111 protein-coding genes and 1 other RNA gene (1 of these 112 running past the window's edge) are annotated in these 111,296 nt (G+C 61.6%); 44 read left to right on the top strand and 68 right to left on the bottom strand.

The genetic code is table 11. The annotated features are described in order from the left end of the window. The 3 genes from AC1Q9F_RS21460 to AC1Q9F_RS21450 all read right to left on the bottom strand — a co-directional run. Nucleotides 1–720 carry the 5' portion of an SdiA-regulated domain-containing protein gene (locus tag AC1Q9F_RS21460; protein ID WP_492620918.1) on the bottom strand. Its footprint begins 204 nt before the window's first position, so 720 of the gene's 924 nt are visible here — the first part of the coding sequence; the start codon lies at nt 718–720; the stop codon falls past the left edge of the window. A gap of 197 nt (nt 721–917) precedes the next feature. After that, nucleotides 918–1,583: a fumarylacetoacetate hydrolase family protein gene (locus AC1Q9F_RS21455; RefSeq protein WP_492620917.1), complete on the bottom strand. Its 666-nt coding sequence runs from the start codon at nt 1,581–1,583 to the stop codon at nt 918–920. Nucleotides 1,584–1,623: 40 nt separating this feature from the next. Next, nucleotides 1,624–3,018 carry an FAD-binding oxidoreductase gene (locus AC1Q9F_RS21450; RefSeq protein WP_492620916.1) on the bottom strand — a complete coding sequence of 465 codons (1,395 nt, stop codon included), beginning with the start codon at nt 3,016–3,018 and terminating at the stop codon, nt 1,624–1,626. Nucleotides 3,019–3,222: 204 nt separating this feature from the next. On the opposite strand from AC1Q9F_RS21450, the gene serA reads away from it, so the two are divergent. Next, on the top strand, nt 3,223–4,452 hold the full coding sequence (gene serA, locus AC1Q9F_RS21445; RefSeq protein ID WP_007953487.1) for a phosphoglycerate dehydrogenase: 1,230 nt from the start codon (nt 3,223–3,225) through the stop codon (nt 4,450–4,452). A 62-nt stretch (nt 4,453–4,514) separates the two neighbouring features. On the opposite strand, the gene AC1Q9F_RS21440 is transcribed toward serA, so the two are convergent. Further along, the gene (locus AC1Q9F_RS21440; RefSeq protein WP_007953489.1) at nt 4,515–4,940 is read right to left on the bottom strand and encodes a DUF4399 domain-containing protein; all 426 of its coding nucleotides are present in this window, start codon (nt 4,938–4,940) and stop codon (nt 4,515–4,517) included. Nucleotides 4,941–5,072: 132 nt separating this feature from the next. On the opposite strand from AC1Q9F_RS21440, the gene AC1Q9F_RS21435 reads away from it, so the two are divergent. Continuing rightward, nucleotides 5,073–5,651, top strand: a complete 579-nt coding sequence (locus tag AC1Q9F_RS21435; RefSeq protein ID WP_273903823.1) for a transporter substrate-binding domain-containing protein — start codon at nt 5,073–5,075, stop codon at nt 5,649–5,651. A gap of 11 nt (nt 5,652–5,662) precedes the next feature. Here the strand turns inward: AC1Q9F_RS21435 and AC1Q9F_RS21430 are convergent, their stop codons facing one another. Next, a complete protein-coding gene (locus AC1Q9F_RS21430; protein ID WP_492620915.1) occupies nt 5,663–6,148 on the bottom strand; it encodes a 2-thiouracil desulfurase family protein in 486 nt (161 codons plus the stop codon). A 1-nt stretch (nt 6,149) separates the two neighbouring features. Then, on the bottom strand, nt 6,150–6,782 hold the full coding sequence (locus tag AC1Q9F_RS21425; protein ID WP_492620914.1) for a 2OG-Fe(II) oxygenase: 633 nt from the start codon (nt 6,780–6,782) through the stop codon (nt 6,150–6,152). Between the two features lie 108 nt (nt 6,783–6,890). Here AC1Q9F_RS21425 and AC1Q9F_RS21420 point away from each other — a divergent pair, with 108 nt between their 5' ends. Next, a complete protein-coding gene (locus AC1Q9F_RS21420) occupies nt 6,891–7,643 on the top strand; it encodes a DUF2059 domain-containing protein (RefSeq protein ID WP_007953496.1) in 753 nt (250 codons plus the stop codon). Nucleotides 7,644–7,744: 101 nt separating this feature from the next. Here AC1Q9F_RS21420 and bipL read toward each other — a convergent pair whose 3' ends face one another. Then, complete coding sequence (bipL, locus tag AC1Q9F_RS21415) at nt 7,745–8,698, bottom strand: phospholipase BipL (protein WP_258712556.1); 954 nt, start codon at nt 8,696–8,698, stop codon at nt 7,745–7,747. 97 nt (nt 8,699–8,795) lie between these two features. On the opposite strand from bipL, the gene AC1Q9F_RS21410 reads away from it, so the two are divergent. Both AC1Q9F_RS21410 and AC1Q9F_RS21405 read left to right on the top strand, forming a co-directional pair. Next, nucleotides 8,796–9,374 carry a DUF6436 domain-containing protein gene (locus AC1Q9F_RS21410; RefSeq protein WP_492620913.1) on the top strand — a complete coding sequence of 193 codons (579 nt, stop codon included), beginning with the start codon at nt 8,796–8,798 and terminating at the stop codon, nt 9,372–9,374. Between the two features lie 103 nt (nt 9,375–9,477). Beyond that, nucleotides 9,478–11,889, top strand: a complete 2,412-nt coding sequence (locus tag AC1Q9F_RS21405) for a penicillin acylase family protein (RefSeq protein ID WP_492620912.1) — start codon at nt 9,478–9,480, stop codon at nt 11,887–11,889. 7 nt (nt 11,890–11,896) lie between these two features. Here AC1Q9F_RS21405 and AC1Q9F_RS21400 read toward each other — a convergent pair whose 3' ends face one another. Beyond that, entirely contained in the window at nt 11,897–12,862 is a 966-nt protein-coding gene (locus tag AC1Q9F_RS21400; RefSeq protein WP_207984264.1) for a GlxA family transcriptional regulator, read from the bottom strand. A gap of 190 nt (nt 12,863–13,052) precedes the next feature. Here AC1Q9F_RS21400 and AC1Q9F_RS21395 point away from each other — a divergent pair, with 190 nt between their 5' ends. Next, entirely contained in the window at nt 13,053–13,694 is a 642-nt protein-coding gene (locus AC1Q9F_RS21395) for an HD domain-containing protein (protein ID WP_262195577.1), read from the top strand. Nucleotides 13,695–13,838: 144 nt separating this feature from the next. On the opposite strand, the gene AC1Q9F_RS21390 is transcribed toward AC1Q9F_RS21395, so the two are convergent. The 8 genes from AC1Q9F_RS21390 to AC1Q9F_RS21355 form a co-directional block, all read right to left on the bottom strand. Next, nucleotides 13,839–14,729, bottom strand: a complete 891-nt coding sequence (locus AC1Q9F_RS21390; protein ID WP_085653970.1) for an ABC transporter permease subunit — start codon at nt 14,727–14,729, stop codon at nt 13,839–13,841. Continuing rightward, nucleotides 14,726–15,607 (bottom strand): ABC transporter permease subunit, encoded by an 882-nt coding sequence (locus AC1Q9F_RS21385; protein ID WP_238553816.1) that lies wholly within the window; start codon nt 15,605–15,607, stop codon nt 14,726–14,728. The genes AC1Q9F_RS21390 and AC1Q9F_RS21385 overlap by 4 nt, the downstream gene beginning before the upstream one ends. 35 nt (nt 15,608–15,642) lie before the next feature. Continuing rightward, nucleotides 15,643–16,785 (bottom strand): ABC transporter ATP-binding protein, encoded by a 1,143-nt coding sequence (locus AC1Q9F_RS21380; protein ID WP_007953506.1) that lies wholly within the window; start codon nt 16,783–16,785, stop codon nt 15,643–15,645. Between the two features lie 73 nt (nt 16,786–16,858). Further along, entirely contained in the window at nt 16,859–17,956 is a 1,098-nt protein-coding gene (locus AC1Q9F_RS21375; RefSeq protein ID WP_207984266.1) for a polyamine ABC transporter substrate-binding protein, read from the bottom strand. Between the two features lie 187 nt (nt 17,957–18,143). Continuing rightward, nucleotides 18,144–19,256 (bottom strand): polyamine ABC transporter substrate-binding protein, encoded by a 1,113-nt coding sequence (locus AC1Q9F_RS21370; protein WP_207984267.1) that lies wholly within the window; start codon nt 19,254–19,256, stop codon nt 18,144–18,146. 172 nt (nt 19,257–19,428) lie between these two features. Further along, complete coding sequence (locus tag AC1Q9F_RS21365) at nt 19,429–20,793, bottom strand: aspartate aminotransferase family protein (protein WP_492620911.1); 1,365 nt, start codon at nt 20,791–20,793, stop codon at nt 19,429–19,431. Nucleotides 20,794–20,849: 56 nt separating this feature from the next. After that, entirely contained in the window at nt 20,850–22,208 is a 1,359-nt protein-coding gene (locus AC1Q9F_RS21360) for a glutamine synthetase family protein (RefSeq protein WP_007953514.1), read from the bottom strand. 93 nt (nt 22,209–22,301) lie between these two features. Then, nucleotides 22,302–22,658, bottom strand: coding sequence for a gamma-glutamyl-gamma-aminobutyrate hydrolase family protein (locus AC1Q9F_RS21355; protein WP_207984269.1), 357 nt, complete (start codon nt 22,656–22,658; stop codon nt 22,302–22,304). A 278-nt stretch (nt 22,659–22,936) separates the two neighbouring features. On the opposite strand from AC1Q9F_RS21355, the gene AC1Q9F_RS21350 reads away from it, so the two are divergent. Both AC1Q9F_RS21350 and AC1Q9F_RS21345 read left to right on the top strand, forming a co-directional pair. Further along, nucleotides 22,937–24,313, top strand: a complete 1,377-nt coding sequence (locus AC1Q9F_RS21350) for a glutamine synthetase family protein (protein WP_007953516.1) — start codon at nt 22,937–22,939, stop codon at nt 24,311–24,313. Nucleotides 24,314–24,431: 118 nt separating this feature from the next. Continuing rightward, nucleotides 24,432–25,064 carry a TetR/AcrR family transcriptional regulator gene (locus AC1Q9F_RS21345; RefSeq protein ID WP_085746732.1) on the top strand — a complete coding sequence of 211 codons (633 nt, stop codon included), beginning with the start codon at nt 24,432–24,434 and terminating at the stop codon, nt 25,062–25,064. 182 nt (nt 25,065–25,246) lie between these two features. On the opposite strand, the gene AC1Q9F_RS21340 is transcribed toward AC1Q9F_RS21345, so the two are convergent. The 8 genes from AC1Q9F_RS21340 to AC1Q9F_RS21305 all read right to left on the bottom strand — a co-directional run bounded on the left by AC1Q9F_RS21340 (nt 25,247) and on the right by AC1Q9F_RS21305 (nt 32,454). Further along, a complete protein-coding gene (locus AC1Q9F_RS21340) occupies nt 25,247–25,462 on the bottom strand; it encodes a TOBE domain-containing protein (protein ID WP_007953520.1) in 216 nt (71 codons plus the stop codon). A gap of 27 nt (nt 25,463–25,489) precedes the next feature. Then, nucleotides 25,490–26,296 carry an aliphatic sulfonates ABC transporter ATP-binding protein gene (gene ssuB / locus AC1Q9F_RS21335; protein WP_007953522.1) on the bottom strand — a complete coding sequence of 269 codons (807 nt, stop codon included), beginning with the start codon at nt 26,294–26,296 and terminating at the stop codon, nt 25,490–25,492. Further along, nucleotides 26,293–27,075 carry an aliphatic sulfonate ABC transporter permease SsuC gene (gene ssuC / locus AC1Q9F_RS21330; protein WP_011336451.1) on the bottom strand — a complete coding sequence of 261 codons (783 nt, stop codon included), beginning with the start codon at nt 27,073–27,075 and terminating at the stop codon, nt 26,293–26,295. The genes ssuB and ssuC overlap by 4 nt, the downstream gene beginning before the upstream one ends. A gap of 9 nt (nt 27,076–27,084) precedes the next feature. Beyond that, a complete protein-coding gene (ssuD, locus tag AC1Q9F_RS21325; protein WP_492620910.1) occupies nt 27,085–28,233 on the bottom strand; it encodes an FMNH2-dependent alkanesulfonate monooxygenase in 1,149 nt (382 codons plus the stop codon). A gap of 25 nt (nt 28,234–28,258) precedes the next feature. Further along, nucleotides 28,259–29,239, bottom strand: coding sequence for a sulfonate ABC transporter substrate-binding protein (locus AC1Q9F_RS21320; RefSeq protein ID WP_007953529.1), 981 nt, complete (start codon nt 29,237–29,239; stop codon nt 28,259–28,261). A gap of 90 nt (nt 29,240–29,329) precedes the next feature. Beyond that, nucleotides 29,330–29,923, bottom strand: coding sequence for an NADPH-dependent FMN reductase (gene ssuE, locus AC1Q9F_RS21315; RefSeq protein ID WP_011336454.1), 594 nt, complete (start codon nt 29,921–29,923; stop codon nt 29,330–29,332). A 241-nt stretch (nt 29,924–30,164) separates the two neighbouring features. Further along, nucleotides 30,165–30,803 carry a peroxiredoxin gene (locus tag AC1Q9F_RS21310; RefSeq protein ID WP_007951774.1) on the bottom strand — a complete coding sequence of 213 codons (639 nt, stop codon included), beginning with the start codon at nt 30,801–30,803 and terminating at the stop codon, nt 30,165–30,167. A 307-nt stretch (nt 30,804–31,110) separates the two neighbouring features. Then, a complete protein-coding gene (locus AC1Q9F_RS21305) occupies nt 31,111–32,454 on the bottom strand; it encodes an OprD family porin (RefSeq protein WP_207984273.1) in 1,344 nt (447 codons plus the stop codon). Nucleotides 32,455–32,819: 365 nt separating this feature from the next. Here AC1Q9F_RS21305 and tauA point away from each other — a divergent pair, with 365 nt between their 5' ends. Next, entirely contained in the window at nt 32,820–33,809 is a 990-nt protein-coding gene (tauA, locus tag AC1Q9F_RS21300) for a taurine ABC transporter substrate-binding protein (protein ID WP_431768086.1), read from the top strand. Nucleotides 33,810–33,848: 39 nt separating this feature from the next. Here tauA and argA read toward each other — a convergent pair whose 3' ends face one another. Further along, on the bottom strand, nt 33,849–35,147 hold the full coding sequence (argA, locus tag AC1Q9F_RS21295; protein WP_007951778.1) for an amino-acid N-acetyltransferase: 1,299 nt from the start codon (nt 35,145–35,147) through the stop codon (nt 33,849–33,851). Between the two features lie 135 nt (nt 35,148–35,282). After that, entirely contained in the window at nt 35,283–36,431 is a 1,149-nt protein-coding gene (gene argE, locus AC1Q9F_RS21290; RefSeq protein WP_492620909.1) for an acetylornithine deacetylase, read from the bottom strand. A gap of 157 nt (nt 36,432–36,588) precedes the next feature. Between argE and AC1Q9F_RS21285 the strand changes: the two genes are divergently transcribed. After that, complete coding sequence (locus AC1Q9F_RS21285; RefSeq protein WP_007951783.1) at nt 36,589–37,959, top strand: CYTH domain-containing protein; 1,371 nt, start codon at nt 36,589–36,591, stop codon at nt 37,957–37,959. Nucleotides 37,960–37,998: 39 nt separating this feature from the next. Here the strand turns inward: AC1Q9F_RS21285 and AC1Q9F_RS21280 are convergent, their stop codons facing one another. Next, a complete protein-coding gene (locus tag AC1Q9F_RS21280; RefSeq protein ID WP_007951785.1) occupies nt 37,999–38,469 on the bottom strand; it encodes an Lrp/AsnC family transcriptional regulator in 471 nt (156 codons plus the stop codon). Nucleotides 38,470–38,595: 126 nt separating this feature from the next. Here AC1Q9F_RS21280 and AC1Q9F_RS21275 point away from each other — a divergent pair, with 126 nt between their 5' ends. The 3 genes from AC1Q9F_RS21275 to AC1Q9F_RS21265 all read left to right on the top strand — a co-directional run bounded on the left by AC1Q9F_RS21275 (nt 38,596) and on the right by AC1Q9F_RS21265 (nt 41,196). Then, entirely contained in the window at nt 38,596–38,934 is a 339-nt protein-coding gene (locus AC1Q9F_RS21275) for an ACT-like domain-containing protein (RefSeq protein WP_492620908.1), read from the top strand. 90 nt (nt 38,935–39,024) lie between these two features. Beyond that, nucleotides 39,025–40,809: a type IV pilus assembly ATPase TfpB gene (gene tfpB / locus AC1Q9F_RS21270; RefSeq protein WP_085606000.1), complete on the top strand. Its 1,785-nt coding sequence runs from the start codon at nt 39,025–39,027 to the stop codon at nt 40,807–40,809. A gap of 69 nt (nt 40,810–40,878) precedes the next feature. Beyond that, nucleotides 40,879–41,196, top strand: coding sequence for a DUF2388 domain-containing protein (locus AC1Q9F_RS21265; RefSeq protein WP_007951791.1), 318 nt, complete (start codon nt 40,879–40,881; stop codon nt 41,194–41,196). Between the two features lie 52 nt (nt 41,197–41,248). Here AC1Q9F_RS21265 and gcvP read toward each other — a convergent pair whose 3' ends face one another. From gcvP to AC1Q9F_RS21215, 10 genes are all read right to left on the bottom strand, one after another. Further along, complete coding sequence (gcvP, locus tag AC1Q9F_RS21260; protein WP_492620907.1) at nt 41,249–44,122, bottom strand: aminomethyl-transferring glycine dehydrogenase; 2,874 nt, start codon at nt 44,120–44,122, stop codon at nt 41,249–41,251. 134 nt (nt 44,123–44,256) lie between these two features. Then, on the bottom strand, nt 44,257–44,640 hold the full coding sequence (gene gcvH, locus AC1Q9F_RS21255; protein ID WP_085689882.1) for a glycine cleavage system protein GcvH: 384 nt from the start codon (nt 44,638–44,640) through the stop codon (nt 44,257–44,259). A gap of 49 nt (nt 44,641–44,689) precedes the next feature. Next, complete coding sequence (gene gcvT, locus AC1Q9F_RS21250) at nt 44,690–45,772, bottom strand: glycine cleavage system aminomethyltransferase GcvT (RefSeq protein WP_492620906.1); 1,083 nt, start codon at nt 45,770–45,772, stop codon at nt 44,690–44,692. A gap of 157 nt (nt 45,773–45,929) precedes the next feature. Next, on the bottom strand, nt 45,930–47,546 hold the full coding sequence (locus tag AC1Q9F_RS21245; RefSeq protein WP_492620905.1) for an ABC transporter permease: 1,617 nt from the start codon (nt 47,544–47,546) through the stop codon (nt 45,930–45,932). A 163-nt stretch (nt 47,547–47,709) separates the two neighbouring features. After that, on the bottom strand, nt 47,710–48,714 hold the full coding sequence (locus AC1Q9F_RS21240) for an extracellular solute-binding protein (protein WP_492620904.1): 1,005 nt from the start codon (nt 48,712–48,714) through the stop codon (nt 47,710–47,712). Between the two features lie 107 nt (nt 48,715–48,821). Beyond that, on the bottom strand, nt 48,822–50,039 hold the full coding sequence (locus tag AC1Q9F_RS21235; protein WP_162831785.1) for a 2-octaprenyl-3-methyl-6-methoxy-1,4-benzoquinol hydroxylase: 1,218 nt from the start codon (nt 50,037–50,039) through the stop codon (nt 48,822–48,824). 9 nt (nt 50,040–50,048) lie between these two features. Continuing rightward, nucleotides 50,049–50,534, bottom strand: a complete 486-nt coding sequence (locus AC1Q9F_RS21230; protein ID WP_492620903.1) for a DUF4442 domain-containing protein — start codon at nt 50,532–50,534, stop codon at nt 50,049–50,051. Then, nucleotides 50,527–51,714 (bottom strand): 2-octaprenyl-6-methoxyphenyl hydroxylase, encoded by a 1,188-nt coding sequence (gene ubiH / locus AC1Q9F_RS21225; protein WP_085606016.1) that lies wholly within the window; start codon nt 51,712–51,714, stop codon nt 50,527–50,529. The genes AC1Q9F_RS21230 and ubiH overlap by 8 nt, the downstream gene beginning before the upstream one ends. Beyond that, complete coding sequence (gene pepP / locus AC1Q9F_RS21220; protein WP_492620902.1) at nt 51,711–53,045, bottom strand: Xaa-Pro aminopeptidase; 1,335 nt, start codon at nt 53,043–53,045, stop codon at nt 51,711–51,713. Before pepP ends, ubiH begins: the two co-directional genes overlap by 4 nt. A gap of 27 nt (nt 53,046–53,072) precedes the next feature. Then, on the bottom strand, nt 53,073–53,633 hold the full coding sequence (locus tag AC1Q9F_RS21215; protein WP_007951810.1) for a YecA/YgfB family protein: 561 nt from the start codon (nt 53,631–53,633) through the stop codon (nt 53,073–53,075). 125 nt (nt 53,634–53,758) lie between these two features. Here AC1Q9F_RS21215 and AC1Q9F_RS21210 point away from each other — a divergent pair, with 125 nt between their 5' ends. The 4 genes from AC1Q9F_RS21210 (at nt 53,759) to AC1Q9F_RS21195 (ending at nt 55,177) form a co-directional block, all read left to right on the top strand. Then, on the top strand, nt 53,759–53,968 hold the full coding sequence (locus tag AC1Q9F_RS21210; protein WP_007940359.1) for a TIGR02449 family protein: 210 nt from the start codon (nt 53,759–53,761) through the stop codon (nt 53,966–53,968). Beyond that, nucleotides 53,965–54,282, top strand: coding sequence for a cell division protein ZapA (locus AC1Q9F_RS21205; RefSeq protein WP_007967943.1), 318 nt, complete (start codon nt 53,965–53,967; stop codon nt 54,280–54,282). Before AC1Q9F_RS21210 ends, AC1Q9F_RS21205 begins: the two co-directional genes overlap by 4 nt. Before the next feature lie 30 nt (nt 54,283–54,312). Continuing rightward, nucleotides 54,313–54,491, top strand: a non-coding RNA gene (ssrS, locus tag AC1Q9F_RS21200) — 6S RNA. 80 nt (nt 54,492–54,571) lie between these two features. Continuing rightward, nucleotides 54,572–55,177, top strand: coding sequence for a 5-formyltetrahydrofolate cyclo-ligase (locus AC1Q9F_RS21195; RefSeq protein WP_207984283.1), 606 nt, complete (start codon nt 54,572–54,574; stop codon nt 55,175–55,177). 35 nt (nt 55,178–55,212) lie between these two features. Here the strand turns inward: AC1Q9F_RS21195 and AC1Q9F_RS21190 are convergent, their stop codons facing one another. After that, a complete protein-coding gene (locus tag AC1Q9F_RS21190) occupies nt 55,213–55,368 on the bottom strand; it encodes a hypothetical protein (protein ID WP_007911192.1) in 156 nt (51 codons plus the stop codon). 197 nt (nt 55,369–55,565) lie between these two features. Here AC1Q9F_RS21190 and AC1Q9F_RS21185 point away from each other — a divergent pair, with 197 nt between their 5' ends. Beyond that, nucleotides 55,566–56,018, top strand: a complete 453-nt coding sequence (locus AC1Q9F_RS21185; protein WP_007951813.1) for an EVE domain-containing protein — start codon at nt 55,566–55,568, stop codon at nt 56,016–56,018. A gap of 142 nt (nt 56,019–56,160) precedes the next feature. On the opposite strand, the gene AC1Q9F_RS21180 is transcribed toward AC1Q9F_RS21185, so the two are convergent. Further along, nucleotides 56,161–56,568 carry a flagellar basal body-associated protein FliL gene (locus AC1Q9F_RS21180; RefSeq protein ID WP_007951814.1) on the bottom strand — a complete coding sequence of 136 codons (408 nt, stop codon included), beginning with the start codon at nt 56,566–56,568 and terminating at the stop codon, nt 56,161–56,163. 150 nt (nt 56,569–56,718) lie between these two features. Here AC1Q9F_RS21180 and AC1Q9F_RS21175 point away from each other — a divergent pair, with 150 nt between their 5' ends. Then, nucleotides 56,719–57,696 carry an NADPH:quinone oxidoreductase family protein gene (locus AC1Q9F_RS21175; protein ID WP_207984284.1) on the top strand — a complete coding sequence of 326 codons (978 nt, stop codon included), beginning with the start codon at nt 56,719–56,721 and terminating at the stop codon, nt 57,694–57,696. Nucleotides 57,697–57,756: 60 nt separating this feature from the next. On the opposite strand, the gene AC1Q9F_RS21170 is transcribed toward AC1Q9F_RS21175, so the two are convergent. Beyond that, entirely contained in the window at nt 57,757–58,725 is a 969-nt protein-coding gene (locus AC1Q9F_RS21170; RefSeq protein ID WP_492620901.1) for an energy transducer TonB, read from the bottom strand. Here AC1Q9F_RS21170 and glpT point away from each other — a divergent pair. Beyond that, on the top strand, nt 58,698–60,047 hold the full coding sequence (glpT, locus tag AC1Q9F_RS21165; protein ID WP_007951819.1) for a glycerol-3-phosphate transporter: 1,350 nt from the start codon (nt 58,698–58,700) through the stop codon (nt 60,045–60,047). The genes AC1Q9F_RS21170 and glpT overlap by 28 nt on opposite strands. Here glpT and AC1Q9F_RS21160 read toward each other — a convergent pair. From AC1Q9F_RS21160 to AC1Q9F_RS21135, 6 genes are all read right to left on the bottom strand, one after another. After that, nucleotides 60,023–60,691 (bottom strand): gamma-glutamylcyclotransferase, encoded by a 669-nt coding sequence (locus tag AC1Q9F_RS21160; protein WP_007951821.1) that lies wholly within the window; start codon nt 60,689–60,691, stop codon nt 60,023–60,025. The two genes, glpT and AC1Q9F_RS21160, sit on opposite strands and share 25 nt — an antisense overlap. Nucleotides 60,692–60,900: 209 nt before the next feature. After that, a complete protein-coding gene (locus AC1Q9F_RS21155) occupies nt 60,901–61,869 on the bottom strand; it encodes a CDP-6-deoxy-delta-3,4-glucoseen reductase (protein WP_007951822.1) in 969 nt (322 codons plus the stop codon). Further along, complete coding sequence (ubiD, locus tag AC1Q9F_RS21150) at nt 61,869–63,335, bottom strand: 4-hydroxy-3-polyprenylbenzoate decarboxylase (protein WP_007951823.1); 1,467 nt, start codon at nt 63,333–63,335, stop codon at nt 61,869–61,871. The genes AC1Q9F_RS21155 and ubiD overlap by 1 nt, the downstream gene beginning before the upstream one ends. A gap of 173 nt (nt 63,336–63,508) precedes the next feature. Then, entirely contained in the window at nt 63,509–64,768 is a 1,260-nt protein-coding gene (gene rho / locus AC1Q9F_RS21145; protein ID WP_007951825.1) for a transcription termination factor Rho, read from the bottom strand. A gap of 250 nt (nt 64,769–65,018) precedes the next feature. Further along, nucleotides 65,019–65,348 (bottom strand): thioredoxin TrxA, encoded by a 330-nt coding sequence (trxA, locus tag AC1Q9F_RS21140; RefSeq protein WP_003206727.1) that lies wholly within the window; start codon nt 65,346–65,348, stop codon nt 65,019–65,021. 120 nt (nt 65,349–65,468) lie between these two features. Next, complete coding sequence (locus AC1Q9F_RS21135) at nt 65,469–66,176, bottom strand: FadR/GntR family transcriptional regulator (RefSeq protein ID WP_492620900.1); 708 nt, start codon at nt 66,174–66,176, stop codon at nt 65,469–65,471. Nucleotides 66,177–66,431: 255 nt separating this feature from the next. On the opposite strand from AC1Q9F_RS21135, the gene AC1Q9F_RS21130 reads away from it, so the two are divergent. The 5 genes from AC1Q9F_RS21130 to ppx all read left to right on the top strand — a co-directional run bounded on the left by AC1Q9F_RS21130 (nt 66,432) and on the right by ppx (nt 71,001). Beyond that, complete coding sequence (locus AC1Q9F_RS21130; protein ID WP_085689913.1) at nt 66,432–67,217, top strand: transporter substrate-binding domain-containing protein; 786 nt, start codon at nt 66,432–66,434, stop codon at nt 67,215–67,217. Between the two features lie 21 nt (nt 67,218–67,238). Then, on the top strand, nt 67,239–67,919 hold the full coding sequence (locus AC1Q9F_RS21125; RefSeq protein WP_085606035.1) for an amino acid ABC transporter permease: 681 nt from the start codon (nt 67,239–67,241) through the stop codon (nt 67,917–67,919). After that, complete coding sequence (locus tag AC1Q9F_RS21120; RefSeq protein ID WP_085606037.1) at nt 67,916–68,566, top strand: amino acid ABC transporter permease; 651 nt, start codon at nt 67,916–67,918, stop codon at nt 68,564–68,566. The genes AC1Q9F_RS21125 and AC1Q9F_RS21120 overlap by 4 nt, the downstream gene beginning before the upstream one ends. Then, nucleotides 68,553–69,290, top strand: a complete 738-nt coding sequence (locus AC1Q9F_RS21115; protein WP_492620899.1) for an amino acid ABC transporter ATP-binding protein — start codon at nt 68,553–68,555, stop codon at nt 69,288–69,290. The genes AC1Q9F_RS21120 and AC1Q9F_RS21115 overlap by 14 nt, the downstream gene beginning before the upstream one ends. A gap of 208 nt (nt 69,291–69,498) precedes the next feature. Further along, entirely contained in the window at nt 69,499–71,001 is a 1,503-nt protein-coding gene (gene ppx, locus AC1Q9F_RS21110; protein WP_492620898.1) for an exopolyphosphatase, read from the top strand. Between the two features lie 66 nt (nt 71,002–71,067). Here ppx and ppk1 read toward each other — a convergent pair whose 3' ends face one another. Next, entirely contained in the window at nt 71,068–73,293 is a 2,226-nt protein-coding gene (ppk1, locus tag AC1Q9F_RS21105; protein WP_207984289.1) for a polyphosphate kinase 1, read from the bottom strand. 18 nt (nt 73,294–73,311) lie between these two features. Beyond that, on the bottom strand, nt 73,312–74,325 hold the full coding sequence (hemB, locus tag AC1Q9F_RS21100) for a porphobilinogen synthase (protein WP_007951836.1): 1,014 nt from the start codon (nt 74,323–74,325) through the stop codon (nt 73,312–73,314). A gap of 207 nt (nt 74,326–74,532) precedes the next feature. On the opposite strand from hemB, the gene AC1Q9F_RS21095 reads away from it, so the two are divergent. After that, the gene (locus tag AC1Q9F_RS21095) at nt 74,533–75,189 is read left to right on the top strand and encodes a DedA family protein (protein WP_207984290.1); all 657 of its coding nucleotides are present in this window, start codon (nt 74,533–74,535) and stop codon (nt 75,187–75,189) included. Here AC1Q9F_RS21095 and AC1Q9F_RS21090 read toward each other — a convergent pair. After that, entirely contained in the window at nt 75,170–76,405 is a 1,236-nt protein-coding gene (locus AC1Q9F_RS21090; RefSeq protein WP_492620897.1) for a sterol desaturase family protein, read from the bottom strand. The two genes, AC1Q9F_RS21095 and AC1Q9F_RS21090, sit on opposite strands and share 20 nt — an antisense overlap. 116 nt (nt 76,406–76,521) lie before the next feature. Between AC1Q9F_RS21090 and elbB the strand changes: the two genes are divergently transcribed. Then, nucleotides 76,522–77,190, top strand: a complete 669-nt coding sequence (elbB, locus tag AC1Q9F_RS21085; RefSeq protein WP_085606045.1) for an isoprenoid biosynthesis glyoxalase ElbB — start codon at nt 76,522–76,524, stop codon at nt 77,188–77,190. A gap of 135 nt (nt 77,191–77,325) precedes the next feature. On the opposite strand, the gene AC1Q9F_RS21080 is transcribed toward elbB, so the two are convergent. The 4 genes from AC1Q9F_RS21080 to AC1Q9F_RS21065 form a co-directional block, all read right to left on the bottom strand. After that, on the bottom strand, nt 77,326–77,781 hold the full coding sequence (locus tag AC1Q9F_RS21080; RefSeq protein ID WP_085746828.1) for a YaiI/YqxD family protein: 456 nt from the start codon (nt 77,779–77,781) through the stop codon (nt 77,326–77,328). A gap of 103 nt (nt 77,782–77,884) precedes the next feature. Continuing rightward, the gene (locus AC1Q9F_RS21075) at nt 77,885–79,783 is read right to left on the bottom strand and encodes an FTR1 family protein (RefSeq protein WP_492620896.1); all 1,899 of its coding nucleotides are present in this window, start codon (nt 79,781–79,783) and stop codon (nt 77,885–77,887) included. An 86-nt stretch (nt 79,784–79,869) separates the two neighbouring features. Continuing rightward, complete coding sequence (locus AC1Q9F_RS21070; RefSeq protein WP_492620895.1) at nt 79,870–80,769, bottom strand: LysR family transcriptional regulator; 900 nt, start codon at nt 80,767–80,769, stop codon at nt 79,870–79,872. 8 nt (nt 80,770–80,777) lie between these two features. After that, a complete protein-coding gene (locus AC1Q9F_RS21065) occupies nt 80,778–81,491 on the bottom strand; it encodes a cysteine hydrolase family protein (RefSeq protein WP_492620894.1) in 714 nt (237 codons plus the stop codon). A 200-nt stretch (nt 81,492–81,691) separates the two neighbouring features. On the opposite strand from AC1Q9F_RS21065, the gene AC1Q9F_RS21060 reads away from it, so the two are divergent. The 5 genes from AC1Q9F_RS21060 to AC1Q9F_RS21040 all read left to right on the top strand — a co-directional run bounded on the left by AC1Q9F_RS21060 (nt 81,692) and on the right by AC1Q9F_RS21040 (nt 86,454). Continuing rightward, nucleotides 81,692–83,092, top strand: coding sequence for a COG3014 family protein (locus tag AC1Q9F_RS21060; RefSeq protein WP_492620893.1), 1,401 nt, complete (start codon nt 81,692–81,694; stop codon nt 83,090–83,092). A gap of 206 nt (nt 83,093–83,298) precedes the next feature. Continuing rightward, nucleotides 83,299–84,693, top strand: coding sequence for a COG3014 family protein (locus AC1Q9F_RS21055; RefSeq protein ID WP_492620892.1), 1,395 nt, complete (start codon nt 83,299–83,301; stop codon nt 84,691–84,693). 15 nt (nt 84,694–84,708) lie between these two features. After that, entirely contained in the window at nt 84,709–85,083 is a 375-nt protein-coding gene (locus AC1Q9F_RS21050; protein ID WP_011336502.1) for a YcfL family putative periplasmic lipoprotein, read from the top strand. Nucleotides 85,084–85,119: 36 nt separating this feature from the next. Continuing rightward, on the top strand, nt 85,120–85,707 hold the full coding sequence (gene lpoB, locus AC1Q9F_RS21045) for a penicillin-binding protein activator LpoB (RefSeq protein ID WP_007951848.1): 588 nt from the start codon (nt 85,120–85,122) through the stop codon (nt 85,705–85,707). 3 nt (nt 85,708–85,710) lie between these two features. Then, complete coding sequence (locus AC1Q9F_RS21040) at nt 85,711–86,454, top strand: penicillin-binding protein activator LpoB (RefSeq protein ID WP_492620891.1); 744 nt, start codon at nt 85,711–85,713, stop codon at nt 86,452–86,454. Nucleotides 86,455–86,515: 61 nt separating this feature from the next. On the opposite strand, the gene AC1Q9F_RS21035 is transcribed toward AC1Q9F_RS21040, so the two are convergent. From AC1Q9F_RS21035 to AC1Q9F_RS21025, 3 genes are all read right to left on the bottom strand, one after another. Continuing rightward, nucleotides 86,516–87,148, bottom strand: a complete 633-nt coding sequence (locus AC1Q9F_RS21035) for a LysE family transporter (protein WP_064600316.1) — start codon at nt 87,146–87,148, stop codon at nt 86,516–86,518. Nucleotides 87,149–87,263: 115 nt separating this feature from the next. After that, nucleotides 87,264–87,845 carry a mechanosensitive ion channel family protein gene (locus AC1Q9F_RS21030; protein ID WP_007951853.1) on the bottom strand — a complete coding sequence of 194 codons (582 nt, stop codon included), beginning with the start codon at nt 87,843–87,845 and terminating at the stop codon, nt 87,264–87,266. Continuing rightward, nucleotides 87,845–89,755 (bottom strand): ATP-binding cassette domain-containing protein, encoded by a 1,911-nt coding sequence (locus tag AC1Q9F_RS21025; RefSeq protein ID WP_007951855.1) that lies wholly within the window; start codon nt 89,753–89,755, stop codon nt 87,845–87,847. Before AC1Q9F_RS21025 ends, AC1Q9F_RS21030 begins: the two co-directional genes overlap by 1 nt. 50 nt (nt 89,756–89,805) lie before the next feature. On the opposite strand from AC1Q9F_RS21025, the gene AC1Q9F_RS21020 reads away from it, so the two are divergent. Next, nucleotides 89,806–90,267 (top strand): TIGR02444 family protein, encoded by a 462-nt coding sequence (locus AC1Q9F_RS21020; protein ID WP_492620890.1) that lies wholly within the window; start codon nt 89,806–89,808, stop codon nt 90,265–90,267. Here AC1Q9F_RS21020 and AC1Q9F_RS21015 read toward each other — a convergent pair. After that, nucleotides 90,264–91,460 carry an AlgP family protein gene (locus tag AC1Q9F_RS21015; protein ID WP_492620889.1) on the bottom strand — a complete coding sequence of 399 codons (1,197 nt, stop codon included), beginning with the start codon at nt 91,458–91,460 and terminating at the stop codon, nt 90,264–90,266. The two genes, AC1Q9F_RS21020 and AC1Q9F_RS21015, sit on opposite strands and share 4 nt — an antisense overlap. A 192-nt stretch (nt 91,461–91,652) precedes the next feature. On the opposite strand from AC1Q9F_RS21015, the gene AC1Q9F_RS21010 reads away from it, so the two are divergent. Continuing rightward, complete coding sequence (locus AC1Q9F_RS21010; RefSeq protein WP_007951860.1) at nt 91,653–92,318, top strand: FKBP-type peptidyl-prolyl cis-trans isomerase; 666 nt, start codon at nt 91,653–91,655, stop codon at nt 92,316–92,318. Nucleotides 92,319–92,378: 60 nt separating this feature from the next. Here the strand turns inward: AC1Q9F_RS21010 and AC1Q9F_RS21005 are convergent, their stop codons facing one another. From AC1Q9F_RS21005 to AC1Q9F_RS20975, 7 genes are all read right to left on the bottom strand, one after another. Beyond that, nucleotides 92,379–92,837 carry an Rsd/AlgQ family anti-sigma factor gene (locus AC1Q9F_RS21005; RefSeq protein ID WP_007951863.1) on the bottom strand — a complete coding sequence of 153 codons (459 nt, stop codon included), beginning with the start codon at nt 92,835–92,837 and terminating at the stop codon, nt 92,379–92,381. 185 nt (nt 92,838–93,022) lie between these two features. Next, nucleotides 93,023–93,574: a disulfide bond formation protein B gene (locus AC1Q9F_RS21000; protein ID WP_492620888.1), complete on the bottom strand. Its 552-nt coding sequence runs from the start codon at nt 93,572–93,574 to the stop codon at nt 93,023–93,025. Nucleotides 93,575–93,796: 222 nt separating this feature from the next. Beyond that, on the bottom strand, nt 93,797–95,035 hold the full coding sequence (locus AC1Q9F_RS20995; RefSeq protein ID WP_179693306.1) for a heme biosynthesis protein HemY: 1,239 nt from the start codon (nt 95,033–95,035) through the stop codon (nt 93,797–93,799). Next, the gene (locus AC1Q9F_RS20990; protein ID WP_492620887.1) at nt 95,032–96,174 is read right to left on the bottom strand and encodes a uroporphyrinogen-III C-methyltransferase; all 1,143 of its coding nucleotides are present in this window, start codon (nt 96,172–96,174) and stop codon (nt 95,032–95,034) included. Before AC1Q9F_RS20990 ends, AC1Q9F_RS20995 begins: the two co-directional genes overlap by 4 nt. 16 nt (nt 96,175–96,190) lie before the next feature. After that, complete coding sequence (locus AC1Q9F_RS20985) at nt 96,191–96,958, bottom strand: uroporphyrinogen-III synthase (protein ID WP_492620886.1); 768 nt, start codon at nt 96,956–96,958, stop codon at nt 96,191–96,193. Beyond that, nucleotides 96,955–97,896 carry a hydroxymethylbilane synthase gene (gene hemC, locus AC1Q9F_RS20980; RefSeq protein WP_007951874.1) on the bottom strand — a complete coding sequence of 314 codons (942 nt, stop codon included), beginning with the start codon at nt 97,894–97,896 and terminating at the stop codon, nt 96,955–96,957. The genes AC1Q9F_RS20985 and hemC overlap by 4 nt, the downstream gene beginning before the upstream one ends. A 138-nt stretch (nt 97,897–98,034) precedes the next feature. Continuing rightward, nucleotides 98,035–98,781, bottom strand: a complete 747-nt coding sequence (locus tag AC1Q9F_RS20975; protein WP_007951875.1) for a LytR/AlgR family response regulator transcription factor — start codon at nt 98,779–98,781, stop codon at nt 98,035–98,037. Between the two features lie 474 nt (nt 98,782–99,255). Between AC1Q9F_RS20975 and argH the strand changes: the two genes are divergently transcribed. After that, complete coding sequence (gene argH, locus AC1Q9F_RS20970; RefSeq protein WP_492620885.1) at nt 99,256–100,650, top strand: argininosuccinate lyase; 1,395 nt, start codon at nt 99,256–99,258, stop codon at nt 100,648–100,650. A gap of 55 nt (nt 100,651–100,705) precedes the next feature. Here argH and AC1Q9F_RS20965 read toward each other — a convergent pair whose 3' ends face one another. Continuing rightward, a complete protein-coding gene (locus AC1Q9F_RS20965; protein ID WP_492620884.1) occupies nt 100,706–101,365 on the bottom strand; it encodes a glutathione S-transferase family protein in 660 nt (219 codons plus the stop codon). Nucleotides 101,366–101,488: 123 nt separating this feature from the next. On the opposite strand from AC1Q9F_RS20965, the gene AC1Q9F_RS20960 reads away from it, so the two are divergent. The 3 genes from AC1Q9F_RS20960 (at nt 101,489) to AC1Q9F_RS20950 (ending at nt 105,248) form a co-directional block, all read left to right on the top strand. Continuing rightward, the gene (locus AC1Q9F_RS20960) at nt 101,489–101,773 is read left to right on the top strand and encodes a hypothetical protein (protein ID WP_192562815.1); all 285 of its coding nucleotides are present in this window, start codon (nt 101,489–101,491) and stop codon (nt 101,771–101,773) included. Between the two features lie 191 nt (nt 101,774–101,964). Beyond that, complete coding sequence (locus AC1Q9F_RS20955) at nt 101,965–102,210, top strand: TIGR02647 family protein (protein ID WP_007951883.1); 246 nt, start codon at nt 101,965–101,967, stop codon at nt 102,208–102,210. A 194-nt stretch (nt 102,211–102,404) separates the two neighbouring features. Then, nucleotides 102,405–105,248 (top strand): class I adenylate cyclase, encoded by a 2,844-nt coding sequence (locus AC1Q9F_RS20950; RefSeq protein WP_492620883.1) that lies wholly within the window; start codon nt 102,405–102,407, stop codon nt 105,246–105,248. 6 nt (nt 105,249–105,254) lie between these two features. On the opposite strand, the gene rnk is transcribed toward AC1Q9F_RS20950, so the two are convergent. The 3 genes from rnk to cyaY form a co-directional block, all read right to left on the bottom strand. Next, nucleotides 105,255–105,674: a nucleoside diphosphate kinase regulator gene (gene rnk / locus AC1Q9F_RS20945; protein ID WP_179693300.1), complete on the bottom strand. Its 420-nt coding sequence runs from the start codon at nt 105,672–105,674 to the stop codon at nt 105,255–105,257. Between the two features lie 128 nt (nt 105,675–105,802). Then, nucleotides 105,803–106,027 carry a DUF1289 domain-containing protein gene (locus tag AC1Q9F_RS20940; RefSeq protein ID WP_045121669.1) on the bottom strand — a complete coding sequence of 75 codons (225 nt, stop codon included), beginning with the start codon at nt 106,025–106,027 and terminating at the stop codon, nt 105,803–105,805. Between the two features lie 4 nt (nt 106,028–106,031). Then, entirely contained in the window at nt 106,032–106,364 is a 333-nt protein-coding gene (cyaY, locus tag AC1Q9F_RS20935; protein ID WP_492620882.1) for an iron donor protein CyaY, read from the bottom strand. 239 nt (nt 106,365–106,603) lie between these two features. Here cyaY and lptM point away from each other — a divergent pair, with 239 nt between their 5' ends. Genes lptM through AC1Q9F_RS20905 form a run of 6 tightly spaced genes read left to right on the top strand, consistent with a single transcriptional unit; the run spans nt 106,604 to nt 111,211 of the window. Then, nucleotides 106,604–106,777: an LPS translocon maturation chaperone LptM gene (lptM, locus tag AC1Q9F_RS20930; RefSeq protein ID WP_007951888.1), complete on the top strand. Its 174-nt coding sequence runs from the start codon at nt 106,604–106,606 to the stop codon at nt 106,775–106,777. A 9-nt stretch (nt 106,778–106,786) separates the two neighbouring features. After that, a complete protein-coding gene (lysA, locus tag AC1Q9F_RS20925) occupies nt 106,787–108,034 on the top strand; it encodes a diaminopimelate decarboxylase (RefSeq protein ID WP_115079641.1) in 1,248 nt (415 codons plus the stop codon). Between the two features lie 4 nt (nt 108,035–108,038). Beyond that, entirely contained in the window at nt 108,039–108,869 is an 831-nt protein-coding gene (gene dapF, locus AC1Q9F_RS20920; protein WP_011336523.1) for a diaminopimelate epimerase, read from the top strand. 13 nt (nt 108,870–108,882) lie between these two features. Beyond that, on the top strand, nt 108,883–109,608 hold the full coding sequence (locus tag AC1Q9F_RS20915) for a DUF484 family protein (RefSeq protein WP_007951894.1): 726 nt from the start codon (nt 108,883–108,885) through the stop codon (nt 109,606–109,608). A 2-nt stretch (nt 109,609–109,610) separates the two neighbouring features. Then, nucleotides 109,611–110,510, top strand: a complete 900-nt coding sequence (gene xerC, locus AC1Q9F_RS20910) for a tyrosine recombinase XerC (protein WP_007951897.1) — start codon at nt 109,611–109,613, stop codon at nt 110,508–110,510. Continuing rightward, nucleotides 110,507–111,211, top strand: a complete 705-nt coding sequence (locus tag AC1Q9F_RS20905; protein WP_007951898.1) for an HAD family hydrolase — start codon at nt 110,507–110,509, stop codon at nt 111,209–111,211. The genes xerC and AC1Q9F_RS20905 overlap by 4 nt, the downstream gene beginning before the upstream one ends. The last annotated feature ends 85 nt before the right edge of the window (nt 111,212–111,296 follow it).

Raw genomic sequence — 111,296 nt, 5'->3', positions numbered from 1 at the left:
GTGACCGGTGCGCGGGTCAATCGACAGGGCCGAGAGGTTGCGAATGTCGAGTTCGTCGCTGTCGAGTTTCTGCTTGTCGCCCTTGAGCGTCTGGCTGCCGTCGCTTTTCCAGGTGAACAGCGCAGGCGGACGCTCCTCGCCCAGCAGCAGTTGCTGGTTGCGGGCGTCCCAGGTGATAGCTTCGAACGCCTTGTTCTGGTCTTTCGACGGGCCGAGGTCGTATTTCGGGAAATCGTCGCGCTTCAGTTCGCGGGTCTCGGCATCGACCTTGACGATGGAGAGCATGTGCTCGCGCTCATCGACAATCGCCATCAAGCCGTTTTCCATCACCGTCAGGCCTTCCGGATTGCTCCAGCCCACCAGCGGCATCTTGCGCAGCACGTCACCCTGCAGTGTCAGCTCGACCAGGAATGGATTCTTGCCCATCACCGAAAACAGGGTTTTGGTCTGCGGGTTATAGGACAGATCCGAAGCTTCGTCCTTTTCCATGCCCGGCAGCAGCTTGGCATCGATGACCGCCCGATAGTCCGGGAGCCAGACACTTTCCTGTTTCTCCGCCGTGCTTTCGAAACGCTCCAGCACCCACAAAACGCCCCGGTCATCCCAATGCATGGCAAACGCCAGCCCGTACGCAGCGGCGGCTGCCAACAAAAGCCAGGAATACCAACGCAGTGCGAAGCGTGAACGGCGAGCGGGCTTGATCTGAGTTTGAGCTGACATCAAAGGACGTGTTCCGAAAATTCAGGCTATGGGTAATAGCACAAAGAGGCCGGCTCAGACGCCAGAATGACCGGAATTATCCGGACAAAATGTGAAAAAAACGGCAAATGGCCGGTTTGCCTTATGTGTTTGCGAGCTGCAACACAAAAACAAATGTGGGAGCGAGTTCGCTCCCACTGTTTTACTCAGAATTGCAGTCAGCGAACGCTGCTGGTGAAGCGACTGGCGCCCGGCAGTTCCAGCACGATCTCATCGCCAACGTTCAGCGGGCCGACACCCACCGGCGTACCGGTCAGGATCACGTCACCGGCCTGCAGAGAGAAGCAACCGGCCATGTGCTGGATCATCGGCACGATCGGGTTGAGCATTGCGCTGCTGTTGCCGTCCTGGCGCACTTCGCCGTTGATGGTCAGGCGAATGCCGATGTCGGTCAGGTCGGCAAAGGTGCTGCCCACCACGAACGGCGCAATCACCGCCGCGCCGTCGAACGACTTGGCGATTTCCCACGGCAGGCCCTTGGACTTGAGCTCGGCCTGCTTGTCACGCAGGGTCAGGTCCAGCGCCGGGGCGAAACCGGAGATCGCGTCCAGCACTTCTTCGCGGCTCGGCTTGGTCGACAGCAGCTTGCCGATCAAAACGGCGATTTCCGCTTCGTAATGAACGGAGCCGCGCTCGGTCGGAATGCTGAAACCGCCTTCCAGCGGCACCACACAACTGCCCGGCTTGATGAACAGCAACGGCTCGGTAGGCACCGGGTTGTCCAGTTCCTTGGCGTGTTCGGCGTAGTTACGGCCGATGCATACCACTTTCCCCAGCGGAAAATGAATCCGCGTACCGTCGACATACTGGTGCTGATAGCTCATTACCGACTCCTGCCTTCATTGATTCATCAGGGATTGCCAATCAAACCGCGAAGATCTTGCCCGGGTTCATGATGCCGTTCGGGTCGAACACCGCCTTGACCGCTTTCATGTATTCGATTTCCACCGGCGAGCGGCTGTAGGTCAAATAGTCGCGCTTGGTCATGCCCACGCCGTGTTCGGCGGAAATCGAACCGTTGTACTTCTCGACGGTTTCGAACACCCACTTGTTGACGGTGGCGCACTTGGCGAAAAACTCGTCCTTGCTCAGGTTGTCCGGCTTGAGGATGTTCAGGTGCAGGTTGCCGTCGCCAATATGGCCGAACCAGACGATTTCGAAATCCGGGTAATGTTCGCCGACGATCGCGTCGATTTCCTGCAAAAATGCCGGGACTTTCGAGACGGTGACCGAGATGTCGTTCTTGTACGGCGTCCAGTGGGAGATGGTTTCGGAGATGTACTCGCGCAGTTTCCACAGGTTCTGCAACTGGGTTTCGCTCTGGCTCATCACGCCGTCCAGCACCCAACCCTGCTCCACGCAATGCTCGAAGGTTTCCAGGGCGGTGTTGGCCACCTCTTCGGTGGTCGCCTCGAATTCCAGCAAGGCATAGAACGGGCAGTCGGTTTCGAACGGCGCCGGGACATCGCCACGGCCCATGACCTTGGCCAGGGCCTTGTCGGAGAAAAATTCGAACGCGGTCAGGTCGAGCCGGCCCTGAAAGGCGTGCAGCACCGGCATGATCGAATCGAAATCGGCCGTGCCGAGGACCATCGCGGTCAGGTTTTTCGGCGAGCGATCCAGGCGCATGGTGGCCTCGACCACAAAACCGAGGGTGCCTTCGGCGCCGATGAACAGCTGCCGCAGGTCATAACCGGTGGCGTTCTTGATCAGGTCTTTGTTGAGTTCCAGCACATCGCCCTTGCCGGTCACGACTTTCATGCCTGCGACCCAGTTGCGGGTCATGCCGTAGCGAATGACCTTGATTCCGCCGGCATTGGTGCCGATGTTGCCGCCAATCTGGCTGGAACCTGCCGAAGCGAAGTCCACCGGGTAGTACAAGTCATGTCCTTCGGCGGCGTTCTGCAATTGCTCGGTGACCACGCCCGGCTGACAGACGGCAGTACGGTCGGTCAGGTTGATGTCGAGAATCTGATTCATGTAGTCGAACGACACGACCACTTCGCCATTGGCGGCCACGGCCGCGGCGGAAAGACCGGTTCGCCCGCCCGACGGCACCAGCGCCACTTTATGCTCATTGGCCCAGCGGACGACGGCCTGCACCTGCTCGATGGTCTTGGGGAACACGATGGCGCTCGGCGCCGGGGCGAAGTGCTTGGTCCAGTCCTTGCCGTAAGCGTTCAGGGAGTCGGCATCGGTCAGGACCTTGCCAGGCTCGACCAGGGTCTTCAGTTCATCAATCAGGGCAGGATTGGTCATCGACGGAACTCTCGAACAATTCATGGTCATCCTGAGAACGCTTCACGTCGCAGGAATGAGTGTTTAGCGGGGTGGCTATGCTAGCATACCGACCCCGCAGGCCAGTGCCCAAGGCCGGTTCTGCGGTGACGGCTTTCTTGTCGTCCAGGTCAATGTCTGTTGACCATTTCCTGCCATTTTTCTCCGGGATACAGGTTTACGCAGATGAGCAAGACTTCTCTCGATAAGAGCAAGATCAAGTTCCTTCTTCTCGAAGGCGTCCACCAATCGGCTGTCGACGTCCTCAAGGCGGCGGGCTACACCAGCATCGAATACCTGACAGGCTCCCTGCCGGAAGCCCAGCTCAAGGAAAAGATCGCTGACGCTCACTTCATCGGCATTCGTTCGCGCACCCAACTGACCGAAGAGATCTTCGATCACGCGAAGAAGCTGGTCGCGGTCGGCTGTTTCTGCATCGGCACCAACCAGGTCGACCTGGAAGCGGCCCGCGAGCGCGGCATCGCCGTGTTCAACGCACCGTACTCCAACACCCGCTCCGTTGCCGAGCTGGTGCTGGCCGAAGCGATCCTGCTGCTGCGCGGCATCCCTGAGAAAAACGCTTCCTGCCACCGTGGCGGCTGGATCAAGTCCGCAGCCAACTCCTTCGAGATCCGTGGCAAGAAACTGGGCATCGTCGGCTACGGCTCGATCGGTACTCAGCTGTCGGTCCTGGCTGAAGGCCTGGGCATGCAGGTGTTCTTCTACGACACCGTAACCAAGCTGCCACTGGGCAACGCGACCCAGGTCGGCAACCTGCACGAGCTGTTGGGCATGTCCGACATCGTCACCCTGCACGTTCCGGAAACCGCTGCGACCCAGTGGATGATCGGCGAGAAGGAAATCCGCGCCATCAAGAAGGGCGGCATCCTGATCAACGCTGCACGCGGCACCGTGGTCGAGCTGGATCACCTGGCCGCTGCGATCAAGGACAAGCACCTGATCGGCGCCGCCATCGACGTGTTCCCGGTCGAGCCGCGCTCCAACGACGAAGAGTTCGAAAGCCCGCTGCGTGGCCTGGACAACGTGATCCTGACCCCGCACATCGGCGGTTCCACCGCTGAAGCGCAGGCCAACATCGGTCTGGAAGTGGCAGAAAAACTGGTCAAGTACAGCGACAACGGTACTTCGGTATCGTCCGTGAACTTCCCGGAAGTGGCCCTGCCGGCTCACCCTGGCAAGCACCGCCTGCTGCACATCCACGAGAACATCCCGGGTGTGATGAGCGAGATCAACAAGGTCTTCGCCGAAAACGGCATCAACATCTCCGGTCAGTTCCTGCAGACCAACGAGAAGGTCGGCTACGTGGTGATCGACGTCGACGCCGAGTACTCGGAGCTGGCGCAAGAGAAGCTGCAACACGTCAACGGCACCATCCGTAGCCGCGTGTTGTTCTGATCCGACGCTGAGCGACAAAAAAAGGGAGCCTTCGGGCTCCCTTTTTCATGCACGCGAAAACGTCATTCGACGTTGACGGTGATCTTCTTCGACACGATCGGCGGATCGAACGCCATGTGGCCGCTGTCACCCAGCTCCAGCTGCAGTGTGTGCTTGCCCGGCGCGAGCTTGATGTCGGCCTGGGTCTGCGCCTTGCCGAAGTGCATGTGGTTGGCGTCGGTCGGCACCACGGAGCCGGCCGGAACGATTTCCTTGGCATCGATCAGCAGATGGTGATGACCGGTGTTCTTGGTGACGTCACCGGCCGGTGCCAGCGCGATGTCCTTTACACCGAACTTGACCGTAAAGGTCTGCGGAACCGTGGCTCCGTCCTCGGGAGAAACGATGAACACTTCGGCGCCCTTCGGTGCCGGTGTGGCCGCACTGGCCAGTACCGAAACACCCATCAGCACACCGGCCAACGCTGCACGTGACATAAAGCTTTTCATTTTCTTCTCCAGTTTTTCCGTAAAATCCGCACGGTCATGACAACTTCATGACCATTCGTTGTCGAAGGCACTCGACAACCATAGCAAAGCGAGCCTGGAAAACAGGCCGATATCGATTTCAAAGGAGTGACCATGCGTTTTCTGCCTGGCCTGATCTGCCTGCTTCCCCTTCTGAGCCCTCTGGCTCACGCCGAACTGATTGATGACGTCAACGACCGTGGCGAGTTGCGCATAGCCCTTGAGGCTAATACACCGCCCTTCAATTTCAAGGACGGCGACACGCTCACGGGGTTCGAGGTCGAGCTTGGGCAGCTGCTGGCCAACGAACTGGATGTGCGTGCCGACTTCATCGTCACCGACGAAGCCGATCTGCTCCAGGGCGTTGAAAGCGGCAAGTACGACGTCGCGCTCAACCACATAGCACTGACACCCGAGCTCAAGGATCGTTTCGACGTCAGCGAACCTTACACGCAGGTCAATGCACAATTGCTGGCTAAAAAGGATGAGCAGCCTCGGCCACTGGTGCTGGTGCAGACACTGACGGAAGAGAAACCGAAGGTCGGACCGCCGGTGGATCTGGCGATTCCGTTTCAGAAGGGCAACCCGGCGTTTCACGCGAGCCTTGAGAATGCGTTGCAGCGGATCCGGGCGGATGGGCGGCTGGAGGCGTTGTCGAAGAAGTGGTTGAGTGTGCAGGCTACGGAAAACTGAAGTGAGCGTGACTAGTCGAGCAAGCTGAGGGCCTGTGCGGCTTGCGGCAGTTCGAGTTCGCTGAAGACCTGTACACCATGGCGTTTGAGCAACGCGGCGGTAACGCCCTCGCCACTCACCTTCACCCCACTGAACGTGCCGTCATAGGTCAACAGATTCCCGCACGAAGGACTGTTGGCCTTGAGCACCGCCACCCGAATCCCGTGCTTTTGCACCAGCGCCAGCGCCTGCCGCGCGCCATCCAGAAACTGCGCACTGACATCTTCGCCCTCGGTAGTGATCACCGAGGCGAGTCCGTCCAGCACTTCGCTGCCCTGCCCGCCCGGAATCTCTGCCGCCGCCCGAGGCGTCGGCAAACCACCGGCGACTTCCGGGCACAGCGGCACTACTCGCCCTTCGGCAATCCACTGTTCCAGCAGATCGAACGGCCCGCTGGCCCCACCGTCGTAACGCACGCGATGCCCCAGCAGGCAGCGACTCACGAGGATCTTCTGCATCCTAGAACGGCTCGTTGCCACGACGACGGAACCAGCCTGTCAGCGACAGCCGCTCGCGGCTGGCCGGCAACACTTCATGAGGGACTTCGCCGGAGAGAAACACCACCAGACAACCGCCCGTAGGCTGTACGTCATGAACGCGGTCATTCTCCAGGTACATGCGCAGTTGCCCGCCATCTTCGGGCAGCCAGCTGTCATTGAGGTAGATCACCGCCGAGACCATGCGCCGGTCATCGTCGCGGAAACGGTCGACATGCTTGCGATAGAACGCACCCGGCGGGTACAGGGCGAAGTGGCACTCGAAGTCTTCAAGGCCCAGAAACAACCCGCGATTGAGCGCCTCGCGCAGGCTGTCCATCAGGTTCAGGTAGCGGTCGCTGGCCTCGGCCTGACCGGGGTCGATCCATTGGATATGGTCGCCACGAATCCCCTCGCGGATCTCCGAAAACGGGCCACGTCCGACCCCCGCCGGCGCCAGTTCACCTTCGGCGTTACGTTTGCGGCACTCGGCCGCCAGTGCGCGGGTCAAATCCGCAGGCAGGAAAATGTTCTGCTGCGACCAGCCGCGCTCGGCCAGGTCGTCGACGATACGTAACAGCAGCGGGTGATCAGAGGATATTTGCATGGCGCGCATAGTATGCCTGCGGCAAGAAATCCGACAGAGCCACGCGGCGGCTTGATACGAATTCTCGACAAGTACTGGCACCGCACGGAGAATAGTCGGCTGCCGACAGGAGTCCTTATGCGCCGTTTGCTTTTTTCACTGTTGATGTTCTGCGTTTTGCCCGCCTGGGCGGACGGCCACGACCAGTTGTACAAGGTCGCCGGCTGGCCAGAACAACGCGCGCATTTCAACGACGCCCTGAGTGCCGCGCAGCAGCGTTACCAGAACAGCCTGCCGCCGGCGGTGTTTCAGGCGCTGGTGAACAACAGCAACCAGCGCTTCGCCCCTCAGGCCGTGGATCAACGCGCCGAAGCGCAGCTGCGCAAGAACCTCGCCGATCCGAAACCGGCCCTATCGTTCTTTCAGTCTCCGTTGGGCAAGAAGATCGTCGCCGCCGAACTGCTGGCGACCCGCCGCGATCAATTGGCAAAGAACGCCAAGGGCCTGCCGAAGATGCCGGCCAGCGACAGCCGCCTGCTGATCATCGGCCACCTCGCCCAGGCCCTGCCCGCCCGTGAAGCCGGTGCCGAAGTCAGCCTGGCGATTGCCGGCGTGGCGGCGGATAGCCTGAGCTCGATGATCCCCGGCCTGCTCGGCGGCGGTCAGGCCCAGGGCATGTTGAACGGTCAACGCCAGCGACTGATGGATCAGATCGGCGCCGATCTGAACAACACGCTGCTGTACGTCTATCGCGACCTGTCGGATGAAGAGCTGGAAGAGTTCGCGACCTTTGCCGAATCCACCGAAGGCAAGGCCTACTATCAGGCCGCACTGGCCGCGATCCGCGCCGGACTGGCCGTGGGCCAGAGCACCTCGAACCTGAATCAATAAATCTCTGCTGCCTGACTGACCGCCTTCGCGAGCAAGCTCGCTCCCACAAAGGATTGCGATCTATTGTGGGAGCGAGCTTGCTCGCGAAGGGGCCCTCAGGATCACGAGTGATTCCGGCCCTTGATCCGCTTGCTCAAGAACTCGAAATACTCCTCGCGCATTTCCGCCGTCTCGTTGGCCAGGTGATGCCGCGCCTCGGCCAGCAGCAGAATCTGCGGCCGGTCGAACTTCCATTTCATCACTTGCAGATTGTGCTGCCAGTCCACGGTCATGTCCGCCTGGCCCTGGACGATCAGCGGCCGACGCGGACTTTTCTTCGCGTACTCAACCCGGTTGATCCAGCGCGACAACGCCCCGACCCACGCGGTCGGCAAGCGTTTTGGCTGCAACGGATCGGCCTGCAGGAACGGCAGGAAATCCGGGTCGTTGGAGTTCTCGCTGAAGCGCCGGGCGATGCCCCTGACAAAGGGCCGCAGCAGGTAATAACTGAACTGCGACCAGCCCCAGGCACGCGGACGCACCAATGGCGCCAGCAGAATCAACTGCCCCTGCGCCGGGCTGTTTTCACCATGATTGAGCACGTGATCGACAATGATTGCCCCGCCGGTGCTTTGCCCGCACAAATGCCACGGCTGCGGCAGGGCAATCGAACGCGCCTCGGCGAACAGGCCTTGCAGCGCATCCTGATATTCGGAGAAGTCGCGGATGCTCGCCCGCTCGCCGCTGGACAGACCATGCCCCGGCAGATCGCAGGCAATCACCGCGAACCCCTGATCCAGCGCCCACTCGATCACATGCCGGTAGAGGCCGGTGTGGTCATAAAAACCGTGCACCAGAAACAGCGTGGCCTTGGCCGTTTCCGCCGGCCACCAGCAATGGCTGACCAGTTGATAGCCATCGATGTCGAACCGGCCCATGCCACGCCAGACATCACGCTCCGGAAAGTCGGTCTTGTAGAACCGCTGATACGCCTTCGCCTCCTCGGACAACGGCTGCCACTCGGCCAGAGGCTTGAGGCTCGCACGCAGGTGATCGGGATCGAAGGCAACAGACATGGGCAATTCCAGAACGGTAAACGGACTTTATCGGCCTGCGATATTCATCTGTCGCGGCAAGCATGGCAAGCTAGCGCGCCTCTGAGGATCGAAAACCATGCGTTCGCCCTACCGCACCGCACTGTTTGCCAGCCTGCTCGCCATCGTGTGTGCCGGCGTGCTGTGGGCCGCATACGACTGGTTTCAGGGCCGCTACCTGCGGGCGTTCAGCGAACACACCGCTGTGTTTTCCGGCGACCCGTTGCACCTGCCCGACGATCTCGCCGGCCCCGGCAACATCCGTCTGGTGCACTTCTGGGACCCGGCCTGCCCATGCAACGTCGGCAATCAACAGCACCTGACCGAGATGGTCGAACAGTTCGGCCCCAAGGGCGTGGAATTCTTTGCGGTGCAGAAGGCTGGCAGCCACGGCCAGTTGCCGGCAACCCTCAGCAATCTCAAAACCATCGCGGTCCTGCCCGGCTCCGAACAGATTCCCGCCAGCCCGGCCGTAGCGATCTGGGACCGCAGCGGCAGACTGGCGTACTTCGGCCCGTACAGCGAAGGCCTGACGTGCAACTCCAGCAACAGTTTTATCGAACCGATCCTGAAAGCGTTGAGTGATGATCGCCCGGTCAATGCGACTCATACGTTGGCGGTGGGTTGCTACTGCCCGTGGTCGGCCGAGACGAAGTAAGGCATTCCGGACATTTCAAGGACGGCGATGCGCAGCACACGAGGCGTGTGCTAATTGTTTGCAGCCCGCACGGGCGGCAATCCCGAATGCACAAGGAGTCACCATGAAACGCGTCTTCACCGTTCTTGCCTTGCTCATCGTTGTCCTGCTCGCCGCCGGCGGGTGGTATGTCTACAGCAAGCAACCGACGCGTCAGGGCCAGGTGGAGTTGCGCAACCTGCAAGGCTCGGTGACCGTGCGTTACGACGAACGCGGTGTGCCGCACATCCGCGCCGAAAACGAGACTGACCTCTACCGCGCCCTCGGCTATGTGCATGCCCAGGATCGCCTGTTTCAGATGGAAGCCATGCGTCGTCTGGCCCGGGGCGAGCTGGCCGAAGTGCTCGGGCCGAAACTGCTCGATACCGACAAACTGTTCCGCAGTCTGCGCATCCGCGAGCGCGCCGCCAGTTACGTGGCCGGCCTCGACAAGCAGTCACCGGCGTGGAAGGCCCTGCAAGCCTATCTGGACGGCATCAATCAATATCAGGACTCGCACGCTGCCCCTGTCGAGTTCGACGTGCTGGGCATCCCCAAGCGGCCGTTCACTGCCGAAGACAGCATCAGCGTCGCCGGCTACATGGCCTACAGCTTTGCCGCCGCGTTTCGCACCGAACCGCTGCTGACCTACGTGCGCGATCAACTGGGCGCCGATTACCTCAACGTCTTCGACCTCGACTGGCAGCCCAAAGGCGTACTCGCCAAAGGTCACGCCGGCACTGCACCGGCCCTCGCTGCCGAAGACTGGAAAGACCTGAACGCCCTCGCCCGCGTCAGCGAACAGGCGCTGATCGACAACGGTCTGCCGCAGTTCGAAGGCAGCAACGCCTGGGTGATCGCCGGCAGCCACAGCAAGAGCGCCAAGCCCCTGTTGGCGGGCGATCCGCACATCCGCTTCTCGGTGCCGTCGGTGTGGTACGAGGCACAGCTGTCGGCGCCGGGTTTTGAACTGTACGGTCATCATCAGGCGCTGGTGCCGTTTGCGTTTCTCGGCCACAACCTGGATTTCGGCTGGAGCCTGACCATGTTCCAGAACGATGACCTCGACCTGATCGCCGAGAAGGTCAATCCGGATAACCCGGATCAAGTCTGGTATCGCGGCCAGTGGACCGACATGGCCAAGACCGAACAGCAGATCGCGGTGAAAGGCCAGACGCCGGTGACCATCACGCTGCGCCAGTCGCCCCACGGGCCGATCGTCAACGACGCCCTCGGCAGCGCCGCCGGGAAAACCCCGATCGCGATGTGGTGGGCATTTCTCGAAACGCCGAACCCGATCCTCGAAGGTTTCTACCAGCTCAACCGCGCCGACACCCTGGCCAAGGCCCGCGCCGCTGCCGCCAAGGTGCAGGCGCCGGGGCTGAACATCGTCTACGCCAACGCCAAGGGCGATATCGCGTGGTGGGCCTCGGCGCTGCTGCCCAAGCGTCCGGTGGGGGTGAAGCCTGGCTTCATTCTCGACGGCAGCAGCAATCAAGCGGACAAGGACGGCTACTTCCCGTTCAGCGCCAACCCGCAGGAAGAGAACCCGGCGCGCGGCTATATCGTCTCGGCCAACTTCCAACCGGTGTCGCCGACCGGCATGGAGATTCCCGGTTATTACAACCTCGCCGACCGTGGCCAGCAGCTCAACCGCCAGCTCGCCGACAAGAACGTGAAGTGGGACAACGAGGCCAACCAGAAGCTGCAACTGGGCACTACCACCGGTTACGGCCCGCGTCTGCTGGCGCCGTTGCTGCCGGTACTGCGCGAGGTGGCGGACAATCCCACCGAGCAGAAGCTGATCGAACAACTGGCCCAATGGCAAGGCGACTATCCGCTGGACTCGGTCAGTGCGACGGTGTTCAACCAGTTCCTGTTCAACCTCGCCGACGCGGCCATGCGCGATGAGCTGGGCAATGATTTCTTCGAAACCCTGCTGTCGACCCGGGTGATCGATGCAGCCCTGCCCCGGCTCGCGGCGAATGCCGATTCACCGTGGTGGGACAACCGCAGCACGCCGAACAAGGAGACCCGCGTCGACACCGTGCGCACCGCGTGGCAGGCCAGCATGGCGCACCTGAAGCAAACCCTCGGCGACGACGCCTCCGGCTGGCAATGGGGCAAGGCCCACACCCTGACCCATGGTCATCCGCTGGGTCAGCAGAAACCGCTGGATCGCATTTTCAACGTCGGCCCGTTCGCCGCACCGGGCTCCCATGAAGTGCCGAACAACCTCTCGGCGAAGATCGGCCCGGCGCCGTGGCCGGTGACCTACGGCCCGTCGACCCGGCGGTTGGTGGACTTCGCGGATCCGGCTCACAGCCTGACGATCAACCCGGTCGGCCAGAGCGGCGTGCCGTTCGACAGCCACTATGACGATCAGGCGGAGGCGTATGTGGACGGGATGTATGTGCAGGCGCATTTCAGTGAGGAAGAGGTGACGGCGAATACGCGGAGTACGCTGAAGCTGTTGCCGGCGCGAGCGGCTCAATAGGCGCCGCTCAAACCATCGCCGCAAAGTTCAGCCGAAACTGCTGCGGCGTCACCCCCAGCCGCCGGTTGAACACGCTGCGCATGTGTTGCGCATCACGAAACCCGCACTGATACGCCACGGTTTTCAGCGGCGCCGTGGTGCTTTCGAGCATCACCCGCGCAGCATCCACCCGCGCCCGCTCGACGAATTCCGCCGGGGTGACTTTCGCCTCCCTCGCAAACACCCGGGAGAAATTCCGCGCACTCATGTTTGCCGCGTTCGCCAGATCGGCAATGGTCAGGTCGCCCGTGAGATTGGCCAGCACATACAGCTGTACCATCGCCACCGCCGACGTCGGCTCGGCATGGGGTGTAAGGAACGGGCTGAACTGCGACTGCCCGCCCGAGCGCTGGGTGAACACCACCAGTCGCTTGGCCACGCTCAGCGCGACCTCGGCCCCGTAGTCACGCGCCAGCAGGTACAGCGACAGATCGATCCCCGCCGTCACCCCGGCCGAGGTGTAGAGCTGACCATCCTCGACGTACAACCGATCAGCCTCGACCCGGCTCGACGGGCACAACTGCGCCAGCGCCTCGGCGTCGTTCCAGTGGGTGGTGACCGTGCGCCCGTCCAGCAACCCGGCACGGGCGAGCATGAACGCGCCGTTGCAGATCGAGCCGAACCGCCGCGCCCTCCCACAGGCCTCGCGCAGCCAGGCATCGAACGTCTCGCCGAAATCCAGAAACGGCAACCGCGGCCCGCCCGCCACCAGCAGCAAGTCATAAGCCTCCTGCGCTTCGCTGAAATGCCGATGCGCACTCAGGGTCAGCCCGTTGGAACACGCCATCGGCCCGCGCTCGACGCCGATCACGTCGAGCCGGTAATGATCCTCCGGCGCCAGGAAGCGGTTGGCCTCGGCGAACACATCCATCGGCCCGCTGACGTCCAGCGCCTGCACGCCGGGGAACAACACGATGGCGACGGTTCTGTTCATGGCAATCTCGGCTCCCGGGGAATGACGAATCAGCGCCAACCCTAGCCAATCCTCGCCGCAGAAGCGAGCTGGCACGATTTGCAGGTGGAATGGCAAGGATCGCAGCCATGGATCGATTGTCCGGTTTAGCCCCCGGGAACAGACTTTCCACATCAGCGCCGTGACGGCGTTTTCGACGAGGAAGCTCAACATGACCACGACCATCGCCGGTATCCAGATCCCCGACAGCGCCCTCGCCCGGGCCACCACCGAATACATCCGCGACATCGAATCCGACCTGCTTTACCACCACTCGCGCCGGGTGTTTCTGTTCGGTGCCTTGAGCGGTGAGCGCCAGCAACTGGCCTACGATCCGGAGCTGCTGTACGTCGGCGCGATGTTCCACGACCTGGGTCTGGTCGAAGGGCATCGCAGCGACGACGAGCGCTTCGAGGTCGATGGCGCCAACGCAGCCGCCGCGTTTCTAAAACCGTACGGGTTGAGTGACGACGACATCGAGCAGGTCTGGCTGTCGATCGCCCTGCACACCACACCGGGCGTACCGAAGCATCTGCGTCCGACCGTGGCGCTGGTGACCGCAGGCGTGGAGATGGATGTGCTGGGCATGGACTACGCGGCGTTCACCACGGTGCAGCGCGAAGCAGTGGTGCATGCGCATCCACGGGGCGAAGGTTTCAAGGAGTGCATCATCTGCGCGTTCGCCGACGGCTTGCGTCATCGTCCGCAGACCACGTTCGGCAATGTGAAGACCGATGTGTTGAAGGATCAGGCGCCGGGGTTCAAGCCGATGAACTTCGTCGAAGTCATCCGCAATTCTCCTTGGTCGGCCTAAAACCAACTGTGGGAGCGAGCTTGCTCGCGAAGGGGGCGTATCAGCCAACATCGATGTTGAATGACACACCGCTTTCGCGAGCAAGCTCGCTCCCACAGTTTGGATTGGGGTTGATCACAGAGTTGTGATCAACCCCATGACTGCTTAAGCCGCTTCCGGCGTCGGCGCCCGGCGCACGTCCGGTTGCTTCCACGAATCCGCAGCGCCTTCTTCGATGGCCTGCTGAATCGCTTTCTTGCGGGCTTCTTCGGCACGGCGGCTGAAGAACCAGACCAGGAAGGTGACCAGCGAAACCGCCAGCAGAATCAGGCTGGCCACGGCGTTGATCTCCGGCTTCACGCCCAGACGCACCGCCGAGAACACTTCCATCGGCAGGGTCGTCGAACCCGGGCCCGACACGAAGCTCGCCAGCACTAGGTCGTCCAGCGACAGCGCGAACGACATCATGCCGCCCGCCGCCAGTGACGGCGCGATCATCGGGATGGTGATCAGGAAGAACACCTTCCACGGACGCGCACCGAGGTCCATCGCCGCCTCTTCGATCGACAGGTCCAGCTCACGCAGACGCGCCGACACCACCACCGCCACATACGCCGCACAAAACGTGGTGTGGGCGATCCAGATGGTGACGATGCCGCGCTCCTGTGGCCAACCGATCATCTGCGCCATCGCCACGAACAGCAGCAACAGCGACAGACCGGTAATCACCTCAGGCATGACCAGCGGCGCGGTCACCAGGCCACCAAACAGCGTGCGGCCCTTGAAGCGGGTGATGCGGGTCAGCACGAAGGCTGCCAGCGTACCCAGCGCCACCGCAGCAACCGCGGTGTAGCAGGCGATTTCCAGCGAGCGCACCACCGAGCCCATCAGTTGCGAGTTGTCGAGCAGGCCGACGTACCACTTCACCGACCAGCCGCCCCACACCGTCACCAGTTTGGAGGCGTTGAACGAGTAGATCACCAGGATCAGCATCGGCAGGTAGATAAACAACAGGCCGAGCACCAGCATCAGGCTGGAGAAACGGAAGCGCTTCATTCTTTACCCTCCATTTCCTTGGCCTGACTGCGGTTGAACAGGATGATCGGTACGATCAGGATCGCCAGCATCACCACCGCCAGGGCGGACGCCACCGGCCAGTCACGGTTGTTGAAGAACTCTTGCCAGAGCACTTTACCGATCATCAGGGTTTCCGGACCGCCAAGCAGTTCCGGGATCACGAACTCGCCCACCACCGGGATGAACACCAGCATGCAGCCGGCGATGATGCCGTTCTTGGACAGCGGCACGGTGATTTTCCAGAAGCTGTTGAAGGTGCTCGAACCCAGGTCGGAAGCGGCCTCCAGCAGGCTGGTGTCGTGTTTCACCAGGTTGGCGTACAGCGGCAGGATCATGAACGGCAGGTACGAGTAGACGACGCCGATGTACACCGCGAGGTTGGTGTTGAGGATCTGCAGCGGCTCGTCGATCAAGCCCATGCTCATCAGGAAACCGTTGAGCAGGCCGTTGTTGCTGAGGATGCCCATCCACGCATAGACGCGGATCAGGATCGCCGTCCAGGTCGGCATCATGATCAGCAGCACCAGCACCGTCTGCATCTCTTTACGGGCGCTAGCGATGGCGTAGGCCATCGGATAACCGATCAACAGGCACAGCAGCGTGCTGAAAAACGCCATCTTCAGCGAGCCGAGGTACGCGGCGATGTACAGCTCGTCGTCGCCGAGCATCGCGTAGTTGCCCAGGTTCAGCAGCAGTTGCAGCTTCTGCTCGGCGTAGGTGTAGATCTCGGTGTACGGCGGGATGGCCACGTCCGCTTCGGCGAAGCTGATCTTCAGGACGATGAAGAACGGCAGCATGAAGAACAGGAACAGCCAGATGAACGGGACCCCGATGACCAACTGACGACCACCGGGAATTATTCGATTGAGCCGGCGTTTGAATTTGCGCATGTTCATGAGCGAAGTACCACGCCGCTGTCGTCTTCCCACCACACGTAAACCTGATCGCCCCAGGTCGGACGCGCGCCACGGCGCTCGGCGTTGGCCACGAACGACTGCACCAGCTTGCCGCTCGGCAATTCGACGTAGAACACCGAGTGCCCGCCGAGGTAGGCGATGTCATGCACTTTGCCGCTCGACCAGTTGTATTCGCAGGTCGGCTGATCGGCGGTGACCAGCAGTTTTTCCGGACGGATCGCGTAGGTCACGGACTTGTCCTGCACCGAGGTGCTGATGCCGTGGCCGACATAGATCTGCCGGTCGAGATCCTTGCAGGTGATGGTCGCGTGGCCTTCGGCGTCGTCGATCACTTCGCCTTCGAAGATGTTCACGTTACCGATGAATTCGCAGACCAGGCGACTGGTCGGGGTTTCGTAGATGTCGATCGGGCTGCCGATCTGAGCGATCCAGCCCAGGTGCATGATCGCGATGCGCTCGGCCATGGTCATGGCCTCTTCCTGGTCGTGGGTCACCATTACGCAGGTCACGCCAACGCGCTCGATGATCTCAACCAGCTCAAGCTGCATTTGCGAACGCAGTTTCTTGTCCAGTGCGCCCATCGGCTCGTCGAGCAGCAGCAGTTTCGGCCGTTTGGCCAGCGAACGCGCCAGCGCCACACGCTGACGCTGACCGCCGGACAGTTGATGCGGCTTGCGCTTGGCGTACTGGCTCATCTGCACCAGCTTGAGCATCTCGGCCACGCGGGCGTCGATCTCGGCCTTGGGAATCTTGTCCTGTTGCAGGCCGAACGCAATGTTCTGCGCCACGGTCATGTGCGGGAACAGGGCGTAGGACTGGAACATCATGTTGATCGGTCGCTCGTACGGCGGCATGTCGGTGATGTCGACGCCGTCGAGGAAAATGCGCCCCTCCGTGGGCCGTTCGAACCCTGCCAGCATCCGCAGCAGAGTGGATTTGCCCGATCCCGAACCGCCGAGCAGGGCGAAGATCTCGCCCTTCTTGATTTCCAGGGACACATCGTCCACGGCAACCGTCTCGTCGAACTTCTTCGTGACCCGGTCGATTTTGACCAGCACCTGTTTCGGTGTCTGGTCGCCCTCGAGGGCTTTCTTATAGGCGCCGGAGGCAACTGCCATTTACAAAACTCCCAGAAAAAAAGAGTGCAGTTCGCCCACGCAAGACGAACCCAGGATAGTTTGTACGTTGAAGCTATTTACCCGACTTGACCTTGGTCCAGCTGCGGGTCATCAAACGCTGAATGTTCGGCGGCAACTCGATCGACACGTAGGTCTTGTCGAGCACGGCCTGCGGTGGATAAACCGACTCGTCGGTGCGGATGGACTGCTCCATCAGCTTGTCCGAACCCGGGTTGGGGTTGGCGTAACCGACGTAATCACTGACCTGGGCGATCACCTCAGGTTTCAGCAAATAGTTGATGAAGGCGTGGGCCTCTTTGACGTTGGCCGAATCCTTCGGAATCGCCAGCATGTCGAACCACAGCGCGCCACCCTCTTTCGGGATCGAGTAGGCAATGTTCACGCCTTTCTTGGCTTCTTCGGCACGGTGCTTGGCCTGGAAGATGTCGCCGGAGAAACCGATCGCCACGCAGATGTCGCCGTTGGCCAGGTCACCGATGTATTTCGAGGAATGGAAGTAGGTCACGTAAGGACGCACCGCCAGCAGTTTGTCCGTGGCCTTGGCGTAATCCTTGGGATCAGTGCTGTTGGCGTTCAGGCCCATGTAGTTGAGCACGGTCGGCATCATTTCATCGGCCGAATCGAGGAACGCCACGCCGCAGCTGTGCAGCTTCTTGATGTTCTCCGGCTCGAACAGCACGCTCCAGGAATCGATCTTGTCGACGCCCAGCACGGCTTTCACTTTATCGACGTTGTAGCCGATGCCGTTGGTGCCCCACAGGTACGGTACGGCGTACAGGTTGCCCGGATCGTTCTGCTCCAGGCGCTTGAGCAGCACCGGATCGAGATTGGAATAGTTCGGCAGCTGCGCCTTGTCGAGCTTCTGGAACGCGCCCGCCTTGATCTGCTTGCCGAGGAAGTGGTTCGACGGCACGACCACGTCGTAACCAGTACGCCCGGCGAGCAGCTTGCCTTCCAGGGTTTCGTTGGAGTCGAACACGTCGTAGACCGGTTTGATCCCGGTGTCTTTCTGGAAATCGGCCAGAGTGGTCTCGCCGATATAATCCGACCAGTTATAAATATGCACAGTACCGGCGGCTTGGGCACCGACAGCGAACGTCAGGCCGGCAGCGGCCAGCAGGGCATTGCGCAAAGAAGAAAAAATAGGCAAGTGGAGGTCCTCTAATTTAGTTGGGCCCAAGTTGCCCCGTGCTGCATGACAGTCACGGTTGCCCGGCAACAAAACCGGCGCGCAACTTACCTTCGAAAAACCGTTCCAGCAAAACTTTCTGTCATTTAATTGCACCGCTGACCGCCCGGGTGAAGGCGACGGCCAGCGGTGACTGCTTCAAACCGGCTTATTTACCGGATTTGATCTTGGTCCAGCTGCGAGTGATCAGGCGCAAGGTGGCCGCGTCCAGATCGCTGATCGCATAGAGCTGCTTCTTCACTTCAGCCGAAGGGTAGATGCTCGGATCGCTGGTGATGTCTTTGTCCACCATTGGCGTTGCAGCCTTGTTGCCGTTCGGGAAACGCACGGCGTTGGTGATGCCTGCCATCACTTTCGGCTCGAGCAGGTAGTTCATGAACTTGTAGGCGGCTTCGACGTTTTCGGCATCCTTTGGAATGGCGACCATGTCGTAGAAAGTACCGGCACCCTCTTTCGGAATGGTGTAGGCCAGTTTGACCTTGTCACCGGCTTCCTTGGCGCGGGTCTTGGATTGTTCCAGGTCACCCGAGTAACCGACCGCCACGCAGATGTTGCCGTTGGCCAGGTCCGAGATGTACTTCGAGGAGTGGAAGTAGGCAACCGAAGGACGCACTTTGAGGAACAGGTCCTCGGCGGCTTTCAGGTCAGCCTTGTCTTTGCTGTTGGTCGGTTTGCCCAGGTAGTGCAAAGCCGCCGGAATCATTTCGGTCGGCGCGTCGAGGAAGCTTACGCCGCAGCTTTTCAGCTTCTCGATGTTTTCAGGCTTGAACACGATGTCCCAGGAATCGATCTTGTCGACGCCCAGCGCAGCCTTGACCTTCTCCGGGTTGTAACCGATGCCGATCGAACCCCACATGTACGGGAACGCATGCTTGTTGCCCGGGTCGCTGGCGTCGCCAACGGCTTTGAGCAGGTCTTCGTCGAGGTTCTTCCAGTTTGTCAGCTTGGACTTGTCCAGTTCCTGATAAACGCCGGCCTTGATCTGCTTGGCCAGGAAGTTGTTGGAAGGCACCACGATGTCGTAACCGGATTTGCCGGCCAGCAGCTTCGCTTCCAGGGTTTCGTTGCTGTCGAAAACGTCATAGACGACCTTGATGCCCGTCTCTTTTTCGAAATTGGCAACCGTGTCCGGCGCGATGTAGTCGGACCAGTTGTAAACGTGCAACACCTTGTCGTCCGCCTGAACCGCACCCGCCATCACGCCCATCAGGGACATGGCGAGCAGAGTCTTGCCAGCGAGCTTTTTGCCTAATGCCTTCATGCGTTAATGCTCCAAATTTTTCTTTTTTGAACCACTTTGTTCAGCGGCCGAACCCGGACAACTGGAACCGCGGCTAGTCTGGCAAGATCCGAGGCGGTCTTTCAAGAAAAGACCAGCCTTTCTGACAGCTCCGAGCGACAGCGCAACAGCTCCATCGCTCAGAGCCTAGCACTTAGCCCTGCAACGCACTCAGGGTCAGGTCCAGGCACTTGCGTGCCTTTGTCACCAGCTCGTCGATCTCCGCCTTGCTGATTACCAGCGGCGGCGCGATGATCATGGTGTCGCCCACGGCACGCATGATCAGCCCGTTGTCGAAGCAGAACTGGCGGCAGATCATGCCCACACCCTTGCCTTCGTAACGCTTGCGAGTGGCCTTGTCCTGCACCAGCTCGATGGCCCCCAGCAGACCGACCCCGCGTACTTCACCCACCAACGGGTGATCGTTCAGTTCGCGCAGACGTTTCTGCAAATACGGTGCCGTTTCTTCATGGGCGCGTTCGATGATTTTCTCTTCGCGCAGAATCCGGATGTTTTCCAGACCCACCGCCGCCGCCACCGGGTGACCGGAGTAGGTGAAGCCGTGGTTGAAATCGCCGCCCTCGTTGAGCACCGCCACCACTTCGTCGCGCACGATCAGGCCACCCATCGGGATGTAGCCGGACGTCAGGCCTTTGGCGATGGTCATCATGTGCGGCTTGAGGTCGTAGAAATCGCTGCCGAACCATTGGCCGGTACGGCCGAAGCCGCAGATCACTTCATCGGCCACGAACAGGATGTCGTACTTGGCGAGGATTTCCTTGATGCGCGGCCAGTAGCTGTCTGGTGGAATGATCACGCCGCCGGCACCCTGGATCGGCTCGGCAATGAAGGCACCGACGTTGTCCACGCCGACTTCCAGAATCTTTTCTTCCAACTGATTGGCCGCCCAGATCCCGAATTCTTCCGGGGTCATGTCGCCGCCTTCGGCGAACCAGTACGGCTGGGCGATGTGGACAATGCCCGGAATCGGCAGGTCGCCCTGTTCGTGCATGTAAGTCATGCCGCCCAGGCTCGCGCCGGCCACGGTGGAGCCGTGGTAACCGTTCTTGCGGCTGATGATGACTTTCTTGTTCGGCTGGCCCTTGATCGCCCAGTAGTGGCGAACCATGCGCAGCATGGTGTCGTTGCCTTCGGAGCCGGAACCGGTGAAGAACACGTGGTTCATGCCCTCTGGCGCCACGTCGGCGATGGCCTTGGCCAGTTCCAGTGCCGGCGGGTGCGCGGTCTGGAAGAACAGGTTGTAGTAAGGCAGTTCGCGCATTTGCTTGGCGGCCGCATCGGCCAACTCGTCGCGCCCATAACCGATCGCCACACACCACAGACCCGCCATGCCATCGAGGATCTTGTTGCCCTCGCTGTCCCACAGGTACACGCCCTTGGCGTTGGTGATGATCCGTGGACCCTTTTCTTTCAGCTGCTTGAAGTCGCTAAACGGGGCCAGGTGGTGATCGCTGCTGAGGGCTTGCCACTCACGGGTTTGCGGGTTGTTGCTGGTCATGCCAATTCTCCTTGTTATCGGTGAAGGCGCGGCGGCTGGCCACCGCGCCCGGCGTATCAGACGGCGAAGAGCAGGTACTCACGCTCCCAGGAACTGATCACGCGCTTGAAGTTTTCATGCTCGGCCCGCTTGACCGCGACGTAGCCGGTGATGAAGGTCTTGCCCAGGTATTTCTCGATGGTCGCACTGTTTTCCATGCGCTCCAGGGCGTCCTCGATGGTCAGCGGCAGGCGCAGGTTGCGGCGTTCGTAACCACGGCCCACGACCGGCGCGCTCGGGTTGATGCCTTCGACCATGCCGATGTAGCCACAGAGCAGGCTCGCGGCAATCGCCAGGTACGGGTTGGCGTCGGCGCCCGGCAGGCGGTTTTCCACCCGGCGGTTCTGCGGGCCGGCATCCGGTACACGCAGGCCCACGGTGCGGTTTTCTTCGCCCCACTCCACGTTCACCGGCGCCGAGGTGTCCGGCAGGAAGCGGCGGAACGAGTTGACGTTCGGTGCGAACAGCGGCAACAGCTCAGGGATCAGTTTCTGCAGGCCACCGATGTGGTGCAGGAACAGTTGGCTCATGGTCCCGTCTTCGTTGGAGAACACGTTCTTGCCGGTCTCGATGTCGATGATGCTCTGGTGCAGGTGCATTGCACTGCCCGGCTCGCCGGTCATCGGCTTGGCCATGAAGGTCGCGGCCACGTTGTGCTTGAGCGCGGCCTCACGCATGGTGCGTTTGAACACCAGAATCTGGTCGGCCAGCGACAGGGCATCGCCGTGACGGAAGTTGATTTCCATCTGCGCGGTGCCGTCCTCGTGGATCAGCGTGTCGAGGTCCAGTTCCTGCAGTTCGCACCAGTCGTAGACGTCTTCGAACAGCGGATCGAATTCGTTCGCCGCCTCGATGGAGAACGACTGGCGACCGATTTCCGGACGCCCGGAACGGCCGACCGGTGGCTGCAACGGATAGTCGGGGTCGTCGCTGCGCTTGGTCAGGTAGAACTCCATTTCCGGCGCCACGATCGGCTGCCAGCCCTTGTCGGCGTAGAGTTTCAGGACTTTCTTGAGGACGTTGCGCGGCGACAGCTCGATCGGGTTGCCTTGCTTGTCGTAGGTGTCGTGGATCACCTGGGCGGTCGGCTCGATGGCCCATGGCACCAGGTACACGGCGTTCTGGTCGGGACGGCAGATCATGTCGATGTCGGCCGGGTCGAGCAGTTCGTAATAGATGTCGTCTTCGACGTAGTCGCCGGTCACGGTCTGCAACAGAACGCTCTCTGGCAGGCGCATGCCTTTTTCGGCGATGAACTTGTTGGTCGGCGAGATCTTGCCCCGGGTAATACCGGTCAAGTCGCCGATCATGCATTCGACTTCTGTGATCTTGTGGTCTTTCAACCAATCGGTGAGCTGGTCGAGGTTGTTACTCATAAATGCCTCTGGGCTGAGTCTCCTGACGCATGTCAGGCAAGTTTGACGCACGGGGCGTCGCGTTAAAGGGCCTTGCTTGCGCGCAGTGCCGGCTTACGCCCGGCACCGCGCATAGACAATGAAGGAGGAGCTTACCTGCCCTTTACGCTGGCGTTGCATTTCCTGTGCACATCCCGGGCGTGCAGAATCACGGGCACGGCGACGAACGCGGTGCAGGCCGGGAGCGGGAAAGAGATCTATATTGAAAGGAGAACCGCTAAAGAGGATGCCCTCGCACACGTCCAGAATATCGGACGCTGCCGCTCGATCTGCCATGGGCAGGGAGATCGCTGGCACGTTGCAGGCCTTGCGGGCCGCGCTGCGGACGGACGTGTCGCCACTGATGTGATAAGCATGCAGACCGGACCGCAAAGAGCAGTCGGTGACGCCGATTAACGGCAGGCGAGACATGAAGCACCCCGGTATTATTGCTGTTATGGGTTTGATCCGAGCTTAGCCTTGTTCATTTTTTTACACAACACCCCCGTAAAAAATACAACACGGCCTGCTCAAGCCTGCGGGTGGCGCGTCCTTCATGGATAAAAAAATGCCCCAAAGTGCCCCATAAATGCCCTCGTGGCGCTTTTTCAGGGCAGAAAAGGCCTCGCTTGACTTCGGCAGGCCGTTCGGGTTGACTGAAACCAGAAAAGATCAATGATTGATATTTTTAACAACAAAGGTGTTGCATCATGTCGGTACCCCCGCGTGCCGTTCAGCTTAACGAAGCGAACGCGTTCCTTAAGGAACATCCTGAGGTTCTGTACGTTGACCTTCTGATTGCGGATATGAATGGTGTGGTGCGCGGCAAGCGCATCGAACGCACCAGCCTCCACAAGGTTTACGAGAAAGGCATCAACCTGCCGGCCTCTCTATTTGCTCTGGATATCAATGGTTCGACGGTGGAAAGCACCGGCCTGGGCCTGGACATCGGCGACGCCGACCGTATCTGCTATCCAATCCCCGATACCCTGTGCAACGAGCCATGGCAGAAGCGCCCGACCGCGCAACTGTTGATGACCATGCACGAACTCGAAGGTGACCCTTTCTTCGCCGACCCGCGCGAAGTGCTCCGTCAAGTTGTTGCAAAGTTTGACGAGCTCGGCCTGACCATTTGCGCCGCGTTCGAACTCGAGTTCTACCTGATCGACCAGGAAAACGTGAACGGCCGCCCTCAGCCGCCACGCTCGCCGATCTCCGGCAAACGCCCGCATTCGACCCAGGTTTACCTGATCGACGACCTCGACGAATACGTCGACTGCCTCCAGGACATTCTGGAAGGCGCCAAAGAGCAAGGCATCCCGGCCGACGCCATCGTCAAGGAAAGTGCCCCGGCGCAGTTCGAAGTGAACCTGCACCACGTCGCCGACCCGATCAAGGCATGCGATTACGCAGTCCTGCTCAAGCGTCTGATCAAGAACATCGCTTACGACCATGAAATGGACACCACCTTCATGGCCAAGCCGTACCCGGGCCAGGCAGGCAACGGTCTGCACGTCCACATTTCGGTTCTCGACAAAGAAGGCAAAAACATTTTTGCCAGCGAGGATCCCGAGCAGAACGCCGCGCTGCGTCACGCGATCGGCGGTGTGCTCGAGACCCTGCCCGCGCAGATGGCTTTCCTCTGCCCGAACGTCAACTCCTACCGTCGTTTCGGCGCACAGTTCTACGTGCCGAACTCGCCGAGCTGGGGCCTGGACAACCGCACCGTGGCCCTGCGCGTACCGACCGGCTCCGCCGACGCGGTCCGTCTGGAACACCGCGTGGCCGGTGCCGACGCCAACCCGTACCTGCTGATGGCTTCGGTGCTGGCGGGCGTGCACCACGGTCTGGTCAACAAGATCGAGCCGGGCGCTCCGGTCGAAGGCAACAGCTACGAGCAGAACGAGCAGAGCCTGCCGAACAACTTGCGTGATGCCCTGCGCGAGCTGGACGACAGCGAGGTGATGGCCAAGTACATCGATCCGAAATACATCGATATCTTCGTCGCCTGTAAGGAAAGCGAGCTGGAGGAGTTCGAACACTCCATCTCCGACCTCGAGTACAACTGGTACCTGCACACCGTTTAAGCGGACTGCAGCAAAGGAAAACGCCGTTGGCTTCTGAGCCAGCGGCGTTTTTTTATTGGCCTCTGTGGCAGACATTCAAGCTCTGCGTACAATGCCCGCTGCCCCGCAGGAGACTTTCATGACGCGTCCCGCCCCCGTCCGCAAACCCCGCGCCCGCAGTCAGGCGCGGATCGATTCGATACTCGACGCCGCGCGCACGCTGCTGGCCGCCGAGGGCGTGGCGAGCCTGTCGATCTACAGCGTGGCCGAGCGCGCACAGATTCCGCCCTCCTCGGTCTACCACTTCTTCGCCAGCGTCCCGGCACTGCTCGAAGCGCTGACGGCGGACGTGCACGCGGCCTTCCGCGCCTGCCTGCAAGCACCGATCGATCACGATGCCCTGCGCGACTGGCGCGACCTGTCGCGGCTGGTCGAGGAGCGGATGCTGGAGATCTACGGCGAAGATGCCGCCGCCCGCCAACTGATCCTCGCGCAGCACGGCCTCACCGAAGTCACCCAGGCCGACCGCCAGCACGATCTCGAACTGGGCGACCTGATGCACAAGCTGTTCGACCATCACTTCGAACTGCCGCGACTGCCGGATGACGTCGACGTATTCGCGCTGGCCATGGAACTGGGCGACCGCGTCTACGCCCGCTCGGTGCAGCAGCACGGGCAGATCACCCCGCGCATGGCCGAGGAAGGCATGCGGGTATTCGATGCCTATATCGGGCTGTATCTGCCGCCGTATCTGCCCAAGCGGGTTCTCTAGCGCACTCACCGGCCTCATCGCGAGCAAGCTCGCTCCCACAGGGACTTGTGGCGCTCGCAACATCGGTGGGTGGCACTGAACCTGTGGGAGCGAGCTTGCTCGCGAAGGCAGCACCATCGATTTCAAGGCACAAAAAACCCCGAAGGGCTCACACCCTTCGGGGTTGTTTTTGTCCCACGCCCTTACAACTTGGCGATGGACACCTCGGTGGATTTCACGAAGGCGATCACTTCGCTGCCGACCTCCAGTTCCAGCTCCTTGACCGAACGGGTGGTGATCACCGACGTGACGATGCCGGAAGCGGTCTGCACGTCGATTTCCGACAGCACGTCGCCGAGAACGATCTCCTTGATCGCGCCTTTGAACTGGTTGCGTACGTTGATGGCTTTGATAGTCATGGCATTGATTCCTGTCGTTTGCTTGAGTTATTGAGCCCAACGCAGTTGCGTAGGCAAGGGTGAAACGGGTTCCGGCGCCGGCGGTTCGCCGGGCAGGGACAACACACGGTTGAGTACTTCGGTTTCCAGCGCGGCCAGGCGATGGGAGCCGCGGACCCGAGGGCGCGGCAGCTCCACTTGCAGGTCGAGCCCGACTTCGCCGTCCTCGATCAGAATCACCCGGTCGGCAATCGCCACCGCTTCGCTGACGTCGTGGGTCACCAGCAACACGGTGAAACCATGCTGTTGCCAGAGACGCTCGATCAGTTGCTGCATCTCGATCCGGGTCAGCGCATCCAGCGCGCCCAGCGGCTCGTCGAGCAGCAACAGACGCGGTTGATGAATCAGCGCCCGGGCCAGCGCCACACGCTGCTTCTGCCCGCCGGACAGCGCCGCCGGCCATTCATTGGCGCGATCGGCGAGGCCCACCGCATCCAGCGCCTGCAAGGCTTGCGGACGCCAGTTGCCCTTGAGACCGAGACCGACGTTGTCGATGATCTTTTTCCACGGCAGCAGCCGTGCTTCCTGGAACATCAACCGCGTGTCATCCCGCGCATCGCTGAGCGGTGCAGCACCGGCGAGCAGATCGCCGCCGGTGGGTTGATCGAGGCCGGCGAGCAGGCGCAGCAAAGTACTTTTGCCGCAACCACTGCGCCCGACCACAGCGACGAATTGCCCCGCCGGAATGTGCAGATCGATACCCCGCAGCACTTGCCGCGAGCCGAAGGTCTTTTGCAGGTTGCGCACCGCCAGCGGAATCCCGCGCAGCAGGCGTGGAGGTTGTTGAGCGGTCATGCCGCACCTCCTTTCGCCACTTGATACGCCGGATGCCAGCGCAGCCACACACGTTCGAGACCACGGGCCGCGAGGTCGGCCAGCTTGCCGAGCACCGCGTACAGCAGAATCGCCAGCACCACCACGTCGGTCTGCAAGAACTCGCGGGCATTCATCGCCAGATAACCGATGCCGGAGCTGGCGGAGATGGTTTCCGCCACGATCAGCGTCAGCCACATGAAGCCCAGAGCGAAACGCACGCCGACCAGAATCGAGGGCAGCGCGCCCGGCAGAATCACCTGCCAGAACAGGCTGAAACCGGACAGGCCATAACTGCGGGCCATTTCCACCAACGCCGGGTCGACGTTACGGATGCCGTGATAGGTGTTGAGGTAGATCGGGAACAGCGTGCCCAATGCCACCAGGAAAATCTTCGCCGACTCATCGATGCCGAACCACAGGATCACCAGCGGAATCAGCGCCAGGTGCGGCACGTTGCGGATCATCTGCACCGAGCTGTCGAGCAGGCGCTCGCCCCACTTCGACAGGCCGGTGATGAAACCCAGCACCAAACCGATGCTGCCACCGATGGTGAAGCCCAGCGCGGCGCGCCAGCCGCTGATTGCCAGGTGCGTCCAGATTTCACCGCTGCGCACAAGGCTCACGCCGGCTTCGATCACTGCCACCGGCGCCGGCAGAATCCGCGTCGACAGCCAACCGGCCGACACCGACAACTGCCACACCGCCAGCAACAACACCGGCAACGCCCAGGGCGCGAGGCTGTGGATAAATTTCTTCATGGCGGCGCCTCAGCTCTGGGACGCGGCTTTGGGAAGAATGTCGTTGGCCACCATCTCGCCGAACGGGCTGACGTAACCGGCGCTTTTCGGCAGTTCCGGCCGCTCGACGTCGAGGTGCGGGAACAGCAGTTCAGCCACCCGATACGATTCTTCGAGGTGTGGATAACCGGAGAAGATGAAAGTGTCGATACCCAGATCCGCGTATTCCTTCACCCGTACAGCCACGGTCGGGCCATCGCCGACCAGCGCCGTACCGGCACCGCCGCGCACCAGACCGACGCCGGCCCACAGGTTCGGGCTGACTTCGAGGTTGTCGCGACTGCCACCGTGCAGCGCAGCCATACGTTGCTGGCCGACCGAATCGAACCGCGCCAGCGAAGCCTGGGCACGCTTGATGGTGTCGTCGTCCAGATGCGAGATCAGGCGATCTGCCGCCTGCCAGGCTTCAGCGTTGGTTTCCCGCACGATCACATGCAGACGAATGCCGAAGCGCACGGTGCGTCCGAGCTTGGCGGCCTTGGCGCGCACCTGTTCGATCTTTTCCGCCACTGCCGCCGGCGGCTCGCCCCAGGTCAAGACCATTTCCACTTGTTCGGCGGCCAGATCCTGCGCCGCTTCTGACGAGCCACCGAAGTACAGCGGCGGACGCGGTTGCTGGATAGGCGGGTAGAGCAATTTGGCGCCCTTCACGCTGATGTGCTCGCCGTCGTAATCCACGGTTTCGCCTTCCAGCACGCGACGCCAGATCCGGGTGAATTCCACCGAGGCCTGATAGCGCGCCTCGTGATCGAGGAACAGACCGTCGCCGGCCAACTCTTCCGGATCGCCACCGGTCACCAGGTTGAACAGCGCACGACCACCGGACAGGCGATCCAGCGTTGCCGCCTGACGCGCCGCCACCGTCGGGGAAATGATCCCGGGGCGCAGAGCGACCAGAAACTTCAGACGCTGGGTCACCGGGATCAGCGATGCCGCCACCAGCCACGAGTCCTCGCAGGAACGGCCGGTGGGAATCAGCACGCCGCCGAAGCCCAGTCGATCCGCCGCTTGCGCGACCTGTTGCAGATAGCCGTGGTCGACGGCGCGTGCGCCTTCGGCGGTGCCAAGGTAATGGCCGTCGCCGTGGGTAGGCAGGAACCAGAAGATGTTGAGGCTCATGGAGTGGTCTCCTTGGGGATTCGATTTACTGGGCTTGGGTGACCGAGCTTTGGGCCACAGCGGCCGGTGGAGTCCAGATCACGTCCTTGATGCTCAACGGCTTGGGAATCAGCTTGAGCTGGTAGAAGGTGTCGGCGATTTTCTGTTGTGCGGCGACCACTTCCGGGGTCAGGAACAGCGCGCCGTAGCCCTGGCGTTTCACCGAGGTCAGAGTGATGTCTGCCGGCAGGCCGAGCAGCGGCGACACCTGTTGGGTCACATCTTCCGGATTGGCCTTGGACCACTCGCCGACGGCGCGCACTTCTTCCACGAGGGTCTTGATCACCTCTGGATTTTTCTGTGCGTAGGGTTTGGTCGCCAGGTAGAACTGGTGGTTGTCGACGATGCCTTTGCCGTCACGCAGGGTGTGCGCTTGCAGCTGTTTCTCGGCGGCGGCCTGGTACGGATCCCAGATGACCCAGGCGTCGACGCTGCCACGTTCGAACGCGGCGCGGGCATCGGCCGGCGGCAGGAATACGGTTTGAATGTCGGTGTACTTGAGGCCGGCGTCTTCCAGCGCACGCACCAGCAGGTAGTGGACGTTGGAGCCTTTGTTCAGGGCGACTTTCTTGCCCTTGAGATCCGCCACCGATTTGATCGGCGAGTCTTTCGGCACGAGGATCGCTTCGCTGTTCGGCGCTGGTGGCTCGTAGGCCACGTAGAGCAGATCGGCACCGGCTGCCTGAGCGAAGACCGGCGGGGTTTCGCCGGTGACGCCGAAGTCGATCGAGCCGACGTTCAGGCCTTCCAGCAGTTGCGGGCCACCGGGGAATTCAGTCCATTGCACGTCGACGCCTTGGGCGGCGAGACGTTTCTCCAGAGTACCCTTGGCTTTGAGCAGCACCAGCGTGCCGTATTTCTGATAACCGATCCGAAGCGTCTCGGCCTGAGCTTGAGTGATGGCGCCGAAGGACACAGCCGCAGCAAACAGAGCGACCAGACCACGACGCAAAAATACAGTGCGCATAGCGCTCTCCTTTTTTGCTGTTGGGTTTTGGCTGCACCTGCTTGGCCGTTGGCGGCTGAGTAAGGTGAGTACTTCAAGTTTCGATGTGGCTCAAATGCTCCAGCGAGCACTCAACAAACGTTCGTTCAACAGCCCCGGCTCCAGCGGCTTCGGCCGACGGGCCATGGCGCTGACAAACTGGTCCAGCGCTTCATGCAACCGCTGCTCCAGGGCCGGCGCCAACTGCGCCTGGGCACTGCCTTCGCCGTAGGCGATCTGGCTGTCCTCGGCAAAAATCCCTTGCAGCATTTCCTGGGCCTTCAACGCCGACAGCACAGGCTTGAGGGCGTAATCGACCACCAGCATGTGGGCGATGCTGCCGCCGGTAGCCATCGGCAGGACAATCTTGTGGTTCAGCGCACGCTCGGGCAGCAGATCCAGCACGGTCTTCAGGGCGCCGGAAAACGACGCCTTGTACACCGGCGTGGCGATCAGCAGGCCATCGGCGTTTTCAATCTGTTGCAGCAGGTCGAGCACTTTCGGGCTGTCGAAGCGGGCGTGGAGCAGATCTTCGGCCGGGAAGTCCCGCACCTGATAACTCACCACTTCCACCCCTTGCTGCTGCAACCAGCGTTGCGAGCGCTCCAGCAACACCCCGGAGCGGGAACGTTGACTGGGACTGCCACCGAGTGAGACGACCAGCATTCAGACGATTCCTTGCGCGTTACAGGCGATTCGCGGGTTGCGATCTCGCTTCGATGTCAGTGACCTTACCAGCTGATTCATATATCCATAAATCATATTTATTCATTTAGTTATTCTTTATGGAGATATGCATTTCTCTTTCCTGCGGGCAAAAAAACAGGCCGTGAAAACGGCCTGAAACCCTGCATCGTGGTTTTTGCTGATTGCTCCCATGCAGAGCCTGGGAACGATCCGAGGTAGGTTATTTGTTCGGCTGTGGCGTCAGGCGCAGGTACGGCTTCACCGCGCGATAGCCCTTCGGAAAGCGTTGCTTGATTTCGTCTTCGTCCTTGAGCGACGGCACGATCACCACCTCTTCACCGTCCTGCCAGTTGGCCGGGGTGGCCACCTTGTAGTTGTCGGTGAGCTGCAGCGAATCGATCACCCGCAGAATCTCGTGGAAGTTGCGCCCGGTGCTCGCCGGGTAGGTGATGGTCAGGCGGATCTTCTTGTTCGGATCGATCACGAACAGCGAACGCACGGTCAGGGTGTCGTTGGCGTTCGGGTGGATCAGATCGTACAGATCGGACACCTTGCGATCAGCGTCGGCCAGGATCGGGAAGTTGACGATGGTGTTCTGGGTTTCGTTGATGTCCTCGATCCACTTGTGGTGCGAGTCCACCGGGTCGACCGACAGTGCAATGGCTTTCACGCCACGTTGGGTGAACTCGTCCTTGAGTTTGGCAGTGAAGCCCAGCTCGGTGGTGCAGACCGGGGTGAAGTCCGCCGGGTGGGAAAACAGCACGCCCCAGCTATCGCCCAGCCATTCGTGGAAACGAATCTTGCCGGCGCTGGAATCCTGTTCGAAATCGGGGGCGATATCGCCAAGTCTGAGGCTCATGGTGCGGCTCCTGATGAGTGGTTGGAGACCTCAACTGTAGCTCGGGATTCGATCTTCTGAAAAAGAATAAATAACTAGATATTTATATCCTTAAAGAATATTAAACATCTGTTCACTGGACGCCCCGCACCATCGCGACGAACATCGCCCTCAAGGTTCGAGAAGGCCTTGAGTTGCTGTAAAGAGGGGAACATCGGGAAAGGCTTACGGGGGTGAGCCGGACCCGAAAACGCAAAAGCCCCGTCCGGCGCGATGCCGGACGGGGCTTTTTTACATCGGTTTTTTACATCAGTGCAGGAACGCGCTATTACAGCAGCGGGATCGAGTAGCTGACGATCAGGCGGTTTTCGTCCTGCGAACGGGTGTTCGGCAGGTCGGTGCGCCATACAGCGTTTTTCCACATCAGGCCGACGTTCTTGAACGGACCTTCAGGTACGACGTAACCGATGGTCAGGTCGCGTTCCCACTCGGAACGATCCGAAGCGTTTTCGCGGCCGTTGGTGCCAACGGTGTCGATGCTGTCGCCTTTCAGGTAAACCACACCAGCGGTCAGGCCAGGTACGCCGACTTTAGCGAAGTCATAGGAGTAGCGAGCCTGCCAGGTTTTCTCGCCGGCACGGCCGAACTTCTGGATCTGCATGTCGGTGATGGTGTAGTTCGACGAACCGTCGCCCTGGTTCAGCCAAGGGAAGTCGGAGCTGCCGTTGGAAACCTGGTAACCGCCACCGAAGGTGTGACCTTCAACGGTGTACAGGAACAGGCCGCTGTACAGGTTGTTGTCGACTTCGCCGCGACCGTTGCGCACGCCGGTGTAGTTACCGGTACTGAAGTACGCAGGATCAGTGCCGTTCTTGCCGTCGTCGGAGCTGTTGAAGTAACGGAAGTCAGACTTCAATACGCCCGGGCCGATAGCCCAGTTGTGTACCAGACCCAGGAAGTGCTGCTTGTAGAAGTCTTCCAGGTTGCCGTAGTAGTACTGGGCAGTCAGGTCTTTGGTGATCTTGTAGTCACCACCGGCGTAGATGAACTTGTTGCTGTCACGGAAGCCAGTACCACGGCTGTTGGCGCCGCTGATGGACAGGTTTTCGTTGTTGCTGGAGTTACGGCCTTTCACGGCTTCGATCTGACCACCGACCAGAGTCAGGTCCTTGATTTCGCCGGAAGTGATCTGGCCGCCCTGCCAGGTTTGTGGCAGCAGACGACCGTCGTTGGTCACGATGACCGGGTTCTTCGGCTGCAGGGTGCCCAGCTTCAGTTCAGTCTGGGAGATCTTGGCTTTGGCAGTCAGACCCAGGCTGGAGAAGTTGTCTACGGCTTTACCGTTGGACTCGCTCGGGAACACAGTGCCGCCGTAAGCGGTGCCGCTGTTGCCGTTGGTGCCGCCGCCCGAATCCAGACGCACGCCCAGCAGGCCGATGGCGTCGATACCGAAGCCTACGGTGCCTTGGGTGTAGCCGGAGATGAAACGCAGATCGAAGCCTTGGCCCCACTCTTCGTTCTTGTTCGGGCCAGTGCCATCGCGGTTGTCGGTGTTGATGTAGAAGTTACGCAGCCCCAAGGTGGCCTTGCTGTCTTCGATGAAACCGGCTGCGCCTGCCTGCTGCGCAATAACCCCTACGGCCACGGCCAGGGCCAAGGTGGACTTGTTCATGTATCGCTCCTCTCGTTTCTAATTCTTGTGTTCCTGGTCCGGGGTCTGATGCCCCTGGATCCTAAGATGCGCGATTAGCGCCAGACCGTGACTGACAAGTCAATCGTAACCTTGTGTGTCTACGACCAAGGTCTAATCGCAGTTATTTGGTCCCTGCAGGGTAAAGACTTCCTGATAATCCCAAAAAGAATTTATTCATTCTTTTTCATATCATTCGGATATATGGCCAGCCAATTGCCATCTGTACCGGGATACAGCGTATCGGCGACTAAGCTCATTACTAAATGGTATTTGTTAGCCTTTTTTTAGATCGATTAGCTTTGACGCAACCCCGATTCGTCAATCCCTATCAAAAAGGCGACGCCATGATGGCCAAACGCGCACTATCTAGTCAATTTGTTACAGTTTGTGTGTCGGCGCTGATTTCTTTTTCAGCCCATGCCGCCAACCTCACCGTGGGCTACCAGACCGGTATCGACCCGAGCAAAGTCCCCCAGGCCGACGGCGTCTACGAGAAGACCATTGGCGAGAAGATCGACTGGCGTCGTTTCAACAGTGGCCCGGAAGTTGTGACAGCCATTGCCTCCGGCGATGTGCAGATCGGCAACCTCGGCTCCAGCCCGTTGGCAGCCGCTGCTTCGCGCAATCTGCCAATCGTTGCCTTCATCGTCTCGGCGCAGATCAATGCCGCCGAAGCCCTGGTGGTGCGCAATGGCAGCGGTATCAACAAGCCCGAAGACCTGATCGGCAAGACCATCGCCACCCCGTTCGTCTCAACCTCCCACTACAGCCTGCTCGGTGCGCTCAAGCACTGGGGCCTGGACACCTCGAAAGTCAAAGTGGTGAACCTGCAACCCGCAGAAATCGCGGCGGCCTGGAAGCGTGGCGACATCGACGGAGCCTTTGTCTGGTCGCCGGCACTGGGCGAAATCCGCAAGACCGGCAAGACCCTGACCGATGCCGCGCAGGTCGGCCAGTGGGGCGCGCCGACCTTTGAAGTCTGGGTAGCGCGCAAGGACTTTGCCGAGAAGCATCCTGAAGTCGTGGCCAAGTTCGCCAAGGTGACTCTGGACTCGTTCGCTGATTACGCCGCCCATAAAGACAGCTGGACGGCCGACTCGGTGCCTGTACAGAAAATCGCCAAACTGACCGGTGCCAATGCTGCCGACGTTCCGGAATTGCTCGCCGGTTCGGCCTTCCCGGACGCCAAGGCGCAACAGACCACGGCGCTGCTGGACGGCGGCACGGCGAAGGCGATTGGCGAGACGGCGAAATTCTTGAAGGAACAGGGCAAGGTCGAAAGCGTTTTGCCTGACTACTCGCCTTATGTCAGTGCGAAGTTTGTAGCGGAGTAAACAAATTGCCCCCACGCATCCCGTGGGGGCAATCGCATCTCACAGAGACTTTTCGAAGATCTTCGAATTGCGCTGATAGTTATAGAGAGAAGCCCGAGCTGCCGGCAGGCGCTCGACGCTGCTCGGCTCGAAACCACGCTCGCGGAACCAGTGGGCGGTGCGGGTGGTGAGGACGAACAAAGTCTTCAGGCCCTGCGCCCGGGCACGGGTCTCGATGCGCTCGAGCAATTCGTCGCCGCGACCGCCATGACGATACTCGGGATTCACCGCCAGGCACGCCAGCTCGCCGGCATCCGAATCGGCAATCTGATACAGCGCCGCACAGGCGATGATCATCCCTTCACGCTCGACCACACTGAACTGCTCGATTTCGCGTTCCAGCACTTCGCGCGAGCGGCGCACCAGAATGCCCTGCTCTTCCAGCGGGCTGATCAGATCGAGCAAACCGCCGACGTCTTCAATCGCCGCCTCGCGCACCAGTTCGAATTGCTCCTGGGCCACCAGCGTACCGCCACCGTCACGGGTGAACAGTTCGGTCAGCAGCGCACCATCCTCGGCATAACTGACGATATGGCTGCGCGCCACGCCGCCACGGCAGGCTTCGGCGGCGGCATCCAGCAGTTCCGCCTGATAGTTGCTGCCCAGACGCTGCAAATGCGCCGGCACCTGCTGCGGACGCAGCTCGCGCACCAGTTTGCCGTTTTCGTCGATCAGACCGAGGTCGGCACCGAACAGCAGCAGCTTGTCGGCGCCCAGATCAATGGCGGCGCGAGTAGCAACGTCTTCGCAGGCCAGGTTGAAGATTTCACCGGTCGGCGAATAACCCAGCGGCGACAGCAGCACGATGGAGCGCTCGTCGAGCAGGCGGTTGATGCCCTTGCGGTCGACCCGGCGCACTTCGCCGGTGTGGTGATAGTCGACACCCTCCAGCACGCCGATCGGCCGCGCGGTAACGAGGTTGCCGCTGGCTACCCGCAGACGCGAGCCCTGCATCGGCGACGAAGCCATGTCCATCGACAGACGTGCTTCTATGGCGATCCGCAACTGGCCGACCGCGTCGATCACACACTCCAGGGTCGCGGCATCGGTGATGCGCATCCCGTGATGGTAATGCGGAGTCAGGCCGCGGGCGGCGAGGCGGGTTTCGATCTGCGGACGGGAACCATGAACCAGCACCAGCCGCACGCCGAGGCTGTGCAGCAGCACGATGTCATGAACGATGTTGCCGAAATTCGGATGCTCCACGCCGTCGCCCGGAAGCATGACGACAAAGGTGCAATCGCGGTGAGCATTGATATAGGGAGACGCGTGGCGAAGCCAATTGACGTATTCGGGCATGAACCTGGGCCTGTAATAAATAGCAGCCGGAAAAAGGGCGAAACGGAAAACGCACAGCGGGCTGATGGTTATCGTCGGAACAGGCTTGGCGACACGCGCGCTCTCCTCATGAATACGGGTGGGTGTGTGGGCAATTTATACAGTTTTGAGACAGTAATGTTCGATCAACTGCCGCAATAGATGCACGGTAGGCTGCAAACGTGACATTTCAAGGTACTCGTCCGGCTGGTGCGCACAGGCGATGTCGCCGGGGCCGAGCACGATGGTTTCGCAGCCAAGGCGCTGAAGATAAGGCGCTTCGGTGCCGAACGCTACCGCTTCGGCCGTGTGGCCGGTGAGTTTTTCGGCAATTCGCACCAGCTCGGCGTCTTCGGCCTGCTCGAACGGCGGCACTTCGGGAAACAGCGGCGCGTAATCGATCTTCACCTGATGGCGTTCGGCGACGGGATTGAGCCTGCGCAAAATCTCGCTGCGCAAGACCTTGGGATCCATCCCCGGCAGCGGCCGCAGGTCGAACTCCAGCGAACACTGACCGCAAATGCGGTTGGGGTTGTCGCCACCGTGGATGCAGCCGAAGTTCATGGTCGGCTGCGGCACGCTGAACTGCGGGTTGTTGAATTCGCGCTGCCACAGCAGGCGCAGGCCGCGCAGCTCGCCGATGGCATCGTGCATCGCTTCCAGGGCGCTGTGTCCCAGGCGAGGATCCGACGAATGGCCGCTCTGCCCGAGGATATCGATACGCTCCATCATGATGCCCTTGTGCATACGGATCGGCTTGAGCCCGGTCGGCTCGCCGATCACTGCCGCCCGGCCCAGCGGTCGCGCCGCTTCGGCCAGCGCCCGGGCACCGGACATCGAGCTTTCTTCATCGCAGGTGGCGAGGATCAGCAGCGGTTGCTTGAACGGCTGGTCGAGCAGCGGTTGCACGGCTTCGATGATCAGGGCGAAAAAGCCCTTCATGTCACAACTGCCGAGGCCGACCCAGCGGCCATCGACTTCGGTGAGTTTCAGCGGATCGGTTTTCCACAGCGCATCGTCATAAGGCACCGTGTCGCTGTGTCCGGCCAGCACCAGCCCGCCGGGGCCGCTGCCGAAACTGGCGAGCAGGTTGAATTTACCGGGACTGACCTGCTGGATATCGCAGTTGAAGCCGAGGTCGCCGAGCCAGCCCGCGAGCAGATCGATCACCGCCCGGTTGGACTGATCGAGCCGCGGCTGAGTGCAACTGACCGACGGCGCGGCGATCAGTGCAGCGAACTGGTCTTGCATGGACGGCAAAGGCATCGCTGACTCCAACTCCCGGATTGAGGTTCATCATAGAACCATCCGGCGCCGAGAATAAACCGCCGCAAAGCGTAGGAAGGTTCAGTCCTGTACACTGCACGGCCTTGGCAGCCACACATTCCCCCCGGCTGCGCTCCCGATCCTGGATTTTCCGGCCATGCAGAAAGAAACCGAAATCAAACTCCGCGTCAGCCGCGAAACCCTCGCTGCCCTGCGCGAGCACCCTCTCCTGAAAAAACGCAACAAAAGTGGCTGGGAACGCCGTGAGTTGATGAATCAGTACTTCGACACGCCTGAGCGTGACCTGGCCCGGGCGAAGGTTGCCCTGCGCCTGCGCAAGGACGGCGAAGAAGTGATTCAGACCCTCAAGACCCGTGGCCAGAGCGTTGCCGGTCTGTCCGAGCGTAACGAGTACGACTGGAACCTGCCCAAAGCCAAGCTCGACGTAAAGAAACTCGACGGCGAATGCTGGCCCGAGTCCCTCGCCGAGCTGGACAAGAAAACCCTGAAGCCGATCTTCACCACCGACTTCGTCCGCGAGCGCGCCGAAATCGCCTGGGGCCGTGGCAAGACCAAAGTGGTCATCGAAGCCGCGCTGGACCTGGGCCACGTGGTGGTCGGCAAACAGAAAGAAGAAATCTGCGAGCTGGAACTGGAACTGCGCGAAGGCGAGCCTGCCGCGCTGCTGGAACTGGCCGCCGAACTGGCCGAAACCCTGGCCCTGATGCCGTGCGACATCAGCAAGGCCGAGCGCGGCTATCGCCTGTATGACGCCAACAGCTACTCGCTGAGCCTGCCGGCGCCGGCCATTACTGCCGAAACCCCGCTGGACGACGCCTTCGCCGCCCTGGCCTGGCACTTGCTCGGCAGCAGCCAGCGTCTGGCCGAACAGTATCGCTTCAACGGCCACTGGCGCCTGTTGCAGGACTGGGTCGAGAACCTCGCGGAAATGCGCGCTCTGCTGAGCAGCCTCGGCCAGGCCGCACCGCGTCCGTCGACCCACGACTTACGCGTTGCCCTCGATGCCCTGCTGGAAGACTGGCGTCCGCTGGTACAGGTCGGTATCGAAGACGAAGACGTGCGCAAAGCCGCGCCGGAGCAGTTCCTCGAAGAACTGGAAGACCCGCGTTGGGGCCTGTTCTCGCTGAACGCTTCGCGCTGGTTGCTGGCCCGCACCTGGACGGCTGACCGCAACACCCGTGGCAATCGCCAGGGTGCCGCGCAGTTGCAAAGCTGGCTGCCGCGCCTGCTGGGCGAAGAAGCCACTTCGCTGCAACTGCAGCGTTATCAGCAGCAGCCAGAAGATCTGGCCGAGCAACTGCCGCGCATCGAGCGCATCCAGGTCTGGCTGCACCACGCGCGCAACGTGCTGGAGATCCCGGAAATGGATCGCCTGTACGGCGAGCTGAACAAGCTGGCGCAACTAGCCAACGAACCGACCATCACCGACGAATTGCTCGATGCGCGCAAGCATCAGGCGATTGCGGTGTACCAGAACCGCGCGTGGAAAATGCTGCTGCGCATGTAATCCCCGGATGATGATCGTTCCCACCCGTGGGAACGATCATCAACGCAGTACCGGCAAACTCGTCGTCGACTTGATCTCCGACAACGCCACAATCGAGTTCACTTCCTGAATCCCCGGCACCAGCGACAGCTTCTCGAAGAAGAACCGCTCATACGCCTCGATGTCCGCCGCGACAATCCGCAGCAGAAAGTCCACCGCCCCCATCAGCACGTAACACTCCAGCACTTCGGGAAAGCCGCGAATCGCCTCGGTGAATTCGGTGAAGTTCGAACGGCCGTGGGCGTTGAGTTTGATCTCGGCGAAGATCTGCGTGTTCAGGCCGATCTTCTTGCGATCGAGCAACGTCACCTGACCGCGAATGATCCCCTCCTCCTTCATCCGCTGAATCCGCCGCCAGCACGGCGACTGCGACAGGCCCACCTGTTCGGCGATCTGTGCGCTGGACAAGGAAGCGTCCTCTTGCAGCAGGGCGAGAATGCGCCGGTCGTAGCTGTCGAGCTCGCTGTGCATAAATAATCCTCAAAATCAGCCATTAGCGAATTGATCCACCTTATCAATCGCCCAATCAGCTCATCTTAGACAAGAAATGCCCGGCATCGGATGTAAAAATTCCTCCACTGATTCCGGAGACCTGCCATGCCACACCTCGAAGCCGTCAACACCCCTGCGCCCCGTGCCGATGTGTGGAACGCCAGCAACGCCCATTGCCTTGCGCAGTACCAGATCCTGGCCGAGGCCGAGCCGGATTTGCTGGTGCGGGTGCTGAACCTGTTCGCCTTGCAGTTCCTCACGCCGGAACAGGTCAATGTCCAGCGGCTGGACGTTCTGCTGTCAATCGACATCGTCATGAGCGGCCTGAGCTGGCACCGCGCCCAGGTGATCGCGGAAAAACTTCGTAACCTGATCAGCGTCTGCTCGGTAAACCTGCAAAACCCCGACGCGGCGTGGGATGCGCCGGCGCAGGCGGCCGGCTGACAAGAACCGAAACGTCTTCGTCGGGTAGTGGCCCAACGGTCGGCGGGGCCACGACTATCCTTTGCGCACTGTCGTTCAAAAGGAGCCCGCATGTCCGTTCAACTCGCCACTCAGGACCGCTGGCTGGATCTCAATGAGGTACTGCGTGAACTGGTCGCCCAGGGTTTCATCTGCCAGGACTCGGCCGAGCAGGCGCTGAATGCCCGGCGTCGGCATGCCGCCCACGGTCAGAAGCACCCGCTGGAATTCATCGCCAGCCAGCAACTGGACGACCTCAGCCGTCCGGGCAAACACCTCGACCTGGAAAGCCTGACCCTGTGGCTGGCGCAGCAGGCCGGCCAGCCGTACCTGCGGATCGATCCGCTGAAGATCAACGTCGCCGCCATCACGCCGCTGATGTCCTATGCCTTTGCCCAGCGCCACAAGATCCTCGCAGTGTCGGTCGACCGCGACGCGGTGACCGTGGCCAGCGCCCAGCCCTATGTCAGCGGCTGGGAGGCGGATCTGACTCACGTCCTGAAACTGCCGATCAAACGGGTGGTGGCCAACCCGGCGGACATCCAGCGTTTCAGCGTCGAATTCTTCCGCCTCGCCAAATCGGTCAGCGGCGCCAGCAATGCCGATGCGCAGAGCGGCAACCTCGGCAACTTCGAACAACTGCTCAACCTCGGCGCCAGCGATCAGGAGCCGGACGCCAACGATGCGCACATCGTCAACATCGTCGACTGGCTGTTCCAGTACGCCTTTCAGCAACGGGCCAGCGATATCCACATCGAACCCCGGCGCGAGCAAGGCACGGTGCGTTTTCGCATCGACGGCGTACTGCACAACGTCTATCAATTTCCGCCGCAGGTGACGATGGCCATTGTCAGCCGCCTGAAAAGCCTTGGCCGGATGAACGTCGCCGAGAAGCGCAAACCCCAGGACGGCCGGGTCAAGACCAAGACTCCGGACGGCGGCGAGGTCGAGCTGCGGCTGTCGACCCTGCCCACCGCGTTCGGCGAAAAAATGGTGATGCGGATCTTCGACCCGGAAGTGCTGCTCAAGGATTTCGATCAGCTTGGCTTTTCTGCCGACGACCTGCGGCGCTGGCAGGACATGACCCGCCAGCCCAACGGCATCATCCTGGTCACCGGCCCGACCGGTTCCGGCAAGACCACCACGCTGTACACCACGCTGAAAAAACTGGCGACGCCCGAGGTCAATCTCTGCACCATTGAGGACCCGATCGAGATGGTCGAGCCGGCCTTCAACCAGATGCAGGTCCAGCACAACATCGACCTGACCTTCGCCGCCGGCGTGCGCGCGCTGATGCGGCAAGACCCGGACATCATCATGATCGGCGAGATCCGTGATCTGGAGACCGCCGAAATGGCGATTCAGGCCGCGCTGACCGGACACCTGGTGCTCTCGACCCTGCACACCAACGACGCGCCGAGCGCCATCAGCCGTCTGCTGGAACTCGGCGTGCCGCATTACCTGATCAAGGCCACCGTGCTTGGCGTGATGGCGCAACGACTGGTGCGAACCCTGTGCCCGCACTGCAAGGCGCCGCTGACTCTTGACGAAGAAGACTGGCAAACCCTGACCCGGCCGTGGCAGGCGCCGCTGCCGGGCAATGCGCAACGGGCCATCGGTTGTCTGGAGTGCCGCGACACCGGTTATCACGGTCGCGCCGGGGTCTACGAAATCATGCAACTGAGCGACAGCCTCAAGGCCTTGATCAGCCCCGACACCGATCTCACCGCGATCCGTCGGCAGGCGTTCAAGGAAGGCATGCGCAGCCTGCGATTGTCCGGCGCGCAGAAAGTCGCGGCGGGGCTGACAACGCTTGAGGAAGTATTGCGGGTGACACCACAGAGCGAGCAGAAATAGCCGCTCACGGAACCGGATCGGGGAAACGGCGATCCAACCGGTTATTCAACACCAGTGGAGTCACCCAACATGCGTCTCAAACTTGCTGTCGCCACCCTTGCCCTGCTGTCTCTGCCCGTCGGTTCGGCAATGGCCGACAGCTTTTGGCGTAACGTCATTTCGTCCGGTGCGACCACCGGTTCGACCTACCTGACCTTCAAGGATCACAAACTGATCGTTGCCGCCCAGGACGACGCGGGCAGCTTCGTCGCCAGCGACGGCGGCATCCGTGGCCCGTACCTGGAAGCCGCGATGCAGAAAGTTCGCGCCGACAACCCGGGCCTGCAGGCAACGGACATGGAGCTGGCGAACGCGATCCTGGCGAAGAACGCCGTAGCGTCGGAATAAGAGGCTCACAAAAAATGCCGCTCGAAATGAGCGGCATTTTTTTGCCCGCTGTTCAGCGGTAATCGTCCACCGGCACGCAGGCGCAGAACAGGTTACGGTCACCGTAGACGTTATCGACCCGGTTCACTGCCGGCCAATATTTGTGCGCCTTGGTGTGCGCATCCGGCGTGATGCCCTGCTCGATGCTGTACGGTCGCTCCCACACGCCGGTGATATCGGCCAGCGTGTGCGGCGCCCGTTTGAGCGGGTTGTCCTCGGCCGGCCAGTTGCCGTTTTGCACCTCGGTGATTTCTGCGCGGATGCTCAACATGGCGCCGATGAAACGATCCAGTTCGGCCTTGGACTCGCTCTCGGTCGGCTCGACCATCAAGGTGCCCGGCACCGGGAACGACATGGTCGGCGCGTGGAAACCGTAATCCATCAGGCGCTTGGCGACGTCTTCTTCGCTGATGCCTGTGGCAGCCTTCAGTGGCCGCAGATCCAGTATGCATTCGTGGGCCACCCGCTCGTTGCGCCCGGTGTAGAGCACCGGAAAGGCACCGGACAGGTGCTGCGCCAGGTAATTCGCCGCGAGGATCGCCACTTCACTGGCATCCGCCAGTTGCGGCCCCATCATCGCGATGTACATCCAGCTGATCGGCAGAATGCTCGCACTGCCCCACGGTGCTGCGCTGACCGCACCGTTCTGCGGTTGCGGTCCGTCGATCGGAATCACCGGATGGTTGGCAACGAACGGCGCCAGATGCGCACGCACACCAATCGGCCCCATGCCCGGCCCGCCTCCGCCGTGGGGAATGCAGAAGGTCTTGTGCAGGTTCATGTGCGACACGTCGGCGCCGATGTCCGCCGGCCGCGCCAGCCCGACCTGGGCGTTGAGGTTGGCGCCGTCCATGTACACCTGGCCACCGTGCTTGTGGATAACTTCGCAGATTTCGCTGATGCCTTCCTCGTACACGCCGTGGGTCGACGGGTAGGTCGCCATCAGGCACGACAGCTTGTCCCCGGCTTCGGACGCCTTGGTTTTCAAGTCCTCCAGATCGACGTTGCCGGCGTCGTCGCACTCGACGATCACCACGCGCATCCCGGCCATCTGCGCCGAGGCCGGGTTGGTGCCATGGGCCGAAGAAGGAATCAGGCAGATGTCCCGCCCGCCCTGCTGGCGGCTCTCGTGGTATTTGCGGATCGCCAGCAACCCGGCGTACTCGCCCTGGGCGCCGGAGTTGGGTTGCATGCAGATCGCATCGAACCCGGTGATCGCGCACAGCCAGCGCTCCAGTTCCTCGATCATCAGCGTGTAACCGACCGCCTGCTCCCGGGGCACGAACGGGTGCAGATTGGCGAATTGCGGCCAGGTGATCGGGATCATTTCGCTGGTGGCGTTGAGCTTCATGGTGCAGGAGCCCAGCGGAATCATTGACTGGTTGAGCGCCAGATCCTTGTTCTCCAGCTGCTTGAGGTAGCGCAACATCTCGGTTTCGCTGTGGTGGGCGTTGAACACCGGGTGACGCAGGTAAGGCGTGCTGCGTTGCAGCGTGTCGGGAATGCCGGAGACCAGCGTTTCGCCGTCGAGATCATCGACGCTCAACCCGTGATCGGCGCCCAACAGCACATCGAACAGTCTGGCCACGGTGTTTTCATCACAGGCCTCGTCGAGGCTCAGACCGAGTTGGCCACGACCGAGGATGCGCAGGTTGATCTGCGCGGACTGGGCGCTTTCGATGATCGCGGTTTGCGCCCCGCCCACGTCCAGCGTGAGGGTATCGAAGAAGTGTTGGTTGAGGCGCTGGATGCCATGGCGTTCGAGCCCGGCGGCGAGAATGCAGGTCAGCCGGTGCACGCGCTGGGCGATTCGTTTCAACCCTTCCGGGCCGTGATAGACCGCATAGAAACTGGCGATGTTGGCCAGCAACACCTGGGCGGTGCAGATGTTCGAATTGGCCTTCTCCCGGCGAATGTGCTGCTCGCGGGTTTGCAGGGCCATACGCAGCGCGACGTTGCCGCGAGCGTCTTTCGACACGCCGATGATCCGCCCCGGTATCGCTCGCTTGTATTCCTCGCGACTGGCGAAAAACGCCGCGTGCGGGCCGCCGTAACCCATCGGCACACCGAAGCGCTGGGATGAGCCGAACACCACGTCGGCACCCAGTTCGCCCGGCGGGGTCAGCAGCAACAGACTGAGCAGATCGGCCGCCACGCAGGCCAGCGCCTGCTGCGCGTGCAGGTGATCGATCAAGGGACGCAGGTCGCGGATCTCTCCGTGGGTGTCGGGGTATTGCAGCAGCGCGCCGAACACCTGGTGCTGCTTCAAGTTATCCACAGCGTCGACGATCAGCTCGAAGCCGAAGCCTTCGGCGCGGGTCTGCACCACGGAAATGGTTTGTGGATGACAGTTTTCGTCGACGAAGAACAGATTGCTTTTCGACTTCGCCACACGTTTGGCCAAGGCCATGGCTTCCGCCGCAGCGGTGGCTTCATCGAGCAGCGAAGCGTTGGCCAGTTCAAGGCCAGTGAGGTCGATGGTCAGTTGCTGAAAGTTGAGCAACGCTTCGAGCCGGCCCTGGGCGATTTCCGGTTGGTAAGGCGTGTAGGCGGTGTACCAGCCGGGATTTTCCAGCACGTTGCGCAGGATGACGGTCGGGGTCAGGGTGCCGTGGTAGCCCATGCCGATCAGGCTGGTCCAGACCTGGTTCTGCTCGGCGTAACCGCGCAGTTTTGCCAGCGCCGCCTGTTCGTCCAGCGCCGGCGGCAGGTCCAGCTCGCGGTTGAGGCGAATGCCCGGCGGCACGGTCTGTTCGATCAGCTCGACCCGGCTGCCGAGGCCGAGGCTGTCGAGCATTGCCTGCTGCTCGGCGGCATCGGGGCCGAGGTGGCGGCGCAGAAAGGCATGGGGATCGCGTAACTGGCTCAGGGATGGCAACTGGGACATGACGGGCTCTCTCTTGGCTGGCGGCTCGGCGTCAATGCAACACGGTCAAACCAGCATAGCAGCCACCCCGGCGGCAAAAGTCCCGGGCAGAAAAAAGCCCCGACGGGTCGGGGCTTTGGGGTCTCGTCTGCAGCTTATTCGCCGATGGCAGCCTTGTAGGCAGCAGCGTCGAGCAGCTTGTCCAGCTCGGCCTTGTCGCTAGGCTTGAGCTTGAAGATCCACGCGGCGTACGGGTCGTTATTCAGTTCTTCCGGCGAACCGGCCAGGTCTTCGTTGACGGCAATCACTTCGCCACCGACCGGAGAGTAGATGTCGGAAGCAGCCTTCACCGACTCAACGACACCGGCGGCATCACCGGCGGCGAACACCTTGCCGACTTCGGCCAGCTCGACAAACACCACATCACCCAACGCTTCCTGGGCGTGATCGCTGATGCCCACGGTGACGGTGCCATCGGCTTCCAGGCGCGCCCATTCATGACTTTCGGCAAAACGCAGTTCAGCTGGGATGTTGCTCATGCTCGGTGTCCTCAAGAAATTGTCAGCGGTCGTGCCCGCCGGAAAAGGTTTAGATCAAGGTTTTGCCGTGACGGACGAAGGTCGGTTTGACCACTCGTACCGGATACCACTTGCCACGGATTTCCACTTCGGCGCGGTCGGCAGTCGCCATCGGTACACGCGCCAGGGCAATCGACTTGCTAAGCGTAGGAGAGAAACTACCACTGGTGATCTCCCCTTCGCCAACATCAGCGATACGAACCACCTGATGGGCCCGCAAAACACCGCGCTCCTCAAGCACCAGGCCGACCAGTTTGTGCTGCACGCCAGCGGCTTTTTCCGCTTCCAGCGCATCGCGACCGATGAACCGGCGCGTGGCCGGTTCCCAGGCGATGCTCCAGGCCATGTTCGAGGCCAGTGGCGAAACGTCCTGGTGGATGTCCTGACCGTAGAGGTTCATGCCGGCTTCGACCCGCAGCGTGTCGCGGGCACCGAGGCCGATGGGGGAAATGCCGGCGCCCACCAGATCGTTGAAAAACCCGGGGGCCTGATCGGCCGGCAGGGCGATTTCCAGACCGTCCTCACCGGTGTAGCCAGTGCGCGCGATGAACCAGTCGCCGTCGACGTGGCCTTCGAAAGGCTTGAGCATCTGGATCAGGTTGGCGCGGGACTGGGTCACCAGCTCGGCAATCTTGTGCCGGGCATGGGGGCCTTGAATGGCGAGCATCGCCAGCTCGGAGCATTCGTGCATTTGCACATCGAAGCTGCCCAGCTGTGCCTGCATCCAGGCCAGGTCCTGATCGCGGGTGGAGGCGTTGACCACCAGACGATAACCGTCTTCGAGGCGGTAGACGATCATGTCGTCGACGATGCCGCCGCGCTCGTTGAGCATGGTGCTGTACAACGCACGGCCGGGGCTGTGCAGGCGTTCGACGTCATTGGCCAGCAAATGCTGGAGCCAGGCCTTGGCCTGGGGGCCGGTGACATCGATCACGGTCATGTGGGAAACATCGAACACCCCGCAATCGCGGCGCACCTGATGGTGTTCCTCGACCTGCGAGCCGTAATGCAGGGGCATGTCCCAACCGCCAAAATCGACCATCTTCGCGCCGAGGGCGAGATGCAGGTCATACAGAGGCGTACGCTGTCCCATGGGTTTCTCCTTCCGGGCGTGGCGAAGGTGCGGAGCGCTGCTGCACGGATCGGAAAGCCCTGTAAAAAAGGGCTTTCAGCCGATTTCAGCGACAGGGTCTGTCAGACGGACCGCACCGAATGCCGCGCATTGTAGCCGCATGATTCAGGACTGACGACTAAGTGTTTCTGTGCGCCGAGCGCCGGATCAAACCGATAACCGGCAACAGACCGACCAATACCAGGGTCAGCGCCGGCAACGACGCCCTCGCCCATTCGCCTTCGCTGGTCATTTCGAAGATCCGCACCGCCAGCGTGTCCCAGCCAAACGGGCGCATCAGCAGGGTCGCGGGCATTTCCTTGAGCACATCGACGAACACCAGCAACGCGGCGCTGAGCGTGCCAGGCAGCAACAACGGCAGATACACTTTGAAAAACAGTCGCGGCCCGCTGACGCCCAGGCTACGTGCCGCTTCAGGCAAAGATGGCCGTATACGCGCCAGGCTGCTTTCCAGTGGCCCATAGGCCACCGCCACGAACCGCACCAGATACGCCAACAGCAACGCCGCCAGACTGCCCAGCAGCAGCGGTTTGCCCGCACCGCCGAGCCAGCCGGACAGCGGAATCACCAGCTCACGATCCAGATAACTGAACGCGAGCATGATCGACACCGCCAGCACCGAGCCTGGCAAGGCATAACCGAGATTGGCCAGACCGACTGCCGAATTGATCGTCCGGGTAGGCGCCAGACGCCGGGCGAACGCCAGCAACATCGCCACGCTGACCGTGATCAACGCCGCCATGCCGCCCAGATACAGCGTATGGAGAATCAGCCCGGCGTAGCGCTCATCCAGATCGAATCGCCCGCGCTGCCAGAACCACACCACCAGTTGCAGCATCGGGATAACAAACGCGCAGGCGAACACCAGACTGCACCAGCCGGTGGCCGCCCAGGCCTTCGGCCCGCGCAGGTGATACAGGGCCTTGACCCGTGGCCGCTCGTTGCTTGCCCGATTGGCGCCGCGCGCGCGACGTTCGCCGTACAGCACCAGCATCACCACCAGCAGCAACAGGCTGGCCAGTTGCGCAGCACTGGACAGACTGAAGAAGCCATACCAGGTCTTGTAGATCGCGGTGGTGAAGGTGTCGAAGTTGAACACCGACACCGCGCCGAAATCCGCCAGGGTTTCCATCAGTGCCAGCGCCACGCCGGCACCGATGGCCGGCCGCGCCATCGGCAATGCCACGCGCCAGAATGCCTGCCAGGGTGACTGGCCGAGCACTCGTGCGGCTTCCATCAATCCTTTGCCCTGCGCAAGAAACGCAGTGCGCGCCAGCAGGTAGACGTAGGGATAAAACACCAGCACCAACACCAGAATCACGCCACCGGTGGAGCGCACTCGAGGCAGGCGCAGGCCGGTGCCGAACCATTCGCGCAGCAGGGTTTGCACGGGACCTGCGAAGTCCAGCAGTCCGACGAACACGAACGCCAGCACATAGGCCGGGATTGCGAACGGCAGCATCAGTGCCCAGTCGAGCCAGCGTCGGCCGGGGAATTCGCAGAGGCTGGTGAGCCAGGCGAGGCTCACGCCGATCAGTGTCACACCGACGCCTACGCCGAGGACCAGCGTCAGGGTGTTGCCCAGCAAACGTGGCATCTGGGTTTCCCACAGGTGCGACCAGATCTGGTGATCGATGGTTTGCCATGAGAGCAGGAGCACGCTGAGGGGGAGCAGCACCAACGCGGCGATGGCGAAGACGATGGGGTACCAGCGGCGTTGGGCGGGGTGGGCCAAGGAAACAGTCTCGTTCAAATGATTGTGCCCACGCTCTGCGTGGGCACACATTCTGTGACGCTCCGCGTCACGCTGTCGATAATGCGACGCAGAGCGTCGGGGGCTGCATTCCCACGCAGACGGTTCGACGTGGGAACGATCAAACAGTGCTGTCAGGAAAGACTCAGTTCCAACCCGCCCGATCCATCATCCGGATCGCTTCAGCCTGACGCTTGCCCGCCACTTCAACCGGCAGTGTATCGGCCACGAACTCCCCCCACGCCGCCACTTCTTCCGAAGGCTTCACCGCCGGATTGGCCGGGAACTCCTGGTTCACATCGGCAAAGATCTTCTGCGCTTCAGGCGTGGTCATCCACTCGACCAGCGCCTTGGCTGCTTCCGGGTGCGGCGCATGTTTGGTCAGGCCGATGCCCGACAGGTTGACGTGCACACCGCGATCCGCCTGATTCGGCCAGAACAGTTTTACCGGCAGCTCCGGCTTCTGCTTGTGCAGGCGACCGTAGTAGTAGGTGTTGACGATTCCGACGTCGCACTGGCCGGCGTTGATCGCCTCCAGCACCGCGACGTCGTCGGAGAACACGTCGGTGGACAGATTGTTGACCCAGCCCTTGAGGATTTTCTCGGTCTTCTCGGCGCCATGCACTTCGATCATGGTGGCGGTCAGCGACTGGTTGTAGACCTTCTTCGCCGTGCGCAGGCACAGGCGGCCTTCCCAGTTCTTGTCGGCCAGTGCTTCGTAGGTGGTCAGTTCACCCGGCTTCACCCGTTCGGTGGAGTAGGCGATGGTTCGCGCGCGCAGGCTCAGGCCGGTCCAGGCGTGGCTGGACGAGCGATATTGCAGGGGAATGTTGGCGTCGATGGTTTTCGAGGTGAACGGCTGAAGAATGCCCATCTGCTCGGCCTGCCAGAGGTTGCCGGCATCGACGGTCAGCAGCAGGTCGGCGGTGGCGTTCTCGCCTTCGGCCTTGATCCGCTGCATCAGCGGCGCTTCCTTGTCGGTGATGAACTTGATCTTCACCCCGGTCTTGGCGGTGTAGGCATCGAACACCGGCTTGATCAGCTCATCGATACGCGAGGAGTAGACCACCACCTCGTCGGCGGCCTGGGCGGCAGTGCTGCCGATCAGGGTCAGGGCCAGTGCGGTCAGAACACGCTTGGATGCCAACATGGGAGCGGTCTCTCGGTCGGGAAAAGTGGCCCAAATGATAAGGACTCACATTTACGAGCTCAATCGAACACTTTCCCAAGGAGTTACCAGATGTTGCACGACATTCGTCAGGCCTTGGCCAGTGCCGGCAAGTCCCCGGTCAGACCCAATGCTTCGCGCACGAACAACGCCTTGGCCTCGGGCATCTGCTCGACGATTTTCAGCCCGGTATTACGCAACCAGCGCAGCGGCAGCGGATCGGCCTGGAACAACCGTTCGAAGCCTTCCATCGCGGCCATCAGCGCCAGATTGTGCGGCATGCGCCGGCGCTCGTAGCGGCTCAGGACTTTCACGTCCGCCAGGCGTTCGCCGCGTTCGTTGGCCTGCAACAACACTTCGGCCAGCACCGCGGCATCGAGGAAGCCGAGGTTCACGCCCTGCCCCGCCAACGGGTGAATGGTGTGTGCGGCATCGCCGATCAGCGCCAGGCCCTCGGCCACGTAGCGCTTGGCGTGACGTTGACGCAGCGGCACGCACAGGCGCGGGTCCGCGCTGATGACGTCGCCGAGGCAACCTTCGAAAGCACGCTCCAGCTCACGGCAGAAGTCCGCTTCATCCAGCGCCATCAGCCGTTCGGCTTCGCTTGGTGTGGTCGACCAGACGATCGAGCACCAGTCCTGCTGGCCGTCACGCTCCAGCGGCAAAAACGCCAGCGGCCCGTGATCGGTGAAGCGCTGCCACGCAGTCATGCGGTGCGGCTTGCTGCTGCGCACGCTGGTGACGATGGCGTGGTGCAGGTAATCCCACTCGCGAGTGGCGACACCGGTCAGACGGCGCACGGCAGAATTGGCGCCGTCCGCCGCGATCACCAGCGGCGCGCGCAAGGTGCGGCCATCGGCCAGGGTCAGCAGCCAGTCGTCACCGGAACGGCGCATCTGCTCCAGCCGCGCGTTGGCCAGCAGGCCCATATCGCAATCGTGCAGACGGTCGAGCAAGGCATCCTGGACCACACGGTTTTCGACAATGTGGCCGAGCACATCGGCGTGCACGCTGCTGGCCGAGAAGTGAATTTGACCGGTGCCGCTGCCGTCCCAGACGTGCATGTCGGTGTAAGGGCTGCTGCGTCGGTTGACGATGCCGTCCCACACGCCGAGGCGATCAAGGATCCGCTGGCTGGCCGCCGACAGTGCGCTCACCCGTGGCTCGAACGGCGCGTCGCCATTGAAGGGTTTTACGCTCAACGGGCTGCCGTCGAGCAGCAGGACTTCCAGCCCGCTGCCCTGCAACGCCAGCGCCAGGGCACTGCCGACCATTCCGGCTCCGACAATCAGCACATCCGCGCGCATTTCCATGCTTTAAGCCTGTCTCACTGGCGGCTTGAGCCGCACGTAAAGGGTTTTACCGACCCGCGCCACCAGGTTGCCGGCGCCGTCATGAATGTCGACCTGCAACTGCGGCAGGTATTTCTCGCCACTGGCGGTCTGCCGACGGATCTCGTCGAGCAGGGTGTCGTCGATGTTGAACCGGGCGAACACCGGGCCTTTGCCCGGCGAGATGAAATCAATGTCGGCGGCCTTGTCCCAGACGATGTACTTCAAGCCGAGGTTCTCCATGAGCATCAACATGAAGAACGGATCGACCATCGAATACAGACTGCCGCCGAACTGGGTGCCGACGTAATTGCGGTTGTACCAGCCCAGGCCCATCGAGACCTGGATGTCACGAAAGTCATCGCTGATGTGCTTCACCCGGACACCGGCGCCGAAGTACGGCGGGTAGAACGTCATGATCCAGCGCATCAGCCGCGCCTTGCCAAACTGTTGGATCAGCCACTCACGCATCCGGCCGCGTCCCCAGCCCCATGGCCTGACGGGCGAACCAGCGCTTGGCCGGCGGCAGCAGATCGAGGCCGAGCAGGCCGATGTTGCGCCCCAGCGACACCAGCGGCTGGGTGCTGCCGAACAGGCGCGTGACCTGATCGGAGAAACCGACGGTCAGGTCCTGATCGAGACGCTGACGCTCGCGATAGGCCTGCAACGTGGCGAAATCCCCCAGCGGTTTGTCGCTGGCCAGCAGCGCGGCGGCCAACGCATCGGCATCGCGCAGGGACAGGTTGAAACCCTGCCCGGCAATCGGGTGCAGGCTGTGGGCGGCGTTACCGAGGACGGCAAGATGCGAGCGCACCTGCTCTTCGGCTTCCACCAACGACAGCGGATACAGATGCCGCGCGCCGACCTGTTTCAGAGTGCCGAGACGGTAGCCGAACACGCCTTGCAGCTCGCTGAGGAAATCACGTTCGCTCAGATCTGCCAGCCGTTGCGCGTCCATCCCCAGACGGGTCCACACCAGCGCGCAGCGGTTTTCCGGCAGCGGCAACAGCGCCATCGGGCCCTCGTCGGTGAAGCGCTCAAAGGCCATGCCGTTGTGCGCTTCGCTCGGGGTGATGTTGGCGATCAGCGCGCTCTGGTTGTACGGGCGCTTGCGCACGTTGATGCCCAGTTGCTCGCGCAGACCAGAACGGCCGCCATCGGCGAGTACCGCCAGATCGCACTCGACCGTGGTTTCGTCGTTGAGCGTGAGGCGATAGCCGTCCGGCAGCGGTTCCATGCGGGTGACTTCCGCCGGGCAACGCCAACTGATCACGTCTTTATCGAGGTGCTGCCACAGGCACTGGCCGAGCCAGGCGTTTTCCACTACATAGCCGAGCGCCGGAACGCCCTCTTCCATCGCCGACAGGCGAGCGGTGGAAAAACGTCCACGGTCGGACACGTGAATCTGCTTGATCGGCTCGGCGCGGCGGGAGATTTCCTGCCAAACGCCCAGCCGCTGATAAATCTGCCGCGAGCCGAAGGACAGCGCCGAGGAGCGCGCATCGTAGCTTGGCTGCCAGGTGTCACCGGGGGCGAACGGTTCGATCAGCACGATCTTCCAGCCACGGGCCTTGGCTCCGGCCTGCAAGGCCAACGCCAGACTGGCGCCGACCAGACCGCCACCGATGATTGCCAGATTGACCCGACTCATGCCGCGCAGGTCCGTGCTTGCGCCATCAGGGCTTCGATCTCGGCGACGGTCTTCGGCACGCCACCCGTCAGGATTTCACAACCGCTTTTGGTCACTACCACGTCATCCTCGATGCGCACGCCAATGCCGCGCCATTTCTTCGCAACGTTCTGATTGTCCGGGGCGATGTAAATGCCCGGCTCCACGGTCAGCGCCATGCCGACTTCCAGCACCCGCCATTCGCCGCCGACCTTGTATTCGCCGACGTCATGCACATCCATCCCCAGCCAGTGGCCGGCGCGGTGCATGTAAAACGCCTTGTAGGCCTCGGAAACGATCAACTCGTCGACTTCGCCCTGCAACAACCCCAGCTTCACCAGCCCGGTGGTGATGACCCGAACCGTGGCTTCGTGCGCCTGATTCCAGTGCTTGTTCGGGGCGATTTCGGCGAATGCCGCTTCCTGCGAAGCCAGCACCAGTTCGTAGATCGCTTTCTGTTCAGCGGAAAACTTGCCGTTGACCGGCCAGGTGCGGGTGATGTCGCTGGCGTAGCAGTCGATTTCACATCCGGCGTCGATCAGCACCAGATCGCCGTCCTTGAGCAGCGCATCATTCTGCTGGTAATGCAGAATGCAACTGTTGCGCCCGGCAGCGACGATCGAGCCGTAGGCCGGCATCTTCGCCCCTCCCTTGCGGAACTCGTAATCGAGCTCGGCTTCAAGGCTGTACTCGTACAGCCCGGCGCGGCTGGCCTGCATCGCCCGGATGTGAGCCTGGGCAGAAATCCGCGCCGCTTCGCGCATCACCTTCACTTCTGCCGCCGATTTATACAGGCGCATGTCGTGCAGCAGGTGATCCAGGGCAACGAATTCGTTCGGCGGCTGGGCGCCGAGGTGCGCCTTGGAGCGGATCACATTGATCCAGTCCATCAGGTGGCGGTCGAATTCCGGGTTGCTGCCCATCGCCGAATACACCCGGTCGCGGCCTTCGATTAGGCCCGGCAGGATGTCGTCGATGTCAGTGATGGGGAACGCGTCGTCGGCGCCGAAATCTCGAATCGCGCCTTCCTGGCCGGCGCGCAGGCCGTCCCAGAGTTCCCGTTCGGCATTACGCTCACGGCAGAACAGCACGTATTCACCGTGTTCGCGACCGGGCATCAGGACGATGACGGCCTGTGGCTCGGGAAAACCGCTGAGGTACTGGAAGTCGCTGTCCTGACGATAGACATGCTCGACGTCGCGGTTGCGGATGGCGACCGCGGCGGCAGGCAGGATCGCGATGCTGTTGGGTTCCATCTGCGCCATCAGCGCCTTGCGGCGCCGGGCGTATTCCGCTTTCGGGATATGGATCATGGGCAGATGGCTTTCCCTGGCACGCGATCAGTGCAGCGACGGCTTGGCCGCTGGCGGCACGTCGGCCTTTTTGGTTTCGGAGAACAGCAGCAGCGGAGCGACACGCAGGTACTCCATGACTTCCATATAGTCGCTTTCGCCGTCTTCGGATTCTTCCAGTGCGTCTTGCACCTGGGAGATCGCTGCCAAATCCTGCAACACTTCGGTGGCTTCGGTGCTCAGCATGCTGCTGTCGCGGCAGTTCAGACCGAAACCGGTGAGGAAGCCCTGGCACCATTCGCCCAGCGCGGCGGCGCGCTCGGCCAGCGGTGCGTCATCGTTCGGCAGCAGCAGAACCACGGTGACGTCGTCGCCGGTGAGTTCGCTCTTGACCATCTCCTGCAGACCGATCAGCGCGTTGCGGACGTTGTCCTGCGGCTCGCTTTCGAGCAGCTCGGCGGCATCGATCAGCCACTCTTCGGCATTGAAGCCGGCGCCAGCGCAACTGCGGCCCAGCAACAGGCCGTGCAGTTCGGCAGGCGAAACGGAATGACCGCTGGAGTTCAGCAGGGTGGCAAAGCCTTGGTACGGGGAATTCTGAATGGGCATGGGCAGCTAGGCGCCAGACGGCGCTATGTCTAGAATGAAGGCCTTGTATCCTACATCGACAGACTCGCCAAGACCATTAAAGGCTGTCCGCCAGCCAAACCCATCAGACCGAATCAGTGGACACAATGGAAGACACCGACCTGCAAGCGCTGATGGCCAGACTCGAACTGCTGATTACCCGAGTCGAGCAACTAAAGAGTCAAAACGCACTCTTACTAGCTCAGGAAAAGACCTGGCGCGAGGAACGCGCGCACCTCATTGAAAAAAACGAAATCGCCCGGCGTAAGGTCGAATCGATGATTTCGCGCCTCAAGGCCCTGGAGCAAGACTCATGAGTTCAAGCAATAGCGTTACCGTGCAGATCCTCGACAAAGAGTATTCGATCATCTGTCCCCAGGAAGAACGCAGCAATCTGGTCAGTGCCGCGCGTTACCTGGACGGCAAGATGCGCGAGATCCGCAGCAGCGGCAAAGTCATCGGCGCCGACCGCATCGCCGTGATGGCCGCGCTGAACATCACCCACGATCTCTTGCACAAAGAAGAGCGCCCGGACATTCAGGCCAGCGGCTCGACCCGTGAACAGGTGCGTGACTTGCTCGATCGTGTCGATCTGGTGCTGGCCGACGATCCGGACATCAGCAAGGGCTGATTCGCCAGGCCGCTTGAGTTATACTCGCCGCACTCCCTGGGGTGCTTGCCAGTTGACGATGTCCCTGAGCCGATTTGCACTACCCTGGGGGTTGCACGTTGGGCTGGTGTGCATGTCCGCCAGACGGAAAGCCTTAAAGCCTACTGCATCCTCCACCTTGAACTCTCGGGTTCAAGGGCTAAGTCGACAGCGGCTCATCCGGGGAGCCTGATTCGAATCCGATGCCGGTGCATGCCGGCATCGGATTTTTTATGCGTACGTTTTCGTCCCACCCTGCCGAAGCCGAACCATGACCGAACCCGCGTTGCTGCCTCGTCCCCAACTGCGCCGCCAGCTGCGCAAGGCCCGCCGCTCGCTGACGCGAAGCGAACAACGCCAGGCCGCCGAAGGTCTGTACAAGCAACTGGCACAAGACCCGCACTTTCGCCGGGCCAAACACATTTCCCTGTACCTGCCCACCGACGGTGAAATCGACCCGCGCCTGTTGCTGCGCGCCGCCCAGCGTCGGGGCAAGAAAACCTACCTGCCGGTGCTCAGTGCCTGGCCGCGGACCAAAATGGTCTTTCAGCAAATCCGCCCCGGCGAAAAACTCAAACCCAACCGCTTCCGCATTCTCGAGCCACGCGCCAATCTGGCCCGTCAGCGCAAGGTCTGGGCACTGGATCTGGTGTTGTTGCCATTGGTGGGATTCGACGATGTCGGCGGACGCCTGGGCATGGGCGGCGGTTTCTACGATCGCAGCCTGGCGTATCTGGCCCGACGCCAGAACTGGCGCAAGCCGACGCTGTTGGGCCTGGCCCATGAATGTCAGAAAGTCGAACGTCTCGCGCAAGCGAGCTGGGATGTACCGTTGCAGGGAACGGTGACAGACAAGGCGTGGTATTTCGCAGGATAGACGCCGCGCGGATCAGCGGCGTCGAAAAGGCAGTTTCAGCGCTTGAAGGCTGTCGACTGTTGTACTTGTTGCGCTACTTCAATCGGTGCATCGGCCTTGTTGGCCCACAGACTTTGCGCATAACCGGTGGTCACGACGCCCAGACCGAACAAAATCACCAAAGTCCACAGCAAATCCGGTTTGCGTTTCATCGATTGCCCCCCTCAAGGCACATCATCACGATGACAGCAGCGGTTTCCATTCGTAGGCCGTGCAGCAGCGTCAAGCTTTAAAGGCCGGCATTTTGCGACAACGTGAACCTCTGCGCAAATGCTGGCGTCAACCGACCGTCGGTTTGTCATAAAATTGCCGGACAACCTGCCCAATGACCGCTTGAGGAGCAAAAACCATGGCCTACTGGCTGATGAAATCCGAGCCCGACGAACTCTCGATCAAGGGCCTGGAAAAACTCGGCAAAGCGCGCTGGGACGGGGTTCGCAACTATCAGGCGCGCAATTTCCTGCGGGCCATGGCGGTGGGGGATGAATTCTTCTTCTACCACTCCAGCTGCCCGGAGCCGGGGATTGCCGGAATCGGCAAAATCATCGAAGCCGCGTACCCGGATCCCACCGCACTGGAACCGGAGAGTCATTACTTCGACCCGAAAGCCACGCCGGAGAAAAACGCCTGGAGCGCGATTGATGTTGCCCACGTCGAAACTTTCAGCCGGGTCTTGAAGCTGGATTATCTGAAACAGCAGACCGCGCTGGCCGAGATGCCGCTGGTGCAAAAGGGTTCGCGACTGTCGGTGATGCCGGTGACGGCCGAGCAGTGGGCGGCGGTGATCGCGCTCAAACCCTGAGGCATTTGTCGCCTGACAAAATGCCATCGCGAGCAAGCTCGCTCCCAGAGGGTTCAGCGGCGATCACACAAATGTGTGGCACCACAAAACCACTGTAGGAGCGAGCTTGCTCGCGATGCGGACCGCCCGGTCAACGAATGCATTACTGAATGATCAGGTTGTTGAACAACAGATCTTCAACCACCGGCTTGCCGGTCTCGTCATTCATCACTTGCTGTGTCTGCTTCAAGGCTTCCTGACGCAGCTTTTCCTTGCCCTCGATGCTACCCATCGCATCGGTGGTCTGCTGGGTGAACAGCGCCACCAGTTGATTGCGGATCAGCGGCTCGTTGGCCTTGACTAGTTTGGTCGCCTCTTCGCCGGTCACCCGCAGTGCCACGTCGGCCTTGTAGACCTTCAGCTTCGGGGTGCCATCCAGCCCATAGTTGCCCACAAACGGCGGGCTCAGGGTGATGTAGTTGACCTTCGGCGCCTCGCCTTCTTTGGCTTCTTCGGCCAGCGCTGCCACAGGCAGAGACAGGGCCAGCAACAACATGATCCACGCTTTCACAATTCGCTCCTTATCCGGTTTGCGGCCTAGCATAACGACCCGCCGCGCAAGCACAAGCTTATGGCGGACTATCAGGGCCGGGCATGCTCGTTGACCCGTTGACTGCCACACCTACACTTATCGGCCATCACTCCCAAAGGAATAGCCCTGATGAAAGCCGTGCTGTGCAAAGCCTTCGGCCCTGCCGAATCGCTGGTGCTGGAAGACGTCGCCAGTCCTGTCGCCAAGAAGAACGAAATCCTGCTGGACGTGCACGCCGCCGGGGTCAACTTTCCGGACACGCTGATCATCGAGGGCAAGTATCAGTTCAAGCCGCCCTTCCCGTTCTCCCCGGGTGGCGAAGCCTCCGGCGTGGTCAGCGAAGTGGGTGAAAAGGTCAGTCACCTGAAGGTCGGCGACCGGGTCATGGCCCTGACCGGCTGGGGCAGCTTCGCCGAGCAGGTCGCGGTCCCGGGCTATAACGTGCTGCCGATCCCGCCGTCGATGGATTTCAACACCGCCGCCGCCTTCAGCATGACCTACGGCACGTCGATGCACGCCCTCAAACAGCGCGGCAACCTGCAACCGGGTGAAACCCTGCTGGTGCTCGGTGCTTCTGGCGGTGTTGGCCTGGCCGCCGTGGAAATCGGCAAAGCCATGGGCGCCCGGGTGATCGCCGCTGCCAGCAGCGCGGAAAAACTCGCCGTGGCCAAGGCTGCCGGTGCCGACGAACTGATCAACTACAGCGAAACCAGCCTCAAGGACGAGATCAAGCGTCTGACCGACGGCCAGGGCGCCGACGTGATCTACGACCCGGTCGGCGGCGACCTGTTCGACCAGGCCATCCGCGCCATCGCCTGGAACGGCCGCCTGCTGGTGGTCGGGTTCGCCAGCGGCCGCATTCCCGAACTGCCGGTCAACCTCGCTCTGCTCAAGGGCGCGGCGGTACTCGGCGTGTTCTGGGGTTCCTTCGCCCAGCGTCAGCCGCAAGACAACGCGTCGAACTTCCAGCAACTGTTCGGCTGGTTTGCCGAGGGCAAGCTGAAGCCGCTGGTGTCGCAGGTCTACCCGCTGGGAAATGCCGCGCAGGCAATCAATGATCTCGGGCAACGCAAGGCTGTGGGCAAGGTTGTGGTGCAAGTCCGCTGAGCTGATCGGACGATCCGGAATTGATGACCAATCCGGATCGTCCTTCAGAACACTCCAGCCCTACATCAAACTGCGAATGTCCTCCGGCAACAGGCTCATGTACGTCCGGACCGGGCTGCGACGGCAACTTTTTACAATCGATGGAATCCGCTTGTTCAACCTGGCGATCATCGCCAGGCGCTGCTCGTCCGGCAGCTGCGCATTGTGGAAAACATTGGAAACGTAGGCTCTGGTGTGAACGAACACCTTGGTATCGATCCATGACTGTTCCGCAATGTTGCCGATGTATTCGTTCAGAGTGCGGCACTTTAAAGCTTTCAGTTGCCGGTTGATGTGAATGGGTTGATCGAGATCCAGCCTGAACACCATAGGCGCAAGGACTCGCCTTTCTGCCGGCCTGTCACCCTCGACCGCCCACGGCTTGAACCGCCATTGTTCGATGGCGACCCTGACCGCTTCGATCAGCTCCGGATGGCTGCTTTGCGCAAAGCTGATCCGGTCGACTGAACCGTTGGCATGGACGGTGAACTCGGCACCCACTTCACCTGTAACACCCGCCCGGAAAAGCGCCAACGGATAGATCGGCTTCGGGTTGTTTTCCGGGATCAGCAGCACCTCTACCGCCCACGCACCTCCCGATGCCATCAGCAAAAACAGCAACACACACCACCGCATGAGCCCTTCCCCTTCACCGCACGAGTGCCCGATTGGCACCCGCAAAAGGGTAGAGCCCGGCAGCCTGAAACAGAACGCCGCGCCTTCTGCATTGTTCGCAGGACATTTCCCAAACCTGCGCCCTACAAAGCCCTGCAACCCGGCAGGAAGCCGCCGAAGTAACCTTTCCCACAGCGCCCCGCACTTATATCTGAGCGACATGTTCATAAAGGAACGTGCGACTTCCAACATTTCCGCTGTTTTGCCGATGGGAAGCGGTGCTATTTTCGGTAACGAAACTGTAACATTCGCATCCGCAGTCAAAACAAGAAATCTGGAGCTCTTGAATGTTTGCTTTCTTTCGTCCTGCCGCACATCAGGCTCCATTGCCTGAAGAAAAAATCGACAGCACCTACCGACGCCTGCGTTGGCAGATCTTCGCCGGCATCTTCTTTGGCTATGCGGGTTACTACCTGCTGCGCAAAAACTTCTCGCTGGCCATGCCGTACCTGATCGACGAAGGCTACAGCCGTGGCGATCTGGGCTTGGCGATGTCGGCGATCGCCATCGCCTACGGTCTGTCCAAGTTCCTCATGGGCCTGGTGTCCGACCGCTCCAACCCGCGTTACTTCCTGCCATTCGGCCTGCTGGTATCGGCCGGGGTGATGTTCATTTTCGGTTTCGCGCCTTGGGCAACCTCCAGCGTGACCATGATGTTCATCCTGCTGTTCATCAACGGCTGGGCCCAGGGCATGGGCTGGCCGCCGAGTGGACGCACGATGGTGCACTGGTGGTCGCAGAAGGAACGTGGCGGCGTGGTATCGGTGTGGAACGTGGCGCATAACGTCGGTGGCGGTCTGATCGGCCCGCTGTTCCTGATCGGCATGGGCCTGTTCAACGACTGGCACGCGGCGTTCTACGTCCCGGCCGCCGTGGCTCTGGCAGTAGCGGTGTTCGCTTTCGTGACCATGCGTGACACCCCGCAGTCGGTCGGCCTGCCGCCGATCGAGAAGTACAAGAACGACTACCCGGAAGGCTACGACGCCAGCCACGAAGACGAATTCAGCGCCAAGGAAATCTTCGTCAAGTACGTGCTGCGCAACAAAATGCTCTGGTACATCGCCATGGCCAACGTCTTCGTCTACCTGCTGCGCTACGGCGTACTGGACTGGGCGCCGACCTACCTGAAGGAAGCCAAGGGTTTCACCGTGGATAAAACCTCGTGGGCCTATTTCTTCTACGAGTGGGCGGGGATTCCGGGCACGCTGCTGTGCGGCTGGATGTCGGACAAGATCTTCCGCGGCAACCGTGGTCTGACCGGCATGGTGTTCATGGCCCTGGTGACCGTCGCGACCCTGGTTTACTGGCTGAACCCGGCCGGCAACCCGACCGTCGACATGATCGCGCTGTTCTCGATCGGCTTCCTGATCTACGGCCCGGTGATGCTGATCGGCCTGCAGGCGCTGGAACTGGCACCGAAGAAAGCCGCCGGTACTGCCGCAGGCTTCACCGGTCTGTTCGGGTATCTGGGTGGTTCGGTCGCGGCCAGTGCAGCAATGGGCTACACCGTGGACCACTTCGGCTGGGATGGCGGTTTCGTACTGCTGGTGGGCGCTTGCCTGCTGTCGATGGCCTTCTTGGCCCCGACCCTGTGGCACAAGCAAGTCGCCAGTCAGAGCCGCGAAGCAGTCGCCTGATCGGCCTTTGACTTACAGCGCTTGAGCCGCGCCTCCAGATTCCGGTCTGGCATGGCGTGGCTGCGCAGGGCGTGGGCGGTCTGCTCGACATAATCGCGAGTGGTGCCGTAACGCCCGCAAGCGCTTTCGAACACCTGGCTCAGCACATGATCCGGCAAGTTGCCGGCATAGCTGGGCAGGTGTCGCTCCAATACGAATCCCAATGCCTGCACCTGGCTGCCATCTTCGAGTCGGCAGTTGAGCCAGTGTGGCCGATAGGACGGGAACGGCATCTCGCGTTTCCACAACGCATACAGCGCGCTGTCCAGATTGTCTTCCGGCAACCGGTAGGCGAAACCGCTGCAAGAACCGCCGCGATCCAGACCAAAGACCAGACCCGGCATTTCCGGCGTGCCGCGATGCTCGTGGGACCACAGGTACAAACCACGATGATAGCCATGGACTCGCCCGCGCACCCGCTCGACGGCGGAGCACTCCGGCCGCCAGATCAGCGATCCATAGGCGAACAGCCACACCGGCCCGCCCTTGTGGCGCGCCATGGTCGATTGCATGGAAGCGAGAAGTTGTTCGTGCGTCAGCTGCGGCCCAAGATCGAGCCGCGGAGGGTAAGCCAGGTTCAGAAAAGCGTTTTCAATGGCGCTCATGGCGAATAGCGTTCAGCTCCCCGCGGGTGAAGAATTACTTAATAGAACGCACCGCTGTAACAATAAGGCACATATGTTTTAAGGCAATTTGAGTGCCATGGCACAGTTCTTAATTGATTGCCTGATTGATATATAACCTACCGGCATTTATGCAATTACATAAATACCGATCGGCTATATGGAGAGTTATAAAGAATGAAGAGCGAGGCTCAAGAGCGCGGCGCGTATGCGAACACATCCGCACGCATCTGATGGGCATCCATCCCCGCTTCCACGAGCGCGTCCAGCGTGCCGTAGACCATGGCCGGCGAGCCACTGGCATAGACGTGCAGCGGTTTCAGATCCGGGAAATCCTCACACACTGCTTCATGCAACATGCCGCAGCGCCCTTCCCAGCCGCACTGGTCACTGACGACCTTGTGCAGGAACAGATTCGGCAATTTCAACCATTCGTCCCAGTGTTCGATTTCGTAGAAATCTTCCGGACGACGCACGCCCCAGTACAAGTGCACCGGATGTTTGAAGCCATTGGCCCGGCAATGTTCGATCAGGCTGTGGATCTGGCCCATGCCGGTGCCGGCGGCGATCAGCACCAGCGGCCCGTCCGGCAGTTCCGCCAGATGGGTGTCGCCGAACGGCAGCTCGACCCGCACCATCGGGTTGCGCGTGAGCTGATCGATCAGGCTCAGTGCACTGGATTCGCGCGCCAGCACATGGATTTCCAGATCGCGCCCGCCGTGGGGCGCCGAGGCCATGGAGAACGCCGACTTCTCGCCGTTCTCGCGCTCGATCATCAAATACTGGCCAGCGTGGTAGCGCGGCGGCTTGCCGGCCGGCGCCCGCAGGCGCACACGAAAGGTATCGCCACCGACATCACGGCATTCGATGACCTGACACGACACGCTGCGCACGGGCAATTCTCCCAGCGCGAGCACGCCATCCCACAGCACGATGCAGTCTTCCAGCGGCTCCGCTATGCAAGTGTAGAACTCGCCGTGGTCATGCACCTTGCCGGCCTGTTCGACCCGGCCTTCCACCAGCAGCGCCGCACACACATGGCAATTGCCGTTGCGGCAACTTTGCGGGCATTCGTAGCCCAGGCGCCGCGCACCATCGAGAATCCGCTCTCCGGGCTGTATCTCGAGCACCGCTCCGGAGGGCTGCAGGGTTACACGCATCAATCTATTCCTAACTGATTCCAGATGGCATCGATCCGTTGGGTGACGGCATCATCCTTGACGATGACGCGGCCCCACTCGCGAGTGGTTTCGCCCGGCCACTTGTGGGTGGCGTCCAGGCCCATCTTCGAGCCGAGCCCCGACACCGGCGAGGCGAAGTCGAGGTAGTCGATCGGCGTGTTGTCGATCATCACCGTGTCGCGCTTGGGATCCATGCGCGTGGTGATGGCCCAGATCACGTCGTTCCAGTCCCGCGCGTTGATGTCGTCGTCGGTGACGATAACGAACTTGGTGTACATGAACTGTCGCAAAAACGACCAGACACCCAGCATCACGCGCTTGGCGTGGCCCGGATACGACTTCTTCATCGTCACCACGGCCATGCGGTACGAGCAGCCTTCCGGCGGCAGGTAGAAGTCGGTGATTTCAGGGAACTGCTTCTGCAGGATCGGCACGAACACTTCGTTCAACGCTACGCCGAGAATCGCCGGCTCATCCGGCGGACGGCCGGTGTAGGTGCTGTGGTAGATCGGCTTGATCCGGTGGGTGATGCGCTCGACGGTGAACACCGGGAAGCTGTCGACTTCGTTGTAGTAACCGGTGTGGTCGCCGTACGGGCCTTCATCGGCCATCTCGCCGGGATGGATCACGCCTTCAAGGATGATTTCGGCAGTGGCCGGCACTTGCAGGTCGTTGCCACGGCACTTCACCAGCTCCGTGCGGCTGTCGCGCAGCAGACCGGCGAAGGCGTATTCGGAAAGGCTGTCCGGCACCGGGGTGACCGCGCCAAGAATGGTGGCCGGATCCGCGCCAAGGGCCACGGACACCGGGAACGGCTGGCCCGGATGCTTCTCGCACCACTCACGGAAATCCAGCGCGCCGCCACGGTGGCTGAGCCAACGCATGATGACCTTGTTGCGGCCGATCACTTGCTGACGGTAGATGCCGAGGTTCTGTCGGTCCTTGTTCGGACCTTTGGTGACCGTCAGGCCCCAAGTGATCAGCGGCGCCACGTCGCCCGGCCAGCAAGTCTGCACCGGCAGCATCGCCAGATCGACGTCATCGCCTTCGATGACCACTTCCTGGCACGGCGCGTCTTTGACGACTTTCGGCGCCATCGCGATGATCTTGCGGAAGATCGGCAGCTTCGACCACGCGTCCTTCAAGCCCTTCGGCGGCTCCGGCTCCTTGAGGAACGCCAGCAGCTTGCCGATTTCGCGCAGCTCGCTGACCGACTCGGCACCCATGCCCATGGCCACCCGCTCGGGAGTGCCGAACAGGTTGCCGAGCACCGGGATGTCGTAACCGGTCGGCTTCTCGAACAGCAGCGCCGGGCCCTTGGCCCGCAGCGTGCGGTCGCACACCTCGGTCATTTCCAGCACCGGCGAGACGGGAATCTGGATGCGTTTCAACTCTCCGCGCTGCTCAAGCTGCTGCACGAAATCCCGAAGATCCTTGAATTTCATTGACGATGGCACCCTCAAAATAGGCGTACATCCTACCTGCTATGTCGGCCGCTGGCAGCTATCGTGGCTCTGCAAACAGCAATCAGTGCCTCCTGGAAGGTCGGGGTGGCCGAACCGGGGTAAAAAAAATGGCGCCCTTCAGGGGCGCCATTTTTCTGAACCGACCAGCGATGTTACTTGCGCTTCATCGACAGGAAGAATTCGTCGTTGGTCTTGGTCGTTTTCAGCTTGTCGACCAGGAACTCGATGGCTGCAACTTCATCCATCGGGTGCAGCAGTTTGCGCAGGATCCACATACGCTGCAGTTCGTCGTCGGCGGTCAGCAGCTCTTCGCGACGGGTACCGGACTTGTTGATGTTGATGGCCGGGAACACACGCTTCTCGGCGATACGACGGTCCAGTGGCAGCTCCATGTTGCCGGTGCCCTTGAACTCTTCGTAGATCACTTCGTCCATCTTCGAGCCGGTTTCAACCAGCGCGGTGGCGATGATGGTCAGCGAGCCGCCTTCTTCGATGTTGCGCGCGGCGCCGAAGAAACGCTTCGGTTTCTCCAGGGCGTGGGCATCGACACCACCGGTCAGCACCTTGCCGGAGCTCGGGATCACGGTGTTGTAGGCACGGGCCAGACGGGTGATGGAGTCGAGCAGGATCACCACGTCTTTCTTGTGTTCGACCAGGCGCTTGGCCTTCTCGATCACCATTTCAGCCACTTGCACGTGACGGGTCGGCGGCTCGTCGAAGGTCGAGGCGACCACTTCGCCGCGCACGGTGCGCTGCATTTCGGTCACTTCTTCCGGACGTTCGTCGATCAACAGCACGATCAGGTGAACTTCAGGGTTGTTACGGGCGATGTTCGCTGCGATGTTCTGCAGCATGATCGTTTTACCGGCTTTCGGCGGTGCAACGATCAGACCGCGCTGGCCTTTGCCGATCGGGGCGCACAGGTCGATCACACGACCGGTCAGGTCTTCGGTGGAACCGTTGCCGGCCTCCATCTTCATGCGCACGTTCGGGAACAGCGGGGTCAGGTTCTCGAAGAGAATCTTGTTCTTCGCGTTCTCAGGACGATCGAAGTTGATCGTGTCGACCTTGAGCAGAGCGAAATAACGCTCGCCTTCCTTCGGAGGGCGGATCTTGCCAACGATGGTGTCACCGGTGCGCAAGTTGAAACGGCGGATCTGGCTCGGCGAGACGTAGATATCGTCAGGGCCGGCGAGGTAGGAAGCGTCAGCGGAGCGCAGGAAGCCGAAGCCGTCCTGGAGAATCTCCAGCACGCCATCACCGGAGATTTCCTCACCGCTTTTAGCGTGCTTTTTCAGCAGGGAGAAAATCACGTCCTGCTTGCGCGAACGGGCCATATTTTCTATGCCCATCTGTTCGGCCAATTCGAGCAGTTCGGTAATCGGCTTTTGCTTGAGTTCAGTCAGATTCATATAGGAATGACGTAATCATTTATGGAGGGGGGGAAATTAAGCTTTTGGCTTAATGAGGCCGCGCCGCGGAGAAGGCGACAGGATCGCGTACTTATTCGAAAAGGAGTGCGTCGGCGACGGCTAGCAGGGGGCAGTGGAGAAACCAGTGCGGGGCCGAATGTACCACCTGAGTTTCGGAGCGTCTAGCCCTGAATACGCAAAAAGCCCCGCAATTTGCGGGGCTTTTTGAAGACAATCTTTACCGCGACGCTTAGATGTTGGCGTCGAGGAAAGCAGCCAGTTGCGACTTCGACAGAGCGCCGACCTTGGTCGCTTCCACGTTGCCGTTCTTGAACAGCATCAGGGTCGGAATACCACGTACGCCGTGCTTGGCAGGGGTTTCCTGGTTTTCGTCGATGTTCAGTTTGGCAACGGTCAGCTTGCCTTTGTAAGTCTCTGCAATCTCGTCCAGAACCGGAGCGATCATTTTGCAAGGGCCGCACCATTCAGCCCAGTAGTCGACCAGGACAGCGCCTTCGGCCTTGAGTACGTCGGCTTCGAAGCTAGCGTCGCTAACGTGTTTGATCAGATCGCTGCTCATGGAATTCTCCAGGTTGTAAGCAAAAAAACGTGGCCCATCATAGCCGCCCTTCCCTTGTTCAGGAAGCCGCAGATGATTGAGTCTTGCTATGGCACTCGATGAGTTTGGGTATAGCTCAAGTCACGCGCTGGCGGGGGCGATGAAGGCAATTCCGGTGCGCAGGGCCGCGTTGCGCACGTGCTCCTGCATGGCTTTCTGCGCGGTGGCGGAAGCCCGGCGGGCCAGGGCGCGGAGGATCTTGCGGTGTTCCTGCCAGGTTTCCATGGCCCGCTCGGCGCGGATGAACGGTAGTTTCTGGCTCTCCAGAAAGATGTCGGCGCTGGCGGTGAGGATGCTCAGCATCGCCTGATTACCGCTGGCCAGCAGGATCCGCCGGTGGAATTCGAAATCCAGTTTCGCCGCTGCCTCGAAGTCGCCGGCGCGCAGTTGCTCGCGCATGGCCGCGACGTTGTCTTCCAGTTCGTCCAGATCAAACGTACTCAGCGTTACCGCTGCCAGACCGGCCGCAAACCCCTCCAGCGCATAGCGCAACTGAAAGATCTCAAGCGGCGAAGCCTGGGCTGCAAACGGCCACGCTGGTGCGCCCTCGCCGCGCGGCAGTTCCACCGGCGCCTGCACGAACACGCCTTTGCCCGGTTGGATGCTGACCACGCCCAGCGCACTCAAGGACGACAGCGCCTCACGCAACGACGCGCGACTGACGCCCAGTTGAACCGCCAGATCCCGTTGCGAAGGCAGCGCATCGCCGGGACCGAAGCCCTGCTCGGTAATCAGTTTGCGGATCGCTTGCAGCGCCACTTCGGGTACGGCGCGGGAGATCGAGTTCATGGTTTTCCAGACGAACCAGGCCAAGGTGCGGCCAGTTGTAATGCTATTCGAGGCATCAGGCAAGTCGTGCCCCAGCGGGGTTCGACGGCGCGCGTCGATGCGCTATCGCAGTGCGAAACCCGACCTGACTGTTCAGACCAGTAAGACCGAACAAACCCGCTAAACCCGTGGCTTTGCGGGGTCAAACCCTGTCTTGGCACGGCCCATGCTCTGTCGGATCGCAGAATTCACTTCCCGCCGATCCGGAGATTGTCCATGACGAAGCGTTACAGCGCCCTCCTCGCCGCCCTGTTTGCCGGTCTGATGCTGAGCCAGGCCCCCGCCCATGCCGACGGTCTGGATGACGTGGTCAAGCGCGGCACTTTGAAAGTCGCGGTGCCTCAGGACTTCCCGCCGTTCGGCTCGGTCGGCCCGGACATGAAGCCGCGCGGCCTCGATATCGACACCGCGAAACTGCTGGCCGAGCAGCTCAAGGTCAAACTCGAACTGACCCCGGTCAACAGCACCAACCGCATCCCGTTCCTGACCACCGGCAAGGTCGACCTGGTGATTTCCAGCCTCGGCAAGAACCCCGAGCGCGAGAAAGTCATCGATTTCTCCCGCGCCTATGCGCCGTTCTACCTCGCCGTGTTCGGTCCGCCGGACGCAGCCGTCAGCACCCTCGACGACCTCAAGGGCAAGACCATCAGCGTTACCCGTGGCGCCATCGAAGACATCGAGCTGACCAAGGTCGCCCCCGAAGGCGTGACCATCAAGCGCTTTGAAGACAACAACTCGACCATCGCCGCCTACCTCGCAGGCCAGGTCGACCTGATCGCCAGCGGCAACGTGGTGATGGTCGCTATCAGTGAAAAGAACCCGAAACGCGTCCCCGCGCTGAAAGTGAAGCTCAAGGATTCGCCGGTCTACGTCGGCGTGAACAAGAACGAGCCGGCGCTGCTGGGCAAGGTCAACGAGATCCTGGCCACCGCCAAGGCTGACGGCGCACTGGAAAAGAACGCGCAGACCTGGCTCAAAGAGCCGCTGCCGGCCGACCTCTGACCGACGACGCGGGAGACTTTCATGGCCTATCAGTTCGATTTTTTGCCGGTGGTGGAAAACACCGACCTGCTGCTGCGCGGGGCGCTGTTCACCCTTGAGCTGACGGCCATCGGCGCGCTGCTCGGGGTTGGCGTGGGCATCGTCGGGGCGCTGGTGCGGGCGTGGAACATCCGCCCGTTCTCGACGATCTTCGGCGTTTATGTGGAGTTGATCCGCAACACACCGTTTCTGGTGCAGCTGTTCTTCATCTTCTTCGGCCTGCCGTCCCTCGGCGTTCAGATTTCCGAGTGGCAGGCGGCGGTGCTGGCGATGGTGATCAACCTCGGCGCGTACTCGACCGAGATCATCCGCGCCGGCATCCAGGCGATACCGCGCGGGCAGCTGGAAGCTGCGGCGGCATTGGCGATGAGCCGCTTCGAAGCGTTCCGCCACGTGGTGCTGTTGCCGGCGCTGGGCAAGGTCTGGCCGGCACTGAGCAGCCAGATCATCATCGTCATGCTCGGTTCGGCGGTGTGTTCGCAGATCGCCACCGAGGAGTTGAGCTTCGCCGCCAACTTCATTCAGTCGCGCAACTTCCGGGCCTTTGAAACCTACGCCCTGACCACCCTCATTTATCTGTGCATGGCGCTGCTGATCCGTCAGTTGCTGAACTGGCTCGGCCGACGCTACCTGTCGAAAAGCAGTGCAAGGAGCAGCCAATGAGCGACTTCACGTTCTGGGACATCCTGCGCAACCTGCTCACCGGCCTGCAATGGACACTGGCGCTGTCGCTGGTGGCGTTCATCGGCGGCGGGATCGTCGGGTTGCTGATCCTGATCATGCGCATCTCGAAAAACCCGCTGCCCAGCAGCATCGCCCGCACCTGGATCGAACTGTTCCAGGGCACGCCGCTGTTGATGCAGCTGTTTCTGGTGTTCTTCGGCGTGGCACTGGCCGGGGTGGAGATTTCGCCGTGGATGGCGGCGGCGATTGCCCTGACGCTGTTCACCAGCGCCTACCTGGCCGAGATCTGGCGCGGTTGCGTCGAGGCGATTCCCAATGGTCAGTGGGAGGCGTCGTCGAGCCTGGCGCTCAATCCGCTGGAGCAACTGCGCTACGTGATCCTGCCGCAAGCGCTGCGGATTGCCGTGGCGCCGACCGTAGGTTTCTCGGTGCAAGTGGTCAAGGGCACCGCCGTGACCTCGATCATAGGCTTCACCGAACTGACCAAGACTGGCGGCATGCTCGCCAACGCCACCTTCGAACCGTTCATGGTCTACGGCCTCGTCGCCGCCGGCTACTTCCTGCTCTGCTACCCCCTGTCCCTCAGTGCGCGCTACCTGGAAAGGAGACTGCATGCCTCTGCTTAGAATTTCCGCCCTGCATAAATACTACGGCGATCACCACGTGCTCAAAGGCATCGACCTGAGCGTCGAGGAAGGCCAGGTGGTGGCAATCATCGGCCGCAGCGGCTCGGGCAAATCCACCCTGCTGCGCACCCTCAACGGTCTGGAGTCGATCAACGACGGCGTGATCGAAGTCGATGGCGAATACCTCGACGCCGCCCGCGCCGATCTGCGCAGCCTGCGGCAGAAAGTCGGGATGGTGTTTCAGCAGTTCAATCTGTTCCCGCACCTGACGGTCGGCGAAAACGTGATGCTTGCACCGCAGGTGGTGCAGAAAGTGCCCAAGGCCAAGGCGCGAGAACTGGCGCGGCAGATGCTGGAGCGCGTCGGTCTGGGTGAGAAGTTCGACGCGTTCCCGGAACGCCTCTCAGGTGGCCAGCAGCAACGGGTGGCGATTGCCCGGGCGCTGGCGATGTCTCCCAAGGTGTTGCTGTGCGACGAGATCACCTCGGCGCTGGACCCCGAACTGGTCAACGAAGTGCTCAGCGTGGTCCGCCAGCTCGCGAAAGAAGGCATGACGTTGATCATGGTCACCCACGAAATGCGCTTCGCCCGGGAGGTCGGGGACAAACTGGTGTTCATGCATCAGGGCAAGGTCCACGAGGTGGGGGATCCGAAAGTGCTGTTTGCCGATCCGCAGACGCCAGAGCTGGCGAATTTCATTGGCACTGTTGAAGCGACTGCCTGAGGGCTCTGCGGGGGCCTGACGGACGCATTCGCGAGCAAGCTCGCTCCCACAAAGGAACGCGCACCCCTGTGGGAGCGAGCTTGCTCGCGAATGGCCGCGCCGCGGTCTTGAGACTTTATGCGCTGAATCAAGGGTTTGAACCATGCGCGTTGGCGGCAGCGTTTGATCGTGGCACGATGTCGGGGTTATCGACCGAGACCCCCACACCATGCCGCAATCCCAAGCCAAGAATCTGTCCCTGATCGCCGCGATCGACCTGGGCTCCAACAGCTTCCATATGGTCGTGGCCAAGGCCCAGAACGGCGAAATCCGTATTCTCGAACGGCTCGGTGAAAAGGTTCAGCTGGCCGCCGGCATCGACGATGAGCGTAAGCTCAACGAAGAATCCATGCAGCGCGGGCTCGACTGCCTCAAGCGCTTTGCCCAACTGATCAACGGCATGCCGCTGGGCGCCGTTCGGATCGTCGGCACCAACGCCCTGCGCGAGGCGCGCAACCGTGGCGAGTTCATCCGCCGCGCCGAAGAAATCCTCGGCCATCCGGTGGAAGTCATCTCCGGCCGTGAAGAGGCCCGCCTGATCTACCTTGGCGTGTCCCACACCCTCGCCGACACCCCGGGCAAACGCCTGGTCGCCGACATCGGCGGCGGCAGTACCGAATTCATCATCGGCCAGCGTTTCGAACCGCTGCTGCGCGAAAGCCTGCAGATGGGCTGCGTGAGTTTCACCCAGCGCTATTTCAAGGACGGCAAGATTACCCCGGCCCGCTACGCCCAGGCGTACACGGCGGCGCGGCTGGAAATCATGAGCATCGAACACGCCCTGCACCGCCTGACCTGGGATGAGGCCATCGGCTCCTCGGGCACCATCCGTGCCATCGGCCTGGCGCTGAAGGCCGGCGGACACGGCACCGGTGAAGTGAACGCCGAAGGCCTGGCATGGCTCAAGCGCCGCCTGTTCAAGCTCGGCGATGTCGACAAGATCGATTTCGAAGGCATCAAGCCGGATCGCCGGGCGATCTTCCCGGCCGGTCTGGCGATTCTCGAAGCGATCTTCGACGCACTCGAACTGCAACGCATGGATCACTGCGAAGGCGCGCTGCGTGAAGGCGTGCTGTATGACTTGCTCGGCCGCCATCATCACGAAGACGTGCGCGAACGCACCCTGACCTCGCTGATGGAGCGCTACCACGTCGACCTGGAACAAGCCGCACGGGTCGAACGCAAAGCCTTGCACGCCTTCGATCAAGTGGCTGTGGACTGGGAACTGGACGACGGCATCTGGCGCGAACTGCTGGGCTGGGCGGCGAAAGTGCACGAAGTCGGCCTCGACATCGCTCACTATCACTACCACAAGCACGGCGCTTACCTGATCGAGCACTCGGACCTTGCCGGGTTCTCCCGCGAAGACCAGCAAATGCTCGCCCTGCTGGTGCGCGGCCACCGTCGCAACATCCCCAAGGACAAGTTCGCCGAGTTCGGCGACGACGGCGACAAGCTGATCCGCCTGTGCGTGCTGCTGCGTTTCGCCATCCTGTTCCACCACATCCGTGGCACCCAGGCGATGCCGCAAGTGGCGCTGCATGCCAACGGCAACAACCTCGACGTGGAATTCCCGGAGAACTGGCTGGATGAAAACCAGCTGACCCAGGCGGATTTCGGGCTTGAGGCCGAGTGGCTGACGCGGGTGGGGGTTGTTCTGACCGTGCATTGAGTAACGGGCAGGCACAAAAAAGGCGATCCGGATGGATCGCCTTTTTTATGGCTTTGAAACCTGCGGTCAGCTGCTCACCGGCAGAATCGGGCTGCCCAATCGCTCCAGCAACGTCGCCTGCGCACTGCGCGGGTTCTGGTTGCCGGTCGGCGTGTTGCGGATGTAGCGGCCGTCCGATTGCAGGCTCCAGCTGTGGGTGTTGTCGGTCAGGTACAGCTCCAGCTCTTTCTTGACCCGGGTCAGCAGCTTCTTGCCTTCCACCGGGAAGCAAGTCTCGACGCGCTTGTCGAGGTTGCGCTCCATCCAGTCGGCGCTGGACAGGAACATCTGCTCCTCGCCACCGTTGAGGAAGTAGAACACCCGGGTGTGCTCGAGGAAGCGGCCGATGATCGAGCGCACGTGAATGTTGTGCGAAACCCCGGCGATGCCCGGACGCAGGCAGCACATGCCGCGCACCACCAGATCGATGCGCACGCCGGACTGGCTGGCCTTGTACAGCGCGCGGATGATCTTCGGATCGGTCAGCGAGTTGAACTTGGCGATGATGTGCGCCGGTTTGCCGTCGAGCGCGAATTGGGTTTCGCGCAGGATCATGTCGAGCATGCCCTTCTTCAGGGTGAACGGCGCGTGCAGCAGCTTCTTCATGCGCAACGTCTTGCCCATGCCGATCAACTGGCTGAACAGTTTGCCGACGTCTTCGCACAAGGCATCGTCGGAGGTCAACAGGCTGTAGTCGGTGTACAGACGGGCGTTGCCGGCGTGGTAGTTACCGGTGCCGAGGTGCGCGTAACGCACGATCTCGCCGGCTTCGCGGCGCAGGATCAGCATCATCTTGGCGTGGGTCTTGAAGCCGACCACGCCGTAGATCACCACCGCACCCGCCGCTTGCAGACGGCTGGCCAGTTGCAGGTTGGACTCTTCGTCGAAGCGCGCACGCAGCTCGATGACCGCCGTCACTTCCTTGCCGTTACGCGCGGCGTCCACCAGCGCATCGACGATTTCCGAGTTGGCGCCGGAACGGTACAGGGTCTGGCGCACGGCCAGAACGTGCGGGTCTTTCGCGGCCTGGCGCAGCAGGTCGACCACCGGGGTGAACGACTCGAACGGGTGCAGCAGCAGGATGTCCTGCTTGCTGATCACGCTGAAAATGTTTTCGCTGTTTTGCAGCAATTTCGGAATCTGCGGCGTGAACGGCGTGTATTGCAGCTCCGGATGGCTGTCCAGGCCGGTGATGCTGAACAGACGCGTCAGGTTCACCGGGCCGTTGACCTGATACAGCTCGGTCTCGCTCAGGTTGAACTGTTTGAGCAGATAGTCCGACAGGTGTTTCGGGCAGGTGTCGGCGACTTCCAGGCGCACGGCGTCACCGTAACGACGCGAGAACAACTCGCCACGCAGGGCGCGGGCCAGGTCTTCGACGTCTTCGGAATCGAGCGCAAGGTCGGCGTTTCGGGTCAGGCGGAACTGGTAGCAGCCCTTCACCTTCATGCCCTGGAACAGGTCATCGGCGTGGGCGTGGATCATCGACGACAGGAACACATAGTTGTCGCCAGGGCCGCCGACTTCTTCCGGCACCTTGATAATCCGAGGCAGCAGGCGTGGCGCCGGGATGATCGCCAGACCGGAATCGCGACCGAAGGCGTCGATACCTTCGAGCTCGACGATGAAGTTCAGGCTCTTGTTCACCAGCAACGGGAACGGGTGCGTCGGGTCTAGGCCGATCGGGGTGATGATCGGCGCGATCTCGTCGCGGAAATAGCGGCGCACCCAGGTCTTGAGCTTGGCCGTCCAGTTGCGACGACGGATGAAGCGCACCTGATGCTTTTCCAGCTCCGGCAGCAGGATGTCGTTGAGGATCGCGTACTGGCGGTCTACATGACCGTGCACCAGCTCGCTGATACGGGCCAGGGCCTGATGCGGTTGCAGGCCGTCGGCACCGGCCTGTTCACGGGCAAAGGTGATCTGTTTCTTGAGGCCGGCGACGCGAATTTCGAAGAATTCGTCGAGGTTGCTGGAGAAGATCAGCAGGAACTTCAGCCGCTCCAGCAACGGGTAGGACTCGTCCAGCGCCTGTTCCAGCACGCGGATGTTGAACTGCAGTTGCGACAATTCACGGTGGATGTACAGGCTGCTGTCATCCAGGCCGGGAATCGCGATCGCCGGAACCGCCGTGGCAGGCTCGGTTGCCGGCGCGGGTGGCGCAGGCTCCAGCTCCGGCGGGGTTTCGGTAATCTGCTCGACCACGGGTTGAGCTTCTTTTACGGCAACTTCAGTGAGTCCTTCGGTATTCATCGAATGTTCCTGGGAGGGCTATTTCTGCTCTCGTAACAATTGAGCGGCACGGACAGCAAAGTAAGTCAGGATGCCATCAGCGCCGGCACGTTTAAAGGCGGTCAGGGATTCGAGGATCACGCCTTCGCTCAACCAGCCATTCTGGATCGCCGCCATGTGCATGGCGTATTCGCCGCTAACTTGATAGACGAAGGTCGGCACTTTGAAGGCATCTTTTACCCGGAACAAAATGTCCAGGTACGGCATGCCGGGTTTGACCATGACCATGTCCGCGCCTTCAGACAAGTCCGCGCCCACTTCGTGCAGCGCTTCGTCGCTGTTGGCCGGGTCCATCTGATAAGAAGCCTTGTTCGCCTTGCCCAGGTTCGCGGCCGAACCCACGGCATCGCGGAACGGGCCGTAATAGGCGCTGGCGTACTTGGCCGAGTAGGCCATGATCCGCACGTTGACGTGACCGGCCAGCTCCAGCGCTTCGCGGATCGCCTGGATGCGCCCGTCCATCATGTCCGACGGGGCAACCACCTGGGCGCCCGCAGCGGCGTGGGACAAGGCCTGTTTGACCAGTGCGTCGACGGTGATGTCGTTCTGCACATAGCCTTCTTCATCGAGAATGCCGTCCTGACCGTGGGTGGTGAACGGGTCGAGGGCGACGTCGGTGATCACGCCCAGTTCTGGGAATCGGTCACGCAGCGCGCGGGTGGCGCGCTGGGCGATACCTTCCGGATTCCAGGCTTCGGCGGCATCGAGGGATTTGAGTTCAGGAGGGGTGACCGGGAACAGCGCCAGCGCCGGAATTCCCAGTTCGACCCATTTGGCGGCTTCTTCGAGCAGCAGGTCGATGGTCAGGCGCTCGACACCCGGCATCGAGGCCACGGCTTCGCGGCGGTTTTCACCGTCGAGCACGAACACCGGCAGGATCAGGTCATCGACCGTCAACACATTCTCACGCACCAGCCGCCGGGAAAAATCATCACGACGATTGCGACGCAGGCGGGTGGCAGGGAACAGACGGTTGGCTGGGGTAAAGCTCACGGCAGACTCCTGAGCCCGCGCAAACGGGCGAGCGTGACAGTTATAGACGGCCATTATGACGAACAGATGACAGTTGTGTGAGACCTGTGACGTGTAGTCGCATTCCATTCTCAGCGTAGGAATTGTTCACGTCGAGACACATTTGGACACTTTCCTGAATGTGTCCGAAGGGTTAGGCTGCGCGTTCATTTCGCCAGCACCCAGACAATGCTCCAACAATTTCTGCATGACTTCGGCTACTTTGCCCTGTTTCTCGGCACGTTTTTCGAAGGCGAAACCATCCTGGTGCTCGCGGGTTTCCTCGCGTTCCGTGGATACATGGACATCAACCTGGTGGTGGTCGTGGCGTTCTTCGGCAGCTATGCCGGCGATCAGCTGTGGTACTTCCTGGGCCGCAAGCATGGGCGCAAGTTGCTGGCGCGCAAACCGCGCTGGCAGATGATGGGCGACCGCGCGCTGGAACACATCCGCAAGCACCCGGACATCTGGGTCCTGAGCTTTCGCTTCGTGTACGGCCTGCGCACGGTGATGCCGGTAGCGATCGGCCTGTCGGGCTATCCGCCGGGACGCTATCTGCTGCTCAACGGTATCGGCGCCGCGATCTGGGCCACCGCCCTGGCCGCTGCCGCCTACCACTTCGGCGCCGTGCTCGAAGGCATGCTCGGCAGCATCAAGAAGTATGAGTTGTGGGTACTGGGCGCGCTGCTGGTGCTCGGCCTGGGCCTGTGGCTGCGCCGCCGGTTCAAGAATGCCCGGTTGGCGAAAAAGGTCTACGAAGAAGAGCAGGCCGAGCAACTGGCCAAGGCTGAACGGCACAAAGCCGAAATGGCCAAGGCTGCCGATCCTAAGACGCCAGCCGAGTAAGTCGCTGGCGGCAGCAATACAGCCCGATGCCGCTGAGCAGGCTGTAACTGAGCAGGCCGAGCCACATCCCCGGGCTGGCCGGCCACAGCCCGACCAGCGGCGCCAGCCACACCAGCGGCAGGTTCGATGCCAGCCGCAGCACTTCCAGCCTCCCCGCCCACGGGCGATTCTCCAGGGCCACGCCCAACACGAACAAACCGAACGCCACCGCGCCCCAGCCGAGCAGTAATGCGCCGGTGGGCAGACTGCGTTCCAGATTCAGCAGATAGCTGCCCAGCGCCACATACACGCCGAACTGCAACCCCACGTACCACTGCTGACGGCTGTCCAGCGGCACCTCGAATTTGCGGAACTGACTCAGGTCCGGCTTGCTCATCGGGTACTTCGCCGCGACATCCGCCGGGCGCCAGCCAGTGCGCATGAACCAGATCCGGATCTTGTCCCAGGTGCGCTCGGCACGACGCGCGTCATCCCATAGCTGCGCGTAGAACTGCAGGTTGGCCCACAACGGATTCCAGCTCGCCAGCGGTGTGGTCACGCCGAAAATCACCGGTTCGTTGTCGTCCTCTTCCTGGAACGAGCCGAACAGACGATCCCAAATAATGAACACCCCGCCGTAGTTGCGATCCATGTAGAGAGCGTTCTGTGCATGGTGGGCCCGATGATTGGACGGCGTGACGAAGCACCACTCGAACCAGCCGAGCTTGGGAATGTGCCGGGTGTGGACCCAGAACTGATAGAGCAGATTCAGCGCCGCGACACTGACGAACACCAGCAGCGGCACCCCGAGTACCGCCATCGGCAGGTAGAAGATCCAGCCCAGCAGAAACCCGGTGCTGGTCTGGCGCAAGGCGGTGGAAAGGTTGTAGTCCTCGCTCTGGTGATGCACCGAATGCGCGGCCCAGAGGATGTTGCGTTCATGGCCCATGCGATGCAGCCAGTAGTAGCAGAAGTCATAGAGGACAAAGGCAAACACCCAGACCCAGACGCTGTCCGCAGGCAACCTGACCAGCGCCAGATGCTCCAGGGCAAACGCGTAGGTCACCAGGCCCACACCCTTGGTCAACAGGCCGGTGGTGGTCGACAACACCCCGGTGCTGATGCTGTTCACCGCATCGGCCAGGCGATAGTTGCTCACCCCGCGCCAGCGGTCGGCGATGAGCTCCGCCGCAATCAATACGAAGAAAAAAGGCACCGCATAGAAAATGAAGTTCATGACGCGCCCTGATCGAGGTCCGTGTGGACAGATCCTAGGTGTAGCCGTGGCTTGCCCCTATGGCAACGAACGCCAATTTAGTGGACATTTAACGCCATGAATCTGGAGAGAAACCCATGAGCAAAAAAGTTGCAGTGATCCTGTCCGGTTGCGGCGTGTACGACGGCGCCGAGATCCACGAGAGCGTCATCACCCTGCTGCGCCTCGATCAGCGCGGCGCACAGGTGCAGTGCTTCGCCCCGAACATCGCGCAATTGCATGTGATCAACCACCTGACCGGTGAAGAAATGCCCGAATCGCGCAACGTGCTGGTGGAATCGGCGCGCATCGCCCGGGGCAACGTCAAGGATCTGCGCGAGGCCGATGTCGAGGACTTCGACGCGCTGATCGTGCCCGGCGGTTTCGGTGCGGCGAAGAACCTGTCGAACTTCGCCATCGAAGGCGCGGGCTGCACCGTACAGCCGGAAGTGCTGGCGCTGGCCGAAGCCTTTGCCGAAGCGGGCAAGCCTGTTGGCCTGATCTGCATCTCGCCGGCGCTGGCCGCGAAGATCTACGGCCCGGGCGTGACCTGCACCATCGGCAACGATGCCGACACGGCCGCCGCCATGAACAAGATGGGCGCCACCCACGAAGACTGCGCGGTGACCGACATCATCGAAGACAAGGCGCGCAAACTGGTGACCACCCCGGCGTACATGCTGGCGCAGACGATCAGCGAGGCGGCTTCGGGGATCAACAAGCTGGTGGATCGGGTGCTAGAGCTGACCCACGAAAACGACGCCTGAGCCCCTCTTCCACTGGATCAAGACTGAACACTGTGGGAGCGAGCTTGCTCGCGAAAGCGGTGGGCCATTCAATACTGTGTTGTTTGGCCTGACGCCTTCGCGAGCAAGCTCGCTCCCACAGGTCTTGTATAAGGCTCAGGACTGGCGCGCCAGCCGCGTCAGGATCCGGTCCAGCGCATTGGCGAACGCCTGCTTCTCCCGGTCACCGAACGGTGCCGGGCCACCGCTGACCTGGCCCTGTTCACGCAGATCGGTGAACAGATTGCGAGTCGCCAGCCGCTCTCCCATGTTCTGCGCGTCGAACTCCTTGCCTCGCGGATCCAGCGCTGCAACGCCCTTCTTCACCAGCCGGTCGGCCAGCGGGATGTCGCTGCAGATCACCAGTTCGCCCGGCACCGCGTGCTCCACCAGATAATCGTCCGCTGCATCCGGGCCGCTCGGCACCACGATCAGCTTGACGATCGCCAGCGCCGGTTTGCTTTGCGGCTGCCCCGCCACCAGCACCACTTCGAAGCGGCGCTTGAGGGCGAACTTCACCACCAACTCCTTGGCCATCTTCGGGCAGGCGTCGGCATCGATCCATACGCGCATGTTTTCTACCTCCAAAAAATTCGCGAGCAAGCTCGCTCCCACAGATTACGCACCAACCCTGTGGGAGCGAGCTTGCTCGCGAATATGAGCGCAGCGAATGCCTTTAAGCAGCAGTCACCCTACGTTTTTCAGCCACCCAACTGCGACCGTACAGCACGATAATCGCCGCAATCGCCACGGCCTGCGCCGTCAGCGAGTACGCATCGGCGTGAATCCCCAGCCAGTCGAAATCGAAGAACGCCACCGGCCGGGTGCCGAAGATTCCGGCTTCCTGCAACGCCTTCACGCCGTGGCCGGCGAACACCACCGACAACGCGCAAAGCAGCGCTGCGTTGATGCTGAAGAACAGTGTCAGCGGCAGTTTCGCCGAGCCGCGCAGGATCACCCACGCCAGACCGAACAGCAGCACCAGCGCCGTCGCGCCGCCAGCGAGTACCGCGTTATGCCCGGCGGGGCCGGCCTGCAGCCACAGGGTTTCGTAGAACAGGATCACTTCGAACAGCTCGCGGTACACCGAGAAGAACGCCAGGATCGCAAACCCGAAACGCCCGCCTCCGCCCACCAGGCTCTGCTTGATGTAATCCTGCCAGGCCGCCGCGTGCCGACGGTCGTGCATCCACACGCCGAGCCACAACACCATGACGCTGGCGAACAGCGCCGTGGCGCCTTCAAGCAGTTCACGCTGGGAGCCGCTGACATCGATCACATACGCCGCCAGCGCCCAGGTGCCGAGGCCGGCCAGCAGCGCCAGACCCCAACCGACGTTGACGCTGCGCACCGCCGATTGCTGGCCGGTGTTGCGCAGGAACGCGAGGATCGCCGCCAACACCAGAATCGCTTCCAGACCTTCGCGCAGCAGAATCAGTAGCCCGGAGATGTAGCTCAGCGACCAGCTCAGACCATCGCTGCCCAACAGGCCGGCGGATTCCTTGAGTTTGGCCTTGGCCGCGTCGAGACGCTGTTCGGCCTGCTCCACCGGCAAGCCGTCCTGCAGCGATTGCCGATAGGCCATCAGGGATTTTTCGGTGTCCTTGCGCACGTTGGCGTCGACGTTGTCCAGCGAGCTTTCGACCAGTTCGAAGCCTTCCAGATACGCCGCCACCGACAGGTCATAGGCCTGATCGTGCTCACCGGCGCGGTACGCCGCCAGGCTCTTGTCCAGCGTCGCGGCGGTGTAGTCGAGCAACTGCGCCGGGCCGCGCTTGACCTGCGGCGGCTGCGCCCGTTGTACGCGGAAGATCGCGGCGGCTTCAGCACCTTCGGCAGCCTGCACTTCGGCCGGGGTCTGACGGGCCAGGTCGGCGATGTTGTAGGTCTTGTCGGATTTGGCCGTGGCCGGATCAGCGCTGAACTGCGCGATGTAGGTCGCCAGGTCCCAGCGCTGACGGTCATCCAGCTGATCGGCGAAGGCTGGCATGTCAGTGCCTTCGACGCCCTGGCCGAGAGTGCTGTAGATCGCGTACAGGCTCAGGTGATCCATCCGCGCAGCGGCGCGCAGATTGGCCGGCGCCGGCGTCATGCCGAGACCCGCCGGGCCGTCGCCGGCACCCGTATCGCCGTGACACACCGAGCAGTTTTGCGCGTACAGCGGCGCGCCACGGGTCGGATCAGGCGTGATGATCGGGGCCTGGCTGACTTCATAGGCCACCGCCAGTTTCGCGCCCAGTTGCCGGGCCTGACGGGCAACGTCCGTGCCGTCCTGTTTCGCCGTGATCGCGGCATGCAAGGCAGTCACGCCTTGTTCCAGCGCCGCTTTCTCAGGCTTGGCCGGCAGGCCGGCGATCAGCCCTTGCAGCACCTGGGTGAATTCCAGCTGCTCGCGGTACTCGCCGTCGTCGATGACCTTGCCTGCCTCTACCGTCGGCGGGTAATCGGCGCTGATGTAATCGAGCAGGTGCAGCGCTTGCGGCGCGCCTTCCACGGTGTCGGCCAGCAGATTGAAGCTGCTCAGGGCGCACAACGGGAACACCAGCCAGGCCAGTAATCGGGACGCGGCAGTCATGAATGAGTCTCAAATGGAAATGCGAAGTTACATATTGTTCACGTCGAGCGCGTTTCCCTCAAGCTTTCTTGGCGGCCCGGCGGTTTTTAGCGCAAGGGTGCGCTCGTCTTGCGGTAGTGTTCGGCCATGAATTCGACGAACACCTGCACCTTCAGCGCCACATGCCGGGCATGGGGATACAGCGCGTAGTAATGCCGCTGGCCGAGGCTGTAGTTGGGCAGGATCTGCACCAGCCGGCCACGCAACAAATCGTCCTGCACCGTGGCCCGGGTGAACGCGGCAATCCCGATACCGGCCAGCGCCGCCGCATGTAGCGAGCTGATCGAGTCCGCCTTGAATCGGCCCTGGGCGCGTACCGCTGTCGTCAGCCCGCGCGCATCAGTCAGCGACCAGTCGCCACCGCCAGCGAACGCGAGCAGTTGATGGTCGGCCAGCTCACTGACCTGGCGCACCAGACCGTGTCGCGCGACGTAGGTCGGCGATGCCACCAGCACCAGCTCGGACACCGTCAGCAGACGCGCCACCAAGGATGAATCCGCCAGCGGCCCGCAGATGCGCAGCGCCACATCGAAGCCTTCGGCGATCAGGTCGACAAAACGGTCATCGCAAGACAGATCGACCTCAACCTCGGGATAACGCTGCTGAAACGCCGGCAGCCAGCTCGCCAGTTCCAGCGTGCCGATCACCACCGGCGCGCTGATGCGCAACAATCCACTGGGGGTTTCACGGGCCTGCCCGACCGCCAGCGCGGCCTGATCGAGGCGATCGAGAATGTCCACGCACGCGGCGTAATACTGCTGCCCCGCCGTGGTCAGGCTGAAGCGCCGGGTGTTGCGGTTGATCAGGCGCGTGCCGAGCTCCGCCTCCAGTTGCTGGAGCTGGCGGGAGATCGTCGAATGCGTGGTGTCGAGCCGCTCGGCGGCGGCAGTGAAGCCGCGACACTCGACGATGCAACGGAACGCGCGCATGGCCAACAGCTGATTCATCGAAGCCCTCAGTCGAGTGGCAGGCGAACGATCTGCTGCGTGGTCATGACGTCACCGAAGGTGTCCTCGATTTCGGCCAGCGCCGCGCGGTGCAGGCTGTCCTTGTCGACGGTGTCGCCGTTGACGCGGGTGATCGCCCGGGTCGCCGAAGCATCGGATGCTACCACGACCTGATAGCCCAACGGCGCGGCGTCCCGGGCGCCGCCAGCGACACAGGCGTGGGTCATCAGCCCGGCGAAAATCACAGTCTTGATGCCGGCCTGCTTGAGCTGCCGATCGAGGTCGGTGCTGGCGAACACGCTGACCGTGGACTTTTGCAACACGTGATCCTGCGCCCTCGGCTGCATCAGCGGATGAAACTTCACGGTCTCGCCGCCCTGCGCGAACACCGGCGAGCCGGCGGGCGCAACGTGCTGGACCTGGAACACCGGAATCTTCGCCTGATCGGCAAAGCGGATCAGCTCACGGGCCTTGTTCATGGCTGCGATGCCGTCGGGAATCGGCAGACGCCCGCTGAAGTACTCGTTCTGAAAATCGATCACCACCAGCGCGGTGGTTTTCGGATCAAGGCGCTCGATCGGCGCCGCGCCGGATATTGCACGAATGGTTGGATGAGTATCCACCGTAGAACTGGCCATCGCACTGCTGACCGCGGCGAGACCAAGACTGGCGAACAGGATTTTGAACAGTGAGCTGCAGCGATACGTTTGCGAGAGAGTCATGGCGAGATTCCTGTAGAGAGGCGTGTAAGTCGGGCCAAGTCTAGGAACCCGCAAACGGCCTGACCACGGCACTATTGGCACATGATCTGTGCAACTTTTGCACAGATCATGTGAAGAAAATCCGCCCGGCAATTAGCCATCACCTCCCACTATAATGCGCCACTTCAGCCGCCTTTCTATTCAAGGAAGACCTCCTCGCCATGCGCCATTGCCTGCTGTTTTCCCTGTTGTTCAGCATCGTCTTGCAGTTGAGCGGTTGCGGGGCCTATCGCAATTACGACCTGGAACTGGAACAGACCACCGATCAGTTGAAGGCGGGCAACCCCAACGGTGCGCTGGCCCTGATCGAGGCGCATAACCCGGATGAAGAAAAAGACCTGCTGTATTACTTCGAGAAAGGCGCAGTACTCAGTGCTGCCGGGGAGTTGCCGCAGAGTCAGGTCGCCTGGCGCAGCGCCGAACAGATGGTGATCCAGCGTCAAGACACCATTGAAACCGCCGGCGACAAGTTGCTGTCCGCCCTGGGCAATCAATGGGGCAGCATCATCAACGACAAGATTCGTCGCTACGATGGTTACGACTATGAAAAGGTCATGCTGACCACGCAGATGGCCCTGAACCAGTTGGCCGTGAATGACTTCGACGGTGCCCGCGCGGACATCAAGAAAACCCACGAACGCGAAACACTGATTGCCCGGCAACGGGAGCTGGAATACGAACGCGTTGAAAACGCCGCCAAGGATCAAGGCGCCCGTGTGCATTACAAGGATCTGCAAGGTTACCCGGTGATCATGCTGGATTCGCCGGCGGTCATCGCTCTGAAGAACGGCTATCAAAGTGCGTTCAGCCACTACCTGGCCGGGTTCACTTATGAAGCCCTGGGTGAAAAGGATCTGGCGGCACCCGGTTATCGTCAGGCCATAGAACTGCGTCCTGACATGCCGTTTTTCCAACAGGCATTGCGTGACCTCGAAAGCCCCGGGCTCAAGGCTGGCGAAAGCGATGTGCTGATCATCGTGCAAAGCGGGCTGGCGCCGGCTCGCAGCTCCGTGCGCGTGCCGTATCCGGTGAAGCTTGAGGACGGCCAGGTGATCGTGGCCAATGTATCGTTTCCGGTGATGGTGCCCGACACGTCCACCCCACCCTTCAATCAGATCAGCCTCGACGGTCGTCCAAAGAAGCTGATCACGGTCAACAACATCACCGACATGTCCTTGCGCACCCTGCGCGACGACATGCCCGGGATCATCCAGCGCACCACCTATCGAGCGTTCCTGGCCGCAGATGTCCAGGGCACCGACAATCGGCGCAACCCGGCGAAGGCGTCGTACGTGACCCATTACGATGGATTCGAGCACGCAGACACCCGTACGTGGCGCACCCTGCCCAACCTCACTCAAGTACTGCGCCTGCGTCTGAAGAAAGGCGAACACTTGATCAGCCTGCCAACCGCACCCGGTGTCGCACCAATGAAAATCCGCATCGATCAAGATCGACAGATCATCGGCCTGCGTGCCCTGGGCGACAGAATCTACGCCAACGGCAGCGCTTTCCAGGCTTTCGCCTCTCCGGAAAGCCGCGTGGTATCCGGCCTGAAATAAGTAATGGCACCTAACTAACCAGTGCAATTAAAAAGCTATTACATAGCCAGCATGGCCCGCTTATAATGCCGCGCCCGCGCTATCGCGTTGCGGCATTAAAGCTCCTCTTGTTATGAGGAATTGGCAGGAGGCCAGCGCCACTGCCGATCGGTCCCAGCAGCCCGACCCGCACCCGAGGCTGTCGCTACTCATGGAAGAAGTACCCCATGGCATTCCGCGCTCCCACTCTGATCGCGCTCAGCGCTGTCACCCTGCTGTCCGGCTGTTCGGCGTTTCGCAACTACGATTCCGAACTGGCCCAGACCAACCAGCAACTGGCCACCGGCAACGTCGACGCCGCTCTGACCCTGCTGGAAAAGAACAACACCGGCCCGGACAAGGACCTGCTCTATTACTTCGAGAAGGGTGAACTGCTGCGCGCCAAGGGCGATCTGTCCGGTAGCCAGAATGCCTGGACCAGCGCCGACCAGGTGGTGGGCAAGTGGGAAGACTCGGTCAAGCTCGACACCGACAAGTACCTGGCCCAGTTCGGCAGTTTCCTGGTCAACGACAAGGTGCGCCGCTACGAAGGCTACGACTACGAAAAAGTCATGCTGACCACGCAGATGGCCCTGAACCTGCTGGCGGTCAACGATTTCGACGGCGCCCGCACCGCGATCAAGAAGACGCACGAGCGTGAAGCGGTGATCGCGGATCTGCGCGACAAGGAATACCTCAAGAGCGAAGAGGAAGCCGAGAAAGAAGGCATCAAGACCGAATACAAGGACTTGCAGGGCTACCCGGTCGCCAGCCTCGACGCGCCGGAAGTGGTCGGCCTGAAAAACAGCTACCAGAGTGCGTTCAGCCATTATCTGGCCGGTTTCGTCTATGAAGCCCTGGGCGAGAAAGACCTCGCTGCGCCGGGCTATCGCAAGGCTGCCGAGCTGCGCCCGAACACGCCGCTGCTGGAGCAGGCGCTGGTCAACCTCGACAAGCCGGTCAAGAGCGACGACAGCGACATCCTGATCGTGGTGCAAAGCGGCCTGGCGCCGTCCCGCGACTCGATCCGCGTGCCGCTGCCGCTGCCGATCTCCAACAACGTTGTGATCACTCCGCTGTCGTTCCCGATCATCAAACCTGACACCTCCACCGCGCCCTTCGCGCAGATCGGTGTCGATGGCCAACAGGTCGACCTGACCGCACTGAACAGCACCACCGCCATGTCCCGCCGCGCCCTGCGCGATGACATGCCGGGGATCATCCTGCGCACCACCGTGCGCGCGATCACCAAGGGTGTGGCGCAGAAGAAGATCAACGAAACCAACCCGCTGGCCGGTCTGGCGGTCGGTATTTCTTCAGCTGTGCTCGAAGGTGCCGATACCCGTACGTGGCGCACCCTGCCGGACACCACACAAGTGGTACGCCTGCGCTTGAAGAAAGGTGAGCACCAAGTCACTCTGCCGAGCGCCGTCGGTGGCTCTCAGGTCAAGGTGACCGTCGATCAGCGTTACCAGGTAATCACCCTGCGCGCCGTCGGCAATCAGGTGTTCGCCGCAGGCCTCGCCGCCCACGTCACCCCGAGCGCTGGCGCCACCGCCGTGGCCAGCCTCAAACAACCTTAAGAACGGAGTCTTTGCATGCGCTTCAAACTCATCGCCGTCGCCGCCCTCGCCCTGTTGGCGAGCGGTTGCGCCACCCCGCCACCACCGGAGCCGGGCAGTGCCGCGAGCAAGGTCGTGGCCATGGGCCCGCAGAAACACATCGTGGTCGGCGCGATGCGCGTGGCCCGCGAAAACGGCTTCATGACCGTCAACGTGCAGTTGAGCAACACCCTCAACAGCAACAAGACGTTCTACTACCGTTTCGCCTGGCTCGGGCCGGAAGGTTTCCCGATCGCCGAAGAAGAAGTCTGGAAGAGCCAGATGATGTACGGCGCCCAGACCAGCTTCATCCAGGGCATCGCCCCGACGCCGAAAGCCGTGGATTTCCGTCTGGAACTCAAGACACCTTAAGCCCGACACCCTATTCCCGATTCAGAGAGCATTCCCATGTTTGCACGCTTTTCCTTCATCGCCGTCCTCGCCCTGCTGGCCAGCGGTTGCGCCAACACTTCGCCGACCCTGGGCAGCAAGAACATCAGCTACGGCGACACCAAGGCCGTTGAAACCGTGACCAACGAGTTCGGTTCGACCGACCTGCAGATGATCGCCGAGTCGATGACCCGATCCCTGGCCCAGTCCGGCATTCTGCAGGGTCGCCCTGTGGTGCAGGTCTATGACGTGAAGAACAAGACCAGCGAATACATCGACACTCGCGAAATCACCACCAGCATCAAGACCCAGCTGATGAAGTCCGGCACCGCCCGTTTCGCCAGCGACAACACCGCGATGCAGAGCCAGGTCGACCAGCTCAAGCTGCAAAACCAGAGCGGCCTGTACAAGAAGAGCACCGTGGCCAAGACTGGCAACATGATCGCTGCCAAATACCGTCTTGAAGGTTCGATCAGCTCGATCGTCAAGCGCAGCAGCGACTACAAGGACGTCTTCTACAAATTCAGCCTGCAACTGATCGACGTTGAAAGCGGTCTGGCCGAGTGGATGGACGAGAAAGAGATCCGCAAAACCACGGAGCGTTAATCGATGCGCGCATGGATTGGCATGATGGCCCTGGCTTGCGCGTTCAGCGTGCAAGCGGCCCCGAAAGTCGCGGTGACGGATCTGGCGTACCAGGAACGTGTGGAGCAGTACATCCACATCGTTTCGGCCCAGAACAATTACCGCGAGGGTTACTACAGCTCCAGCGGCTCTTCGAGCTACAACGAGCTCGAAGCCACCACCAGCTACATCGAACAAGGCGAACTGCGTAAATTCACCGGCGACATCAAGGGTGAAATCCTGCGCACCGGCATGTTCCAGCTGGTGCAGGGCACGCCGTACACCGCGTCCTCCAAGGGTGACGTCTACGACGTGATCAAACGGATCAAGGCCGGCAACTTCAAGGGTGCCGACTACGTGCTGTTCGGCACCGTGTCGGACATCGACTTCACCCAGGACGTGAACGAGCTGGCGAACACCGACAGCTACTCCGCCGTGCTGGGCCTGACGTTGGTGGCGGATTTCAGCCTGATCAACACCAAGACCTTCGAGATCACCTCGGCCTTTACGGCGATGGGTGAAGCGCAGGACACCAAACTGGTGAACCACCGCGACATCAAGATCTCGCTCAACCGCCCGCGGGTGGTGCGTGACGTCTCTAAGGCGCTGGGCGAAGACGTGGCCGGGCAGCTGAGCATGCAGCTCGGCGGTGGCGGTTACGAGCAGCCGCGTGAACCGCAGCAGCGTAACAATCTGCCGCGTGATACGGCGCCAGTGATTCTTCACTGACCGACTGCCGGAAACGAAAAAGGCGACCTTCTCAGGTCGCCTTTTTTTGTGGCTGCATGCTTTATGCGGCGGCTTTGCGCAACGTCGCCATGAACGCCGCGGCGCCAATGAACAGTCCGGCAAACGTGCGGTTCATGCGTCGCTGCTGGGTCGGTGTACGCAACAGGCGCAACACCTTCGACGCCAGACCGGTGTAGCCGGCCATGACGATCAGGTCGACCGCGATCATGGTCACGCCGATCACCACGTACTGGATCAGCAGCGGCGCATGCGGATTGATGAATTGCGGCAGCACCGCGAGCATGAACACCAGGGCCTTGGGGTTGCTGATGTTCACCAGAAAGCCTCGGAACACCAGGGCCAGCGGCTTGCCGATCGGCCGGACCGCCGCGTCGTCACTCATGTCCATCGGCAGTGCGCGCCATTGTTTGATCGCGAGATAAACCAGGTAGGCGACACCGAACCATTTGATCGCATGGAACGCGGTGGCCGAAGCGGTGAGGATCGCGCCGACACCGGCGCCGACGATGGCAATCTGCACAGCCAGGCCGATCTGCAGGCCCAGGGCATTCCAGTAGCCGCGCCAGAAACCGTATTGCAGGCCGCTGGACATCGACGCAATGGCGCCGGCACCCGGAGAAAGACTGATCACCCAGCAGGCGGCAAAAAACGCCAGCCATGTTTGAAGCTCCATCGCACACCTCGACTTCGGACTCGTGACAATCCTCAAAGCTAATGCGGATTTGGCTGGATGACTACCGATTTTTTGCAGGATGTTGCGGCCGCCGACCAACGTGGCCGGCGCCCGATCACTTTTCGAAACCGCTGGAAGGGAAGATATCCGTGCCGCGCCAGCGGCGCACCGAACGCTGGAAGAACAGGCTGTTGGGCACTTGCACCATGGCGCTGCCGGTGCCGAGTTCTTCGGCTTCGATCAACGTGGTGTAAAGCAGATTGATCGCCACCACTCGGCCTTTGACGCCGGGCTTGTCGGTGGTATCGACCAGTTCGACCACATCGCCAAGACGGAACGGGCCGACGGTGAAGATCAGAATCGCGCAGAGCAGGTTCGACAGCACGCTCCACATCGCAAAGAACGCCACCGCCGCCACCGCGACGAAACCCGACAACGCGGTCCACAGCACCGTGGCCGACACCCCGAGGCGTTCCAGCACAAAGATCAGCGCACTGCCCATGATCAGCCAGCGCAGACCACCGCGCAGCGGCATCAGCAACTGCGGCGGGAACGGATACTTTTCGCCCAGGCGGGTCAGGAATCGAGCAACGACGCGCTGGGCGAAGTAACCGGCGAGCAGGATCAGCAGAATCTGCACGCCGAGCCAGATCGGCTCGACCCACATCGCCGGCAATGGGAGTTTGAAGGCGTCCATCAGGACAATGCCTCCAGCTCCGCCTGCATGCTTTCCAGCGTTTCAAGGGCTTCCATCCACGCTTCTTCAAGTTCGCCTTCGCGAACTTTCAGCTTGGCCTGCTCGGCCAGCAGGTCACGCAATTCGTTCTTGCGCGCCGGCTCGTAGATGTCGCTGTCGCCAAGGCTGGCATCGACCTTCGCCAGTTTCTCGTGCAGCTTGCCGAGCTCGGCTTCTAGCTTGTCGGCCTCACGTTTGTGCGGCGCCAGTTGCTGACGCAACGCAGCCGCGGCCTGACGCTGGGCCTTCTTGTCGGTCTTGTCCGGGTTGACCGGTGTGTTGCTGACCGGGGCGTTGCGCTGGCGGTACTCGACCAGCCAACGGGCGTAATCTTCGAGGTCGCCATCAAACTCCTCGACCTTGCCGTCCGCGACCAGGAAGAAGTTGTCGGTGGTGCTCTTGAGCAAATGCCGATCGTGGGAAACCACCAGCACCGCACCGCTGAACTCCTGCAACGCCATGGTCAGCGCCAGACGCATTTCAAGGTCCAGGTGGTTGGTCGGTTCGTCGAGCAGCAACAGGTTCGGCCGTTCCCAGGCAATCAATGCCAGGGCCAGACGGGCCTTTTCGCCACCGGAGAAATTCAGCACCGGCTCGTCGATGCGCGCGCCACGGAAGTCGAAACCACCGAGGAAGTCGCGCAGGGTCTGCTCGCGTTCGGTCGGCGCCAGACGCTGCAGGTGCAGCAACGGGCTGGCCTTGGAGTCCAGCGAGTCGAGCTGATGCTGGGCGAAGTAGCCGACTACGGTGTTCTCACCGCGAGTCAGGCGCCCGGCCAGCGGTTCGAGCTCACCGGCGAGGTTTTTGATCAGGGTCGATTTACCCGCGCCGTTGGGGCCGAGCAAGCCGATCCGCGCGCCGGGGGTCAGTTGCAGCTTGACCTTCTCCAGCACGGTTTTCTCGCCATAACCCAGGCGCGCATCGGACAGATCGATCAGCGGGCTGGAGATCTTGGTCGACTCGCGGAACACGAAGTCGAACGGCGAATCGACGTGGGCCGCCGACAGCTCTTCCATGCGCTCCAGCGCCTTGATCCGACTCTGGGCCTGACGGGCCTTGGTGGCCTGGGCCTTGAACCGGGCGATGTAGCTTTCCATGTGCGCACGTTGCGCCTGCTGCTTCTCGTAGGCCTGTTGCTGCTGGGCCAGACGTTCGGCGCGGGCGCGTTCGAACGCGGTGTAGCCGCCACGGTAGAGCGTCAGCTTGCGCTGATCGACGTGGGCCACGTGGTCGACCACTTCATCGAGGAAATCCCGGTCGTGGGAAATCAGCAGCAAGGTGCCGGGGTAACTTTTCAGCCACTCTTCGAGCCAGATGATGGCGTCGAGGTCCAGGTGGTTGGTCGGCTCGTCGAGCAGCAACAGGTCTGATGGGCACATCAAAGCCTGCGCAAGGTTCAGACGCATCCGCCAGCCACCGGAGAAATCTCCTACCTGACGATCCATCTGCTCGTTGGTGAAACCGAGGCCAGCCAGCAATTTGCGCGCCCGCGCATCGGCGGTGTAGCCGTCGGCACTGTCGAGTTCGGCGTGCAGGCGGGCCAGCGCGGTGCCGTCGTGGGCCTCTTCGGCCGCTGCGAGCTCACGCTGCACTTCGCGCAGGCGCAGGTCGCCGTCGAGCACATAGTCGACCGCCAGACGTTCGAGCGTGTCGACCTCCTGCCGCATGTGGGCGATACGCCAGTCGGCCGGCAGCAGGCAGTCGCCCGAGTCCGGGTGCAGCTCACCGCGGAGCAAGGCGAACAGGCTGGATTTGCCGGCACCGTTGGCACCGATGAGGCCGGCTTTGTGGCCGGCGTGCAGGGTCAGCTCGGCGTCTTCTAGCAGACGTTGCGGGCCACGCTGTAAAGTCAGGTTCTGAAGTCGGATCATAATGGCGGCGGAGTCTACCAGCTTCGCTCACAACTGGCGCGAGTAGCACGATGTCCTCTGACCTGTGGAGCTTTGCCCTTGCCGTCTACGCCCGTCCCGGCGTGGAGGATGCCTGCCTGCGCCTGCAATCGGCGGGGGCCAACGTGTGCCTGATGCTGTGCGGTTTATGGCTGGAACAGCGCGATGCGACTTGTGACGAGGCGCGTGCGCGGCAGCTTTTGGAACTGACCGAGCCTTGGGACCGGGAAGTGATCCAGCCGTTACGCGCATTGCGCATGCAGTGGAAAACCCTGGCCGACAGCGATCCGGTACTCAAGGGTATGCGCGAGCAGATCAAGGGATTGGAGCTGGAGGCGGAGCGTGCGCTGCTGTCGCGACTTGAAGGCGCCGCGCAGGGCTGGAAGCGTAATTCGAAGGAATCGAGTGACTGGCTGCAAGTGCTGGCCGGCCCTGCGGCCAACCTGAACCGCGACGCGCTGCAAGTGCTGCGCGTCGCGGCGACCGGCGCTTAGGAAGTGCTGGACGGGTTGCTGGCGACGCTCGACACCGGCGCCGACGATGGCGTGGTTGCGGTGGTCGAGGTAGTGGCGGCGGATGCCGGTGCTGAGGTCGGAGCCGGAGTTGCCGGTGCGGCAGGTTTGGCAGCAGGCGCAGTGGCCGGTTTTGCTGCAGCTGGTTTTGCTGCTGGCTTGGCGGCAGCCGGCTTGGCAGCGGCAGGTTTTTTCACTGCAGGTTTTGCAGCAGGTTTCGCTGCTGGCTTGGCGGCCGGTTTTGCAGCGGCCGCTGGCTTGGCGGCGGTCGTTGCAGGCTTCGCTGCAGCAGCTGGTTTTGCAGCAGGCTTGGCAGCAGCTTTTACCGCAGGCTTGGCCGCTGGTTTCGCCGCCGCTTTGGCAGCAGGTTTGGCAGCAACCGGTTTGGCAGCGGTTTTCGCCGCAGGCTTGGCAGCAGCAGTTTTGGCGGCCGGTTTAGCGGCGGCTTTAACGGCTGGTTTCGCTGCCGGCTTGGCGGCTGCTTTGGTGGCTGGCTTGGCAGCTGGTTTCGCAGCGGCAGTTCTTGCCGGAGCCGCTTTTGCAGCAGCGGTTTTCGCCGCAGGTCTGGCGGCTGGTTTTGCAGCAGCCGGCTTGGCGGCAGCTGGTTTGGCCGCTGTGGTTTTAGCCGCAGGTTTGGCAGCGCTGGCGGCTGCGGGTTTCTTCGCGGCTGGTTTTGCAGCGGCTTTCACTGGCGCTTTGGCAGGCGATTTGGCCGGTGCTTTTGCAGCAGGCTTGGCGGCCGCTTTTTTCGCAGGCGCCGCTGCAGGTTTGGCCGAACGCAGGGACAACGCCTTGCCGACAGCCTCTTGAACACGACCGACACCCTGGGCCAGTTTCAGGCTTTCCTGGGCATCGCGCTTGAGTTGCAGAATGTAGCTGCGGGTATCGGACTGACGATCCTTCAGCGCATCGAGCAGGTCTTCGAGTTCCTTCACGGCAGCCTTGGCCTTGGTCTGCGCCTTGGCTTTACCGGCTGCTGCTGCGTCCTGCAATTTGGTGCGGGATTTGTGCAGTTTTTCTTGCGCCTTGCCGCGTTGCTTTTCCAGTTTGGCGAGCAGTTTTTCAGCATCAGCCAAGGCTTGGGAGCAAGCGTTTTCCAGATGCTCGAGCAGGCTGCCCGAGAGTTGTTGGAGTAAATGCAACGGAGTGTTTACAGGCTTCTTGGTGGCCGACATGGTTTACCTCCTGGCTGACGTGAGTGCGGCTCATACTAGACCTCTGCTGCTACCGCCGCTAGGGCATGTTGACAGTATCGAAAGCACTCGGTTGCAGGCTTGCGAAAAACTTCTGCGCATTGGCAAAAGCAGTTCACCGTTGCAGACGTTCGCGCTGGCATAATCCACCGCAATTCAGGACGGAGAGTGCCCATGTCGCGCTACCTTTTTTTATCCCTCTGCATGATTTTTTCCGTGGCTCAGGCCGACGAAAAAACCACCGCAAACGACGCCCACGATCTGGCTTACAGCCTCGGCGCCAGCCTCGGTGAACGACTGCGCCAGGAAGTGCCGCAGCTCCAGATCCAGGCACTGATCGAAGGTCTGCAACAGGCCTATCAAGGCAAGCCGCTGGCACTGAGCGAAGCACGCATCGAGCAGATCCTCGCCGATCACGAATCGCAGACAGCCGAGCAGGCGGCGATGCCTTCGACTGAAGCGGCGATGGAAAACGAGCGACGTTTTCTCACCGCCGAAAAAGCCAAACCGGGTGTGAAGGAGTTGGCCGACGGCATCCTGCTGACCGAGCTGGCGCCGGGGAATGGCACGAAGGCCGGCCCGGATGGAAAAGTGCAGGTGTTGTATATCGGTCGATTGCCCGACGGCACCGTGTTCGATCAGAACAGCCAGCCGCAGTGGTTCAATCTCGACAGCGTGATCGCCGGCTGGCGCACCGCGTTGCAGAACATGCCGGTCGGCGCAAAGTGGCGGCTGGTGATTCCATCGGATCAAGCGTACGGCGCCGACGGTGCCGGCGACCTGATCGCTCCATTCACACCGCTGGTGTTTGAAGTGGAATTGCGCGGCGCGACCAGTTGATCGCCCAATAAAAAACGGTGCGCTTGGGGCGCACCGTTTTTGTGTCTTGCGAGGTTCGATTCAGGCCTGAACCGAATCCTCTTCCTTGTGTGCGGTATGCAGCACTTCGATCAGGCAGTCTTCCAGTTCGAAGCGCTCGTGGAGCAGGCCGCCCAGCTCCTTGAATTTCTCCGCAACGCATTTGCCTTCATCGCAAAGGTCGTTGAACGCGAGCAGCTTTTCAGTGATGACATCGATCCGCGGATAGATCGTCTCGGCCAGTTCCAGGCCGCGCTTGTCGTTGAAGGCCTTGGCCTCGCCCGTCAGCTGTTCGTAGATCTCGAAGTGCCCGGCCGAAACGTAATCGACCAGCACGCCGCAGAATTCCTGCAAGGGCTTTCGATCCTCGGACAGCGCCTGAGGTTTGGCGCCCAGCTTGTCATAGGCAGCGATCAATTCCTCACGCTCCTGCAGCCAGCGGTCGATCAGCAGATGAACTCCACCCCAACGTTCCTGAGCATTCTGACAACTTTCGAGCATGGCGATCTCTCTTCCCTTGTGGGTCATGCTGCTCTACACCCGCGCCCCTTCTTGTGAATATTGCTTTGAGAGGCGGCCAGGCAGAGCGTCATCGAGCAACACAATTCCAATGACACGTGCGGGCCAGATTATGCCCGCACGCCTATGGCTTCAAGGTACGCAGGAGAGAAAGTTCATACAAGTGTTTAATCCCTGACCAGCACCGGGTGCGACGGTTGGCCGCTGAGCGGTTGCTGCAAAGCCATCCAGACCTGTCGCAGCAACTGGTAAACAGCCAGGATCGACATCCCCACGAAAAACAGCAGACTCCACTCTGGAATGCTGAGATCGAACAGCGTCCAGGACAATTCCGCACAATCGGCGGTGTCGTTGAACATGCGCATCAGTGCACATAACCACGGCAGGCTGCTGAACATCTCTTCCGGATTGGGCCCGCAATGCGCCAGCCTTTGCAGGGAGTCACTTTGCAGCAGCACTTGGCGCCAGGCCGCCGTCATCCCGCCAAGACTGGTCAGCAACGCCATCATCCAGTACAGCGACAGACCGAAACGCTGCGGCCCATGGATCGCAGCCACACCACAACAAAGGGTAAGGACACTCATGAACAGACGCTGGACCAGACACAGACTGCAAGGCACCAGACCGACCGCGTATTCGAGGTAATAGGAAGCTCCCAGGGCCAGAATCCCCGCAGTGAAAGCCATAAAGAACAGGGAGCGTGAGCAGGCCAACGACATGGCTTATCCGTAACAATAAAGACAGGCAGTTACGGTAGAGGAAAGCGCCTCGGGCTTTCAAGGCAGGTCACTGGCGACACTTCAGCAGAAGTGTAGGGAAATCCCGACAGGCACCGAAGGATTCGGTGTAGCCCACTGTAGGACGTTGCTCGGAAGAGGGGATTCCCCGGTAACTATTCAGTCACCGGGAAAGAAAAGGAGGAGCATGCTCCCCCTTTCTGATCACGCCCGAACGGCTACGGGCAATGGCGAAGCCAGCAGTCGTTCATCCAGCATACCCAGCCCTTCCTGAAACAGCACGTTGCTGCGCTCGGTGTCGCCCAACCGGGCCAGCAGCCGCGCCAACTCGGCACACGCTTCCGGATTGCGCTGCACTCGCAGGCTGCTTTCCAGGTAGTCCCGCGCCTTGCCCCACAGACTGGCTTGCAGACACAGACGCCCCAGCGTCAGCAGCAGGCTGGCATCGCCAGGATGATCCTTGAGCCAACCTTCGGCCGTCTGCAACTGACGCGCCGGATCGCTGCCGCGCACCAGACCGTAAAGGCGTGCCAGATGGCTGTCGTACTTGCGCTTGAGCGCCGTGCGCAGCACCTCTTCCGCTTCGACCTGAGCGCCCAACTGACGCAGTTGCTCGGCGTAGGCCAGCACCAGCGCCGGCTCCTGGCGCTGGGCAGAAGTCAGTTGCTGCCAGGCGCGGTCGAGCGACTGCAAACCGACTGCGCCATCCTCTTCACGCTGGGCGGCGAGAGACAGGTTTTCCCCCCAGGCGCGACGTTCGAGTTCGGTCAGTTCGGCCGGTGGCAGGACTTTGTCTTTGCGCAGCTCCGGCAACAGCCGGATCACCGAAGACCAGTCACCGCGCTGCTGATGCAGACGCTGCAATTGACGCAAGGTCTGGACGTTGTGCGGATGGCGCTCATGCATGGCCTGCAAGGTGACCAGCGCGCCATCGGTATCGCCACGATCGGTTTGCAGCTGCGCATGGCTGAGGGCGATCGCCAGCTCGGCCTGCGGCTGACGCTCGAGAGCGCGCTCCAGCAGGCGATCGCTTTCCTCGTAGTTGCCCTGTTCGTTGGCGGCGCGGGCGGCGCCCAGGTAATACAGCAACGGTTGACGCTCGGCCTCGGCGGCCCGGTAAAGGTGACGCTGAGCGCTGGCCCAGCGACCTTCGGCCAGGTCGAGCTGACCGTGCTCGATCGCCACCTGCACGCGACGGCTGCGGTTGCGTCGTGACCATGGATTGACCACGCCGCCGGAGGTCAGCACCAGCTCGACCAACGCCTTGATGCCCCAGACCAGCAGCCACAGCACCGCCACCACCGCCAGGGTCGCCCACAGGCTCGATTCATAACGAAAGCTTTTGTAGGCGACCAGCACGTAACCGGAATGCTCGGCAATCGCCAGGCCCAGCGCCGCCGTTGCCGCGATCACCAGAAACACGATCACATACAGGCGCTTCATGGTGTCGCCTCCTGCGCAGTGCTGGCGGCCGGTTTGGCGAAGGGTTTCACCGAGTCTTCGGCGTTGACGTTGCGGCGCTCAAGATAAGCCTGCACCGCGCTCAACGTCCCGGCGAGATCCGGCGTGATGACGGTAACCGGTTGCTTGCTCAATTCCGCGACCTGCTCGAGCATGATTTTGCTCTGCGGGTTGTCCGGATTGAAGTTGCCCGTGAGGACGTCACGCGCTTCGGCCAGGGCCTGGGTGTACACCGGCGCCTGACCGTTGAGCGCGGCCCATTGCGCCTGCTCGAGCGCAAGGCTCAGGGCCAGACGCACCTGGCTCAGGCTCTGGCCGGCGAGCAGCGGCCGGACGTTTTTGTCAGCGTTGAAATCAATGCGGATGTAGCGCGAGATCTGATCCCACCACTGCGCCCAGCGACTCGCGCCGTCGCCATCGGAGGTCAGGCCCAGCAGCGAATCACCGCGATCCTTGTACTCCGGCGCCAGCTCGGTGAGGCCGACGACCTGATCACGCAAGGCGCCCAGTCGCAGGAACAGCCCGGTGCGGTCCGGCTGCGCGGTACTGCGCAGCGCTACCAGAGTTTTCGCCACTTGCTCGCGGGCGGCGAACGAGCCGGGATCATTCTGCTCGCGCAGGATTTCGTCGGCACCTTGCACCAGCGCCTGGGCGCTGCTGATGTCCTGCAGAGCGGAAAGACGCAGGCTGGCCAGACGCAGCAAGTGCTCGGCCTCGGCCAGACGCCAGTCCTTGCGGCTGGCGCCGAGGACGGTTTCCAGACGTTGATTGAGGCGTTGCTGATCACCCTGAAGTTGCGACACCAGACGCTGGCGATCGGCAAGTTCATCGGCGCCGGGCAATTGCCCGAGGCGCTCGGTCAGTCGTTGCTCGTTGAGCTTCAGGGTCTGGGCCTGATCGTTCAACGCCTGGACCTGACTCAATTGATTCTGAGTGCTGGTCTGCAGGTGTCGCACCTGCCAGACACCCCAGCCACCCACCGCAACGCCGGCGGCGCCGAGCAGCAGCGCGAGAATGGCCAATCCGTTGCCTCGGCGCGGTTCGGCGGCCGGTGGCGGTGCATCAACCGGTGCATCGATCACAGGTTGAACGTCATCTTTAGGCAAGGCTGTTTCGCTCACGTATCCATCCTTTGCATTAGAGAACGGGCACGGGATGCTCCCGTAACGCCGTCAGCAAGGCCGCGGCACTGGCGCCGCGACAATCCACAACTGTTCGGGCCCCGGCGGCACTGGCCTGCTCGGCAACCCTTGGGCTTGGAACAAACAACGGCAACTGCGCAAGTGCAGGCCAGCTGTCGCCGGCCAGTTGGCGCAGGTGCTCGAAACCCTGTCCACTGCTGACCACCAGCCCGTTCAGGCGTTCCGCTGCAATCCTGCGGGGCAGCTCCTGCGGCGGATAGTCCGGCAGGTCGCGACGGTACAACTCCAAGTATTCGACACTAGCACCAAGCGCGCGCAGGCGCTCGGCCAGCAGCTCGCGTCCGCCCTCCCCGCGCAGGATCAACACTTGCGAACCGGGCACGGCCACCGCCGCCAGCAGACGCGGCAATTGCAGCAAGGCTTCGCTGTCGTCGCCCGCGTCCGGGAAGCTCACATCCAGCCCTCGATCCCGAAGGATAGCGGCGGTCGCCGCGCCCACGCTGAACCACGGCATCGTCGGCGTCGCCAGCCCCAGAGCGTCGAGCAGATCCACCGCGATCCGCGCCGCCGGTTTGCTGACAACGATCACCGCGCTGTAACGCGGCAGTTGCGTGATCGTGCGGCGCATTGTGTCAGAGACCGGCAGTGGCGCGATTTCCAAAAGCGGCAGACAGCTGCTGAAAATCCCTTGTTCGGCCAGCACGGCGGCGAGCGCCGAACAGTCCTCCGCCGGGCGCGTCAGCAGCAGGCGCCAGGCGGTCACTCGTGACCTGCCTCGCCGTAGACTGCCTTGAGAATATCGTCGGCGCCCTGGCTCAGCAGGTCTTCGGCGACCTGCACGCCCAGCGTCTCCGCTGCTGCACGCGGTGCACGAGCCTGTGCGCTGAGAAGTTTGCCGCCGCTCGGCTCGCCCACCAGACCGCGCAGCCACAACTGATCGCCTTCAAGCACGGCGTAGCAGGCGATCGGCACCTGGCAGCCGCCATTCAGATGTTTGTTGAGGGCACGCTCGGCCGTGACACGGTCAGCGGTGTCGGCGTGATGCAGAGGCGCGAGCAAGGCATGGATTTCAGTGTCGGCGCTGCGGCATTCGATACCGACGGCGCCCTGGCCACCGGCCGGCAGGCTGTCGTCGACGCTGATGGCCGAGGTGATGCGGTCTTCGAAACCGAGGCGGATCAGACCAGCTGCCGCAAGGATGATCGCGTCGTACTCACCGGCGTCGAGCTTGGCCAGACGGGTGTTGACGTTGCCGCGCAGAAAACGGATCTCAAGATCTGGACGGCGCGTCAGCAACTGCGCCTGGCGACGCAGGCTGGAGGTGCCGACGATGCTGCCGGCTGGCAACGCATCGAGGCTGGAATAGGTATTGGAGACAAACGCGTCACGCGGATCTTCGCGCTCGCAGATGCAGAACAGACCGAGGCCTTCGGGGAAATCCATCGGCACGTCTTTCATCGAATGCACGGCGATGTCAGCTTCGTTTTCCAGCAGCGCGGTTTCCAGTTCCTTGACGAACAGGCCCTTGCCGCCGATTTTCGACAGGGGCGAATCAAGCAGCTTGTCGCCGCGACTGACCATGGGCACCAGCGTCACCAGCAGGCCCGGGTGGGCTGCTTCCAGACGGGCTTTGACGTATTCGGCCTGCCAGAGGGCCAGAGCACTTTTGCGGGTGGCGATGCGGATTTCGCGAGAGGACATGGATCAATCCGTACTGAATAGATACGGCGGATAATAACAGCTCAGCCAAATCCACTTTGACCTGAATCAGAAACGGCGTGGCCTCCCTGGCCTGCGATGCCTGGTGAAAAGAACGAAGAACCGCCCGGAGCCTGCGGACTAAAGCCCCTGCATCATTTTGCGCACACCCGCCACATGCCGGCGGCTGACAATCAGCGCGTCACCGTTCAGGCCCTTGAGGAACAACTGGAAGTGGCCCAGCGGTGTACGTTGCAGACGCTCGATGCGGTCGCGGGCGACCAGCGCGTTGCGGTGGATCCGCACGAAGCGCTCGCCGAATTCGTCTTCCAGCGCCTTGAGCGGCTCATCCAGAAGAACTTCGCCACCCTCATGGCGCAAGGTCACGTATTTGTGGTCGGCAATGAAATACACCACCTGATCCAGCGGGATCAGTTCGATGCCTTTGCGGGTCCGGGCACTGATGTGGCTGCGCGGGCCGTTACCGCTTTCGGCAGCAGGGCGGGTCAGGGCCGAGAGCTGGGCCCGGTTGGGACGTTCAGCCCGTTTCAGGGCGTCATGCAGATGTTCGGTTCGCACGGGTTTCACCACATAGCCCACGGCGCTGGCCTGCAGGGCTTCCACGGCAAATTCATCGGGACCTGCGCAAAACACCACGGCTGGCGGGGTTTCGCGTTCGCACAGACGGGCAGCCACCTGCAGGCCATCGAGGCCCGGCATGCGGATATCGAGCAGCACGATATCCGGCTTGTGGCTGTCGATCAGCGCCAACGCCTCTTCGCCATTGGTGGCGCTGGGCTCCAGGACTGTGTAGCCCTCGAGCTCGCTCACCATTCGGCTGAGTCGCTCGCGGGCCAGTGGTTCGTCATCAACGATCAGGACATTCATATTGCGCTGGATTCCTGCGTGAGTCTCGCACAAGGATAGCGTAGACAAGTGGAGTGACGTCCGTCACCGCGATCCACGCTAAGACTAGCGCGAGCGCCAAAAAGTGCCGTACGTCGGCCGGCAATATTTGCCGACACCTGCAACGTACCGCCTGACGCCCGTCGCCGACTGCGTTTTACGCAGGGTATGCCAATGGCCAATACACCCACCCCTCTCTCTTCTTATAGTCGGTGGCCGGATCTTTGCGCGATCCGCCGCCACGTCGACCCCTATGTCCTACTGTAGACGCTCGTCGGGCCGATATTGCTCAATCGAAAAATATCCTTGCGCAAATCCCCCGGCGACACCGGCGACTATGGAGGAGGACATGAGAAAAAAACGTATCGACCAGTGTCAGCGACAGGATTGGCAACCCTGTTATTATCCGCGCCAGCGTTTCACGCCTTCTTTCTTCAAGCCGATACGAGCGAATTCATGAGCACTGACAAGACCAATCAGTCCTGGGGCGGCCGCTTCAGTGAACCCGTCGACGCCTTCGTCGCCCGCTTCACCGCCTCCGTCACTTTCGACCAGCGCCTGTATCGCCACGACATCATGGGCTCGATCGCCCACGCCACCATGCTGGCCAAAGTCGGCGTGCTGACGGATGCCGAGCGCGACAGCATCATCGATGGCCTGAAGACCATCCAGGGCGAAATCGAGGCCGGCCAGTTCGACTGGCGCGTCGACCTCGAAGACGTGCACATGAACATCGAAGCACGCCTGACCGACCGCATCGGCGTCACCGGCAAGAAGCTGCACACCGGCCGCAGCCGCAACGACCAGGTCGCCACCGACATCCGCCTGTGGCTGCGTGACGAGATCGACCTGATCCTGAACGAGATAAACCGCCTGCAAAAAGGCCTGCTGGAGCAGGCCGAACGTGAAGCCGCCAGCATCATGCCGGGCTTCACCCACCTGCAGACCGCTCAGCCGGTGACCTTCGGGCACCACATGCTGGCCTGGTTCGAAATGCTCAGCCGCGACTACGAGCGTCTGGTCGACTGCCGCAAGCGCACCAACCGCATGCCGCTGGGCAGCGCCGCACTGGCCGGCACCACTTACCCGATCGACCGCGAATACACCGCGCAGCTGCTGGGTTTCGACGCCGTCGGCGGCAACTCGCTGGACAACGTGTCCGACCGTGACTTCGCCATCGAATTCTGCTCCGCCGCGAGCATCGCGATAATGCACCTGTCGCGTTTCTCCGAAGAGCTGGTGCTGTGGACCAGCGCGCAGTTCCAGTTCATCGATCTGCCGGACCGCTTCTGCACCGGCAGCTCGATCATGCCGCAAAAAAAGAACCCGGATGTTCCAGAGCTGGTACGCGGCAAGACCGGTCGTGTGTTCGGCGCCCTGATGGGCCTGCTGACCCTGATGAAAGGCCAGCCGCTGGCCTACAACAAGGACAACCAGGAAGACAAGGAACCGCTGTTCGACGCCGCCGACACCTTGCGCGACTCGCTGCGGGCCTTTGCCGACATGATCCCGGCGATCAAACCAAAGCACGCGATCATGCGCGAAGCGGCGCTGCGCGGTTTCTCGACCGCCACTGACCTCGCCGACTACCTGGTACGCCGTGGCCTGCCGTTCCGTGATTGCCACGAGATCGTCGGCCACGCAGTGAAGTACGGCGTTGACACCGGCAAGGATCTGGCAGAAATGAGCCTGGAAGAACTGCGCCAGTTCAGCGACCAGATCGAGCAGGACGTGTTTGCCGTGCTGACCCTGGAAGGCTCGGTAAATGCCCGTGACCACATCGGCGGTACTGCGCCGGCGCAGGTCAAGGCTGCCGTGGTTCGCGGTCAGGCGCTGATCGCCAGCCGCTAAAAGCATCGCGGGCAAGTCGAATGCTCGACTTGCCCGCGAACTTGCTTAAAGTTTTCTACTTTTTGGCTGCGATCATCGCCAAAAACGCCGGCATCGCCGCATCCTTGTCCGCCGCAATCTTCTGCACGTGCGGATTCTGCTCAAGTCGCTCCAGCAGCGCCTTGGCCTTTGGCATCTCCGCCAGTAAATCCAGACCGAACAGTTTGTGCCCCACCGCAGCCGCCAGCGGCACGCTGTAGAGGAAGTACAAATCCGCAATGCTCAAGCTGTCGCCCGCCACAAACGGGACGAATTTGCCGTGACGCCCCAGCGCCGCAAAACCCAGCAGCAATTCAGCCTTGGTTTTCTCCTTGATCGCCTCCGGCAGCGCCGTGCCGAAAAACGCTTCGCCGTAACAGGCACGGGCCGGCAGCTCGATATACAGCTCGATTTCCTTGGCCACCGCCAGCACCTGAGCGCGGGCAAACGGCTCGGTCGGCAACAGCGGGACACCCTTTTGACTGCTTTCGAGGTATTCGAGCATCACCATCGTTTCGTTGATGTACCCGCCTTCAGCTCCCAGCACCGGCACCTTGCCGCGCGGGCTGATGGCCAGGGACTCAGGCGTTGGCGTCGGGTAGAACGTGACCTCTTCGAACGGCAGGCCTTTTTCCAGCAGCGCCAGTTTGACCATGTTGTAGTAGTTGCTGACGGAGAATCCATAGAGCTTGAACATCACATAGCCTCCAGGCCGTGCGGGGTGGGCAGTGCCTGTTTATAGATCGCTCCGGGGAATCCTGCCAGCAGCATCACGCTGCTGAATGCGGGTAAACTGGCGCCTTTCCTTGAGGAGCCTGCCATGAGCGAGCCGACTGACATCGACAATGATGAAGAAGAGTTCACCGAATCGACGCTGATCGAAGCGATCGAGAACCAGATCGAAAGCGACAACCCGCCAGCGGCCAAGGCAACCTTCAACAAGCTGACGCTGGTCGGTTACGAGCGTGATGACATCCTGAATCTGATGGCCCACGTGCTGGCCTGTGAAATCGACGCGATGCTCGACGATGACCGCGCGTTCGATACCGAGTGGTACGAGACCGCGCTGCGCGCACTGCCGGAATTGCCACCGGAAAAGCAGTAAACGGTCCCTCGCTGTGGGAGCGGGCCTGCTCCCACACAATTTGTCACCCATCTTCGCGGTCTTCTGCCGCCCCCTGACTACACTGGAATCCACCCCGGGACAAAAACCCTGACACGCGCACTGGACAGGCCGCGCCGGCAGGTTCACCTTAGGGGCGCTGTCGTCCAATTCCTAGAAAGTCTGGAGTCCTTATGTCGCTTACCCCTGAGTTGGTTGCCGAACTGGAAGTCCTCGCACTCTTCAACCTGGACAGTTCCCAGGAAGGTCTGAAAATTCATCAGACCGCTGCCCCGAAGCACATTGCCGCCGCACAACGCCTGTTCGAAAAAGAACTGACAGACCAGCCTGATGGCGGTTACCTGACCAGCCTCGGTCGCGATGCCGCACAGAACGTGCAAACCGTACTGACGATTCTCAAAGAGCAGCAAACCGCCTGATCCTCCCGACTTTGCCCACGGAAACCCCTGCCACGGGATTTCCGCGGGCCAGCCATGAACGTCGCCCATCGCCGCGCGATAGAAATCTGACGTCAAAAAACAAATTCAGCTTAAAAGTCCTGCCGCTCAGGCGCTAAACTCCCGGACACCCGAGACCCTTTGCCTCCGAGCCCTGCGCGCCGGTTTGAGCCGACATGACCCGCACCCATGAAATCCGCCCCGACCTGGACGAAGGCATCGACCGCAAGGTACTCAGCCAGCTACGCGCACGTTTTCTCAAACTCAATGAAGGCCGCCTGAACCGGGCGCTGGAAGGCCTGTCGACGCGTCAGCAAAGTGTACTGACGCTGCTGCCGCTGTTTTTTCACGTCAATCATCCGCTGTTGCCGGGTTATGTCTCGGGCAGCACACCGGCCGGACTGTCGAATTACGAACCGGACGCCGACGCGCTTGCCGAAGCCCAGCGCCTGACCCGCTCGTTCTCCTACAAGCCGCGTCACGGCAGCAACCCGCCACGGCCGATTCACGGTCTGTTCCTGATGGGCAGCCTCGGCACGCTGGCCCAGGCCGACCAGAGCGACATGGACGTGTGGGTCTGCCACGCCCCCGACCTGAGCGACAGCGAACTCGCTGAGCTGCGCAAGAAATGCCAGTTGCTCGAAACCTGGGCTGCCAGCCAGGGGGCCGAAGCGCACTTCTTCCTGATCGACCCGGTGCGCTTCGTCAAAGGCGAACGCGACACCCAGCTCAGCTCCGAAGATTGCGGCACCACCCAGCACTATCTGCTGCTGGACGAGTTCTACCGCACCGCGATCTGGCTCGCCGGGCGCACGCCGATCTGGTGGCTGGTGCCGGTCTACGAAGAACGCGCCTACGACGCGTACACCCACACCCTGATTTCCAAGCGTTTCATCCGCAACGATGAAACCCTCGACCTGGGGCCGATGGCGCACATTCCGCCGGGCGAGTTCGTCGGCGCCGGGCTGTGGCAACTGTTCAAGGGCATCGAGTCACCTTACAAGTCGGTGCTCAAGCTGCTGCTGACCGAGGTCTACGCCAGCGAACATCCGCAGGTGCAGTGCCTGAGCCTGCGCTTCAAACAGGCCGTATTCGCCAACCGACTGGATCTCGACGAACTGGATCCGTACATGGTGGTTTACCGCCGGATCGAGGAATACCTCACTGCGCGCAATGAGCCGGAGCGCCTGGAGCTGGTGCGCCGCGCGCTGTACCTCAAGGTCAACCGCAAGCTCACCGGCAATACCCGCACCCAGAGCTGGCAGCGTTCACTGCTGGAAAGGCTGGCCAGCGAATGGCACTGGGATCAGCGGCAACTGGCGCTGCTCGACAGCCGCAGCCAGTGGAAAGTCCGCCAGGTCAGCGCCGAGCGCCGGGCGCTGGTCAACGAACTGAATTACAGCTACCGCTTCCTGACCCAGTTCGCCCGTACCGAACAGACTGTCAGCCTGATCAACAAGCGCGACCTCAACGTCCTCGGCCGGCGCCTGTACGCAGCGTTCGAACGCAAGGCCGACAAGGTCGAGTTCATCAACCCCGGCATCGCCCCGGACCTGGCCGAAGACACGCTGACCCTGGTGCAATCGCCGAACAAAAAGGAACCGGGCCAAACCCAGTGGGGCCTGTACAACGGCAGCCTGACAGCGCTGGAGTGGGAACACTTCGCGCCGATCAAGCGCAGCCGCGAGTTGCTGGAGCTGCTGACCTGGTGCCACCGCAACGGTGTGATCGACAGCAGCACCCGACTGGCCCTGCATCCCGGCACCAGCGATTTGAGCGAGTTCGAGCTGTTCAACCTGCTCGGCAGCCTCCAACAAAGCATCGCCCTGCCCTTGTCGACCGTTGCCGAAGAACCGCTGCTGCGTGCCGCCGTGCCAAGCGAAGTGCTGATGCTGGTGAATGTCGGGGTCGACCCGCTCAAGCATCACCGCGACCTGAACATCCTGATGACCACCGAGCGCACGGACTCCCTGAGCTACGCCGGCGTACGCGAAAATCTGGTGCTGACCCTCGATCAGGTCACGCTCAACAGCTGGAACGAAGTGCTGGTCAACCGCTTCGACGGCCCGCATGCCCTGATGGACTGCCTGCGCGATTACCTCAACAACCTGCCGCGCGGGCCGCAACAGCCGTCGCTGCGAGTGCGTTGTTTCTGTCACAACCGCGCGCAATTCATCGCCCGCCGGGTGGAAGAAATTGTCGACACCGCGCAGACCCTGTTGCTCAGCGATCTGAATCACCGCTACCTGATTCAGGTGCAGCAGCATTACCACGTGCTGGAACTGGTGCCGGGCCAGGTCAGCCATGTGGCCCTCGCCACCCTGCCGGCGCTGCTCGATTACCTGGGCGAGGAACAGCCGCACTACAGCCCGCTGCACCTGGACCCGATGGCGCTGGAAGACCACGACCTGGCGTTGATCCTGCCGATGGGCCAGCCCGAATGCATTCAGGTGTTCTACCGGATCACCGAGCAAACGGCCGAGCTGTACGTGCTCGACGAGTTCAATGCGCTATGGCAACAGCACTTGCCCTATCACGACGAGCAAAGCCTGTTGGTGCCGTTGCAGCGGTTCCTGCAATCGATACAGTTCCGCCGCGAAGCGCTACTGCCGATGGATGCGGGCCATGCCGCCAGCCTTGAAATCTTGTATTACCAGTTATTGCCATCAGGGCCGGGACGCGCGCGACGGGTCGAAATGCGCCCGGCACCGCAGACGCCGGTCAACAAACCGTTCTACGACGTGCAGGCGATCGTCGGCAAGGCCGCACCCGGCGAAGTGCAGGTCACGCTGTATTGCAATCAACGGGAATTCAGCGAGCTGGAACATGGCGACCAGCTGTTCAGCGTGGTCGCCCGGGAGATCGTCGGGCAGCGCCGGGAAACCGAGCGCTACCGCTGCTACATCACCGACCTGGACCTGTCGGGTGTGATCGGTGACGGGCAGAGTTCGAGCAATCTGTATCTGCGTTACAAGGCCGACCTGGAACGCTCTCTGAACGAGGCGCTCGAGCAGGTCTGAGGCGGGTTACTCCGGGAAATCACCGCCGTTGGCCGGCTGCGATTCGACTTCGAGCAAGGTCAGTTTCAGGGTCTTGCCACCCGGAGCCGGCCAGTCGATGTGCTGACCAACCTTCAGGCCCAGCAGCGCACTGCCGACCGGGGCCAGGATCGAGATTTTGCCTTCATCGGCGTTGGCGTGCTTCGGATAGACCAGGGTCAGGTGGTAGTCCTTGCCACTGCCCTCTTCGCGGCAGTGCACACGGGAATTCATCGTCACGACATCGGCAGGCACTTCATCGTGACCGACCAGGGTATCGGCGCGGTCCAGTTCGGTTTGCAGCGCGATCACGCCCGGCGCAGCCTGGTCCTTCTCGTTCAGGCTGTCGATCAGGCGCTCCAGACGTTGCACGTCCAGACGGGTAAGGGTGATGGAAGGTGCGGTCATGATCCGGGCAGACTCCTTTCTTCTGCACACAAAAAAAGCAAAACCCCGCCAAAAAAGACGGGGTTCTCACCAGGCCTCGATGGGTTGAGGCGTTTCCGGACACTATCACAGCTCAAAAAATATACAAGCTACGCTCCGGCGAGCTGCCGGCGCTGAGCCGCTTGCGCACAAATTACTCGACGGCGCTCGTCATCGGCCGAACGCCACTCGCGGATATCTTCGACATGGCGCATGCAGCCGAGGCAGACCTTCTGCTCATCCAGCCGGCACACGCCGGTGCACGGCGAAGGGACGGCCGGGCTGACATTGCTGTAAAGCGGCTTCGGCGGACGAACGGGAGCGGTGTCAGTCACGAAATCACAGGCCTTCGAAATCAAATTCGGTGCCGGCCTGCTGCTTGACGATGCGCTCGAGCATTTCGCCCAGCTGTTCTTCGCTCTTGTCGCACATCCAGCGTTCGCTTTCTTCGTTGTAGTCGAAATGGAAACCACCGGACACGGCGGCCAGCCACAGCTGACGCAACGGTTCCTGACGACTGAAGATCAGCTGGGTGCCGTTCTCGAACTTGACGGTCAGCACACCCGCCGAGTTCTCCATGTCGATGTCCAGGTCGCTGTCGTCGAAGATGTCTTCCAGTTTTTCCTGGGTTTCATCGACCAGATCGTGGAAACGGGCTTCGGACAAACTCATTGCGGCAACCTCAAAAAATGTCTGATCAGGCTCAAGCGCCGCAAGATACGGACGCTGCCAGCCGATTGCAAAGGATAACGACCAAGCGCCCTGCCCGGCGACGAAATATCCACCCGCCACGCGGGAAAAGTTTCCGCGCCGCAGCCCGAGCCCCGCCGGACGGGAGTTCCGTCGCATAGGCAAGCTGCCGGGTGGCCGGTATACTCCGGCGCAATTAACGCATTTTCAAGGATTTCGCCATGAAGCGCCTGATCTCTTCCCTTGCTGCGCTCGTCGCGGTTGCCTGCCTCGTTTCGGCCTGTGGTCAAAAAGGCCCGCTGTACCTGCCCGATGAAGATCAGGACCCGGCCGAGCAAGCCCAGTCTTCGCAAAAGCAGCCTGTCTCCAAGGCACACAAGCACGACGTTTACTAAGGGATCGCCATGGACGCTTTTAACTACCGTGGCGGGGAACTGTTCGCGGAAGGTGTGGCGCTGTCCGCCATCGCCGATCGCTTCGGCACACCGACCTACGTTTACTCCCGCGCGCACATCGAGGCCCAGTACCTGGCCTACGCCGATGCGCTGGCCGGCATGCCGCACCTGGTCTGCTTTGCGGTCAAGGCCAACTCCAACCTCGGTGTATTGAATGTCCTGGCCCGCATCGGCGCCGGTTTCGACATCGTCTCCCGTGGCGAGCTGGAACGTGTTCTGGCCGCCGGTGGCAGCCCGGACAAGATCGTGTTCTCGGGTGTCGGCAAGACCCGTGACGACATGCGCCGTGCGCTGGAAGTCGGCGTGCATTGCTTCAACGTCGAATCCACCGACGAGCTCGAGCGCCTGCAAGTGGTCGCCGCCGAGCTGGGCGTTCGCGCGCCGATCTCGCTGCGCGTGAACCCGGACGTCGATGCCGGCACCCACCCGTACATTTCCACCGGTCTCAAAGAGAACAAGTTCGGCATCGCCATCGCCGACGCCGAAGACGTGTACGTGCGTGCCGCGCACCTGCCGAACCTGGAAGTGGTCGGCGTCGACTGCCACATCGGTTCGCAACTGACCACTCTGCCTCCGTTCCTCGATGCCCTCGATCGCCTGCTGGATCTGGTCGATCGCCTCGGCGATTGCGGCATCCACCTGCGCCACATCGATCTCGGTGGTGGCCTGGGCGTGCGTTATCGCGATGAAGAGCCGCCATTGGCCGCCGATTACATCAAGGCCGTGCGCGAGCGTCTGGTCGGTCGTGATCTGGCACTGGTGTTCGAACCGGGCCGCTTCATCGTCGCCAACGCCGGCGTGCTGCTGACTCAGGTTGAGTACCTCAAGCACACCGAGCACAAAGACTTCGCCATCGTCGACGCGGCGATGAACGACCTGATCCGCCCGGCGCTGTACCAGGCCTGGATGGACGTGACTCCGGTCAAGCCACGCGATACCGCTGCGCGTACCTACGACGTCGTTGGCCCGATCTGCGAAACCGGCGACTTCCTCGCCAAGGAACGCGAACTGGCGCTGGAAGAAGGCGATCTGCTGGCCGTGCATTCGGCCGGTGCCTACGGTTTCGTGATGAGCTCCAACTACAACACTCGCGGCCGTGCCGCCGAAGTGCTGGTGGATGGTGATCAGGCATTTGAAGTGCGCCGCCGCGAGACCGTGGCCGAGCTGTTTGCCGGCGAAAGCCTGCTGCCGGAGTAACCCCATGCTGCTGCGTTTTACCAAGATGCACGGCCTGGGCAACGACTTCATGGTCCTCGACCTGGTCAGCCAGCACGCGCATATTCAGCCCAAGCACGCAAAAATGTGGGGCGACCGGCACACCGGCATCGGTTTCGACCAGTTGCTGATCGTCGAAGCGCCGAGCAATCCGGATGTGGATTTCCGTTACCGGATCTTCAACTCCGACGGCTCCGAAGTGGAACAGTGCGGCAACGGTGCCCGCTGCTTCGCCCGCTTCGTGCTCGACAAGCGCCTGACCGCCAAACGGCAGATCCGCGTCGAGACCAAGGGCGGCATCATCGAACTGGACGTGCGTAACGACGGCCAGATCGGCGTGAACATGGGTGCCCCGCGCCTGGTGCCGGCGGACATTCCGTTCCAGGCGCCGGAGCAGGCCCTGAGTTATCAGGTCGATGTCGACGGTACGCCGGTCGATCTGGCGGCGGTATCGATGGGCAACCCCCATGCGGTGCTGCGGGTCAGCGATATCAACACTGCACCGGTGCATGAACTGGGGCCGAAAATCGAACACCATCCGCGCTTTCCGGCACGGGTCAACGTCGGTTTTCTCCAGGTCATCGACCGCCATCGCGCACAACTGCGCGTCTGGGAACGCGGCGCCGGGGAAACCCAGGCCTGCGGCACCGGTGCCTGCGCTGCTGCTGTAGCTGCGATCAGTCAGGGGTGGATGGATTCGCCACTGCTGATCGACCTGCCGGGCGGGCGTCTGTCCATTGAGTGGGCAGGCCCCGGCCAACCGGTGTTGATGACCGGCCCGGCAGTGCGCGTATACGAAGGACAAGTGCGTCTTTGAGTGAGCAGAAGCCATGACCGATAAGCCTCAGGTACCCGCCCGACAGTCCGGTGAATCAGCGTCCGAGAGCCTGGAGGCGGCAGCGGTTGCCGCGTACCTGGAGGCTCATCCGGACTTCTTCGTCGAGCATGAAGAACTGCTGCCGTCCCTGCGCATCCCCCATCAGCGTGGCGATACCGTCTCGCTGGTCGAGCGCCAGATGGCCATCCTGCGCGACCGCAACATCGAGATGCGTCACCGTCTCTCGCACTTGATGGACGTTGCCCGGGACAACGATCGCCTGTTCGACAAGACCCGCCGCCTGATCCTTGCGCTGATGGACGCTGCCACTCTGGAAGACGTGGTGATCAGCGTTGAAGACAGCCTGCGCCAGGATTTCCAGGTGCCCTTCGTCAGCCTGATCCTGCTCGGCGACAACCCGGCCCCGGTCGGCCGCTGGGTGACCCACGCCGACGCGCAAACCGCCATCGGCGGATTGCTCACCGAAGGCAAGAGCGTCAGCGGCAGCCTGCGTGAACATGAGCTGGACTTCCTGTTCGGCGAAGAACAGCGCAAGCAGATCGGCTCCACCGCCGTGGTCGCCGTCAGCCATCAAGGCATCCACGGAATCCTGGCCATCGCCAGCCGTGATCCGCAGCACTACAAGAGCTCGGTCGGCACGCTGTTCCTCAGCTACATCGCCGAAGTCATGGGTCGCGTGCTGCCACGGGTCAACAGCTCCCTGCGCTCGGTACGCTGAGCATGGAACGACAACTGGACGCTTACTGCGAACACCTGCGCAGTGAGCGGCAGGTGTCGCCGCATACGCTGTCGGCCTACCGACGCGATCTCGACAAAGTCCTCGGCTGGTGCAACAAGCAAAATATCGGCAGCTGGCAGGCCCTGGACATCCAGCGCCTGCGCAGCCTGATCGCCCGCCTGCATGCTCAGGGCCAGTCGTCGCGCAGTCTGGCGCGCCTGCTCTCGGCGGTGCGCGGGCTCTATCACTATCTGAATCGCGAAGGCCTCTGCGATCACGATCCGGCCACCGGCCTGGCACCGCCCAAAGGCGAACGCCGACTGCCGAAAACCCTCGACACCGATCGCGCCCTGCAACTGCTTGAAGGTGCGGTCGAGGACGATTTTCTCGCGCGACGCGATCAGGCGATTCTGGAGTTGTTCTATTCCTCCGGCCTGCGCCTGTCGGAGTTGACCGGGCTCAATCTCGATCAGCTCGATCTGGCCGACGGCATGGTTCAAGTGCTTGGTAAAGGCAGCAAGACGCGTCTGTTGCCGGTCGGCAAAAAGGCCCGGGAAGCACTGGAGCAATGGCTACCACTACGGGCGCTGACCAACCCGGCGGACGACGCCGTATTCGTCAGCCAGCAAGGCCGACGCCTTGGCCCGCGAGCGATTCAGGTTCGGGTCAAACTGGCCGGCGAGCGCGAACTGGGGCAGAACCTGCACCCGCACATGCTGCGGCACTCCTTCGCCAGCCATTTGCTCGAGTCCTCCCAGGATCTGCGCGCGGTGCAGGAACTGCTCGGCCATTCGGACATCAAGACCACCCAGATCTATACCCACCTGGATTTCCAGCACCTGGCGGCGGTCTACGACAGCGCCCATCCACGGGCCAAACGCATGAAAGGCGACGATTCATGAGCATCCAGTTGATCACCTTCGACCTCGACGACACCCTGTGGGACACCGCCCCGGTGATCGTCAGCGCCGAAGCGGTTTTGCGCGAATGGCTGAGCGAACATGCGCCGAATCTGGGCGCGGTGCCGGTGGAACATCTGTGGTCGATCCGCGAGCGGGTGCTGGCCAATGAGCCGGGACTCAAACACCGTATCAGCGCGCTGCGCCGGCGAGTGCTGTTCCATGCGCTGGAAGAAGCCGGCTACGCTCACGGCGAAGCGTCGGAGCTGGCAGACAAGAGTTTTGAAGTGTTTCTGCATGCGCGGCATCAGATCGAGGTGTTCCCGGAGGTCGAGCCGATCCTGGAAACCCTCGCCAAACACTACGCACTCGGCGTGGTCACCAACGGCAATGCCGATGTGCGTCGTCTCGGGCTGGCGGACTACTTCAAGTTTGCGTTGTGTGCCGAAGACATCGGTATCGCGAAGCCGGATGCGCGACTGTTCCATGAAGCGTTGCAACGCGGTGGCGTGAGCGCCGAAGCCGCGGTGCATATCGGCGATCACCCGGGGGATGACATCGCCGGGGCGCAGCAGGCCGGATTGCGTGCGATCTGGTTCAACCCGGCCGGCAAGGTCTGGGAAGCGGAGCGTCTGCCGGATGCCGAGATTCGCAGCCTCAACGATCTGCCTGCCGTGCTTGCGCGCTGGAACAGCCGCGGCTAGTTTTCTTTCGTGTCTAGTCCTGAAATAGGTTTACACCTGTTTCACCCTAACGCCCGATGCACCGCATCGGGCGTTTTGTATTTTA

Source organism: Pseudomonas sp. GW823-FHT04A03, from assembly GCF_058796615.1.
This window is presented reverse-complemented; position numbering and strand designations above follow the sequence as displayed.

Excerpts from the sequence above, each read along its gene's own strand:
- AC1Q9F_RS21455 (WP_492620917.1), bottom strand. The coding sequence starts at position 1,583 with ATGAGCTATCAGCACCAGTATGTCGACGGTACGCGGATTCATTTTCCG.
- AC1Q9F_RS21450 (WP_492620916.1), bottom strand. The coding sequence starts at position 3,018 with ATGACCAATCCTGCCCTGATTGATGAACTGAAGACCCTGGTCGAGCCT.
- serA (WP_007953487.1), top strand. The coding sequence starts at position 3,223 with ATGAGCAAGACTTCTCTCGATAAGAGCAAGATCAAGTTCCTTCTTCTC.
- AC1Q9F_RS21440 (WP_007953489.1), bottom strand. The coding sequence starts at position 4,940 with ATGAAAAGCTTTATGTCACGTGCAGCGTTGGCCGGTGTGCTGATGGGT.
- AC1Q9F_RS21435 (WP_273903823.1), top strand. The coding sequence starts at position 5,073 with ATGCGTTTTCTGCCTGGCCTGATCTGCCTGCTTCCCCTTCTGAGCCCT.
- AC1Q9F_RS21430 (WP_492620915.1), bottom strand. The coding sequence starts at position 6,148 with ATGCAGAAGATCCTCGTGAGTCGCTGCCTGCTGGGGCATCGCGTGCGT.
- AC1Q9F_RS21425 (WP_492620914.1), bottom strand. The coding sequence starts at position 6,782 with ATGCGCGCCATGCAAATATCCTCTGATCACCCGCTGCTGTTACGTATC.
- AC1Q9F_RS21420 (WP_007953496.1), top strand. The coding sequence starts at position 6,891 with ATGCGCCGTTTGCTTTTTTCACTGTTGATGTTCTGCGTTTTGCCCGCC.
- bipL (WP_258712556.1), bottom strand. The coding sequence starts at position 8,698 with ATGTCTGTTGCCTTCGATCCCGATCACCTGCGTGCGAGCCTCAAGCCT.
- AC1Q9F_RS21410 (WP_492620913.1), top strand. The coding sequence starts at position 8,796 with ATGCGTTCGCCCTACCGCACCGCACTGTTTGCCAGCCTGCTCGCCATC.
- AC1Q9F_RS21405 (WP_492620912.1), top strand. The coding sequence starts at position 9,478 with ATGAAACGCGTCTTCACCGTTCTTGCCTTGCTCATCGTTGTCCTGCTC.
- AC1Q9F_RS21400 (WP_207984264.1), bottom strand. The coding sequence starts at position 12,862 with ATGAACAGAACCGTCGCCATCGTGTTGTTCCCCGGCGTGCAGGCGCTG.
- AC1Q9F_RS21395 (WP_262195577.1), top strand. The coding sequence starts at position 13,053 with ATGACCACGACCATCGCCGGTATCCAGATCCCCGACAGCGCCCTCGCC.
- AC1Q9F_RS21390 (WP_085653970.1), bottom strand. The coding sequence starts at position 14,729 with ATGAAGCGCTTCCGTTTCTCCAGCCTGATGCTGGTGCTCGGCCTGTTG.
- AC1Q9F_RS21380 (WP_007953506.1), bottom strand. The coding sequence starts at position 16,785 with ATGGCAGTTGCCTCCGGCGCCTATAAGAAAGCCCTCGAGGGCGACCAG.
- AC1Q9F_RS21370 (WP_207984267.1), bottom strand. The coding sequence starts at position 19,256 with ATGAAGGCATTAGGCAAAAAGCTCGCTGGCAAGACTCTGCTCGCCATG.
- AC1Q9F_RS21365 (WP_492620911.1), bottom strand. The coding sequence starts at position 20,793 with ATGACCAGCAACAACCCGCAAACCCGTGAGTGGCAAGCCCTCAGCAGC.
- AC1Q9F_RS21360 (WP_007953514.1), bottom strand. The coding sequence starts at position 22,208 with ATGAGTAACAACCTCGACCAGCTCACCGATTGGTTGAAAGACCACAAG.
- AC1Q9F_RS21355 (WP_207984269.1), bottom strand. The coding sequence starts at position 22,658 with ATGTCTCGCCTGCCGTTAATCGGCGTCACCGACTGCTCTTTGCGGTCC.
- AC1Q9F_RS21350 (WP_007953516.1), top strand. The coding sequence starts at position 22,937 with ATGTCGGTACCCCCGCGTGCCGTTCAGCTTAACGAAGCGAACGCGTTC.
- AC1Q9F_RS21345 (WP_085746732.1), top strand. The coding sequence starts at position 24,432 with ATGACGCGTCCCGCCCCCGTCCGCAAACCCCGCGCCCGCAGTCAGGCG.
- AC1Q9F_RS21340 (WP_007953520.1), bottom strand. The coding sequence starts at position 25,462 with ATGACTATCAAAGCCATCAACGTACGCAACCAGTTCAAAGGCGCGATC.
- ssuB (WP_007953522.1), bottom strand. The coding sequence starts at position 26,296 with ATGACCGCTCAACAACCTCCACGCCTGCTGCGCGGGATTCCGCTGGCG.
- ssuC (WP_011336451.1), bottom strand. The coding sequence starts at position 27,075 with ATGAAGAAATTTATCCACAGCCTCGCGCCCTGGGCGTTGCCGGTGTTG.
- ssuD (WP_492620910.1), bottom strand. The coding sequence starts at position 28,233 with ATGAGCCTCAACATCTTCTGGTTCCTGCCTACCCACGGCGACGGCCAT.
- AC1Q9F_RS21320 (WP_007953529.1), bottom strand. The coding sequence starts at position 29,239 with ATGCGCACTGTATTTTTGCGTCGTGGTCTGGTCGCTCTGTTTGCTGCG.
- ssuE (WP_011336454.1), bottom strand. The coding sequence starts at position 29,923 with ATGCTGGTCGTCTCACTCGGTGGCAGTCCCAGTCAACGTTCCCGCTCC.
- AC1Q9F_RS21310 (WP_007951774.1), bottom strand. The coding sequence starts at position 30,803 with ATGAGCCTCAGACTTGGCGATATCGCCCCCGATTTCGAACAGGATTCC.
- AC1Q9F_RS21305 (WP_207984273.1), bottom strand. The coding sequence starts at position 32,454 with ATGAACAAGTCCACCTTGGCCCTGGCCGTGGCCGTAGGGGTTATTGCG.
- tauA (WP_431768086.1), top strand. The coding sequence starts at position 32,820 with ATGATGGCCAAACGCGCACTATCTAGTCAATTTGTTACAGTTTGTGTG.
- argA (WP_007951778.1), bottom strand. The coding sequence starts at position 35,147 with ATGCCCGAATACGTCAATTGGCTTCGCCACGCGTCTCCCTATATCAAT.
- argE (WP_492620909.1), bottom strand. The coding sequence starts at position 36,431 with ATGCCTTTGCCGTCCATGCAAGACCAGTTCGCTGCACTGATCGCCGCG.
- AC1Q9F_RS21285 (WP_007951783.1), top strand. The coding sequence starts at position 36,589 with ATGCAGAAAGAAACCGAAATCAAACTCCGCGTCAGCCGCGAAACCCTC.
- AC1Q9F_RS21280 (WP_007951785.1), bottom strand. The coding sequence starts at position 38,469 with ATGCACAGCGAGCTCGACAGCTACGACCGGCGCATTCTCGCCCTGCTG.
- AC1Q9F_RS21275 (WP_492620908.1), top strand. The coding sequence starts at position 38,596 with ATGCCACACCTCGAAGCCGTCAACACCCCTGCGCCCCGTGCCGATGTG.
- tfpB (WP_085606000.1), top strand. The coding sequence starts at position 39,025 with ATGTCCGTTCAACTCGCCACTCAGGACCGCTGGCTGGATCTCAATGAG.
- AC1Q9F_RS21265 (WP_007951791.1), top strand. The coding sequence starts at position 40,879 with ATGCGTCTCAAACTTGCTGTCGCCACCCTTGCCCTGCTGTCTCTGCCC.
- gcvP (WP_492620907.1), bottom strand. The coding sequence starts at position 44,122 with ATGTCCCAGTTGCCATCCCTGAGCCAGTTACGCGATCCCCATGCCTTT.
- gcvH (WP_085689882.1), bottom strand. The coding sequence starts at position 44,640 with ATGAGCAACATCCCAGCTGAACTGCGTTTTGCCGAAAGTCATGAATGG.
- gcvT (WP_492620906.1), bottom strand. The coding sequence starts at position 45,772 with ATGGGACAGCGTACGCCTCTGTATGACCTGCATCTCGCCCTCGGCGCG.
- AC1Q9F_RS21240 (WP_492620904.1), bottom strand. The coding sequence starts at position 48,714 with ATGTTGGCATCCAAGCGTGTTCTGACCGCACTGGCCCTGACCCTGATC.
- AC1Q9F_RS21235 (WP_162831785.1), bottom strand. The coding sequence starts at position 50,039 with ATGCGCGCGGATGTGCTGATTGTCGGAGCCGGAATGGTCGGCAGTGCC.
- AC1Q9F_RS21230 (WP_492620903.1), bottom strand. The coding sequence starts at position 50,534 with ATGCGTGAGTGGCTGATCCAACAGTTTGGCAAGGCGCGGCTGATGCGC.
- ubiH (WP_085606016.1), bottom strand. The coding sequence starts at position 51,714 with ATGAGTCGGGTCAATCTGGCAATCATCGGTGGCGGTCTGGTCGGCGCC.
- pepP (WP_492620902.1), bottom strand. The coding sequence starts at position 53,045 with ATGATCCATATCCCGAAAGCGGAATACGCCCGGCGCCGCAAGGCGCTG.
- AC1Q9F_RS21215 (WP_007951810.1), bottom strand. The coding sequence starts at position 53,633 with ATGCCCATTCAGAATTCCCCGTACCAAGGCTTTGCCACCCTGCTGAAC.
- AC1Q9F_RS21210 (WP_007940359.1), top strand. The coding sequence starts at position 53,759 with ATGGAAGACACCGACCTGCAAGCGCTGATGGCCAGACTCGAACTGCTG.
- AC1Q9F_RS21205 (WP_007967943.1), top strand. The coding sequence starts at position 53,965 with ATGAGTTCAAGCAATAGCGTTACCGTGCAGATCCTCGACAAAGAGTAT.
- AC1Q9F_RS21195 (WP_207984283.1), top strand. The coding sequence starts at position 54,572 with ATGACCGAACCCGCGTTGCTGCCTCGTCCCCAACTGCGCCGCCAGCTG.
- AC1Q9F_RS21190 (WP_007911192.1), bottom strand. The coding sequence starts at position 55,368 with ATGAAACGCAAACCGGATTTGCTGTGGACTTTGGTGATTTTGTTCGGT.
- AC1Q9F_RS21185 (WP_007951813.1), top strand. The coding sequence starts at position 55,566 with ATGGCCTACTGGCTGATGAAATCCGAGCCCGACGAACTCTCGATCAAG.
- AC1Q9F_RS21175 (WP_207984284.1), top strand. The coding sequence starts at position 56,719 with ATGAAAGCCGTGCTGTGCAAAGCCTTCGGCCCTGCCGAATCGCTGGTG.
- glpT (WP_007951819.1), top strand. The coding sequence starts at position 58,698 with ATGTTTGCTTTCTTTCGTCCTGCCGCACATCAGGCTCCATTGCCTGAA.
- AC1Q9F_RS21160 (WP_007951821.1), bottom strand. The coding sequence starts at position 60,691 with ATGAGCGCCATTGAAAACGCTTTTCTGAACCTGGCTTACCCTCCGCGG.
- AC1Q9F_RS21155 (WP_007951822.1), bottom strand. The coding sequence starts at position 61,869 with ATGCGTGTAACCCTGCAGCCCTCCGGAGCGGTGCTCGAGATACAGCCC.
- ubiD (WP_007951823.1), bottom strand. The coding sequence starts at position 63,335 with ATGAAATTCAAGGATCTTCGGGATTTCGTGCAGCAGCTTGAGCAGCGC.
- rho (WP_007951825.1), bottom strand. The coding sequence starts at position 64,768 with ATGAATCTGACTGAACTCAAGCAAAAGCCGATTACCGAACTGCTCGAA.
- trxA (WP_003206727.1), bottom strand. The coding sequence starts at position 65,348 with ATGAGCAGCGATCTGATCAAACACGTTAGCGACGCTAGCTTCGAAGCC.
- AC1Q9F_RS21135 (WP_492620900.1), bottom strand. The coding sequence starts at position 66,176 with ATGAACTCGATCTCCCGCGCCGTACCCGAAGTGGCGCTGCAAGCGATC.
- AC1Q9F_RS21130 (WP_085689913.1), top strand. The coding sequence starts at position 66,432 with ATGACGAAGCGTTACAGCGCCCTCCTCGCCGCCCTGTTTGCCGGTCTG.
- AC1Q9F_RS21125 (WP_085606035.1), top strand. The coding sequence starts at position 67,239 with ATGGCCTATCAGTTCGATTTTTTGCCGGTGGTGGAAAACACCGACCTG.
- AC1Q9F_RS21120 (WP_085606037.1), top strand. The coding sequence starts at position 67,916 with ATGAGCGACTTCACGTTCTGGGACATCCTGCGCAACCTGCTCACCGGC.
- AC1Q9F_RS21115 (WP_492620899.1), top strand. The coding sequence starts at position 68,553 with ATGCCTCTGCTTAGAATTTCCGCCCTGCATAAATACTACGGCGATCAC.
- ppx (WP_492620898.1), top strand. The coding sequence starts at position 69,499 with ATGCCGCAATCCCAAGCCAAGAATCTGTCCCTGATCGCCGCGATCGAC.
- ppk1 (WP_207984289.1), bottom strand. The coding sequence starts at position 73,293 with ATGAATACCGAAGGACTCACTGAAGTTGCCGTAAAAGAAGCTCAACCC.
- AC1Q9F_RS21095 (WP_207984290.1), top strand. The coding sequence starts at position 74,533 with ATGCTCCAACAATTTCTGCATGACTTCGGCTACTTTGCCCTGTTTCTC.
- AC1Q9F_RS21090 (WP_492620897.1), bottom strand. The coding sequence starts at position 76,405 with ATGAACTTCATTTTCTATGCGGTGCCTTTTTTCTTCGTATTGATTGCG.
- elbB (WP_085606045.1), top strand. The coding sequence starts at position 76,522 with ATGAGCAAAAAAGTTGCAGTGATCCTGTCCGGTTGCGGCGTGTACGAC.
- AC1Q9F_RS21080 (WP_085746828.1), bottom strand. The coding sequence starts at position 77,781 with ATGCGCGTATGGATCGATGCCGACGCCTGCCCGAAGATGGCCAAGGAG.
- AC1Q9F_RS21075 (WP_492620896.1), bottom strand. The coding sequence starts at position 79,783 with ATGACTGCCGCGTCCCGATTACTGGCCTGGCTGGTGTTCCCGTTGTGC.
- AC1Q9F_RS21070 (WP_492620895.1), bottom strand. The coding sequence starts at position 80,769 with ATGAATCAGCTGTTGGCCATGCGCGCGTTCCGTTGCATCGTCGAGTGT.
- AC1Q9F_RS21065 (WP_492620894.1), bottom strand. The coding sequence starts at position 81,491 with ATGACTCTCTCGCAAACGTATCGCTGCAGCTCACTGTTCAAAATCCTG.
- AC1Q9F_RS21060 (WP_492620893.1), top strand. The coding sequence starts at position 81,692 with ATGCGCCATTGCCTGCTGTTTTCCCTGTTGTTCAGCATCGTCTTGCAG.
- AC1Q9F_RS21055 (WP_492620892.1), top strand. The coding sequence starts at position 83,299 with ATGGCATTCCGCGCTCCCACTCTGATCGCGCTCAGCGCTGTCACCCTG.
- AC1Q9F_RS21050 (WP_011336502.1), top strand. The coding sequence starts at position 84,709 with ATGCGCTTCAAACTCATCGCCGTCGCCGCCCTCGCCCTGTTGGCGAGC.
- lpoB (WP_007951848.1), top strand. The coding sequence starts at position 85,120 with ATGTTTGCACGCTTTTCCTTCATCGCCGTCCTCGCCCTGCTGGCCAGC.
- AC1Q9F_RS21040 (WP_492620891.1), top strand. The coding sequence starts at position 85,711 with ATGCGCGCATGGATTGGCATGATGGCCCTGGCTTGCGCGTTCAGCGTG.
- AC1Q9F_RS21035 (WP_064600316.1), bottom strand. The coding sequence starts at position 87,148 with ATGGAGCTTCAAACATGGCTGGCGTTTTTTGCCGCCTGCTGGGTGATC.
- AC1Q9F_RS21030 (WP_007951853.1), bottom strand. The coding sequence starts at position 87,845 with ATGGACGCCTTCAAACTCCCATTGCCGGCGATGTGGGTCGAGCCGATC.
- AC1Q9F_RS21025 (WP_007951855.1), bottom strand. The coding sequence starts at position 89,755 with ATGATCCGACTTCAGAACCTGACTTTACAGCGTGGCCCGCAACGTCTG.
- AC1Q9F_RS21020 (WP_492620890.1), top strand. The coding sequence starts at position 89,806 with ATGTCCTCTGACCTGTGGAGCTTTGCCCTTGCCGTCTACGCCCGTCCC.
- AC1Q9F_RS21015 (WP_492620889.1), bottom strand. The coding sequence starts at position 91,460 with ATGTCGGCCACCAAGAAGCCTGTAAACACTCCGTTGCATTTACTCCAA.
- AC1Q9F_RS21010 (WP_007951860.1), top strand. The coding sequence starts at position 91,653 with ATGTCGCGCTACCTTTTTTTATCCCTCTGCATGATTTTTTCCGTGGCT.
- AC1Q9F_RS21005 (WP_007951863.1), bottom strand. The coding sequence starts at position 92,837 with ATGCTCGAAAGTTGTCAGAATGCTCAGGAACGTTGGGGTGGAGTTCAT.
- AC1Q9F_RS21000 (WP_492620888.1), bottom strand. The coding sequence starts at position 93,574 with ATGTCGTTGGCCTGCTCACGCTCCCTGTTCTTTATGGCTTTCACTGCG.
- AC1Q9F_RS20995 (WP_179693306.1), bottom strand. The coding sequence starts at position 95,035 with ATGAAGCGCCTGTATGTGATCGTGTTTCTGGTGATCGCGGCAACGGCG.
- hemC (WP_007951874.1), bottom strand. The coding sequence starts at position 97,896 with ATGTCCTCTCGCGAAATCCGCATCGCCACCCGCAAAAGTGCTCTGGCC.
- AC1Q9F_RS20975 (WP_007951875.1), bottom strand. The coding sequence starts at position 98,781 with ATGAATGTCCTGATCGTTGATGACGAACCACTGGCCCGCGAGCGACTC.
- argH (WP_492620885.1), top strand. The coding sequence starts at position 99,256 with ATGAGCACTGACAAGACCAATCAGTCCTGGGGCGGCCGCTTCAGTGAA.
- AC1Q9F_RS20965 (WP_492620884.1), bottom strand. The coding sequence starts at position 101,365 with ATGTTCAAGCTCTATGGATTCTCCGTCAGCAACTACTACAACATGGTC.
- AC1Q9F_RS20960 (WP_192562815.1), top strand. The coding sequence starts at position 101,489 with ATGAGCGAGCCGACTGACATCGACAATGATGAAGAAGAGTTCACCGAA.
- AC1Q9F_RS20955 (WP_007951883.1), top strand. The coding sequence starts at position 101,965 with ATGTCGCTTACCCCTGAGTTGGTTGCCGAACTGGAAGTCCTCGCACTC.
- AC1Q9F_RS20950 (WP_492620883.1), top strand. The coding sequence starts at position 102,405 with ATGACCCGCACCCATGAAATCCGCCCCGACCTGGACGAAGGCATCGAC.
- rnk (WP_179693300.1), bottom strand. The coding sequence starts at position 105,674 with ATGACCGCACCTTCCATCACCCTTACCCGTCTGGACGTGCAACGTCTG.
- cyaY (WP_492620882.1), bottom strand. The coding sequence starts at position 106,364 with ATGAGTTTGTCCGAAGCCCGTTTCCACGATCTGGTCGATGAAACCCAG.
- lptM (WP_007951888.1), top strand. The coding sequence starts at position 106,604 with ATGAAGCGCCTGATCTCTTCCCTTGCTGCGCTCGTCGCGGTTGCCTGC.
- lysA (WP_115079641.1), top strand. The coding sequence starts at position 106,787 with ATGGACGCTTTTAACTACCGTGGCGGGGAACTGTTCGCGGAAGGTGTG.
- dapF (WP_011336523.1), top strand. The coding sequence starts at position 108,039 with ATGCTGCTGCGTTTTACCAAGATGCACGGCCTGGGCAACGACTTCATG.
- AC1Q9F_RS20915 (WP_007951894.1), top strand. The coding sequence starts at position 108,883 with ATGACCGATAAGCCTCAGGTACCCGCCCGACAGTCCGGTGAATCAGCG.
- xerC (WP_007951897.1), top strand. The coding sequence starts at position 109,611 with ATGGAACGACAACTGGACGCTTACTGCGAACACCTGCGCAGTGAGCGG.
- AC1Q9F_RS20905 (WP_007951898.1), top strand. The coding sequence starts at position 110,507 with ATGAGCATCCAGTTGATCACCTTCGACCTCGACGACACCCTGTGGGAC.